This is a genomic window from Alteromonas gracilis, from assembly GCF_002993325.1.
Taxonomy (GTDB): Bacteria; Pseudomonadota; Gammaproteobacteria; order Enterobacterales; family Alteromonadaceae; genus Alteromonas; species Alteromonas gracilis.
The window spans coordinates 230,686-346,028 of record NZ_PVNO01000024.1 but is presented as its reverse complement, the minus strand read 5'-3'; the positions used below and the strand labels follow the sequence as shown (position 1 = coordinate 346,028).

General features: G+C 45.2%; 94 protein-coding genes and 1 riboswitch (2 of these 95 only partly in view). Of the genes, 54 read left to right on the top strand and 40 right to left on the bottom strand.

Annotated features, from left to right (window positions below):
* On the bottom strand, window positions 1-1,217 hold the 5' portion of the coding sequence (gene fadB / locus C6Y39_RS08530; RefSeq protein ID WP_105930833.1) for a fatty acid oxidation complex subunit alpha FadB. Its footprint begins 934 nt before the window's first position; only the first 1,217 of its 2,151 coding nucleotides appear in the window; the start codon lies at window positions 1,215-1,217; the stop codon falls past the left edge of the window.
* 495 nt (window positions 1,218-1,712) lie between these two features.
* Between fadB and C6Y39_RS08525 the strand changes: the two genes are divergently transcribed.
* The 3 genes from C6Y39_RS08525 (at window position 1,713) to C6Y39_RS08515 (ending at window position 6,300) form a co-directional block, all read left to right on the top strand.
* A complete protein-coding gene (locus C6Y39_RS08525) occupies window positions 1,713-3,776 on the top strand; it encodes a transglycosylase SLT domain-containing protein (protein ID WP_105930832.1) in 2,064 nt (687 codons plus the stop codon).
* A 171-nt stretch (window positions 3,777-3,947) separates the two neighbouring features.
* On the top strand, window positions 3,948-5,279 hold the full coding sequence (gene pepQ / locus C6Y39_RS08520; protein WP_105930831.1) for a Xaa-Pro dipeptidase: 1,332 nt from the start codon (window positions 3,948-3,950) through the stop codon (window positions 5,277-5,279).
* A gap of 304 nt (window positions 5,280-5,583) precedes the next feature.
* The gene (locus C6Y39_RS08515; RefSeq protein WP_105930830.1) at window positions 5,584-6,300 is read left to right on the top strand and encodes a ZIP family metal transporter; all 717 of its coding nucleotides are present in this window, start codon (window positions 5,584-5,586) and stop codon (window positions 6,298-6,300) included.
* 182 nt (window positions 6,301-6,482) lie between these two features.
* Here the strand turns inward: C6Y39_RS08515 and ispB are convergent, their stop codons facing one another.
* Entirely contained in the window at window positions 6,483-7,457 is a 975-nt protein-coding gene (ispB, locus tag C6Y39_RS08510) for an octaprenyl diphosphate synthase (protein ID WP_105930868.1), read from the bottom strand.
* Window positions 7,458-8,266: 809 nt separating this feature from the next.
* On the opposite strand from ispB, the gene rplU reads away from it, so the two are divergent.
* The 5 genes from rplU to folA all read left to right on the top strand — a co-directional run bounded on the left by rplU (window position 8,267) and on the right by folA (window position 13,238).
* On the top strand, window positions 8,267-8,578 hold the full coding sequence (gene rplU, locus C6Y39_RS08505; RefSeq protein WP_105930829.1) for a 50S ribosomal protein L21: 312 nt from the start codon (window positions 8,267-8,269) through the stop codon (window positions 8,576-8,578).
* Window positions 8,579-8,593: 15 nt separating this feature from the next.
* A complete protein-coding gene (gene rpmA, locus C6Y39_RS08500) occupies window positions 8,594-8,851 on the top strand; it encodes a 50S ribosomal protein L27 (RefSeq protein ID WP_012517170.1) in 258 nt (85 codons plus the stop codon).
* Between the two features lie 257 nt (window positions 8,852-9,108).
* Entirely contained in the window at window positions 9,109-10,287 is a 1,179-nt protein-coding gene (cgtA, locus tag C6Y39_RS08495) for an Obg family GTPase CgtA (protein WP_105930828.1), read from the top strand.
* Window positions 10,288-10,516: 229 nt separating this feature from the next.
* Window positions 10,517-12,493, top strand: coding sequence for an alpha/beta hydrolase family protein (locus C6Y39_RS08490; RefSeq protein ID WP_105930827.1), 1,977 nt, complete (start codon window positions 10,517-10,519; stop codon window positions 12,491-12,493).
* A 256-nt stretch (window positions 12,494-12,749) separates the two neighbouring features.
* Window positions 12,750-13,238, top strand: coding sequence for a type 3 dihydrofolate reductase (gene folA / locus C6Y39_RS08485; protein ID WP_105930867.1), 489 nt, complete (start codon window positions 12,750-12,752; stop codon window positions 13,236-13,238).
* 219 nt (window positions 13,239-13,457) lie between these two features.
* Here the strand turns inward: folA and rpoS are convergent, their stop codons facing one another.
* The 10 genes from rpoS to C6Y39_RS08435 all read right to left on the bottom strand — a co-directional run bounded on the left by rpoS (window position 13,458) and on the right by C6Y39_RS08435 (window position 23,135).
* Window positions 13,458-14,450 (bottom strand): RNA polymerase sigma factor RpoS, encoded by a 993-nt coding sequence (gene rpoS, locus C6Y39_RS08480; RefSeq protein WP_105930826.1) that lies wholly within the window; start codon window positions 14,448-14,450, stop codon window positions 13,458-13,460.
* Between the two features lie 71 nt (window positions 14,451-14,521).
* Complete coding sequence (locus tag C6Y39_RS08475) at window positions 14,522-15,391, bottom strand: peptidoglycan DD-metalloendopeptidase family protein (RefSeq protein WP_105930825.1); 870 nt, start codon at window positions 15,389-15,391, stop codon at window positions 14,522-14,524.
* Window position 15,392: 1 nt separating this feature from the next.
* Complete coding sequence (locus tag C6Y39_RS08470; RefSeq protein WP_105930824.1) at window positions 15,393-15,971, bottom strand: YqaA family protein; 579 nt, start codon at window positions 15,969-15,971, stop codon at window positions 15,393-15,395.
* Complete coding sequence (locus tag C6Y39_RS08465; protein ID WP_105930823.1) at window positions 15,968-16,603, bottom strand: protein-L-isoaspartate(D-aspartate) O-methyltransferase; 636 nt, start codon at window positions 16,601-16,603, stop codon at window positions 15,968-15,970. The genes C6Y39_RS08470 and C6Y39_RS08465 overlap by 4 nt, the downstream gene beginning before the upstream one ends.
* Before the next feature lie 77 nt (window positions 16,604-16,680).
* Window positions 16,681-17,766, bottom strand: coding sequence for a tRNA pseudouridine(13) synthase TruD (truD, locus tag C6Y39_RS08460; RefSeq protein WP_105930822.1), 1,086 nt, complete (start codon window positions 17,764-17,766; stop codon window positions 16,681-16,683).
* Complete coding sequence (gene ispF / locus C6Y39_RS08455; RefSeq protein ID WP_105930821.1) at window positions 17,763-18,236, bottom strand: 2-C-methyl-D-erythritol 2,4-cyclodiphosphate synthase; 474 nt, start codon at window positions 18,234-18,236, stop codon at window positions 17,763-17,765. Before ispF ends, truD begins: the two co-directional genes overlap by 4 nt.
* Window positions 18,236-18,982, bottom strand: coding sequence for a 2-C-methyl-D-erythritol 4-phosphate cytidylyltransferase (ispD, locus tag C6Y39_RS08450; RefSeq protein WP_105930866.1), 747 nt, complete (start codon window positions 18,980-18,982; stop codon window positions 18,236-18,238). Before ispD ends, ispF begins: the two co-directional genes overlap by 1 nt.
* Window positions 18,983-18,987: 5 nt before the next feature.
* Window positions 18,988-19,278, bottom strand: a complete 291-nt coding sequence (gene ftsB, locus C6Y39_RS08445) for a cell division protein FtsB (protein ID WP_105930820.1) — start codon at window positions 19,276-19,278, stop codon at window positions 18,988-18,990.
* A 98-nt stretch (window positions 19,279-19,376) separates the two neighbouring features.
* Entirely contained in the window at window positions 19,377-21,092 is a 1,716-nt protein-coding gene (locus C6Y39_RS08440) for a TIGR03545 family protein (RefSeq protein ID WP_105930819.1), read from the bottom strand.
* A gap of 420 nt (window positions 21,093-21,512) precedes the next feature.
* The gene (locus C6Y39_RS08435) at window positions 21,513-23,135 is read right to left on the bottom strand and encodes a methyl-accepting chemotaxis protein (RefSeq protein ID WP_105930818.1); all 1,623 of its coding nucleotides are present in this window, start codon (window positions 23,133-23,135) and stop codon (window positions 21,513-21,515) included.
* A 444-nt stretch (window positions 23,136-23,579) separates the two neighbouring features.
* Here C6Y39_RS08435 and putA point away from each other — a divergent pair, with 444 nt between their 5' ends.
* Entirely contained in the window at window positions 23,580-27,377 is a 3,798-nt protein-coding gene (putA, locus tag C6Y39_RS08425) for a bifunctional proline dehydrogenase/L-glutamate gamma-semialdehyde dehydrogenase PutA (RefSeq protein ID WP_105930817.1), read from the top strand.
* A gap of 96 nt (window positions 27,378-27,473) precedes the next feature.
* Here the strand turns inward: putA and C6Y39_RS08420 are convergent, their stop codons facing one another.
* Entirely contained in the window at window positions 27,474-28,076 is a 603-nt protein-coding gene (locus C6Y39_RS08420; protein ID WP_240618845.1) for a TIGR04211 family SH3 domain-containing protein, read from the bottom strand.
* A 172-nt stretch (window positions 28,077-28,248) separates the two neighbouring features.
* Here C6Y39_RS08420 and C6Y39_RS08415 point away from each other — a divergent pair, with 172 nt between their 5' ends.
* Together C6Y39_RS08415 and C6Y39_RS08410 are read left to right on the top strand one after the other, a co-directional pair.
* Window positions 28,249-29,754, top strand: coding sequence for a CYTH domain-containing protein (locus C6Y39_RS08415; RefSeq protein ID WP_105930816.1), 1,506 nt, complete (start codon window positions 28,249-28,251; stop codon window positions 29,752-29,754).
* A gap of 59 nt (window positions 29,755-29,813) precedes the next feature.
* The gene (locus C6Y39_RS08410; RefSeq protein WP_105930815.1) at window positions 29,814-30,893 is read left to right on the top strand and encodes a helix-turn-helix domain-containing protein; all 1,080 of its coding nucleotides are present in this window, start codon (window positions 29,814-29,816) and stop codon (window positions 30,891-30,893) included.
* Between the two features lie 21 nt (window positions 30,894-30,914).
* On the opposite strand, the gene mutH is transcribed toward C6Y39_RS08410, so the two are convergent.
* Window positions 30,915-31,592: a DNA mismatch repair endonuclease MutH gene (gene mutH / locus C6Y39_RS08405; protein WP_105930814.1), complete on the bottom strand. Its 678-nt coding sequence runs from the start codon at window positions 31,590-31,592 to the stop codon at window positions 30,915-30,917.
* A 112-nt stretch (window positions 31,593-31,704) separates the two neighbouring features.
* On the opposite strand from mutH, the gene rppH reads away from it, so the two are divergent.
* From rppH to C6Y39_RS08370, 7 genes are all read left to right on the top strand, one after another.
* Window positions 31,705-32,247, top strand: a complete 543-nt coding sequence (rppH, locus tag C6Y39_RS08400; RefSeq protein ID WP_105930813.1) for an RNA pyrophosphohydrolase — start codon at window positions 31,705-31,707, stop codon at window positions 32,245-32,247.
* Between the two features lie 83 nt (window positions 32,248-32,330).
* Complete coding sequence (gene ptsP, locus C6Y39_RS08395; protein WP_105930865.1) at window positions 32,331-34,622, top strand: phosphoenolpyruvate--protein phosphotransferase; 2,292 nt, start codon at window positions 32,331-32,333, stop codon at window positions 34,620-34,622.
* A gap of 3 nt (window positions 34,623-34,625) precedes the next feature.
* Window positions 34,626-35,432, top strand: coding sequence for a sulfite exporter TauE/SafE family protein (locus C6Y39_RS08390; RefSeq protein WP_105930812.1), 807 nt, complete (start codon window positions 34,626-34,628; stop codon window positions 35,430-35,432).
* Window positions 35,433-35,436: 4 nt separating this feature from the next.
* Window positions 35,437-36,240 carry a prolipoprotein diacylglyceryl transferase gene (gene lgt / locus C6Y39_RS08385; protein WP_105930811.1) on the top strand — a complete coding sequence of 268 codons (804 nt, stop codon included), beginning with the start codon at window positions 35,437-35,439 and terminating at the stop codon, window positions 36,238-36,240.
* A gap of 18 nt (window positions 36,241-36,258) precedes the next feature.
* A complete protein-coding gene (locus C6Y39_RS08380) occupies window positions 36,259-37,092 on the top strand; it encodes a thymidylate synthase (RefSeq protein WP_105930810.1) in 834 nt (277 codons plus the stop codon).
* A 9-nt stretch (window positions 37,093-37,101) separates the two neighbouring features.
* Window positions 37,102-38,169 (top strand): response regulator, encoded by a 1,068-nt coding sequence (locus C6Y39_RS08375; protein WP_105930809.1) that lies wholly within the window; start codon window positions 37,102-37,104, stop codon window positions 38,167-38,169.
* On the top strand, window positions 38,166-39,140 hold the full coding sequence (locus C6Y39_RS08370; RefSeq protein WP_105930808.1) for a sensor domain-containing diguanylate cyclase: 975 nt from the start codon (window positions 38,166-38,168) through the stop codon (window positions 39,138-39,140). The genes C6Y39_RS08375 and C6Y39_RS08370 overlap by 4 nt, the downstream gene beginning before the upstream one ends.
* A gap of 16 nt (window positions 39,141-39,156) precedes the next feature.
* On the opposite strand, the gene C6Y39_RS08365 is transcribed toward C6Y39_RS08370, so the two are convergent.
* The 6 genes from C6Y39_RS08365 to rapA all read right to left on the bottom strand — a co-directional run bounded on the left by C6Y39_RS08365 (window position 39,157) and on the right by rapA (window position 48,025).
* On the bottom strand, window positions 39,157-41,343 hold the full coding sequence (locus tag C6Y39_RS08365) for a hybrid sensor histidine kinase/response regulator (protein WP_105930807.1): 2,187 nt from the start codon (window positions 41,341-41,343) through the stop codon (window positions 39,157-39,159).
* Window positions 41,344-41,430: 87 nt separating this feature from the next.
* Complete coding sequence (locus tag C6Y39_RS08360) at window positions 41,431-42,774, bottom strand: AmpG family muropeptide MFS transporter (protein WP_105930806.1); 1,344 nt, start codon at window positions 42,772-42,774, stop codon at window positions 41,431-41,433.
* A gap of 125 nt (window positions 42,775-42,899) precedes the next feature.
* Window positions 42,900-43,223: a hypothetical protein gene (locus C6Y39_RS08355; protein WP_105930805.1), complete on the bottom strand. Its 324-nt coding sequence runs from the start codon at window positions 43,221-43,223 to the stop codon at window positions 42,900-42,902.
* Window positions 43,224-43,365: 142 nt separating this feature from the next.
* Complete coding sequence (locus C6Y39_RS08350) at window positions 43,366-44,247, bottom strand: DUF3530 family protein (protein ID WP_105930804.1); 882 nt, start codon at window positions 44,245-44,247, stop codon at window positions 43,366-43,368.
* Window positions 44,248-44,412: 165 nt separating this feature from the next.
* Window positions 44,413-45,129, bottom strand: coding sequence for a bifunctional tRNA pseudouridine(32) synthase/23S rRNA pseudouridine(746) synthase RluA (gene rluA, locus C6Y39_RS08345; protein WP_105930803.1), 717 nt, complete (start codon window positions 45,127-45,129; stop codon window positions 44,413-44,415).
* Between the two features lie 52 nt (window positions 45,130-45,181).
* Window positions 45,182-48,025 (bottom strand): RNA polymerase-associated protein RapA, encoded by a 2,844-nt coding sequence (rapA, locus tag C6Y39_RS08340; RefSeq protein WP_105930802.1) that lies wholly within the window; start codon window positions 48,023-48,025, stop codon window positions 45,182-45,184.
* Between the two features lie 376 nt (window positions 48,026-48,401).
* On the opposite strand from rapA, the gene C6Y39_RS08335 reads away from it, so the two are divergent.
* Entirely contained in the window at window positions 48,402-48,620 is a 219-nt protein-coding gene (locus C6Y39_RS08335; protein ID WP_276309292.1) for a DUF4019 domain-containing protein, read from the top strand.
* Between the two features lies 1 nt (window position 48,621).
* Here the strand turns inward: C6Y39_RS08335 and C6Y39_RS08330 are convergent, their stop codons facing one another.
* On the bottom strand, window positions 48,622-50,019 hold the full coding sequence (locus tag C6Y39_RS08330) for a hypothetical protein (protein ID WP_105930801.1): 1,398 nt from the start codon (window positions 50,017-50,019) through the stop codon (window positions 48,622-48,624).
* A gap of 517 nt (window positions 50,020-50,536) precedes the next feature.
* Here C6Y39_RS08330 and C6Y39_RS08325 point away from each other — a divergent pair.
* Window positions 50,537-51,934 carry a PhoH family protein gene (locus tag C6Y39_RS08325; RefSeq protein WP_105930800.1) on the top strand — a complete coding sequence of 466 codons (1,398 nt, stop codon included), beginning with the start codon at window positions 50,537-50,539 and terminating at the stop codon, window positions 51,932-51,934.
* A gap of 127 nt (window positions 51,935-52,061) precedes the next feature.
* Here C6Y39_RS08325 and C6Y39_RS08320 read toward each other — a convergent pair whose 3' ends face one another.
* From C6Y39_RS08320 to C6Y39_RS08310, 3 genes are all read right to left on the bottom strand, one after another.
* Window positions 52,062-53,015, bottom strand: a complete 954-nt coding sequence (locus C6Y39_RS08320; protein WP_240618843.1) for a hypothetical protein — start codon at window positions 53,013-53,015, stop codon at window positions 52,062-52,064.
* Window positions 53,016-53,159: 144 nt separating this feature from the next.
* Window positions 53,160-54,539, bottom strand: a complete 1,380-nt coding sequence (gene cysG, locus C6Y39_RS08315) for a siroheme synthase CysG (protein WP_105930863.1) — start codon at window positions 54,537-54,539, stop codon at window positions 53,160-53,162.
* 129 nt (window positions 54,540-54,668) lie between these two features.
* Entirely contained in the window at window positions 54,669-56,456 is a 1,788-nt protein-coding gene (locus C6Y39_RS08310) for a DEAD/DEAH box helicase (protein WP_105930799.1), read from the bottom strand.
* Between the two features lie 305 nt (window positions 56,457-56,761).
* Here C6Y39_RS08310 and prsT point away from each other — a divergent pair, with 305 nt between their 5' ends.
* Entirely contained in the window at window positions 56,762-59,536 is a 2,775-nt protein-coding gene (prsT, locus tag C6Y39_RS08305) for an XrtA/PEP-CTERM system TPR-repeat protein PrsT (protein ID WP_105930798.1), read from the top strand.
* A 175-nt stretch (window positions 59,537-59,711) separates the two neighbouring features.
* Here prsT and C6Y39_RS08300 read toward each other — a convergent pair whose 3' ends face one another.
* The gene (locus C6Y39_RS08300; RefSeq protein WP_105930797.1) at window positions 59,712-60,551 is read right to left on the bottom strand and encodes an ion transporter; all 840 of its coding nucleotides are present in this window, start codon (window positions 60,549-60,551) and stop codon (window positions 59,712-59,714) included.
* A gap of 196 nt (window positions 60,552-60,747) precedes the next feature.
* Here C6Y39_RS08300 and C6Y39_RS18745 point away from each other — a divergent pair, with 196 nt between their 5' ends.
* Window positions 60,748-60,900 carry a hypothetical protein gene (locus tag C6Y39_RS18745; RefSeq protein WP_167390637.1) on the top strand — a complete coding sequence of 51 codons (153 nt, stop codon included), beginning with the start codon at window positions 60,748-60,750 and terminating at the stop codon, window positions 60,898-60,900.
* A gap of 159 nt (window positions 60,901-61,059) precedes the next feature.
* Here C6Y39_RS18745 and tolC read toward each other — a convergent pair whose 3' ends face one another.
* A complete protein-coding gene (gene tolC, locus C6Y39_RS08295) occupies window positions 61,060-62,448 on the bottom strand; it encodes an outer membrane channel protein TolC (RefSeq protein ID WP_105930796.1) in 1,389 nt (462 codons plus the stop codon).
* 297 nt (window positions 62,449-62,745) lie between these two features.
* On the opposite strand from tolC, the gene nudF reads away from it, so the two are divergent.
* From nudF to parE, 5 genes are all read left to right on the top strand, one after another.
* The gene (gene nudF / locus C6Y39_RS08290) at window positions 62,746-63,372 is read left to right on the top strand and encodes an ADP-ribose diphosphatase (RefSeq protein ID WP_105930795.1); all 627 of its coding nucleotides are present in this window, start codon (window positions 62,746-62,748) and stop codon (window positions 63,370-63,372) included.
* 41 nt (window positions 63,373-63,413) lie between these two features.
* A complete protein-coding gene (locus C6Y39_RS08285; RefSeq protein WP_205664177.1) occupies window positions 63,414-63,809 on the top strand; it encodes a DUF1249 domain-containing protein in 396 nt (131 codons plus the stop codon).
* Complete coding sequence (locus C6Y39_RS08280) at window positions 63,806-64,630, top strand: metallophosphoesterase family protein (RefSeq protein WP_105930794.1); 825 nt, start codon at window positions 63,806-63,808, stop codon at window positions 64,628-64,630. Before C6Y39_RS08285 ends, C6Y39_RS08280 begins: the two co-directional genes overlap by 4 nt.
* A 9-nt stretch (window positions 64,631-64,639) precedes the next feature.
* Window positions 64,640-65,221, top strand: a complete 582-nt coding sequence (locus C6Y39_RS08275) for a YqiA/YcfP family alpha/beta fold hydrolase (RefSeq protein ID WP_105930793.1) — start codon at window positions 64,640-64,642, stop codon at window positions 65,219-65,221.
* Window positions 65,222-65,338: 117 nt separating this feature from the next.
* A complete protein-coding gene (gene parE / locus C6Y39_RS08270) occupies window positions 65,339-67,234 on the top strand; it encodes a DNA topoisomerase IV subunit B (protein WP_105930792.1) in 1,896 nt (631 codons plus the stop codon).
* 80 nt (window positions 67,235-67,314) lie between these two features.
* On the opposite strand, the gene C6Y39_RS08265 is transcribed toward parE, so the two are convergent.
* Window positions 67,315-67,980: a hypothetical protein gene (locus C6Y39_RS08265; RefSeq protein WP_105930791.1), complete on the bottom strand. Its 666-nt coding sequence runs from the start codon at window positions 67,978-67,980 to the stop codon at window positions 67,315-67,317.
* A 199-nt stretch (window positions 67,981-68,179) separates the two neighbouring features.
* Between C6Y39_RS08265 and C6Y39_RS08260 the strand changes: the two genes are divergently transcribed.
* Window positions 68,180-68,881: an HAD family hydrolase gene (locus C6Y39_RS08260; protein ID WP_105930790.1), complete on the top strand. Its 702-nt coding sequence runs from the start codon at window positions 68,180-68,182 to the stop codon at window positions 68,879-68,881.
* A gap of 137 nt (window positions 68,882-69,018) precedes the next feature.
* Window positions 69,019-70,314 (top strand): YfiM family lipoprotein, encoded by a 1,296-nt coding sequence (locus C6Y39_RS08255; protein ID WP_105930789.1) that lies wholly within the window; start codon window positions 69,019-69,021, stop codon window positions 70,312-70,314.
* Window positions 70,315-70,402: 88 nt separating this feature from the next.
* Here the strand turns inward: C6Y39_RS08255 and C6Y39_RS08250 are convergent, their stop codons facing one another.
* Window positions 70,403-70,735, bottom strand: a complete 333-nt coding sequence (locus C6Y39_RS08250) for a hypothetical protein (RefSeq protein ID WP_105930788.1) — start codon at window positions 70,733-70,735, stop codon at window positions 70,403-70,405.
* Window positions 70,736-71,029: 294 nt separating this feature from the next.
* Here C6Y39_RS08250 and C6Y39_RS08245 point away from each other — a divergent pair, with 294 nt between their 5' ends.
* Window positions 71,030-71,221, top strand: coding sequence for a hypothetical protein (locus C6Y39_RS08245; protein ID WP_105930787.1), 192 nt, complete (start codon window positions 71,030-71,032; stop codon window positions 71,219-71,221).
* A gap of 1 nt (window position 71,222) precedes the next feature.
* Here the strand turns inward: C6Y39_RS08245 and epmB are convergent, their stop codons facing one another.
* Entirely contained in the window at window positions 71,223-72,248 is a 1,026-nt protein-coding gene (gene epmB / locus C6Y39_RS08240; protein WP_105930786.1) for an EF-P beta-lysylation protein EpmB, read from the bottom strand.
* Window positions 72,249-72,284: 36 nt separating this feature from the next.
* Between epmB and efp the strand changes: the two genes are divergently transcribed.
* From efp to C6Y39_RS08215, 5 genes are all read left to right on the top strand, one after another.
* The gene (gene efp, locus C6Y39_RS08235; protein ID WP_014975647.1) at window positions 72,285-72,854 is read left to right on the top strand and encodes an elongation factor P; all 570 of its coding nucleotides are present in this window, start codon (window positions 72,285-72,287) and stop codon (window positions 72,852-72,854) included.
* A gap of 103 nt (window positions 72,855-72,957) precedes the next feature.
* Window positions 72,958-73,926: an elongation factor P--(R)-beta-lysine ligase gene (gene epmA, locus C6Y39_RS08230; protein WP_105930861.1), complete on the top strand. Its 969-nt coding sequence runs from the start codon at window positions 72,958-72,960 to the stop codon at window positions 73,924-73,926.
* A gap of 180 nt (window positions 73,927-74,106) precedes the next feature.
* Window positions 74,107-76,629, top strand: a complete 2,523-nt coding sequence (locus tag C6Y39_RS08225; protein ID WP_105930785.1) for a TonB-dependent receptor — start codon at window positions 74,107-74,109, stop codon at window positions 76,627-76,629.
* Window positions 76,630-76,809: 180 nt separating this feature from the next.
* Window positions 76,810-77,433 carry a gamma-glutamylcyclotransferase gene (locus C6Y39_RS08220; protein ID WP_105930784.1) on the top strand — a complete coding sequence of 208 codons (624 nt, stop codon included), beginning with the start codon at window positions 76,810-76,812 and terminating at the stop codon, window positions 77,431-77,433.
* A 40-nt stretch (window positions 77,434-77,473) separates the two neighbouring features.
* A complete protein-coding gene (locus C6Y39_RS08215) occupies window positions 77,474-77,992 on the top strand; it encodes a GNAT family N-acetyltransferase (RefSeq protein WP_105930783.1) in 519 nt (172 codons plus the stop codon).
* A gap of 58 nt (window positions 77,993-78,050) precedes the next feature.
* Here the strand turns inward: C6Y39_RS08215 and C6Y39_RS08210 are convergent, their stop codons facing one another.
* Window positions 78,051-78,659 carry a peptidylprolyl isomerase gene (locus C6Y39_RS08210; protein WP_105930782.1) on the bottom strand — a complete coding sequence of 203 codons (609 nt, stop codon included), beginning with the start codon at window positions 78,657-78,659 and terminating at the stop codon, window positions 78,051-78,053.
* A gap of 49 nt (window positions 78,660-78,708) precedes the next feature.
* On the bottom strand, window positions 78,709-79,941 hold the full coding sequence (locus C6Y39_RS08205; protein WP_105930781.1) for a methyltransferase: 1,233 nt from the start codon (window positions 79,939-79,941) through the stop codon (window positions 78,709-78,711).
* Between the two features lie 297 nt (window positions 79,942-80,238).
* Between C6Y39_RS08205 and C6Y39_RS08200 the strand changes: the two genes are divergently transcribed.
* The 5 genes from C6Y39_RS08200 to C6Y39_RS08180 all read left to right on the top strand — a co-directional run bounded on the left by C6Y39_RS08200 (window position 80,239) and on the right by C6Y39_RS08180 (window position 83,661).
* Window positions 80,239-80,880 (top strand): alpha-ketoglutarate-dependent dioxygenase AlkB family protein, encoded by a 642-nt coding sequence (locus C6Y39_RS08200; RefSeq protein ID WP_105930780.1) that lies wholly within the window; start codon window positions 80,239-80,241, stop codon window positions 80,878-80,880.
* Between the two features lie 6 nt (window positions 80,881-80,886).
* Window positions 80,887-81,207, top strand: a complete 321-nt coding sequence (locus C6Y39_RS08195) for a BolA family protein (protein WP_105930779.1) — start codon at window positions 80,887-80,889, stop codon at window positions 81,205-81,207.
* A 34-nt stretch (window positions 81,208-81,241) separates the two neighbouring features.
* The gene (locus C6Y39_RS08190; RefSeq protein ID WP_240618842.1) at window positions 81,242-81,943 is read left to right on the top strand and encodes a phosphatase PAP2 family protein; all 702 of its coding nucleotides are present in this window, start codon (window positions 81,242-81,244) and stop codon (window positions 81,941-81,943) included.
* The gene (locus C6Y39_RS08185; RefSeq protein WP_240618841.1) at window positions 81,933-82,619 is read left to right on the top strand and encodes a nucleotidyltransferase family protein; all 687 of its coding nucleotides are present in this window, start codon (window positions 81,933-81,935) and stop codon (window positions 82,617-82,619) included. Before C6Y39_RS08190 ends, C6Y39_RS08185 begins: the two co-directional genes overlap by 11 nt.
* 142 nt (window positions 82,620-82,761) lie before the next feature.
* On the top strand, window positions 82,762-83,661 hold the full coding sequence (locus C6Y39_RS08180; RefSeq protein ID WP_105930777.1) for a LysR family transcriptional regulator: 900 nt from the start codon (window positions 82,762-82,764) through the stop codon (window positions 83,659-83,661).
* A gap of 12 nt (window positions 83,662-83,673) precedes the next feature.
* Here the strand turns inward: C6Y39_RS08180 and C6Y39_RS08175 are convergent, their stop codons facing one another.
* On the bottom strand, window positions 83,674-84,645 hold the full coding sequence (locus tag C6Y39_RS08175) for an L-threonylcarbamoyladenylate synthase (RefSeq protein ID WP_167390636.1): 972 nt from the start codon (window positions 84,643-84,645) through the stop codon (window positions 83,674-83,676).
* 253 nt (window positions 84,646-84,898) lie between these two features.
* Here C6Y39_RS08175 and C6Y39_RS08170 point away from each other — a divergent pair, with 253 nt between their 5' ends.
* Both C6Y39_RS08170 and C6Y39_RS08165 read left to right on the top strand, forming a co-directional pair.
* On the top strand, window positions 84,899-86,515 hold the full coding sequence (locus C6Y39_RS08170; protein WP_105930775.1) for an NADH-quinone oxidoreductase subunit L: 1,617 nt from the start codon (window positions 84,899-84,901) through the stop codon (window positions 86,513-86,515).
* Complete coding sequence (locus tag C6Y39_RS08165; protein ID WP_105930774.1) at window positions 86,515-88,926, top strand: DUF2309 domain-containing protein; 2,412 nt, start codon at window positions 86,515-86,517, stop codon at window positions 88,924-88,926. Before C6Y39_RS08170 ends, C6Y39_RS08165 begins: the two co-directional genes overlap by 1 nt.
* Window positions 88,927-88,975: 49 nt before the next feature.
* Here C6Y39_RS08165 and C6Y39_RS08160 read toward each other — a convergent pair whose 3' ends face one another.
* On the bottom strand, window positions 88,976-90,340 hold the full coding sequence (locus C6Y39_RS08160; RefSeq protein ID WP_105930859.1) for a nitrate regulatory protein: 1,365 nt from the start codon (window positions 90,338-90,340) through the stop codon (window positions 88,976-88,978).
* A 335-nt stretch (window positions 90,341-90,675) separates the two neighbouring features.
* Window positions 90,676-90,963, bottom strand: coding sequence for a hypothetical protein (locus C6Y39_RS08155; RefSeq protein ID WP_014948232.1), 288 nt, complete (start codon window positions 90,961-90,963; stop codon window positions 90,676-90,678).
* Between the two features lie 433 nt (window positions 90,964-91,396).
* On the opposite strand from C6Y39_RS08155, the gene C6Y39_RS08150 reads away from it, so the two are divergent.
* The 12 genes from C6Y39_RS08150 (at window position 91,397) to C6Y39_RS08095 (ending at window position 108,622) form a co-directional block, all read left to right on the top strand.
* Entirely contained in the window at window positions 91,397-92,962 is a 1,566-nt protein-coding gene (locus C6Y39_RS08150; RefSeq protein ID WP_105930773.1) for a SulP family inorganic anion transporter, read from the top strand.
* 312 nt (window positions 92,963-93,274) lie between these two features.
* Window positions 93,275-95,824 carry a nitrite reductase large subunit NirB gene (gene nirB, locus C6Y39_RS08140; RefSeq protein ID WP_105930771.1) on the top strand — a complete coding sequence of 850 codons (2,550 nt, stop codon included), beginning with the start codon at window positions 93,275-93,277 and terminating at the stop codon, window positions 95,822-95,824.
* Window positions 95,825-95,860: 36 nt separating this feature from the next.
* Window positions 95,861-96,229, top strand: coding sequence for a nitrite reductase small subunit NirD (gene nirD, locus C6Y39_RS08135; protein ID WP_105930770.1), 369 nt, complete (start codon window positions 95,861-95,863; stop codon window positions 96,227-96,229).
* An 88-nt stretch (window positions 96,230-96,317) separates the two neighbouring features.
* Window positions 96,318-99,251, top strand: coding sequence for a nitrate reductase (locus C6Y39_RS08130; RefSeq protein ID WP_105930769.1), 2,934 nt, complete (start codon window positions 96,318-96,320; stop codon window positions 99,249-99,251).
* 12 nt (window positions 99,252-99,263) lie between these two features.
* Window positions 99,264-100,241 carry a uroporphyrinogen-III C-methyltransferase gene (gene cobA, locus C6Y39_RS08125; protein WP_105930768.1) on the top strand — a complete coding sequence of 326 codons (978 nt, stop codon included), beginning with the start codon at window positions 99,264-99,266 and terminating at the stop codon, window positions 100,239-100,241.
* Window positions 100,225-101,211: a glycosyl transferase family protein gene (locus C6Y39_RS08120; RefSeq protein ID WP_105930767.1), complete on the top strand. Its 987-nt coding sequence runs from the start codon at window positions 100,225-100,227 to the stop codon at window positions 101,209-101,211. Before cobA ends, C6Y39_RS08120 begins: the two co-directional genes overlap by 17 nt.
* A gap of 180 nt (window positions 101,212-101,391) precedes the next feature.
* The gene (locus C6Y39_RS18740; protein WP_167390632.1) at window positions 101,392-101,532 is read left to right on the top strand and encodes a hypothetical protein; all 141 of its coding nucleotides are present in this window, start codon (window positions 101,392-101,394) and stop codon (window positions 101,530-101,532) included.
* Between the two features lie 459 nt (window positions 101,533-101,991).
* Window positions 101,992-103,308, top strand: coding sequence for a methyl-accepting chemotaxis protein (locus C6Y39_RS08115; protein WP_105930766.1), 1,317 nt, complete (start codon window positions 101,992-101,994; stop codon window positions 103,306-103,308).
* Window positions 103,309-103,886: 578 nt separating this feature from the next.
* Window positions 103,887-105,296 carry a CmpA/NrtA family ABC transporter substrate-binding protein gene (locus tag C6Y39_RS08110; RefSeq protein WP_105930765.1) on the top strand — a complete coding sequence of 470 codons (1,410 nt, stop codon included), beginning with the start codon at window positions 103,887-103,889 and terminating at the stop codon, window positions 105,294-105,296.
* 89 nt (window positions 105,297-105,385) lie between these two features.
* Window positions 105,386-106,381: an ABC transporter permease gene (locus C6Y39_RS08105; RefSeq protein WP_240618839.1), complete on the top strand. Its 996-nt coding sequence runs from the start codon at window positions 105,386-105,388 to the stop codon at window positions 106,379-106,381.
* 16 nt (window positions 106,382-106,397) lie between these two features.
* Window positions 106,398-107,273 (top strand): ABC transporter ATP-binding protein, encoded by an 876-nt coding sequence (locus tag C6Y39_RS08100; RefSeq protein WP_105930763.1) that lies wholly within the window; start codon window positions 106,398-106,400, stop codon window positions 107,271-107,273.
* Window positions 107,274-107,401: 128 nt separating this feature from the next.
* Window positions 107,402-108,622 (top strand): alginate export family protein, encoded by a 1,221-nt coding sequence (locus C6Y39_RS08095; RefSeq protein WP_105930762.1) that lies wholly within the window; start codon window positions 107,402-107,404, stop codon window positions 108,620-108,622.
* Between the two features lie 70 nt (window positions 108,623-108,692).
* Here C6Y39_RS08095 and C6Y39_RS08090 read toward each other — a convergent pair whose 3' ends face one another.
* The 6 genes from C6Y39_RS08090 to ccoG all read right to left on the bottom strand — a co-directional run.
* On the bottom strand, window positions 108,693-109,283 hold the full coding sequence (locus C6Y39_RS08090; protein ID WP_105930761.1) for an HD domain-containing protein: 591 nt from the start codon (window positions 109,281-109,283) through the stop codon (window positions 108,693-108,695).
* Window positions 109,284-109,371: 88 nt separating this feature from the next.
* Window positions 109,372-110,004 carry a thiol:disulfide interchange protein DsbA/DsbL gene (locus tag C6Y39_RS08085; protein WP_105930760.1) on the bottom strand — a complete coding sequence of 211 codons (633 nt, stop codon included), beginning with the start codon at window positions 110,002-110,004 and terminating at the stop codon, window positions 109,372-109,374.
* Between the two features lie 422 nt (window positions 110,005-110,426).
* A complete protein-coding gene (locus C6Y39_RS08080) occupies window positions 110,427-112,349 on the bottom strand; it encodes a TonB-dependent receptor plug domain-containing protein (RefSeq protein WP_105930759.1) in 1,923 nt (640 codons plus the stop codon).
* A 90-nt stretch (window positions 112,350-112,439) separates the two neighbouring features.
* A riboswitch (cobalamin riboswitch) is annotated at window positions 112,440-112,701 on the bottom strand.
* Between the two features lie 261 nt (window positions 112,702-112,962).
* On the bottom strand, window positions 112,963-113,088 hold the full coding sequence (locus tag C6Y39_RS18955; RefSeq protein ID WP_276309290.1) for a hypothetical protein: 126 nt from the start codon (window positions 113,086-113,088) through the stop codon (window positions 112,963-112,965).
* 58 nt (window positions 113,089-113,146) lie between these two features.
* Window positions 113,147-114,130, bottom strand: coding sequence for a serine/threonine protein kinase (locus C6Y39_RS08075; RefSeq protein WP_105930758.1), 984 nt, complete (start codon window positions 114,128-114,130; stop codon window positions 113,147-113,149).
* Window positions 114,127-115,343, bottom strand: the 3' portion of a protein-coding gene (gene ccoG, locus C6Y39_RS08070; protein WP_105930757.1) for a cytochrome c oxidase accessory protein CcoG. 214 nt of this gene lie beyond the right edge of the window; the window shows 1,217 of its 1,431 coding nt (coding positions 215-1,431); its start codon lies off the right edge, out of view — the gene reads right to left on this strand; its stop codon occupies window positions 114,127-114,129. Before ccoG ends, C6Y39_RS08075 begins: the two co-directional genes overlap by 4 nt.

Sequence of the window (115,343 nt, the reverse complement as noted above, 5' to 3'; positions counted from 1 at the left end):
TTCGGGTTCTCTACAACCGCTTCAATGACAAGGTCTGCATCTTTAAGTGTGCTATACTCAAGAGTAGGCGTGATAGCGTTAAGCGTTTGCGCCATTTTAGTCGCATCAACTTTACCGCGCTGCATGCCTTTACCAAGAATTTTCGCTGCTTCTGAAAGACCAAGGTCTAGTGCACCTTGGTTAATGTCTTTCATGATTACCGGCGTGCCTTTCACCGCGCTTTGGTATGCAATACCGCCACCCATGATGCCAGCACCTAGTACCGCGTTAAGCTTAGACTGCTTAGTGGCTGCTTTTGCTTGCTTCTTACCTTTGCTTTTAACTAGCTGGTCGGCAAGGAAGATACCAATTTGTGCTTTCGCCGCGTCGGTTTTTGCAAGGGCTACAAAGCCTTCGTTTTCAAGCTTAAGTGCGCCGTCACGGTCTAGCCCCGCTGCTTTTTGAACAGTCTCAACCATTTTGTGCGGAGCTGGGTAATGCTTACCAGCTTGTGCAAATACCATAGCTTGAGCAGTAGAGAAGCTCATCATGGCTTCGTTTTTGTTTAGCTGTAGCGGGGCTTTCTTAACCGCACGACGAGCTTGCCAGTCAAATTTACCGTCAGCGGCGTCTTTCACCATTGAAAGTGCACCTTCAACTAACGCTTCTGGTGCTACTACTGCATCAACTGCGCCTTCAGCAAGGGCTTTTGCACCTTTTCTGTCGCGACCAGTCGTCATCCACTCAAGGGCGTTATCTGCACCAATTAGGCGAGGTAGGCGAACCGTACCACCAAAACCAGGCATAAGGCCTAGCTTAACTTCTGGTAAGCCGATTGAAGCTGTTGTGTCTGCAATACGCATGTCACATGCCAATGCCATTTCACAGCCGCCACCCAGCGCGAAACCGTTAACTGCAGCGATGGTAGGGAAAGGTAGGTCTTCGAAGCGGTCAAATACTTGTGACGTATTAGCAACCCACTGTAGTACTTCAGCATCGTCCATGGCGAATAAGCCAGTGAACTCGGTGATATCAGCACCTACGATAAATGCAGATTTTGCGCTGCGAACTACTAAGCCTTTAATGTCGCCTTTAGCAAGTAGGGCTTGAGTTGCTTCATCAAGTTCTGTCACCGTTTGGCGGTCGAACTTGTTTACTGAACCTTGGGCGTCGAATACCAGCTCAGCAAAGCCGTCATCTAACAGGCTGACGGAAAGACTTTTGCCTGTGTATATCATTATCATCTCCTTCGGCATTGGCCAGGATGTTAGTGAACTAATCCAACTGAATTGTAGGGTCGTATGCATTCACTAACGCGTTAGGGTGGCTAGATTCTTTACAAAGCCACACAAAATTTCAACAAAAAATCAAACAATCGTTTTATTTTGTCTAAGGTAGTGGTCCGATGACTTAAATTCAAGTGCAAATGTCAAATTCAAGCTTCATTTCGGCAATGGTGGTTGTATAATGAGCATAATTGGTGCAAAGCGCCAATCCAGCAAAAGAATAATCTACAATCATGTCAACTATGCGTGTAAAGCATAGCTAACGACAGCTGGCACAACATCTTCATTGGCAAGGAGCCAGACTAAAGTCCTCCTTTCGTTTTTAAAACGTGTGTGGTTCTTCAGTCGCAATGCTGCTTTTTCAGCAACATTTTACAATTAGCTCGTTATGGCAGTGTCGCCAACGCTCACAGGCGTTCGAGTGTAGAGCAGGGTAGGAGTTCTATTGTGTCTGATTTTTATTTCAATTCGTGGCTAGGTTGGCGTTCGCCGGCAAATATAAAGAAAATGGCCGCCATGTTCGCAGGGGCCCTTGTCGGCTCACTTTTTTCACTTCTTTCTCTCAGTGCATGGGCTTCACAGCCGTTAACGCTACCCAATGATATTTTTGAACAAGAGCGCGCTCGCTATCTAGATGTCGAGAAAAAGTTATTAACCTATTCAAAGCGCAGCGTTCAGCATCTTGATAACGATATTTACGATTTAGCACACTATCCACTTTATCCCTATTTGTTGCGCCTTAAACTTGAGCGCACGATGTCAATAAGAACAAAGCGCGAGGTAAAGCAGTTTTTAGAAGATTTTGATGGGCAGCCGGTTAGTTATGGTGTGCGTTATAAATGGCTTAACTACCTCGCGAAAAACGATTATCGCAGCACATTTTTAGAAAACTACCGTTCGGGTATGGGCGCAAGGCTCACATGTATCGCGTTAAATTATCGGTTAAAAGAGGGAGAAAGCGAAAAGACCGTTTTACATGAGGTTGACGCACTTTGGCTTCATGGTCAGTCTCAACCTGAGGAGTGCGATCCGCTTTTTGCTAAGTGGAAAAAAGCGGGCATGATGACACCCGAAATGGTAATCAAGCGCATTGAAATTGCTGCGAAGGAAGATAACCGAGCTATTATTTCTTATCTTAAGCGCCAATTACCTAGTGATAAGCAGTACCTTGCAGACGCTTGGTTATCAGTTACCCGAGATACAAGCAGAGTAAATAAGACGGCGCTTTTTCCCCTAAAAAACACATCGCATGAAGCAGAAGTCATAGTCTGGGCGGTAGAAAAGCTTGCGTGGCGAAACCCTGATTTAGCAGGCAAAGTATTTACCCGCTACAACGATAAAAAAGTCTTTTCGAACGCACAGCAGCACGTTATGCGAAGAGCAATAGCGCTTAGCTACACTTTAGACCGTCTTCCTCAGGCTCATTATTGGTTAGAGCTTGCCGATATCGATGGCGCTAGTGAAGATATAAAACTCTGGCACATTTCCCATTTACTTCGCACGAAAAAATGGCAAGAAGTGGTGGATGTTATTGATAATGCGCCAGCAAGTTTGCAGCGAGAGGAAAACTATCGCTACTGGAAGGCCCGTGCCCTAGAGGCGCTTGGCCAAACTATGCAGGCAACGGTGCTTTACAAAGAGCTTGCCCAAGAGCGTCATTACTATGGTTTTATGGCGAGTGCGCACATTGGCGAAATTCCGTCGCTAGTGAATACCCCCGCGCCAAGAGATACGGCAGCCATCGCTAGCGTGGCGAAAACCCCTGCGACCATGCGCGCTGTTGAGTTTTTTAGGCTAGACAGAAACACAGAAGCACGCAGAGAATGGTATTATTTGCTTGCCCACTTACCCGACTCGAAAGTAACCGACGCGGGCATATTAGCTTATGAGTGGGGGCTGTACGATCAGGCTATCACCAGCTTTGCACGCAGTGGCTACTGGGATGACGTCGAGCGTCGATTCCCGCTGGCCTTCAACGATGTATTTAGTGAAAAGTCCGAGGCATACAGCATTTCAAAGTCGCTTGCTATGGCGATTGCACGTCGAGAAAGCTCGTTCAGAAGCGACGCCATATCGCCGGTTGGCGCCGCAGGTTTAATGCAGCTTATGCCAGGTACAGCACGCTACGTGGCAAAAGAAAAGGTGAGCAGAAGCGAGCTATTTAAGGTAAATGACAATGTAGAGTACGGCGTTCAATACATTCGTTATTTAATGGATAAGCTCAATAATAATCCCGTACTGGTGTCAGCCTCTTACAACGCAGGATGGCGTAAAGTGTTGGAATGGCTGCCCGCGAATGAATCCTTACCTGTGGATATTTGGATAGAGAATATCCCCTATAAGGAAACCCGTGCTTACGTGAAAGCGGTAATGGCGTATCAACACATTTACGACCAGCAGCTAGGTGGAAACGAGAATGTCTTCCCTCAACTCACTCGCGATATGATCCCTTCGGCCGATGCGGTAAGTACTCATCCGGTAACGGGAACACTGCAACTGGCGCCACGCTAGCGATATACAATGAGGCACGCTTAAACGCGCCGTTACGAATATATCGCTTTAACGTTTCGGTCGTCTTAACCTGCTAACCAGGTAATAAGCGAGGCATACATGCATGTCATGTAAGCCTCGTGATACACTTAATGCGTGTTCCACCTAACGACTAAAAAGATAAGAGGGGCTATGTCGCAACATCAAGTAACCTACCAACAGCATATCGAAGAGCTTCAAACTCGTACTCGCGAAGCACTTCAGCGAGAAGGATTAGACGGATTAGTTATTCACTCGGGGCAGGGCAAGCGCCTTTTCTTAGACGACAACCACTATCCGTTCAAGGTAAACCCGCAGTTCAAAGCGTGGGTACCTGTCATCGATAACCCTAACTGCTGGCTGGTGGTTAATGGTGTAGATAAACCTACGCTTATTTTTTATCGTCCGGAAGATTTCTGGCACAAAGTGCCGCCAGAGCCTAATGACTTCTGGACTGACAGCTTCGACATTAAGCTACTTCAACAGGCCGATGCGGTAGAGAAATTCTTACCTTACGATAAAAGCCGTTTTGCCTATGTCGGCGAATACATCGAAGTAGCCAAAGCGCTGGGTTTTGACAATGTTAATCCAGACCGCGTGTTACATTATTTGCACTATCAACGTGCTTATAAAACCGATTATGAACTCGACTGCATGCGTCAAGCTAACAAACTTGCGGTAGCAGGGCATAAAGCCGCTGAGCGAGCTTTTCGTGAGGGCAAAAGTGAATTCGATATTAACCTTGCCTATGCAGCAGCTAGCAGACAAGGTGATAACGACGTACCGTACACCAGCATTGTGGCACTCAACGAGCATGCTTCAATTCTGCATTACATGCAATGCGATACGGTAGCGCCAAAGGAGTCACGCTCCTTTTTGATTGATGCAGGTGCAAATTATCATGGCTACGCGGCAGATATTACACGTACTTACGCTCAAGACTCTGTTCATAACTCAGCGATGTTCCGCGACCTCATCCAGGCGGTAGACAAGGTAACGCTGACTCTAGTCGATTCGTTGAAGCCGGGTGTAGCTTACACTGACATTCACTTGTTAGCCCACGATGGCATTGCGCAAATTCTTCACGACACCGGCATGGTGAATTTAACGCCACCTGAAATCGTGGAAATGGGGATTACGCGCACGTTCTTCCCACACGGCATTGGCCACTTCTTAGGCCTTCAAGTTCACGATGTAGGTGGGCTGGTAAATGATGACAGGGGCACGCCTAAGCCTGCTCCTGAAGATCACCCATTCTTGCGATGCACACGCATGGTCGAGGCCCGTCAGGTGTTCACAATCGAGCCAGGCTTATATTTCATTGAGAGCCTTCTGCGCGACCTTAAAGCGACGCCTGCGTCTAAGTATATTAATTGGAATACCATTGAGGCGTACAAGCCATTTGGCGGCATTCGCATTGAAGACAATGTTATTGTGCACCGCGATAAAAACGAGAACATGACCCGAGATTTAAATTTAAACTAAGGGGCAATCTGTATCTCGTTGTTAGCGGGTAAATATGGTCATAGTGATATCAAAGAGCAGCGTGAAGCTGCTCTTTTTCGTTAAGCTCGCAAGATTTGATAAGAGTGATTAAAGTGATAAGTCTCAGATAATTGCCGACGGTTTGTAATGGCAGTCATTTCTTAAATAAAAAGTTGAGATGTGGCGTCTTTACATTGGCCGCATTGCGTGAGCAATTGGCCGTTAACGTTATCTTTTATGTAAACCATTGATGCTGTTATAAGTAAACAGTGGTAGATAGTTTAAATAGTTGAAAGGAGTCTTTATGCCACAAGGTGACATTGTAGGTTTACTCATCATGGCAACGGTAGCGGGTCTTGCTATGCCTGCGGGGGCAATTTTAGCCACGTACAAAGGCATTCAGCCCAAGTGGCTAGAGAAAGAATTGCGACATGGAATTTTGGCCCTGGGCGCTGGTGCACTAATTTCAGCGGTGGGTCTTGTGCTTGTGCCTGAAGGAATAAAAGACGTATCAGTCTTTACCGCCATACTGTGCTTTGTTGGCGGTGCTCTTGCTTTTATGACCCTTGATATTTATTTAGCCAAAAAGAAAACTGCGGGCTGCCAGTTAGCCGCCATGCTTAGCGACTTTGTGCCCGAATCAATTGCTCTTGGTACTACCGCTGCGCTGGGCGGAGGCACAATGTTATTAGGTCTATTAATTGCTGTTCAAAACCTGCCCGAAGGGTTTAATGCTTACCGAGAAATGCTGCCTAAAAATAAGAAGCGGAGCACAAAGCTCATTGTAATCTTTGTGCTAATGGCGTTACTGGGGCCTCTGTTTAGCCTGCTCGGGTTTTATTACCTAGCGCAGTTCCCCGTGATCATGAGCGGCATCATGCTATTTGCCGCAGGCGGTATTTTGTACTCGGTATTTCAAGATATAGCACCGCAAATTCGAATGGAAAATCATTGGCTGCCGCCATTGGGAGGTATTCTTGGTTTCTTGGTGGGGATGATTGGCTTTATGCTTGAAGGCTAACCTGTCAAAAATGGGGTTAGCCTAAAATTCGCTGTAATACTTATTTGACGCAGAAAAAATGTTTATTGAAATGGCTTGTTAGAGCACCAGAGATGTTTTGTTTACCAATAAGTGTGGAAGCTCACGCTTTATATTTTTTCTAGATTTCAACAGCAAAAAAGGCGTGTTAGTTACCACACGCCCTAGCTTGTACGCTCAATTGAAATATGCGCCAGCGCAATAAGCGCCTCTTTGTACTCAGAGTCGTTAATGGCATTTAAGCTATCTATGGCCATTTGCACTTCTTTTTGCGCACACTCGCGTGTGTAGTCTAAAGCGCCGGTTTCTTCCATAATGCGTTGAATACGCGTTAAATGAGGCAAACCATTGCTCTGTTCGATGGCTTCTTGGATCAGTATTTTATCTTCTTCATTTTTCGCATGCCACATGGCGTAAAGTAATGGTAGCGTCGGCTTGCCCTCTGCTAAATCGTCACCGGCATTCTTACCCATTTCTTCACTGTCTGCCATGTAGTCAAGAATATCGTCAGCCAGCTGGAAGGCGGTACCTAAGTGCTTGCCGTACTCTTGCATCGCGTGCTCAATATGCTCATCTTGATCAGTAAGCACTGCAGCAAGTTGAGTCGCAGCCTCAAATAAGCGGGCTGTTTTACCGTAAATAACGTCGAAGTAACGAGCCTCTGTCGTACTTGCATCATTACAGTTCATCAATTGCAGAACTTCGCCTTCAGCAATTTGATTTGTGGCTTCCGACAATATTTCCATTACGCGCATGCGCTTAAGGCTCACCATCATTTGGAAGGAGCGGGTGTATAGGAAGTCGCCGACTAAGACCGAGGCTTGATTACCGAAAATAGCGTTAGCCGTTTCTCGGCCTCGTCGCATGGTTGACTCATCAACCACATCATCGTGCAAAAGGGTAGCGGTATGAATAAATTCAACAATAGCTGCAAGCGTATGGTGGTCGTTATTATCGATACCCATTGCCCGGGCACTCAACACGGTAAGAAGTGGGCGTAAGCGTTTGCCGCCACTGTTTACAATGTAAAAACCAAGCTGATTAATAAGGGCAACATCAGAGTCGACTTGTTGTTGTATCAGCTGGTTGACCGCCTGCATATCGTCATTAGACAGGGCGCGGATTTGATCTATATCCATAGGCATGGCAATAAATATTTACTCTTACGTCTTGGGCAATAATTTAAACGCGATTGTACCTTAATCACCTATACTATCCACCAAATTGTCTTAAAAAATGACGGCTTAACGTTTTTACGTGTAATTTTTAAAATACGATTAGCCAAAGGCCATATCTCGTATCCCTTCTTTTAAAATCCAATTTCATTTAGTTTAAGTCATTACGCGCTTATTTTGAGAGCTCACATATTATATTTTATGTTTTTTAGGCGCTTTCCATCATTTTTAAGGGCAAAAGTACATTTTTGATAAAAGTATGGTGCTATATGTACTTTGAAGAAATATAGAAGTTTGTCGGCATCGACATTATGTGTAGTAAAGATCGGCTTAAGCGTTAGGGTAACGGTGATGGCGAAAAATTAAAACTGCGATAGCGTGATAGGAAGCTGATTGACGTAAGGAGGTAATGCGATCTCAACGTGGGATCGTAAATAGATCGCCATTATCTTTGTTTCAAGATCACCTGATCCGCGACGCGGGATCCCATGGGTTTTCCATACGATGTTAGCCAATAAAACCCGCCCAAAACTCGATGTTTTCTTCCTGCGATTTCGAAATTAAGTTTCATTTTCTAAAAAAAATTGATGTTTTTTCAATGATTATGCGCATTTGAAGCTGCATCAAATAAGCAATTGAGGCATAATTCGCCCCATGTTGGAAAAATAATCATTTTTTCTGCGAATCGGGCTTGTGATTTACGGATGTTTCACGTACAATTCGCGCCCTGTTTTTTGAATTGAAGCGTCAGTGGACGCAGAGCGGAGTTAACTATGTACGCGGTTTTCCAAAGTGGCGGTAAACAACACCGTGTGGCCGAAGGCCAAACCGTTCGTCTTGAAAAAATCGAAGTAGCCCCAGGCGAATCGGTTGAATTTGACAAAGTTTTAATGGTAAGCAACGGTGACGACGTAAAAATCGGCACACCAATCGTTGCTGGTGGTAAGGTGACAGCTGAGGTTGTTACACACGGTCGTGGCGATAAAGTAAAAATCGTTAAGTTCCGTCGTCGTAAGCACTCTCGTAAGCAAGCGGGTCACCGTCAGTGGTTCACAGAAGTGAAAATCACTGGTATCAACGCATAATAGGAGCACGAACACATGGCACACAAAAAAGCTGGTGGTAGTACCAAAAACGGTCGTGATTCAGAGAGTAAACGCCTAGGTGTTAAGCGCTTTGGTGGCGAATCTGTTCTTGCTGGTAACATCATTGTTCGTCAACGTGGTACTCGTTTCCACGCTGGTGACAACATGGGTATCGGTAAAGACCACACGTTGTTTGCACTAAAAGACGGTAAAGTTCAGTTCGACGTTAAAGGACCGAAAAACCGTAAGTTTGTAAGCATCGTAGCTGAGTAAGCGCGAAAGCTTCTCGCCGAACAGGCTTAGAAAAACCCCGCGCTTGCGGGGTTTTTTGTTTTGTGAAACCTTTCTTTCTTTTTCTGTTCTTATTTAATAGCGTTTAAATTCAATGATGAATTTACGCTATACAAGGTTTTAGTTTTCGATTTTAAGAATACTGAGCATACACGAAAGCGTCATTGAGCATTTTGGTGTAAACTTAGTGTTCGCACTATTAAGTTAATAACCCACGGCATTAAAGCCCGGAGTGATAAATGAAATTTGTAGATGAAGCTGAAATTCGCGTTGAAGCCGGTGACGGCGGCAACGGTACAATTGGCTTTAGAAGGGAAAAATACGTACCTAAAGGTGGCCCGGATGGTGGCGACGGTGGTGACGGCGGCAGTGTATTCTTACAAGCCGATGAAAACCTAAATACATTGATCGATTATCGCTTCGAGCGTTTTCACCGTGCAGAGCGCGGGCAAAACGGCCAAGGCGGAAACTGTATTGGTAAAAAAGGTAAAGACCTTACCGTTATGGTGCCTGTAGGTACGCGTGCTACTGACAGTGACACTGGCGAGGTATTAGGCGACTTAACCCGTCACGGTCAAAAGCTTAAAGTGGCGCAAGGCGGTTTTCATGGTTTAGGTAATGCTCGTTTCAAAAGCAGTACTAACCGTGCCCCACGTCAAAAGACTAACGGTACGCCGGGTGAGATTCGCAACCTTAAGTTAGAACTTATGCTTCTAGCAGACGTAGGTTTACTTGGTATGCCTAACGCGGGTAAATCAACCTTCATTCGCTCTGTATCGGCAGCTAAGCCTAAAGTGGCTGACTATCCGTTTACTACGCTAGTGCCTAACTTAGGCGTGGTTCGCCAAGACTCACAGCGCAGCTTCGTGATAGCCGACATCCCTGGGCTTATTGAAGGTGCGGCAGACGGTGCTGGGTTAGGTATTCGCTTTTTGAAGCACCTTGAGCGCTGTCGTATATTGCTTCACATTGTCGATATTTTCCCTGTTGACGAAACAGATCCTGCGGAAAATGCAAAAGCTATTATCGAAGAGCTGCAGAAATACAGCCCTAAACTGGCTGAAAAGCCGCGCTGGTTAGTATTTAACAAGGTAGATTTGCTACTAGAAGAAGAAGCAGAAGAGCGCTGTCAGCACGTTATAGACGCACTAGAGTGGAAAGGTCCGGTCTATCAGATCTCCGCGTTTCAAAAAATAAACCTCGATCCGCTTTGTAACGATGTGATGAACTTCATCGAAACGCTTCCTGTTGAGATGGAAGTAGAAGAAGAGAAGAAAGAAGTAGAATTTAAGTGGGATACATACCACAAGAATACGCTTGAGGCTCATGACGAGTTTGAAGATGGCTTAGGTGATGATCTCGATGACGACGACTGGGATGAAGACGACTACGATGTTGAAGTAGAGTATCGTCGCTAAAATACAGTTGTTGAAGCCTCATCAAATCTGTGAATTTTAAAAGGGCGCTTTATTAAATACATAAAGCATCCCTGCTCGAAAGCAAAATCGTCTTAATACACCAAGCTGGCTACGCCACGCCGGCAAAAATAGGAGAACCCTTGTAGGGTTTTCCTACCTTCTTAATTGAAAACATTTTACAGATTAGTTATCTTTCCTAAAAATCAAAATAATAATATTAGGAAAACACATGAAATGGATCCTTCTAGCATGGCTGTCCCTATCGGCTTTTAGTGCCTTATCTACTGAATTACCCCTTGAATATTTTACTAAACATGGTGACTACCTAGATATGAAATTGTCACCAGATGGAAAGCATATTGCTGCTCGCGTTCGATTCGACAGTAAAGTTATTCTAGTTGTTCTCGATCGCCAAACACTCGACTTAGTCGGAGGTGTCCGTCCTGGTAATAAAGACATTATCCATACTATGAATTGGGTTAATGAAGAGCGTCTTGTTTTCGAGTACGCAGAAAAGTTTGGTTACTTAGACGCCCCTATGCCTACTGGTGAGTTGTTTGGTGTAAATGTTGATGGAAGCAAACAAGAACAACTTTTTGGGTTTCGAGCAGGCGACGCTAAGCTAGGCAGTCGCTTGTCTAACAAAGACGATACATTGGCGAGTCAGGAAATTCTTAGTCTGCTCGAGAACGACGATGACAATATTCTAATCATCGAATACCCATGGACAAAAAATGGGAATACATACTACGACGATCGCTCAAAGCAACCAGTTATAAGTAAGCTCAATGTCTATAATGGTCGAAAAAGAAAAGTAGACGTCTTACCTTATGGCCATAGCAGGGCATTAGCCAATAAAGCGGGTAGTGTTAACTTCATGACCTGGCAAGACAATAACGGTGACTATCATTCAGCCTATCGAGAGGATGAAGGAGATGAATGGACTGCTCTCGGCGATAAATTTAAACAGGACAGTTATCTTCACCCACTTGGTGCTAGTGAGGATGAAGAGTCAATTTTCCTCGGTGGTCGAAGAGGAGAAAGTGGAGTATATACACTCTATTCCCTAGATTTAAATTCCGGAGAATATAAGGCCATATTCGATAGCCATAAGACCGATATTGAAGACTTTATTCTAGACAAGAATGGTATTCCAGCTGTTGGTATTACCTATCCTGGTAAGTCAAAGGCAGAGTACGCAAAAGTTGAATCTGAAACATCATCTATTCATAAATTATTAGCAGAAGCCTTTGGCGACCAAACTGTGCACATCACTAGCAGTACCAAGGATTGGAAGACACTTTTGGTACATGTTAGCGGTGATGTCAATCCTGGCGAATATTACCTGTTCGACAGTGAGACTCTGAAAGCTGAGTTCGTGTGGGCTAACAGTTCATGGATCGACCCTAGAATGCTTGTTCCTATGAAACCGATAGAGTTTGTAACGTCGGATGGTATGGCGATCAATGGTTATTTAACACTTCCTAATAATTCGAAAGCAGGGGAAAAGCCTCCTCTTGTCGTAATGATTCATGGAGGTCCACATCAAGCAGGTACACGGGATTTTTGGCGTTACGATCCTGAAACACAACTTCTAGCAAATCGTGGCTACGCGGTATTACGTGTTAATTTTAGAGGCAGTGATGGCTACGGCACAGCATTTAAGCGTGCGGGATATAAAGAGTGGGGAGGCAAGATGGTACAAGACATCAATGAAGCTACTCGCTGGGTAATAGATAAAGACTATGTCGATGGCAATAAGGTTTGTACCTATGGTGCTAGCTATGGTGGATACGCCGCACTCATGTCTGTTGTAAGGGCGCCAGAGCTCTATAAATGCGCTATTGGATACGTCGGAATATACGATATGCAGTATATCTTTACAGAAAGTGATATTCCGAATAGCTGGGGAGGTAAAGCTTACTTGTCAAAAGTACTAGGAAATGACCAATCCCAACTACATGATTATTCACCAATTAACCATGTTGATAAGATTAAAGCGAATGTCATGCTAATACATGGTTCAAAAGATAGACGTGTTCCAGAAATAAATGCCGAAGCGCTTTCTGAACGTTTAACTGCTGCGGGAAAACCGCCAGTATATCTGCAATTTAAGCAAGCAGGGCATGGCGTATACGATGAAGGTAATAGACGAGAGCTTTATCAGGGGGTACTCAACTTCCTAGAAACTAACTTAAAATCGTAATGATAGGTAGCGCTGTATTCACCTAGATTGTTTGCAGCGCTTTTTTGTCTAGTGTTAGCTATTAAACCAGTCTGTGCGTTCAGGACAATAAATTGTAAGCATTTTAGCGCCTCATGTTTTGCCTCAAAGCTCTATCTCTACTATCAATCTAAACGGTTTACTTTGGTGACGTGAAGACGCATTTTTGGGGCAATATTGTTATACTGCCAACGCTTTAAATTGAACTTAGCGTGAAGGTAGAAAAATGAAAATAGCAATGATTGCTGCAATGGCTCAAAACAGAATTATTGGTGCAGATAATGATATGCCGTGGCATTTACCGGCTGATTTAAAACACTTTAAAGCCATCACGCTTGGTAAAGCGGTGATCATGGGGCGCAAAACTTATGAGTCTATTGGTAAAGCACTGCCTGGCAGGCCAAATATTGTTATCACGAGCAACAAAGACTATAGCCTATCCGACGCAACCATTGTTGATTCACCCGAGTCAGCCTTCGAGGTAGCCAAAGCGCTTAGCAATGGCGTTGAAGAAATAATGGTCATTGGTGGTGGCACCATCTACCAGGCTTTCTTAGATAAAGCCGACACCTTGTATTTAACCCATATTGACCTTGAGGTTGCGGGAGATACTCAGTTTCCAGACTACGAAGCATCAGCAAATTGGAATGAACTATCAAAAGAACACCATAGCGCTGATGAAAAAAACCCACATGACTACACATTCGTAACGCTAACACGAGCTTAAACGAGAAGGCATAAAAGCGATCGCGCTTTTATATAATCAGTTGCCTTAGCCAACAAGACCAAAGCAATAAATTGACGTTTCTCGCAATAATAGTGACGTAGAGTGAAACACGTATTCGTGTGCGTTAGACAGGCTTGTTCACGTTTGATAAAAAAAATGCCAGTGTCGTAGGGCTCTTACAAACCTTACAACACTGGCATTTTATGTAGTGCGCAGTTGCTACTTCATTTGGTCAAACAAGTTCTCTAGTGAAAGGCCTTGGTGACCCAACATGTCGCGAAGACGACGAAGTGCTTCTACTTGAATTTGACGTACACGTTCGCGTGTTAGGCCAATTTCCGCACCTACATCTTCTAATGTTGAGGGCTCGTATCCCATCAGACCAAAACGTCGAGCTAATACTTCTCGTTGTTTAGGATTTAGTTCTTCAAGCCAATTCACAATATTACTCTTTATATCAGAGTCTTGTAAGCTTTCTTCAGGGCTGAATTCTTTCTCATCAGCAATGATATCTAGTAGCGCTTTATCGTTTTCTCCGCCAATTGGCGTGTCGACCGATGTGATACGTTCATTCAAACGAAGCATCTTTGTAACGTCTTCAACGGGCTTATCAAGGGCTGCTGCAATTTCTTCTGCAGTTGGCTCATGATCAAGCTTTTGAGAAAGTTCACGGGATGCACGTAAATAAACGTTTAGTTCCTTCACTACATGAATAGGCAAACGGATAGTACGTGTTTGATTCATGATTGCGCGTTCGATGGTTTGGCGAATCCACCATGTGGCATATGTTGAAAAGCGGAATCCACGTTCAGGATCAAACTTTTCTACAGCACGAATTAGCCCTAAGTTACCTTCTTCAATTAAATCGAGAAGTGCTAATCCACGGTTGTTATAACGGCGAGCAATCTTAACAACAAGGCGAAGATTACTTACAATCATTCGTTTACGAGAGGCTTCACAGCCTTTCAGTGAGCGGCGCGCAAAATAAACTTCTTCTTCTGCGGTTAGCAATGGTGAAAAACCAATCTCGCCTAGATAAAGCTGTGTGGCATCTAGGTTTTTAGGTTGGTCATCCTGACTAAAAATGGCTTCATCATTTTCTAGGTCAGCGTCGTTTATTAAGGTTTCGTCAGCTTTTATATCAGCTGGCATATCGATGACTTCTAAGTCATCTTGAGGTTTTGATTCTAAGGCTTTGTTTGACTTACCCATGGTGAATCTCCTGCTACAAGGTTTACCTTATGACGTATCTCCTTTGTCTTTATTGTTATTATTTATTTTTATTATTTTAATGTTGGCAGGTACTTCATAGGGTTTAATGATTTCCCTCTATACCTAACTTCAAAATGAAGTTTTACCGAATCTGTTCCGCTGTTACCCATCGTTGCAATTTGCTGCCCCGCAGACACCCATTCTCGTTCTTTTACTAAAATAGTGTCGTTATAAGCGTAAGCACTTAAGAAGGTATCTGTATGTTTTATTATTACCAGATTACCGTAGCCGCGAAGTGCACTTCCTGAGTAAACAACTTTTCCATCTGCTGCCGCTAATACTTTACTTCCTTTAGCACCAGCAATATCAATTCCTTTGTTACCTGACTCCGACTTACTAAAGGTACCTACTAGTTTACCTTTTGCGGGCCATACCCACTGTTTAACTTTGTCTGGAAAACCTGCTGGTGCTTGTTTTTTGACACCGCCTGTCGGCTTCTTGACTGTCTTAACGTTTTGTGGTTTAACATTTTTTTCACTTTCAACATACGCCTGTGGAGAAGGGCGGTCAACCAAACTTTTGTCTACTTCTCTTGTGGTCGGAGGTGTTGACCGATTGGTCTTGTGTGCGGTTGGCGAGGGGGATCTAGCGGTATCTAGTCTGGGCGATAACCTTAATGTTTGGCCCGGGAAAATAGTGTAAGGGGCTGATAAGTTGTTGTATTTTGCAATGTCGCGGTAGTCATTACCCGTGTACCAAGCAACGGCAAATAGGGTGTCTCCCCGTTTAACTTTATAGGTGGGTTTGATGTACTCTTCGCTGCCATCGGGAACTTGACTATTTAAAAGAACCACAGGAGCAGGTGCTGTGCGCCCTGCACAGCCAGCTACCCATGTGCTAACGAATAATGCCAATCCTAAATATAGCAGTTGCCTGTGCATGTCATCGCAGTAGCAGATAAGCGGTGATTGCAAGCGCAACGACAATCCAGCCAAGCACCTCAACATATTGTCTTAGCTTTTGCTCCATGGCAGCGCCACCCCATCGCATCAGCGCTGCAACAAGGAAAAAACGGGCTCCTCGCCCCACAGCTGAAGCAATGACAAAGGGCAAGAACGCCATTTGCAAAAAGCCTGCGCTTACCGTAAAAATTTTATAAGGAATAGGGGAGAAGCCGGCAAGAAAGACGACCCACACGCCATAATCTTTAAACCACTGCATGGCGGTATCGATTTTGTGCGTATAACCCCAGTTTTCAATTAGCGGCGATAGCCATGCGTCAAACGCGAAATAGCCTAGCCAATAACCGGCAATGCCACCCAAGATAGATGCAATGGTAGTAATAAAGGCAAATTGCCAAGCCTTATTTGGCTGAGAAAGCGCCATTGGGGCAAGCATCACATCCGGTGGAATAGGAAAAAATACGGATTCCGAGAAGCTTAACCCACCTAAATACTTGGTTGCGTGACGATGTCGCGCCCAGCGTAATGCCATGTCATAGCATGGCTCAAAAAGCTTCACATTAGCTCTCCTGCTACAAGAGGAACAAATCGAACCGATTCTATGGTCGATGTTTTTAGTTCACCCTCAATCCTGTCAATACACAGTAACGATTGCTGTTCGTTACCTACGGGTATAATTAATCGCCCACCTTCTTTTAGCTGATCACACAAATCTTGCGGAAGACTAGCTGCTGCTGCAGTTACAATAATGGCATCATAAGGCCCTTTCGATTCCCAGCCCTTCCAACCATCGCCATGTTTCATTGCAATATTGTGAAGGTCGAGTTGGTTCATTCGACGTTTCGCATGAAATTGAAGAGACTTTATACGTTCAACGCTAAACACTTTAGCAAAAAGCTGCGCAAGGATAGCCGTTTGATATCCCGACCCCGTACCTATTTCTAGCACTTTTTCAGGTTTGTTGGGGCTATCAAGCAGTAGCTCGGTCATTTTCGCAACAATATAAGGCTGCGATATAGTTTGTCCTTGGCCTATCGGTAACGCGGTATTCTGATAGGCCTTGTGTTTAAGCGCATCGGGAAGAAAGCTCTCCCGCGGCGTGCCAGCAATGGCGTTTAGCACTGCCTGTGAACGTATTCCCTCGTTATAAAGCAGTTGTGCTAACGCGTCTCCTTTTCTAGAAGCTCTCATGATGTTGCGTACTTTCCTTTATTCTTATTAACAGCTACGCGAGATATGAATGGTTGCGCGCCACGCTTACTCGTTATCTAAACCCTATTAATGGGGGATAAGGTTTCCACACATTCCCTAAGGACTGACGTTGCAAAACAGCCGCTAGGAAGCGCAAAGGAGATAGTAAATGTATCACCCTTACTCTGCCATTCAAGCTGTGAAGGCCAAATTTTTATTGCTCGACGTTCTTGCTCAACGCCGCATTGGCTCAAAAAGTCGATAACTTCACTATTTTGTTCAGCAACCGAGTGCTCAAGTGTTAATGCGTCTGTTTGACTAATGAGCGCACCTTTACCCCAAAGCGGTGCAGAGGGGCACACGTCTTTCGCGTCAAAACGGGCCTGCGCATCTTGTTGCTCTTGCGAGCCTGTCGGCCCATTATTTATAAAAAAGCTATTTGAACCGCTAAGAACTAAAGCATCACCTTGGAGCACGCTGTCAAACAGACCTTGATCTAAACGGGCAGACAACATCTCGTTGAATAACCAACTACGCAGCGCAGAAAGTGCCATAGAGCGTTTATTGCGGTGCCTGATGGTTTCGCCATTTACCATGCGTTCGGCCATGACAAGATTACCACCTCGTTGAACCTCACCCATATCATTTAAACGCATAACGCCGAAACGCTGTTCACCATAGTAATTGGGGACGCCGTGCTTTTCAATTTCTCGCAGGCGCTCCTCAATCGCTTCGGGGTGCAGCACCTGACGCAATGTAATGGTAAAGTGGTTACCTTTTAATTGACCTGTACGCAGTTTTTTATTGTGGCGTATTTGTTTTAGTACTTTAACGCCTTCTAATTCAAAGTTGCTAAAGTCAAAATCCGGTTTGCCCGGTGCGTGAATACCGAACCACTGCTGAGTAACCGCATATTTGTCTTTGCGACCAGCGTAGGTTATTTGGCGCAAGGGAAGATTTACGAAGCGAGCCAGTTGCTCAGCAACAAAAGCAGTATTGGTATTCGTTTTTTCAACAAATACGAATTGATGTTCGCCTTCACCGCACGGTATATAGCCAAGGTCTTCTACAACTTGAAAGTCGTCAGCTTGAAATTTGAAAATGCCCGTTGATACAGGTTTTGCGTAATAATACTGCCAATGGTCAGTGTGTAGCGGCTTCATAGTTTTTCCAGTAGTACTACAGCATGGGCGGCTATGCCTTCTTTGCGCCCAGTGTAGCCTAGCTTCTCAGTAGTGGTGGCTTTAACATTGATATCGTCAAGGTTTACGTTACAGTCCTTTGCGATAATTTCACGCATATGGCTTATATGTGGCGCCATTTTAGGCGCTTGGGCAACAATTGTCATATCTGCATTGCTGAGTCTGTAACCCTTTTCACTGACTACATTAACGACATGACGGAGCAACACGCGACTATCTGCACCCGCGTATGCTTCGTCAGTGTCCGGGAAGTGCTTGCCAATATCTCCAAGTGCTGCGGCACCTAACATGGCGTCGCAAAGCGCATGAAGAAGTACGTCACCATCAGAGTGCGCAACGAGTCCCTGTTCATAATCGATGCTCACTCCACCAATTGTGATGGGGCCATCGCCACCAAATTTGTGTACATCAAAACCGTGTCCAATTCGCATTATGATTGTGCCTTTTGATTTGTCGCGCTATCGCTTTTTTCTGTAAAGCTGTGAGCGCTAAATTTTTGCTTAAGATAAAATTCTGCCAAAGGGAGATCTGCGGGGTGCGTAATTTTGATATTCGCCGGGCTCGCGTTTACCAATGCCACCTTGTAACCCGCAAGCTCCATCGCTGATGCTTCGTCAGTAATATTAGCGCCACGCGCTAATCCATCTAAAAGAGCAGCCTTTAGCAATTTTGCAGGAAAAAACTGCGGTGTGAGAGCATGCCACAAGCCATCCCTGTCCTCAGTATGAGAAATCACATTGCCAGAGGAGGCAACACGTTTCATGGTGTCTCTAACTGGTGTAGCTAAAATACCGCCAGCAACGTCTTTGTTGCCCATTAATGCGATAAGAGAAGTAATGTCGGTATCTTCTACACAGGGTCTTGCGGCATCGTGTACCAAAGCCCAGTCGTTCTCACTTAGCATCATGATGCCGTTAAGCACACTATCTGCACGTTCTTTTCCGCCCTCAACAACGCGAATAGGCTTATCGCGTAATTTATGGCTATCGAAGTAGGCGTCGCCTGGACTTATTGCAACGACAACGTCGTCAATCTGCGGGTGCGCCAGCAATGCGTCAATCGTGTGTTCAAGGATCGTTTTGCCATTTAACGTGAGATACTGTTTGGGGCGGTCAGCTTGCATTCGGCTGCCAACTCCTGCTGCGGGGATGACCGCAACAACGCGGGGAGATGTCATTTTTTTCACTTAGAATCTGCGGGCAAAATACGGTAAAAGGTTTCTCCCTTTTTAATCAGCCCTAGTTCGTTTCGCGCCCTTTCTTCAATAGCCTCTAACCCTATCTTTAAATCATTGATATCGGCTTTAAGTAAGGCATTGCGTTGGGCGAGGTTCGCGTTTTGAAGCGCTTGCGATTGAACTTCTTGTTTTCGGTTGAAATAATCGGGAATACTGTTTTTTCCAAACCACAGTCTGTATTGCAGTAAACCTAGCAGTACTAACAATACAATAGGAAGCCATTTACCTTGTAACACAGATTCACCTGACTATATGGTTGAACGGAAAAAAACAGAGGCGCGATGCCTCTGCTGTGTCTTATTATGCCGCGAAGCGGCGTTGAGTCAAAGGTGCTTTACTCACCTTGCCCCAATTTCCCTTTTAATTTATCCAGTAATTTGTTTTTTTGCTGATCTACAACATTGCTAAGCTGCGCTTGAAGAAGCTCCTGAAGCGCGGCGCTGTCGCCTTGGGCTGCGCTCAGCATACTGTTTACATCAACGAGTTCACCAGATAAAAGCGACTGCTCGCTGCTAATCATGCTGTTGAGTTTGTTGTTAAGTTCATCGAGCTTATCTTTTTGGCTGGCGGTTAGCTGTGAAAGCGCCGCCTTAGCCAACTTGTTGTCAAGGTCAGACTTTATATTAAAGTCGGGGTCTGAAAGGGTGCCATCAAGCAACATGGTCATATTTAAGCTCGTAAGAGTTTGAAGCGCTTGCGCGATAGCGCTGGTAACGTCGCTTGTACCTGTTGCTTCCATAACAAGCTGCTCAAGGTCAACTTCGCCTGTACCAGTAAGCATGTTATCAGTTACTTTCATTGAGCCATTGGTTTTCATCAAGGCAGACTTCAGCACAGCATTTAGTGTTTCATTGCCGCTGAATGGAATGTCAGACATATTTACGCCGGCTAATTGCCACACTTGGCTGGCATCAACGCCGTTGCCGTCAATCCAGAATTCACCGCTAGAAGTAAATGATTTTAATAAGTCACCCGCTGCCTCAATAGTAAAGGTAGTAGGGTTGCCAAAGACTTCGTGAACGTTAGTAATGTTATTCCACTTACTAGTAATAGATTCGTTTTGCCATAGCACCGATACGTTCGCTTCTTTTACAAGAATTGACGGCACTTCGGTAGGTGCTTCGCTCTTTTCTTCCCCTTGAATAAGCGGCATCACAATTTGCATTGCAGACATTAAGTATTCTGTGTATTCGGCGGCTTTATCGCCAAATACAAAATAGGTAACCTGCGAAAGGGCAGCTTGATCGCCAGCTATAACACCTTGAAGCAGGGCGTAATCTTCTTGCGGGGCTCTTTTAAGTGCCTCAACACTCTCACTTAATGCCTTCTTGGCGTCGCTCGCTTTTTCAGTAAAGTCACTTATAAGCGCGCGATCGGCCTGCATTTCTTCTTTCAGCTTGTCGAATGCTGACTTGGCTTGTACCAATGCTTGCGGGTCTTTGTAGTTGGTCTCTTTCAGTTGTGCGACTTGAGTTTTATAGTATTCAATGCGTTTTTTATCAGGAAGTGATTCGTAGTCAGCTTTAAGGCCTTCACCATAAGTAGCGTAAGCAGCCTTGGCGTTTTTAATCGCCGCTGTGGTTTTTAATGGATTTCTAGCAAGTAGCTCATCTACCGTGGGGACAGCCTCTTTCGCTTTTGCTTTGATTTCATTAAACGACAATGAGCGCTGTGGGACGCGATAAACCTCGCCTTGTGAAGGGCGCTCGGTATCGAACTGTACCTTTAGCAGGTTAAGGTTGTTTACGATAACTTGATCATCAAGTAGAGGCTTTAATTCTACGTCAGCATTAGCCTCGCCTACGAACACTTGATTGTGAGAAGGTTTAGTAGGATTAGTTAACGCAATACCCTTAAGTGTAACCGTTGTGGGAAAAAGGGAGTGGTCGAATTCATCGATATTAACTTCAGCGCCATAGGACTCACCCAATTTCGACTCAAGAATCGACTTAATAATGGTGTTGGCAAACAAAAGGTACACAAGGAACAACAACACAAAAAAACCAACAACCCACAGTAAAATAGGCTTACCCTTTGAACCACTACTCATATTTCAACTCCTTGATATTAAAGCGCTTAGCAGCTTTTGCTTTTGCACTTCATTTTTTGCGCTTGCTCTTGAAATCGTCAGAAAGCGTGCGAAAGACCGCTAACATTAGTGCTGATCAGTGTAATGCAGACAGCAGCAATCTTCCATACGTAGCGAGCATACAGAATGTTTAATTGGGCGGTTATTTTGCAGTCAACACTGTAGAGCCTGATTACGACATATCGTTTTTCAAATTTGAAATGCTTGAAGCTGCCCTACAACTTGGCGTTGAGGTAGCCTACTTAACATAGGAAGCGGTGTGTGAGGCAGCCTTTACTTATCGAAAGTAAAGGCTAGCCACTTTTTAGACTTTTATTTTAAGATATATCTACTCTGTATCGGTCAAGCGTTCTTCCATAGCGAACGCTACTATCACACGATTTATAATTTAAAGCGGTTTGCGATATCCATGATTGATAAACAACTGCTGCGTAATGCCTGACTGGCGGCCGCTAATTCGTCTGCAGTGCGCAGGCTAATATCAGCAGCACCCGATAGCGCGTTAATACGCATGTTGGCCTCGGTAGCGGCCTCTGCCTGTTGCTCAGTGGCTCTTGCTATCTCGCTACTCATATCAGCAATCTCTGTCATTAGGCGGTCGGCTTCTTGCAAGTTTATATTTGCTTGAATGGCGTTATCAACGGTTTTGGTAGAGGCTGTTTGACTGACTTTCACAGCGTCTACTGCGCTTTTCGCGTTGCTTTGTAATTTTTCAATCATAGCCTGTATTTCATCGGTACTTTGACCTGTGCGACTGGCTAGTGTACGAACTTCATCGGCAACGACAGCAAAACCTCTACCTTGTTCACCAGCCCGTGCCGCTTCTATAGCAGCATTTAAAGCCAGTAGGTTGGTTTGTTCAGCTATACCCCGAATTACATCAAGCACTGCGCCAATACTTTCTGTTTGTGCAGCCAGCTCAGTTACCACACGGCTAACACTTTCAATATCAGAGGTTAAAGATCGAATGTCTTCTACAGTGCTATCTACTACTGCTGCACCTTGTTGCACATTTGTTCTTGCGCTACTCGTACTCTTCTCGGCTGAATCGGCATTGCTACTCACGTCATTTATCTGCGTTGTCATCTCTTCCATTGCCGCAGCAACTTGAAGCATATTTTCGTTCTGTGTTTGGGCCTGCGCGTTACTGTTTTGACTGGACGACTCTACTAATTCTGCCTGCTGAGTGAGTGAATTAATGTTTTCACGAATACCCAATAAGGATTGACGCATTTTTTCAGTATATTCATTAAAGTAGCGTGCTAATCGCGTAATTTCGTCTTGCCCTGATTCTGGCAGAGAACGGGTTAGGTCACCTTCACCTTGCGAGATATCCTTCATCCGTTCTGTAACTTCTTGAACCGGTTTTACAATACTGCCGCCGATAACATAAATAAGCAGAACCACTAAAATAATGCTCACCACACAGAATACAATAATGACGTTACGCAAATGGGCGTATTCTTTTTCAAGATTTGTCAGGTAAATCCCTGAACCTACCGTCCAACCCCACGGTTTAAATTCTTTCACGTAAGAGATTTTATCTGTTGGGACTTCTTCACCTGGGAGTGGCCATACGTAATCAACGAAGCCGTCGCCTTGCGCTTTTACCCGTTGTGCCATTTCAACAAAAAATGGCTTTCCGTTGCCGTCTTTGAAAGTGCGTAGATCTTGCCCGTCAAGGGCGGGCTTGATTGGATGCATAACCATGGAGGGGGTTTGATCTTGGATCCAAAAGTAGTTGCTGCCGTCGTACCTTAAGGCTTTGACGGCGGCGAGTGCCTGACTTTTAGCCGTGTCTTCAGCTACACCCTCTTGCTCAGCAAAGCTGGCGAGCATAGTGTGAACGACTTCTACGAGGTGCTGATTTTCATCATATGACTTTTGTTTTAGGGCTTCGTAGTGCCTGTTTAAAACCAGCGCTGTAAGTAAAACAAATAACAGCGTGATGAGCGCTGCGATGATACCTAGGCGCTGTATCAAACTAAATTTTCTTAACCACATAAGGCAAAACCTATCTATTAATTATAGTTTTTCCTAAGTGTAGACGTTTTTTTATTAAATGCTTTTTTCTAACAGCTTAAAAATACGTGTCTAAAATCATATGTTTTTTACAATTTAAAGACTTCGTGAAGCAGTAAGAAAAACGATAAAAAAATGTGTCTGCGACATGTTATTAAATGTCATCTAACCCACTGGCTATGCAGCTTGACACGGGTTTAAAAAAACTTTGTTGACAGGGGCTTGGCAGGGCTTTTTTCTGTGCTACCATCCGCGCAAATTTGGCGCCGTCGTGATCTTCATCCAAAAGTATAAAGTTTAAAGATTAACGATACGTCAGTGCAGGGTTTCGACTTTGCTTGTTTTTTCCACGCTTCCATGTAACCGTGAGTAGTCATACACGGCGGGAACGCTTTTTATTACAGCTATTTCTATGAAAGGGTTGCGATGCTCATTAACGACACACTTCATACAACTTCACCCCTACGCCAGCGCATAAGAGACTACTATCGCATTAGTGAGTCAGTGGCTGTAGATCAAATTCTTCCTATTGCCGAAGTTAATCCTCGTGCGCGCAGTCGCGCGTGGGAGAGAGCGCGAAAGATGGTGCTACAAATTCGCCGCGAACAAGAAGGGCATGGTGGCGTAGACGCACTCTTAAACGAGTACTCGTTGTCTACTGCCGAAGGCGTGGTATTGATGTGCTTGGCCGAAGCTTTGCTACGCGTGCCAGACAAGGCTACGCAAGATGAACTTATTCGCGACAAACTCTCTCAAGGACAGTGGACACCGCACCTTGGCAATTCAGAGTCATTGTTTGTAAACGCATCTGCGTGGGGCTTGTTGTTCACCGGCAATATGGTGAACTATGCCGACAAGCGTAAGAAAGAACAGTTTGGCCTGCTGAAGCAAACCCTTGGACGCTTAGGTGAGCCCGTTATTCGCCGTGCTATGAACATTGCCATGCGCGTTATGGGCCGTCAGTTCGTTATGGGCGAAACCATTGAAGATGCAGTCGACCGCGCTAAAGAAAAAGAAACCAAAGGGTATGTGTACTCTTACGACATGCTTGGTGAAGGCGCACGAACTATGCGCGACGCTGAGCGTTACTACGATGCATACGTGAAGGCGATAAAGGTTATCGGTAAAGCGGCTAATGGACGCGGACCAAAGCGCTCGCCGGGTATTTCAGTAAAGCTTTCTGCTATTCATCCACGTTTTGAATTTTCACACCGCGAACGCGCAATGGAAGAAATTCCTCCGCGTTTAAAAGCGCTGTGTATGATGGCGAAAGAATACGATATTGGTTTAACGGTAGACGCTGAAGAAGCTGACCGTCTTGAACTTTCTTTAGATATCATCGAAGACGTATTTCGTGATGAAGACCTAAACGGGTGGACGGGCTTTGGCTTGGCTGTGCAAGCCTACCAAAAACGTGCCATCCACGTTATCGAACATCTGCGTGAACTTACCCTTGAGGTAGGTCGCCCATTGATGGTGCGTCTGGTTAAGGGAGCATACTGGGATACGGAAATTAAGCTTACCCAGCAAGCAGGTCTCGAAGAGTTTCCTGTATTTACCCGCAAGTCATCAACTGACGTGTCATACCACGCCTGTGCAAACCGCTTACTTGAATACCGCGATACTATTTACCCGCAGTTTGCTACACACAATGCTTACACCGCATCGGTGATTGTTGAGCTTGCTGGTGATGACAAAGAAGGCTTTGAATTCCAGTGTCTACACGGTATGGGCGATACCCTTTACGATCAGGTGGTAACACAGGATAAGATTCAATGTCGCGTTTACGCGCCTGTGGGTGAACACGAAGATCTATTGGCCTACCTAGTACGTCGTCTTCTTGAAAACGGCGCGAACTCGTCGTTTGTAAACGCCATCGTTGACGACGAAAAACCGGTTGAGTCTTTGCTCGAAGATCCAGTAGAAAAAACCCAGCGCTTGAAGGTGCGTTATAACAAGTTAATAAAAACGCCACGTGGGCTGTATGCGCCTGAGCGCGATAACTCTCGTGGTTTAGACCTTACCGACACGAATGCAGTTACTGCTTTAAAACATGAACTAGAGCGTTGGAAGGACTACTACAAAGCCAGTGGCGAAATACCAGAGGGCGCTACGCCCGTATTAAACCCTCTGGATCACAACGACATTGTTGGTTATCACCATTACGCGACGCCAGACGATATGCGTAAGGCGCTAGATGACGTTGATGCAGGTTTTGAAGCTTGGTCTAAGCGCGATGTGAGCGAACGCGCTGAAATTCTAAATCGCACTGCAGATGCGCTTGAGCGTCACATGGCTGAGCTTATTGCTATTTGTATGCGCGAAGCGGGTAAAGTTGCGCAAGACAGCATAGATGAAGTACGTGAAGCGGTAGACTTCTGCCGTTATTACGCAGTACGGGCTGAAGAACTAGCGGAAGATCAGCGTCTGCTACCTCGCGGTGTGGTACTGTGTATCAGCCCATGGAACTTCCCACTGGCCATATTTCTTGGGCAAGTTACCGCAGCGTTAGCAACGGGTAATACGGTTATTGCTAAACCTGCTGAACAAACCAGCATCATTGCCCAGCGCGCAGTAGACATTATGCACTCGGTAGGTTTACCGGAAGATGCATTAAAACTTATTGTATCGCCAGGTAAGGAAGTGGGTGAAACCTTACTGCCAGATGAGCGCATTAAAGCGGTAATGTTTACAGGTTCAACGCAAACAGGAACGCTTATTTCTCAGGTGCTGGCAGAGCGCGGCGGCGAACAGGTACCACTTATTGCAGAAACAGGCGGTCAAAACTGTATGATCGTCGATTCAACTGCACTGCCAGAGCAGGTGGTTGATGATGTTATTCGCTCTGGGTTCCAGAGCGCCGGCCAGCGCTGTTCTGCACTTCGTGTGCTTTACGTTCAGGAAGAGATTGCTGACGATCTTATCGAAATGCTTATTGGCGCGATGAAAGAGTTGACGGTAGGTGACCCAACACAGCTTGCTACCGATGTTGGCCCTGTTATTGACGAAAAAGCGTTGAAGAGTCTGACCGACCATCAACAAGCGATGGAAGATAAGGCGAAATTACTTTATCGCTCGGAAATGCCTGCGACGTTTAAAAACGGAACCTTCTTCCCACCAACGTTGTATGAAATTAAAGACATCGATGTGCTAGAAAAAGAAGTATTTGGTCCAGTGGTTCACATTGTGCGCTTCAAGTCGAAAGAACTTGATAACGTGCTAGAGCAAATTAACGGTACCGGTTACGGCTTAACTATGGGGATTCATTCGCGCATTGAAGAACGTGCCAATGAAATTGCTGCAAAGAGCCGTGCGGGTAACATTTATATTAACCGCGATATCATTGGTGCCATTGTTGGCGTTCAGCCGTTCGGTGGCCGTGGACTTTCTGGGACGGGGCCAAAAGCTGGTGGTCCTAACTATTTGTCTCGCTTAATGATGGAGCGCGCCACGCCTAAGCCTTCTCATATCGATGATGTAGACGGAACTGATGCTGCACTTGTAGGTGATGAAAAGATTGCTGAACGTGCACATGTGATGATGGACAAAGCGAAAGCAGTAGAGGTGCAGTGGCGTCATACGCCGTTGAACGACCGTATCTCTATGGTGCGTCAGCTTCTCGCAAAAATTGCGAAAGTCGATATTGTTGATGAACTTGCCGACGATTTAAACCGTACTCTTGCGACGGCGCGTCAGCAGCTAATCAGCGTTGAGCGCAAGCTCGCAAAACCACAAGTTTTGCCAGGGCCAACAGGTGAATCGAACAAGCTTTACCTAGAGCCGCGCGGTATTCTGGTTTGTTTTGCCGATAAAGAAGTAACGTTTGAATACTGGTTGTTGTCTGTAGTAACAGCACTTTCAACCGGCAACCCAGTAGTGTCAGTGGTATCTGAGATTTTCTATGAAGAAGCGGTAGAAATTCAGAACAAGTTTGAATCGACAGGTGCACCTAAAGGTTTGTTCCAAGTGGCTCGTCTAGCTCACTTAGATACGTTATTGATGGATGAAGATTTAGCAGGTGTTGTAGTAGATTCAAGCACTGAACGTACAGCTCGAATCTCGGCTATGTTGTCATCTCGCAAAGGCGCAATACTGCCTGTTATCACAGCAGAATATAACGATAACCTTATTCAGCGTTTGATGACTGAAAAAACGATCAGCATTGATACAACAGCATCGGGTGGTAACACCTCACTAATGACCCTTGTTGAAGATGATGAATAAATAAAGGGAATAATGCTTCACGAATAAAAATGGCCAGCAGTATGCTGGCCATTTTTTTTGCTATTCGGTTCTTGGCGACGCCAAACCGCGTTTAGGTTACATCCATTCGCTATTTCGACGTTTGCGCTTTGGAAGGTAGGTTATCAGCACGCCAAGTAGAATACCGATACCGGCTACCATGCCACCACGGGTAAACCATGTCACCAATTCATCCTTGCTTGCACTTTCAACTTGTGCGGTAAGTCGAATAATTTGAGATGCCTGTTCGTCATTGGTAGTAGTAAGCTTAGACACCTGTTGACGAGCGTCGTTAAGCTGCTGACGAAGCTTTGCATTTTCCGACTGTGCCGCCTGCAGACCACTTTGGCTTTGAGCAAGCTTTTCGCTAATGATGGGTAGCTGTTCTGCCTGTGACATTGTGTTAGACACAAATTTACTTTCTACCCAGCCTTTACGACCCTCAGGATCAGTAACCTGCGTAAACTCAGCGTCATTGTCTCTTGCTAGAACAGTAATAGGCGTCCCGGCTTCAATTGAACCTAGAATGCGATAATTGCGACCAGGTCCGGTATGCATAAAGATAAACAAATCATCTCTTATATAGTGTGATGAAGACGCTTCTAAATCAGCGGTATCTTGTAGCGAAAATGCTTGAAAAGAGCACGCAATAAGGGCTGCTGCTAACCACTTTCGAATCATATGAAGTCCAATTTAAGAATTTAAAACGTGAAGATGGTATTGGTTGACCGCCATAAAGGCAAGTTTGTTCCACTTTTGTCTAAATTTAGAAGACCAGAAAAACGCTGTAGCATTGCGAAAAGTATGTGACAGAGGTATGGTGTCAGCATCATAAGCTGTGCCTTGCGCAACCATGTCAGAAATAGAATTAAAATTTGTAACAGGTGACAATGCTCACCAAGCGTTTACTCAACGGGTCCTCCCTCTTTTTGAAAACCACAGTATAAACGTCAATTCACATCGCGAAATGCGATTGGAAAACGACTACTACGACACGGATAAACTCGACTTTCAAAATAATAAAATGGGGTTTAGAGTTCGTGGAAATAACGGTGAGTACGAGCAAACCTTGAAAACCAACGGTGTAGTAAGCGGCGGCTTACACAAACGTATGGAATATAACGTTGCCTTGGAAAACTCACGTCCTGATTTGGCCTTGTTCGATAATAACGTGTGGCCGCAGGGCTGGGATATAACTGTAAAAAATGCCAGCTTATCAAAGCAATTTAGTACCCATTTCACGCGAAATGCTTACGTGGTCACTATCGACGATAGCGTTGTTGAAATCGTGCTGGATTGTGGCGAGGCGACAACAGAAAAGGCCAGTTCATCGATTAACGAGATAGAGCTTGAGTTAATGTCTGGCAATATAAACAGTCTGTTTTCGCTGGCTGCGCTAATAAATAACAATATGCCTGTAAGGCTTAGCGATGTCTCTAAAGCGGCACAAGGCTATCAACTACTCCACGGCTTCAATGCAAAAATACGTCATTTACCGGACTTTCTCCCACTAGAAGAGAGTACCACAACAGAAGACGCGTTTTGTCATGCTGTACAAACCGCATTGGCCCATTGGCAGCATCATGAACATGTGTTTTGTGAAAGCGGGTCCATTAAAATGCTTGGGGAAGTTGCGAAAAGCGTTCGACTGCTGCTACAAAGCGTATCGCTTTATCTCCCGGTGTTGCAATGTCCAGAATTATTAACCCTGCATCAAAAGCTAGTGGCTCATGCAGGAAAGTGGGGATGGCAAGATGATTTGCAGAGCCTTCGCTATCTGCTTTCTAAGAAAAGCATGTTTAGTAAAACACTGAGCAAGCATCCCGCTGTGGTTAGTTATCTTCAAGGGCGTCAGGCAGGGTTGATGCATGCTCATGAGCCCGAAAAGTTGTTTTTTGACAACGAAGCGACTGATATCAAACTCTTGGCCATCAGCCTAATACAAAACAAACCTTGGCAAAGTGAGGCGACAGGCTTCGACCATCCTGTGCTTGAGCACGCAAAAGGGTGGTTGTCGCAGGGATGGCAGACAGTTCAACAAAGCATGCCGCTTAGCAAGACCATGGGACCTGTTAACTATAGCGCGGTCGAAATTGTGCTTAGGCAGACTCTATGGAGTGGGTTTCTTTTAGGCGACTTGTTTGTGGAAGAGCGCGGAAATTTTCGTGCTCCCTGGCTAGATCTGCTTACCGGTATTGATGAGCTCAACGCACTCTTGATGCTGAAGCAGTCGATAGATGATGCCGAGGTTGATTCTCACAATGAAGTGCGTAAATGGACAGCGGAAAAACTGTCTACGCTTATTCGTATTATGGAACGAACGCGTTCTGTTGCGATGCAACGCGACATATACTGGTAGCCGGGCTAAATGGGTAAGTTTCCAGAAGGCAGTGTAAATCTCATGGATGGAGGGCGCTGATGACCTCAGCTATTTTTAGTTACATTCTCTACGCGTCGATAGGCATTTATGTATTCGGGCTAGCACGTTTAATCTTGCGAAAAGAGGGATTACGCAATAAGCGCTGGCTGAGCGTTGCTTTTATTTGCTGGCCTCTTTTCATGCTAGATGAATGGTTGCGCCTAGCTTCAGCTACCGAGTTTGCTTTTGTTTATGGTTTATCAGACGTGTTTGCAGTTATAGCTGTCACCTGTTGCTATCGGGCAATTAAGCCCATGTTATTGGCTTACCCCTCATCAAGAAAGCGATTGTGGTGGCCAGTGGTTATTACCGCTGTATTTCAGAGCACCGTGCTTTTAATCCCCATTGAAGACAAACAGCAGTGGCTCTCAGCTTCCCCCACGGGTCAGCCATTACTGCTATGGCCTGCTTATATCGCGTCGCTGTTAACTGGATTTAGCGTATTGCTGATAGGTATCTTAATTACTGAGCATATTCAGATGTATCACAGGCATCTTCCAGAGCAGGCTGTAGATATTAAAAACCTAAAAATGCCCAAGTTGGCTGGCGTGATGGGAAGTTTAGTGGGAGTGGCATTTATGAGTATTTTGCTTGTTACTGCCGCTACGTTTGGCTTTTTCCCTGTACCGTTTTGGGAAAGCTTTCATCATTTAATGATAGGTACAGCACTATTGGTCGTGCTGTTTTCGCTAACGTTCATACGACGCACGTCGCCGTCGCCTTTAGACTATGAACGGCTAGATGAAGGTAAGGCGTCACCTTATGAGAATAGTAGTGTTATTTCTAAGGCAGAGCGCTACACCATAGGTTCAAAAGCGTACAAAAAGCGATTTTTAACGCTAGATGAATTTTGTAAGGGGGCTGACATTGACCCCACATCACTAGCATTGGCCTTACAGCTGACAGATCGTAAAAACTTCAGGCGGTTTATTTTCCACTATCGCCTCGAATACGCGAAAAACGTGTTGCTGCGCAGTGACGCCAAGCTTGAAGCAGTTGCAAAGCGCATTGGGGTGAACTCAGAAAAGTTTCTGAGCGACTATTTGGTAAAGCACCTCGATACGACAACGCTAAAATAGGTGGCACGACCGCTGCCATCGCTAACCGCCAAAGGCGTTTGACAATATCTGGTGGGTAAATGTCTTACGCAAATAAAACCCTCGCGGGCGTGTTTTTATGCGCTGACCTTCTTGCCCTAACGCATCTGTGAGCACTTTGCCGTTCGCGGCTTTCGGCCGGATATGCAGCGCTACACCCTGACGAGAGGTGATCGTCTCAACCTGTCCTGTGGAAATTTGCTCAACTAATTCTTCCCAGTCGCTTCGTAACAGCGCATCTTCATGCACGTTGGGCCGCCAATAAAAACCGGTAGCGACCCTTCTCTGCGCAAGCGGAATGGCTCTATCTCCTTCAATAGGTAACCACAAAACTTGCTGTAATTTATTGCGCACATTTGAAGTTTCCCATGTAATGCCAGGGGGCATGAGCAGCGGAGCAAAACATACATATGTTGTTTCTAATGGCGAAAAATTAGCGTCAATAGGTATAGTTTTCAATTCAATACCCAGCTCAGGGAAGTCTTGCTGAGGTTTAGAGCCTGCACTCGCCCCTAGCCATTTCTCTATGAGCATGCCTGGCCAGCCTTTGTGGCGCTGAAGATTAGCTGGAATAGCGATATTTGCCATCTCGGCTAACTCTCCCAATGACAAACCAGCAATAGCATGACACCGCTGTAAAAGGCTTTCTGATGACGTTGGCGGAGATGATGGGGGCTGCATAAATGTCGTTATTTCCTATTTGAGCGGCGATGGCGAACATTAAAGCTATGATTGGAGCATAGTTTATGGAAGAATGAAAACATATAACAGTATAGTGTGCCCGGGAGTCTATGTGATAGATGCCGATGGATTCCGTGCGAATGTGGGCATAGTGATTTGCAACAAAATGGGTCAAATATTTTGGGCAAGACGTTATGGTCAACATTCATGGCAGTTCCCTCAAGGCGGAATTGATGAAGGGGAAACTGCCGAACAAGCTATGTACCGCGAGCTTCACGAAGAAGTAGGGCTGACACCGAAAGATGTCACTATTTTAAGTGTTACCCGCAACTGGCTGAGATATAAATTGCCTAAGCGATTAATTCGTCAGGGCAGCAACCCTGTTTGTATAGGGCAAAAACAAAAATGGTTCTTGTTGCAGCTTGATTGCAACGAGCGAGATGTCAATGTACTCAAAACGCGTCATCCAGAGTTTGATGACTGGAGGTGGGTAAGTTACTGGTATCCGATAAGAAACGTTGTATCGTTTAAGCGAGACGTTTACAGACGAGTAATGAAAGAGTTCTCGCCTGTGGTCATGTCTGCGCAGCATCGTCCACCACAACGCCAAAACGTAGTGCCACACAAACGTGGCAAAAAGCGCAGGCGCGGCTAAACATGCGGAAGATTGCTATGCGCGGGTGTAAGCAGCGAGTGAACAAGGAGTAACCGGTGAGCCCTCAAAGCCAGCAAGGCGCAATGCTAACTACATTAAAACGTATCGTGCAGGAAATTAGTCAGATTTCTGCACTCGATACGGCGTTATTCCGGCTTGCCTCGCGTGTTAAGCAAACGCTAAATGTGGACTCTTGTTCCATATATCTCGCTGACTACGAGGCGCAAGAGTTCATACTCAAAGCTACCGACGGTCTTCACCCAGACGCCGTAGAGCAAGTTCGCATTGGTTTCTCTGAAGGGCTTATTGGTCTTGTAGGACAACGAGAGGAACCTCTCAATATTGTTGATGCACCCAGCCACCCCAGGTTTAAGCACTACCCCGAAGTAAAAGAAGAAAAGTACAACGCGTTTCTGGGCACACCCATCATCAATCAAAGGCGTGTGCTTGGCGTTATTACGCTCCAGCAGGCTGAAATGCGACGCTTCAGCGAAGATGAAGAGGCGTTCTTGGTTACTCTGGCCGCGCAGCTAGCGTTGGAAATCACTAATGCCGATATTCGCGGTGCGCTGACACTCTCAAATTCCAATGACAACACTGCCCGACAAAAAAATGTGCGGGGCATTGCAGGCTCGCCAGGCTTAGCGATTGGTAAAGGGGTGTCGCTAGACAAGTCAATTAACCTGAAAAACTGGGTGGTAAAACGGACTGATTCTCCGTTAGATCAAATTCAATTATACCGCAAAGGGGTTGAGGTAACGCGAGGCCATGTGGACGCATTGTCTAATGGACTTGATGACGCCATTCCCGATGACGTTAAGTCTATATTTCAGCTATATCATCACCTGCTCGATGCAAATAGTTTGGGAAGAGAGGTTGAGGAAAAAATTCGCGAAGGTTGGGATGCGGCCTCATCACTGAAAATGGTCATAGAAAGCTATGCTGCTCGTTTTCGTGCGATGGACGACCCCTACATGCAAGAGCGTGCCATTGATATTGTTGACTTGTCAGACCGTATATTAGCCAACATTTTGTATGAAGCTAACGGTCAGAAAGTCACAGAGAAGGTCATCACAAAAGCCAGTATCTTGGTGGCTGATGAGGTTTCAGCGCCAATGCTTGCCGAGTTTCCAAGAGACAAGCTCCAGGGCATTATTTCTATTCGTGGTTCTAACAACTCTCACGCTGCAATTTTAGCAAGAGCTATGGGCGTGCCCGCCGTGATGGGCTGTCAAAATGTAACGCCAGCGCTTTTGGAAGACAAAGAAATTCTGCTTGATGGCTACTCTGGTGAAGTCATTATTTCCCCTGAGCGCAACATAAAAACAGAGTTTATTCAGCTCATTGAAGAAGAGTCGGCGATCGCCGAAAAGATTGATGCAGAGGCTGATAAACCGTGTGAAAGCGTAGATGGCTGCAGAATGTCGCTCTATATCAATGCTGGCCTATCTGCTGAAGTTGAATTAAACGCTGAGCAAATTGGTGCTGGTGTAGGGCTTTATAGAACTGAAATCCCGTTTATGCTTCGAGAGCGGTTCCCCTCAGAACAAGAGCAGGTCGAATTATATCGCCAAGTGTTAGAGGCTGCGCCCACATTACCTATCACTATGCGTACCTTGGACGTGGGAGGTGATAAGCCATTACCTTATTTTCCAATCAGCGAGGAAAATCCATTTCTGGGGTGGCGGGGTATTCGTCTAACGTTGGATCATCCCGAAATTTTCTTGGTTCAAGTACGCGCTATGCTTCGAGCAAGCGTAGGGCTAAGTAACCTACAAATAATGCTGCCCATGATCTCCACCGTGTCTGAAGTGCAAGAGGCAAAGCGACTTATTAATCAGGCATTTTACGAGATATCTGATGAAATAGCTGAGTCAGGAGAGGTCCTGAACAAACCTAAGTTAGGTATCATGCTTGAAGTACCTTCTGTACTTTATCAATTACCTCAATTGGCCAAGCACGTCGACTTTTTCTCGGTAGGCAGCAATGACTTAACCCAGTATTTACTAGCGGTAGATAGAAACAATACGCGAGTAGCAGGTCTCTACAACAGTTATCATCCTGCGGTATTAGGTGCGCTTTACGATGTGGTGCAAAAAGCTAATCAGAATCAGGTGCCGGTGACTATTTGTGGCGAAATTGCCGGTGAGCCTGCTGGCGCATTACTGCTAATGGGGATGGGATACCGCCGATTGAGTATGAATGGTTTTAACTTAAGGAAGATCAACTGGCTTATTCGAAAAGTCACGTTAGATGAGTGTAAGCAATTACTTTCGCTGGCACTTACTTCAGTGAATCAAGAAGAAGTCTTTGTGCACTTGAATAAATATCTTGAAACAAAGGGCCTTGGAGGCCTTATCCGAGCAGGTGCCTAAGGAATGGACCCATTCGTTGTTATCATAGTCAGTTGCCTGATTCTAGGCTCCGTTGTTGGCATTCTCGCGGGAATGCTTGGCATTGGCGGTGGTCTTATTATCGTGCCTGCACTGTCGTATTTGCTCATTCACTTTATGGGAATGACCACTGAAACTGTCATGCCGGTTGCTATTGCTACTTCGCTTTCAACCATTATTTTTACGGGCATGTCCTCGGCGCTCGCTCATTACAAACTCGGTAATATTCAACGTAGAGTGGTGCTTTACACGGGCTTGGGCATTGCCGTTGGCGCTATTATAGGCGCACAGGTGGCAAGTCATATATCCGGTGAGCTCTTAAAGGATATTTTTGCCGTACTAGTTATTTTAATTGCACTGCAAATGATATTCGGGAAACAAAAAGCGTCCGAAAACGAAGCGTCTAACGGCACCTTATCCGTCGTAGGAGGTGGTGCTGGTTTGCTAAGTGCGTTGATGGGCATAGGTGGTGGTGCATTGTTGGTGCCTGCTCTAGTATGGTTTCGTGTTAATGTACGCGCGGCTATCGGCTGTGCTGCTTTTTGCGGCTTAGTTATTGCGGTCTTTGGAACCACTAGTTTTGTTATTGCAGGGTGGAATGCGATAGATGTACCAGAACACAGTTTAGGATATGTTTATTTACCCGCTACAGCTGGTATTGTTGCTACCTCGATGTTCACCGCAAATATTGGCGCGAAGCTTGGACAGCGCGTGAACGTTCGCATATTGAAAGCGATGTTGGCATGCTTGCTGGTTCTCGTAAGTATTAGAATGATTTTAGGAATTGAATAAAGTAATGGAACAGAGCAGTTATCTGGTATTCCCCAGTATCGACCCCGTTATCTTCAGTATGGGCCCGTTAAGTGTTCGTTGGTACGGTCTAATGTACCTTGTGGGCTTCATCGCCGCCTATCTATTGGCACAAAAGCGCCTGTCACAAACGAATTGGAGTCGCGAGCAGCTAAGCGATTTACTTTTCTGGAGCTTTGTTGGCGTTATTTTAGGTGGCCGTATCGGTTACGTATTCTTTTATCAGTTTGGCATGTTCCTCGACGACCCGCTGTATCTCTTTAAGATTTGGGCTGGCGGTATGTCATTCCACGGTGGATTACTTGGAGTATTGGCGGCGCTGTTTTGGCGAGCGAAGTGTATGAACACGACTTTCCTGAGATTAGGGGACTTCGTCGCGCCACTTGTACCGATTGGGTTAGGTGCAGGGCGAATTGGAAACTTCCTTAACGCAGAGCTTTGGGGGCGCAGTACCGATGTGCCATGGGCGGTTATATTTCCCAATGCGGGTAATGTGCCTCGCCATCCCTCTCAGCTCTACGAGTTTGCGCTAGAGGGGGTTTTACTCTTTATCATTTTATGGCTTTATTCTGCTAAAAAGCGCCCAGTAGGGGCAGTCAGTGGTTTGTTCTTATTAGGCTACGGAAGCTTCCGTTTTATCGTTGAGTTTTTCAGAGAGCCCGACGCGCATATTGGCTTATATCAAATGGGCCTAAGCCAAGGACAACTTCTTTGTTTACCTATGATTGCTTTAGGAATAGGATTATTAGTACGCGCATATATGCGTGGAAAAGACCGTGTTGAACAGTAAATAAATATAAGAATAACGATGAAAGAATATCTCGCATTAATGCGCCATGTACGTGATACGGGTGTGAAAAAGGAAGATCGAACTGGTACGGGTACGTTAAGTGTATTTGGCTATCAGATGCGATTTAACCTCCAAGAAGGTTTTCCGTTGGTGACCACGAAGAAGTGCCACCTTAAATCAATTATTCATGAGCTGCTTTGGTTTCTAAAAGGCGAGACTAACATCGCCTATTTAAAAGAGCATGGCGTGAAAATATGGGATGAATGGGCAACTGATGAGGGTGAGCTTGGCCCTATTTATGGTCAACAGTGGCGCAGTTGGGATCGCGGCGATGGTACGTCGGTAGATCAAATCGCAGAAGTGGTAGAGCAAATCAAGACCAACCCTGACTCTCGACGTCTTATCGTGAGCGGGTGGAATCCAGCGGTTTTGCCAGACACCAATTATTCTCCAAAAGAAAATGCGGCAATGGGTAAACAGGCGCTGCCCCCTTGTCACACGCTGTTCCAGTTCTATGTGCTTGACGGAAAGCTAAGCTGTCAGCTGTATCAACGCAGCGGCGACATTTTCTTGGGCGTGCCATTTAATATTGCAAGTTATGCACTTCTCACCATGATGATTGCCCAAGTTTGCGATCTGGAGCCCGGTGATTTCATTCATACGCTAGGTGATGCGCACTTGTACTCAAATCATCTTGAACAGGTCGAGCTGCAGCTTAGCCGCGAGCCGTTTGCACGTCCAACAATGGAAATAAACCCGGAAGTTAAAGACATCTTTGGGTTTTCTTTTGACGACTTCACGCTAAAAAACTACCAGTCACATCCACACATTAAAGCCCCCGTCGCAGTTTAAGGCGTTACCATGAGTACTCCAATATTGATTTGCGACGACTCGGGTTTCGCAAGGCGTCAAATGGCGCGTAGTTTGCCTGATAATTGGGATGTGGATGTTTCTTTTGCTGAAAATGGTGAACAGGCGCTAACGCTTATTCGAGAAGGTAAAGGAGATGTCGTTTTTTTAGATCTCAATATGCCGGTTATGGATGGCTATCAAACAATGGAAGCTATCCGTAAGTTCGACTTACCGTGTTTGGTAATCGTTGTGTCGGGTGATGTGCAGGCACAAGCACGAGAAAAAATGCTGGCGCTTGGTGCATTAGATTTTATCAGAAAGCCCATCGATAACGAAAAGCTCAGCCATATATTATCGTCTTACGGTATCTACAGTGGTGAAGGTCATTCGTCAGGTGCTCGTTTAAACACAGTGCAAAAAAATGATGCGCCTCAAACACGAGATGAACCGACAAGCAACGAAGATAAATTAGACGCCTGTAGGGAAATGGTGAACATCGCTATGGGGCGAGCAGGGGAAAACCTCGCTGAACTACTGGGTGAATTCATTGATTTACCTATCCCGAATGTAAACCTTATAGAGAGCAACGAACTCTCTATGGCGGTGGCTGAGATAAACCGAAACGAGAGCGTGTCAGCGGTTTCTAAGGGATTTATCAGCGAGGGCATAAGTGGTGAAGCACTGGTGATCTTCAATGACACCAACTCTCAAAACATCGTTGACCTACTAAAATACCCGCCTTCAGCGTCGTCTGATAAATTAGCGTTAGAAGCGCTTATGGACGTGTCTAATATCCTTATCGGTGCGTGCTTGAACGGTTTGTCTGAACAGTTAAACGTAGCATTCAGTCACACTCACCCAGTGTTGCTTGGTCAACATCAAGGTTTGTCAGCGTTGTTGAGTGATAATGTGCACCGGTGGGGCAAGCTAATGGCCATAGAGATTGGGTATGCCATTAAAGCAAGGGATATCTCGTTTGATTTACTGCTGCTCTTTCCCGGAGATGCCATGAATCACGTTTACGAACGCTTATTAAGTGATGAAATGGACGCTAACGGTGGCAAGGAAAGTCTATGAATGCTTCAACAAAAACGTTGACCCAGAACACGGAAGGTACGGCTTCTCAGGTTCCCCTGGAATTACTTGATTCCATAGAGGTTGGAATTGCGGTACTTGACCGTAATTTTACAGTACACGTGTGGAACAAGTTTTTAGAAAACCACAGCGCTAAAAAAGCACAGTCAGTGATTGGCGGCAGCATTTTTTCTCATTTTTCTGAGATAGATGAGGCATGGCTGAGAACGAAAATCGACCCGGTCTTCAATTTGAAAAGCCCTGTCTTCATTATATGGGAGCAGCGTCCTTTCTTATTCAAGTTTACCTGTAATCGCCCCGTTACTTGCGCCGCCGAGTTTATGTATCAAAACGTGACCATTTTTCCTATTGTAGAAAATAATGGCCGAGTTGAACGCTTTTGTATGCTTGTATACGACGTAACTGAGCAAGCGTTAGGCAAGTTGGGTATGGAGCACCTGAACGAAGAGCTGAAAACAGCGAGTCGCGTTGACGGTCTCACCGGGCTTTTTAACCGTCGCTATTGGCAAGAACGCTTTGACGAGATGTATAAGCTGTGCGTTCGTAGAGGTAAACCAAGTACAGCGCTCATGTTGGATATCGATCACTTTAAGCGCATTAACGATACTTACGGTCATCAAGCCGGTGATAAAGTTATTCAAATGCTTGCAGCGCTAATAAAGCGTTGTGTAAGGGAAACCGATTTAGCAGGACGATATGGCGGGGAAGAGTTTGCTATCATGTTGAATGATTCCACGGTAGAAGATGCGAGAGCCGTTGCAGAGCGAATTCGCCAACTCGCACAGCGTTTAACGGTTGAGCATGAAGGAGAGTCGATAAGTTTCACTGTTAGTCTTGGCCTTGCTCAATTCTCTGCAGACTTTAAAAGTGCGATGGCCTGGTTAGAATGTTCAGACCAAGCGCTTTATAAAGCAAAAGAAAGCGGCCGAAACCAATACTGTATTTACGAATAAAACCGGCTCAGCACTATTAAAGTGCCAAGCGAAGCGTATTTTTAAGCTCTTGAAAGGTTACAGGTTTTACAAGATGGTAACGAATACCCGAACGTAAAGAGGCTTCTTTATCGTCGCGATGTGCATTTGCTGTTAATGCGATGATAGGAAGGTCGGGACGGCCTTCCTTCAGTATTTTCGCAACCTCCAAACCGCTAATGTCTGGCAGGTTAATATCGAGTAAAACACAGTCAAAGGCGGTTTCATTGGCTCTGCTAATAGCATCATCGCCCGTGTAACTTACAGTCACCTCGTGCCCCATACATTGAAGCATGTATTCGACCAATTCAGCATTTATAGGCTCATCTTCAACAACTAATATTCGTGCCTTTTTCTCATCGGGCACTGCATTTTTGCTATTTGTGGTTAGATGACGAAGCGCATCTACAAACCTGTTTCGGTCGATTGGCTTTACAAAGCCTTGGTAGACCGGCAGTTCGCTAGTAGCGATGATATTTGCAATATCCGGTGTGGCTGATAATACGATTATGGGCGGAACCCTTTCTCTGTATATCGCTCGTAAAGTTTTTACCAGTTCAAGGCCATTCATCCCAGGCATATAAAGGTCGACAATAATTCCGGAGAACTGCAATATTTCATCGTGAAGGTTTAAAAGGTTTGCACCCGATGAAAACGTACGTGCTGTAAAACCCTCAGAGGTAATAATAGCTTGTAAATGTAGCCGTGAGATTTCGAGATCGTCAACCACCGCAAACTTGGCGTTAGACGGGGTTTCCACTGCTGGCTGTTTAATTTCGACGGGGTTAAGGGGGATAAAAATCTTAAACTCTGAACCTACGCCTACTGTGCTTGAAACTTCTATATCCCCACCAAGTTTAGCGATGCATTTGCTTGCAATAGATAGCCCAATACCTGCGCCAGGATAACGCCGAACGTTGGCATGTTCGCCGCGATAGAACCTCTCAAACATGCGTTTCTGAGTGACATCATCAATGCCTATTCCCGTATCGCTGATAACGACGACTAAGAATATTTCTCGTTTTTTGACTTGGGTTGTAATGGCAACATCAATTAGCCCATTGGTAGTAAACTTGACTGCGTTATCAAGTATGTTGGTTATCACCTTTGAAATAGCAATAGGATCCGTATTTACATACTGGGGTACGCTGTGACTGCAGTGCATATTAAATTCGATTTTCTTGTCTTTTACTTGGACTGAAAAAGGTGAAATACATTCATCAAGCAGGCTTATTAAATCAATTTTGGTTAATTGAAGGTCATCGTCGGCTTTATTCGCAAGAACCTCAGTCAGATTATTCGTAAGGTTAAGTAATCGATAGCTGGACTGCTCTGCCTGTTGAATTAAATGAGAACGCTTAGACTCCATGTTCGGAATAAGCTCAAGTGCACTGATTATTGCGCTTATCGGTGCGCGAAACTCATGGCTAATAAGCTGCAAAAACGCTTTATTTTGCATCTCGGAGTCATCGTTTATTGGGGTCACTCTTAACTTTGACTTACTAAACTTATGGCGGCCACTACGTGTATGTCTTTTGTAGATTAACCAAGCCACAAAGTACCACGATGACAGCGCTATAACGCCGACGATGAGGGTAAGATAGAAGCGACTGTAGAGGCCTTGTAATTCATTGAAGTTAGCGCTTTCGCGGTCTTGGATGAACGTCATCAGAGGAAGTAGGGTCAATCCACTCGTGTCGTAACGTGCTGCTATATTCGGCGGGCTCTTCACGAGAGTATGTACTAGATTAAGCACATCGACAGCCTTTTGCTCGCTTGGTCCATTGCCTAAATTACGAGATATTGCTAAAAAGGTATCCTCATCCAAGATACGGCCTGCTTCGGAGATACCTAGTTCGGTCTCAAAGAAAAGACGTAAGTTCTGATGGGCTACGCTTAATGGTAGTTTAAGATTATTAAACGATGCCGTTGCAGTAGGGGAGTCAGCGAAATTACGAAGATTGTAGCGGTTGATGTGCTGCTCAGCAGCAAGAATGTCAGCTTCAATGGCGTGCCCTTTTGTCAGGCTCGCTACGATGCGTTTCTCTTGGTTAACGAGACTTATCAAAAAGGTAACGGTGATCAGCGCAATAAGCCCTGCGATGACGTTTACTTTTAGTAAAGTAAACTTCAGGACTTTCGCTAATGGTTTGCTCTTTACATGGTCAACCTTGGCTGCACTCAATATTCTTCCTTGGTAGCTAGTTTTAAAACTACACCCTTAGTTTAAATGTAGATAACACTTGGGAACTTGCAAGGCATTAAGATTAAATTACCCTCTTTCAACCCGGTTGATATGGTGGCGAATAGCATATAAGAAGCAGAGGCTTGGAATTACCATTGCGGCAGTTAGAATAAAAAATAAGCTCCAGTCACCGTGCAAACTGTCTACGACTACACCACTGCTAGAGGCAACCAACGTTCGCCCTGCAACGCTCAGCGATGCCATTAGTGCATATTGTGTAGCGCTAAAGGCCCGGTTACATAACAGCGATATAAAGGCGACCATCGCCACGGTGCTCCATGCGCCCGTAAAGCCGTCAACGATTACAGTTACCGCTAGTAGAGAAGTAGAAGGACCTGTTTGCGCAATAAGCGCAAAGAGAAGGTTTGACGCGGCCATTGCCACACCGGCAGTCATAAGCCCCCGATATATGCCATAGCGAATATTAACAAGGCCACCTAATAGAGAAAAAATAATCGTTACCCACCAGTTGAGCAGTTTTGAATATGTCGCGATATCGCTGTTAGAGAAGCCAATTTCTTTATAAAAAACGATACTCATTCGACCAAGAAAGGCCTCGCCGATTTTGAATAGAAAAATAAAAAGTAAAAAAGATGCTGCGAGCTTAACGCCATTACGACTAAAAAATTCCGAAAACGGTGTGACAAGTGTAGTTCTAACCCAGTAAACAACGGGAGAGCTATTCGTCTTGTGAGTGATTTTTTGAAGCAAGGCTTCCCTGTCAATGAGAGGTTCATTGGCTATTAGGGTTGCACACATTAATAACGCCATAATTGCCGCTAACAGCAGGTAAATGTCAGGCCAAGACCAGGCGGTTAAATCGGCGAGAAAAAATGGAATTGCGCCAAGCCCGCCATAGCCAGTCCACCACCCAGCCGTTGCCATCGAAGACGCTGCAGACAATCCATCCTTGTCGTCTTTATCTATGCAATCGATACGGAAGCCGTCAATGGCGATGTCTTGCGTAGCAGACGCAATAGCGATCAGTAAGCCTACAAACGCGACATAGTACAAATCGTAAGTTGCAGTTAGTTGAGACATACCGAGGCACAAAAGCACAATGCATAACTGCATCGCGAAAATCCAGCCTTTGCGTTGACCTAAAAAAGGCGGCTTAACCTTGTCGACCAGGGGAGACCATAAGAAATTAAAGGAGTAAGTGGCAAAAATAATTCCAAAGAGTCCTATGGCGGAACGAGAGAGCCCCTCATCTTTTAACCAGGCTGAAAGTACTGAGCCAATCATTATCCATGGAAAGCCACTGGAAATACCAAACAGAAAAATACTCAGATAGCGCTTGTCATTGAAAGTCTTTAAAGCGGTTAGCAAAACTTCAGCCCTGGGAAGTAACTCAAAAGCGTATTGAGCCATGAACCACATTGTTTAGCAACAATACTTGGCTAATAACACCTAGCAATAGCAGGCTAAAGGGAGCGGTATATGAGTAGAGAGCAACGTATCTTGTGGGTTTGAGAAAAACCACAACGGGAACGGTGTTAAGGACGAACACCCACACAGTCGAGTGGACAGTGCCCTAAACCTTCCAAGAAATTGACGCAGTTTGTAAGCTCGTCAACAAGAAAACGATCTTGTCTAAGCTTATCTTCATTCCAATAATGTACTTGATGCAGTAAATGCCAAAAAACGCGTTCCTTTTGAGTGTAGGGCTGGGTTAACGTAAATTCAATTTGACCCCATTCCTCCATGCTATCCCAAAAAAATAGCTCCAACTCCTCAATAGGAAGCTCATCTTGCCAAAATGCTCTCAAATAGAAACATAGCTGTTTCGCTTTGTTATCTACAAATTCCTGAACATTCACAAGTAACTCAACCGCCTTTGTTTACTAAATTAAAGTATAGTCCAATTCGCAATTTTCACTCGCTAAGCTAATTGATAATTTGTCTTATTAACCTAGGTGTCTGTTTTGGGTGAATATTTAGACTAGGCTTAAGACGAGAGAATTACCAGCCTAAATGACGTGTCCAACCAATGATATTATTTGCAATTATCTGAATTTGCGGGTTTTTTTGAGTTTCCTTTATACTAAAGGCTAAAAAGCTGCTGGGGATCGTTATCTGCCTGTAGTGTATTTTAAGTTCATTTTTTGCTCTTATTTTCCTTTTTAATGTTGTACTTGCTTCCCAATCGTTAAACGCGCTGAGTGATAAATCTAAAACCGGATATTCCGCTTTTGCCATGGTATCAACCAGCAGATTATTCGTCGTATCTTCAGGCCAAAAAGGTGAGATTGCGATGAAGGTGTCAGGATGTAAATTAGGTTGTAGCTCTGCCGCCGAGAAATAGGTCGCGGCAAGCATGCCTTGCGCAATCACCATGCGATAGCCAGAGCGGTTCTGTAAATAATTATTCAATGCGTTGACCTGCAAGATTAATGCAGACGTAGCTGTTTCGAAATTAAGGTATTGAGTAAGTTGATTACTTCTTGGGTGTATTGCTTCGTCAGCTTGATTGTTTTGTGCTGCATCATCTTCTGGAGTGCTAGCGGCTGCCTCATCTGCTGAAGGCTTAGGGGCTAAAGGCAAGTTTACGGGGCTAATTACTACGTGCCATCCTTTTTCAGCGAGCAAGTCGGCAAGGCTGTTGCCCTCTGCGAGTGTAAGGCTTGAGGGAAAAGGCTCGGTAAAGATAATCGCAGTACCAAGAGATAAAGGGGTTTTTGCCTCTACCTCAATAATGGGGGCCTCTGCCTCACCGACCATTATTGATTTAACTTCCCCTGGAAGATAAGCATTGCTCACATCATTGAAAAAGTCGCCGTAAGCTATCACAGGGAACATAGACACCATGACAAAAAAATAGAAGGTGATGGATTTCCTGTTCATATAAGCGTGCTATGCCTTTTCATTCTCTCAACGATGATATCTTCGATACTGTGAAACAACGAGATATTACAATTCTAGTTTTTATCGGCAAATAAAATGAAAACTAAAGGGGGGGCCGAATATAATGAACTAGGTTTTCGGTTTGGTGTTTCGCAAACAACGAGCCTATTGTGTTTCAACTGAAAGCGAACTGGGGCGATGCTGACTAAAGGGAATTGGTGTTTGAAAATGAAGCCATTGGCCCTGTGTAGGGTGACAGAAACTTAAGCTTTGAGCATGAAGCTGCAAACGAGGCGCCATAGCAAGTGCCTCGTCGTGAGCATAAAGCCTGTCTCCCAAAATTGGATGCCCCAAGGCAAGCATATGTACTCGTAATTGATGTGAGCGCCCTGTGATAGGATAAAGTGCCACTAAAGAGTAAGGGCGCCCATTTTCATCCAAAGTTCGCTCTACCACCTCAAAACGGGTCATCGCTTTTTTGCCGCGCTCAAAGTCAACCATTTGCTTTGGCCTATTAGGCCAATCACAAATAAGCGGCAGATCAACGTCACCTGTATCGGCTTCAATATGGCCGTGAACACGAGCAAAATAGCGCTTTTTGGTTTGCCTTAATTCGAACTGCTTTGAAATGTGACGATGGCTCTCTTTAGTAAGCGCCAATACCAGTATACCCGAGGTCGCCATGTCCAGCCTGTGGACCACAGTTGCGGTAGGGTATACACGGTTTACTCGGCTAATAAGCGAATCGCGATGCTCTAACGCTTTACCCGGCACGCTCAAAAGCCCACTCGGTTTATGCATGACCACCATATCCTCATCCTGATACAAAATATCAAGATAAGGCGTCATAGGTGGGTTATAAACAAAGCTCGGGTTTGCCATTATTTTCTCATTACTTGACGTGCAACTAAAGCGTTCAGCGCCACGCGTTATATTACGGGTTATTAACGACTATGCGCAGCGCGTCTAGCTCAACATCTGCTTCTTGAATAACTTTATCCAGCGCATTCATTTGCGTTTCAATAAATTCAATTTCACTGTCACGAACAGCAGGATTACGTTTTTGAAGGTCGCGCAATCGCTGTATTTCTTCGTTTAGTGTGTTGTGCATGTTGTTAAGCGCATCATGTTGCTTTTGATTTGCCTGCTGATGGGCAAGCTTGCGCGCTTTCTCAATAGCTAATTCTAGGGGCTGTTGCAGTGCTTTTAAAAGCTGCGCCGAGATTTTGCGACCAATCTTACGCTTAACATCAAAGCTTAAATCTGAAGGGTTTCCTTGCGCATCTAAACATACGCGTACTGGCGTTTGTGGCAAGAAACGACCAAGCTGCAATGCTTTGGGGGCTTGTGCCTGAAGTACGAATAACGCTTCTATCCAGTAGGCGCCTTTAGGCAGAGACGGCTCTGCAATAAAGCCCATACTGCTTTTTCCATGTACATCAGTAAGTACGACATCTATGGCAGTATGAACAAGCGGGTGGTCCCAGCTTAAAAACTGAACGTTTTCTAGGGTGGTGGCAATGCGGCGTTTGTAGGTGACTGTCATGCCTTCTGGATCTAAGCCTGGGAGCTGGCTTACCATAGACTCCGTTGGCATAAGAATAAAACAGTCGTTACCTTTCTCGTCTTGCTGTACGCCAATAGCATCGAATACACGGCCCATAAAACGGGAGAGATCTTGCTCTGTATCTAACGCAATAATGTCCTCAAGTAGTTGCTCTACACGTCCCTCGCCAGACGCATTTAGCTCTAGAAGACGGTCCCGTCCGGCTTCAAGCTGGGCGACGAGTTGACTATTTAGCGTAATACTCATGTTCACTAGCTCATCTCGCGCACTTATATCGTCAGGATGTAAACACGCACCAATAAGCAGAGGTTTAACATCATCAAATACGCCAGAACCGGTAGGGCAGGTCTTCTCAAAGGCATTAAGCCCTTCGTGATACCAGTCTAGTAATACGTGCTGTGCGGTTTTTGCTAAATACGGCACGTGGATTTGTACCGTTTGTGTTTGGCCAATGCGATCAAGACGACCAATTCGCTGTTCAAGTAAATCTGGCGTTATTGGTAAATCAAATAACACCAAGTGATGAGCAAACTGGAAATTACGGCCTTCACTGCCAATCTCGCTACATAATAAAATTTGTGCACCGTCTTCTTCATCCGCGAAGTAATGCGCCGCTTTATCGCGTTCAACAATGCTCATGCCTTCGTGAAATACGCTATGGCGAATACCGGTTTGGGTACGAATGACCTCGCCAAGTTCTTGTGCCGTGCGAGCGCTGGCGCAAATAAGCAGAATTTTTTCTGGCTTAACGCTTTGCATGAAATCAAGCAGCCATTCAACGCGAGGGTCGAGTTTAGTCCAGCTGTTCACCACGCTTGCCATGCGTTCTGGGTATAGTGAATAGGTTAGGTCACCGCCACTAACCGCGTCTGAATAAACGTCGGGTAAAGCAAGCTCATAGGCGTTTAATTTACGTATCGGAAACCCTTCAATATTGGCTCGGCGGTTTCTGAACAGCATCCGCCCTGTACCATGGCAATCGATCAGTTGATGCAGCAGCGCATGACGGTTTTCTGATGTGCTTAGATCGCCAGCATGTGCCATTACATCTGGTGCGAATTCATTGAGTTTACTGCGTTGTTTTTCGTTAGGTTCGGCGTCAGAGAGCAAAGGCGCTACTGCGTCGGCTAACTGGCTGTATTTTGACTCTTCTTCTAAGAAAGCGTCGTAGCTGTGAAAACGCGCTGGGTCTAATAATCGCAAGCGAGCAAAGTGGCTTTCGTGGCCAAGTTGATCAGGCGTTGCAGTCAGTAACAGCACACCAGGTGTCTGGTTAGCAAGCGCTTCTACACACTGATACTCTTCAGATGGCGCTTCGCTGGACCAAGCAAGGTGGTGGGCTTCATCAACTACCATTAAATCCCAAGTTGCAGCTTGAATTTGCTGCTGACGCTTTTTATTTTTGCTTAAGAAGTCGATACTACAAAGCACAAGCTGGTCGTTTTCAAAAGGATTGACCTCGCCATCATCAGAAGCTTCACTTTCTTCAATTGCTTCACAGCGATCTTCATCATAAATAGCGAAAGGAAGATTTACGCGACGGAGCATTTCCACTAACCATTGATGCACTAGTGAGTCAGGAACCAATATGAGTACTCGACTTGCACGGCCGGTCTTTAGCTGCTGATGAATGATCAGTGCGGCTTCAATGGTTTTACCTAGGCCTACTTCATCGGCAAGCAATACACGAGGCGCGTGTCTACCGCCTACTTCTGCGGCGATGTGAAGCTGGTGGGGAATTAAGGAGATACGTGCACCGGCAAGGCCGATAGTGCTAGAGCGAAGGTAATCATATTGGTGATCAAGCGCGCGCTCACGCAAGTCAAACCATTTTGGATTGTCTAGTTGCTGACTGAACAAACGCTTTTCAGGTTGGTTTAAGCGAATGTGGCTGTCTAACATCGTCTCAGGTAAACGTGCTTGCGCTTTGGTGTCTTCGCGAAGCCCGTGATAAACGAATAACCCCTGACTTTCTTCTTTTTCGGTAATGGTCATTTCCCAGCCGTCTTGGCTTTTTACCGTTTCGCCAATTTCAAATATCAGTCGTGTTAGCGGCGCATCTTGCTTGGTGTATTTTCGCGCTTCGCCCGTTGCTGGATATAGCACTTCAACCGAACGGAAATCGCTACCAATTACGACTCCTAACCCCAGTTCTATTTCTGTATTACTTAACCAGCGTTGACCAACTGAAAATTGACTATCTGAACTCATAAATTACCAACCTATATTTCGGGGGGCGGTATTGTACGCATTGCGTTGTGATAAGTCATTAATACTAGCTCATTTGATTTACGGTTGCAGGTGGGAGCGTAATCGAATACCTATGCCTACGCGTCAACAAGACGATTAGCACTACTAGGCCTTCATTACTTAACAACGAGAATGCTGGTAGCAAAAGAATAAGAACGTTAACGTGCCCATCAGGCTTGCTTTGTCACAGGGTTGGCGTAAAACTGTCGTATCACTGAACATGGATATTTCTTACTGTTAACTGCGTTACGTTTTTAACGTATGTGACGCGCAGCTAACAGGAGGAAGCGCGAGATGGATATGAAAGTAGACAGTCAAAAGCTTATACAACTTCGCAATGCTAAGGCATGGAGTCAGGGAGCCTTTGGAAGCAGCCAAATCGAGGGAAGTCGCGTTAGCACAAGCGTCAACTTCACTGCCGGGATTGCCTAAAGGAAACTATCTGATTTTGTCTTTCACCACTGACTTTGATTCAAAAACCACAATGAAAGTAGATACCCTTTCTATGGTGGAAGTTGATGGCGAATATAAAGCAATAGGCTACTTCATTAAGTAGCCTACTCAGGAAATTGGTACAAAGTCTCAATCCCTTGAATGGCTTTTAAAGCATCATCGCTTGTTGCATTGTTGATGGCTTTTATAAGTTCAGGTGCATTGTACGGTTCTAACAAGGTTAAGAACGTCGCTGTGCCAGGCGGCATGCCACTATTCACTGCTTTTTGAAGTCGCTTCCATACGGTGAACAGCGACTCCTCACCTAACGTTTTTTGCTGCACCACGCTATCGATGGCACGGTGCATTATCATCCCGCATGAATAATAAAGATTGAAGTGCCCGTTTTTGTAAGCTTGAGCCAGCGTAGTCTGCGCCAGCCCTTCAGTACAGCTCTCGAAAGCGCGGGTTATTCGACTTTCAACGTAGCTATTAGCGTCTTCATAGAGGAAGTTCATGGCGATTGCGGCAAAGTAGTCGGCGTTGCCCTCGTGCAGCCAAGACTGCTCCTTGTTTTCTGATACACCTTCGGTATTGCCGGGCTGATATAGGTGTGCGACTTCGTGAGCAAAGAACCACAGTGTTTGGTTAACAAAGCTGCTGTTATCGGCCTGCTCATTTAAGTCTTGTCTGTTCCAATGCATAAATATCTGGTTAGGTAGTGTGCCGCCTTGTCTAGAGTGATCATCTATGTTTGCGTAAGAGGCAAGTAGCATAGGCTTTTCACCCTTAAGCGGATTAAGAGAATGGGAAAAAAACGCCATCATGTTGGGGATGTCTTCTTCTAGCGAAACTTTGATGCTTTCAGGAAGTCCAGGGTCAATTAGGGCAACCACATCATTGGTAATAATTGGCTCTTGCTTACCCACATACACAACCCTTCCATTATTGTTATCTGTCCACGACACGCTGTTTTTCGTTACTTTGCCATTCAACACAATGTGTTCATCACTGGGAATATTGAGTGTCAGCTGCCATTTATTATCTTCTTCAGTACAGGTATTAGCACAAGCAAACAGTCGCCCAGAATGAAAGGCATTTCCACCGTCAGAAAAAGGAGAAAATGGCGCGTAATCTTTGCCCAAGTGTTTGTATGTAGGCGTCAGTGCAAAAGACACGGCAGAGAAAGACTTACCTGACTTAGAGCGCACAACTTCCTGGTGCTTGGCGTCATCAAAAACGATTTCAATATCGCTATCTTGCGCTAACCAACGTGTTGTTCTTGATGTATCTGGGTTTCTAACAAAAGCCAACGTTTTGGCTGGCGTAGTTAATGTGTAAGTGACTTCCCATTTCTCAACCGTGTCAGCCGTGCTTTTCTCAATGTGGATTAGCATGTTAGAAGAGGGAGTATCTTTGGGCGCTTGGCTATTCGCCCATGCAATTTCAACGCTAAAGCACACCAGTAGCGCTATTGTCATGCTTATGGCCGTTTTAATTGTTGCGATGTTAAACCAATTCATAACCTTCTTTCCCTGAGTATTATTAATTTGAATGCATTCACATTGTTGGGATGTTGCGGCACCTGGTTAGCCCCCTTTTTAACTCATCACCTCAACAACTATACCTTAGCGTATTTGGACTTTATAAACGCAGCTAAATTAGCGCTAAATGTCGGTAAAGTGTGAGTATTTGTTACGAAACAAGTATGTCTGTTTCTATTTCAATGCGGGATTAAAGCACTTTCCTCTCTTATATAACGACGTGAGAATGTTCATCCCTTGTCACTTGCTCTTACGAAAAATAAAAAAGAGAAAAACAGTGCTAATTCTTAAAAACTGGATTATGGTGGAATTAAGGGTTCGCGAATTTCACGAACGAACCTTTGAGGCAGAAAGTGAAGTACTGCTTCTCAGTCGACGCGAGTAGGGGAAGAAGTCCTGTTTCGAGCGGCATTCTCCTACAACCGTAACTGTAGCTTGTTAGTGCGTTCACAATTGAACAATACGCCTAACCTGGCTTTATTTACCGGAGTAAAGGATGCCAAGAAAAAATTCTACCGATACTAAGATTTACGTCCTCGATACCAATATCCTGCTGCACGAACCTCACGCTTTTCTCTCTTTTAAAGAACATGATGTTGTTATTCCAATGACCGTATTGGAAGAGCTCGACTATATCAAAGACAGTAAAAAAGACGTGGCGCGTGATGCACGGGTATCTATTCGGGCAATGGAGGATTTACTCCATGACGCAACACCAGAAGATATGCTTGCCGGTGTTTCGATGGAAGGGTTGGGAGCGGGTCAAACGGCACCTACAGGTAGCCTATCTATATTTGCCGATCTCAATATGGTTGAGGCCCAGCAGGTCTTCACTAGCAATGAGAACGACAACCGCATTATTAACGTAGCGTTGCACCTGCAAAAGACATTCGCGCCGCAAAAAGTGGTATTGGTGACTAAAGACTTAAACATGCGCCTTAAGGCGAAAGGGGCGGGCCTTGCTCATGTTGAAGATTATCGCACAGACCAACTTATAACCGATATCAAGTATCTATCCCGTGGCTTCCATACTTTTGAAGGCAATTTCTGGGAAAGTGTGAAAAGTGTAGACAGCCGCACTGAAGGTCGCGACACCATTCATACTATTCCTAAATCTATGCTGCCTGAGGCATACGTAAACGAATTTTTGCTTGATGAAACTAAGCAATTTGCGGGACTTGTAGAAGAGATCACCAACGACCATTTAGAAATACTCGATTTAGGCTATGAGCGTTTAATGGGGCGTCATGCTTGGGGCATTACACCTAAAAATATCGGTCAAGCCATGGCGCTTCACGCATTACTCGACCCCCATATTGATATGGTTATCCTGACGGGACCTGCCGGTAGCGGTAAAACGTTGCTTGCGTTGGCCGCAGCCCTTGAAATGGTTGTTGAGCGCAACATGTATGACAAAATTATTGTGACGCGCAGTACGCCGGAAATTGCCGAGTCCATCGGCTTCTTACCGGGGACGGAAGAAGAAAAAATGTTGCCTTGGCTGGCAGCGATTACTGATTCTTTAGAGGTACTGCACAAGCACGATGAAAATACCAAAGGCTCTATGAACTACATCATGGAAAAAGCCAACATTCAGTACAAATCGGTCAACTTTATGCGTGGTCGAAGCATCCAAAATGCTATTGTGATTTTGGATGAGTCGCAAAACTTAACCGCATCACAGCTCAAAACTATTATTACGCGTTGTGGTGAAGGAACTAAGCTCATTGTAGGCGGTAACCTGGCACAAATAGACAGTAACTATTTAAGTGCGGTGACTTCGGGCTTGACCTACTTAGTTGAGAAGTTTAAAGACTTTTCAGGCAGTGCCACCATTAATCTAGACGGTGTGGTAAGAAGTCGACTTGCGAGTTTTGCCGAAGAGAATTTGTAAGCTTATTTTTACTTTGCTCTTTCGGTTTTTAAAAAGGAAAGCGCCTGTTTTTTAGGCGCTTTTTTTATCTGAGAATAAACTGATTCATTTACGGTTTGCTTTAATGCAAGAGAGATAATTAGCCAGCTTACTCCATAATTTCCACTTGATAGCGGCCTGTAACAATATGGCGTTCAGTATCTTCAGACACTTGGCCAAAAGGAATGAGCGCAGGTCCAGTGGGGTCATACAAAACATAAGTGTCGCCGTCGTACTCAATAGTTCTATCGTCAACCATTGGGGTTAGTGCAATACCAAGCAACGCATGATTAGGTAGAAAAACCATTATCATTTTTGTAGAGGGCAAAAACGCTCTAACCATAGCCGACGTGAGCACCGCTTTGCTGTCGCAGTCCCCCAGGTTTTGCATAAGTACGCTAACTGGCGGCGCATAACCAGAACCATTGCTGACAACCCTATCTTCTAAGGTGTCATAGGGAATACTCTGTATCCAGCCAAGAAGCAGTGAAAAATATGCTCTGGAGTCTGACTGAGATTCGAGTTTTTCATAGAAGGCCTGAGACGCAGCTACCAAAGGTTTGACCGACTCAACTGCATACCTCGCATGGTCTGGCTTGATGGCTTGTTGATTAAAAAGGGTAGTAAATCGCGTAAAATAATGGGTGTGTAGATATTCGTTATATTCTCGTTGCTGAACAGCTTTTAAATCGCTCAGTATTTTCTCGACCAGCTCTTCATTAGCGCCTCTTACTTCGATATTAATTGACTCACGCTTTGGCAAAATTTTTACGCGAGCCTCTTTAGGGTTTATTTTTTTCGCCTCTTCCATAAGGGCAACTGTGACGTAGCGCTGGGCTATCTTTGGCTTGTAGTTGGGTTGTTGAGTAGGCGCTTCGTTTAACGCCTCAGACGGTATCTCGAAAGCGATAGATTGAAGAGTATTGTCTCCATCTAGCCACTCATAACTTAACGCGACGCCCGTCTCGGTTTGCTTTTTAACGAATTTAAGCTGTTCGCTCTGTGACAAAGGAGAAATCAAAAGCCCAGCTATCAGTAAACAGGACTTTATTTTTAAACTCACTCTAGCGCTGCATGAACCAGATTGCGTGTTTTTGTAAACCACAGTGCGTACGCCTACTCGATATTACCTTCGTATTACTGAGTATGCGTTGCTGAGCGCAAAAAACAAGGTAACCGTATAGGTAACGCGCCAACCTGCTTATTCTTAAAACCAGTTGAGTTCGTTGTGTAGGCTTACAACGCTGCCCACTATGATGAGTGTAGGCGGTTGAAGCTGCGCTTCTTCTTGCTTGGCGACAATGTTTTGCAGAGTACCCGTCAGCACTTGCTGCTTTTCAGTGGTTGCTGACTGTACCAGCGCAATTGGTGTTGTGGCATCTAGACCGTGCTCTATCATTTTTTCGCAGATGATGGGAAGCCCGGTCAGGCCCATGTAAAACACCGCCGTTTGGCTTTTTTGCGCAAGGGCAGGCCAGTTAAGGTCGATAGTACCATTCTTTAAGTGCCCCGTAGCAAATACCACAGATTGTGCATGGTCTCTATGGGTAAGCGGAATACCCGCATAGCTCGATGCGCCGCTTGCGGCGGTAATCCCTGGCACAACTTGAAACTCAATGCCGTGTTTAATAAGGGGTTGAATTTCTTCGCCACCACGACCAAATATGAACGGGTCGCCGCCCTTTAAACGAACAACACGGTTGCCTTTTTTGGCCTCATCAACCATCAACTGGTTAATGTCGTCTTGCGGGAGGGTGTGATTACTTTTGGCTTTACCCACATAGATTTTTTCCGCATCACGACGTACAAGTTCAAGAATCTGCGGTGATACTAAACGATCGTACACAACAACATCAGCCTTTTGCATAAGTCGCAATGCGCGAAATGTCAGGAGGTCGGGGTCACCCGGGCCTGCACCTACCAGATATACCTGACCTTCTACTTTCTTGTTTTCAGCTGCTGCCTGCAATGCTAACTCGAAGGCTTCATCTGCTTTTTTATCTTGCCCTTTTTCTACCATTTCGGCGATGTCACCGTCGAGAACATCCTCCCAGAAATAGCGGCGCGCAGTCACACCGTTAAGCGCTTGTTTTACTTTGTCGCGAAACTTCTCTGAGAAAGAGCCGAGTCTACTTAAGTTTGCTGGTAAAACAGTCTCAAGCTTCTGGCGCAAATAGCGTAATAGCACAGGTGCCACACCGCCACTGCTCATCGCAATTACAATAGGAGAGCGGTCAACAATGGAAGGCGTAATAAACTGGCAGAGTGGCGTATTATCAACCACATTTACTAAAACTTTGTTGGCACGAGCAAGGTCGTGAATGTGCTGGTTTACTTCAGGTTTATCGGTTGCTATGAAAACCATGTCCTTGCTAGCAAGGTCATTATCTTCAAATTCGCGCTCAATGAGGGTTACTTTCTCGTTTTGTGCGATCAGTTTAACGGTGTCGCATACCCAAGGTGCAATCACAGTAACAGTGGCAGGGGTCTTCATGATCAGCTCAAGCTTGCGGGCCGCGACTTCGCCTGCCCCAACAATAAGCACATTGAGCTTTCTAGCGTCTAGAAATAACGGAAAGTAATCCATAAAGGTTTTAATAGCTTCAAATACAAAAAAAGAACTGACACTATTTTGCGCCAATTCTTTTTATTTAGAAAACAACGAAAACAGCCTTTATATTACTAATGGTTATATAAAGGCTTGTAGTTTTGTTATTTAGTTCTTACGCTTGCGCTCACGGCTGCCGCGATCTTCACGATTACCACGAGGTGCTTTATCTGCACGACTTGGGCGTTCGCCACGTCCTTCACGTTTAGGTGGAGGCGTGTCAGACCATTCGCGGATATTTAGACGCTGACCTGCCACTCGCGTGCCCGAAAGGGTATCGCGTGTTTCTTTAGGCATACCGTCTGGAAGATCTACAGTACTGAAGTTATCGTAAATCTCGATAGCACCAATGTGCTTAGAGTTGATATTCGCTTCATTAGCAATCGCGCCAACAATGTTACCTGGCTTAGCGCCGTGAACATGACCAACTTCGATACGGAAGCGCTGCATGCCTTCTTCTGGCTTGCGGTTTCCGCGTGGTACTTTCGGTTTTCTCTCGCGACCATCACGACCATCGCGGCTGCTTCTTTCGCGGCTATCGCGAGGAGGCTTGCTGTTGATGTCTGGGCGATCAGTTTCTTTAAGAATTAACGGTTCGTCGCCCTGCGCGATTTTAAGCAAAGCAGCCATTAACACTTCAGGAGATGCTTCGTTTTCTGCTTTAATCATCTCAACGATAGGCATTAACGATTCAATGCTATCGTCTTGTGTTGCTTCGGTAACCGATTGCTTGAAGCGACTTAAGCGTGTTTCGTTGATTTCGCTAATTGAAGGAATTGGCATTGCTTCAATAGGCTGCTTAGTGGTTTTCTCAATAGAGAACAACAGGCGCTTTTCGCGATGAGAGATAAATAAGATGGCGTCACCTTGACGTCCAGCACGACCAGTACGACCGATGCGGTGAACGTAAGACTCACTATCATACGGGATATCATAGTTAATAACGTGGCTTACACGCTCAACGTCAAGACCACGAGCTACTACGTCAGTAGCAACAAGAATATCGATATTGCCCTGTTTAAGCTTTTCAACCGTGCGCTCACGAGCAGCCTGAGGAATATCACCGTTTAGCGGCTCTACATCGTAACCACGGGCTGACAATTTATCTGCCAACTCAACAGTAGCGGTTTTCGTACGCACGAAAATAATCATGCCGTCAAACACTTCCACTTCCATGATGCGAGTTAACGCTTCAAGTTTGTGATGTGGCGCGATTTGACAGTAACGCTGGCGAATAGTGCTTGCAGTACTTACCTTAGACGCAATTTTTACGTGCTTAGGATCTTTCAAGTAGCGCTCTGTAATTTTCTTGATTGGGCCAGGCATCGTTGCAGAGAACAACGCAGTTTGGCGCTCTTCTGGTGCGTGGCTAAGTATAAGCTCTACGTCATCAATAAAGCCCATGCGAAGCATTTCGTCTGCTTCGTCAAGCACAAGATACTTAAGCTCGCTTAAGTCTAACGTTTTGCGCTTGATATGGTCGATTATACGTCCTGGTGTACCAACAACAACTTGTACGCCACGCTTAAGCTGGCGAATTTGGTTGTCGTACGACTGGCCGCCGTATACTGGAAGTACTTTAATTTTTTGACTAAAGCTCGCATAAACCTGAAACGCCTCTGCAACCTGAATAGCTAGTTCACGGGTTGGGGCCAATACCAGTAATTGCGGCTTACGTTGCTCAGGATCGATATTTGCCAACATAGGCAGGGCAAACGCAGCGGTTTTTCCTGTCCCTGTCTGTGCCTGACCGAGTAAATCGTGACCATTAAGAAGAAGAGGGATGCTCTCTGCTTGAATAGGTGACGGTTTCTCGTAGCCAACTTTTTCGAGGGCTTGTAAGATAGGTTCTGGTAGATTGAGGTCTTTAAATGTCATGTCGACAGTTGTTGTCATTAAGGGTCCTGGTGCATTAAGTAAGGAGGGTGCGGCATACGATTAAACCGAATTCAGCGGTTTATTATCGCAAGACGCTATACAGCGATTAACTAGCACATGAGGCGAGTTTAAGTAGCGTATTTTTAGCGTATTTCGCGATATGCTTGCCAGCAGTGTTGCAAAAACCCATATTATATTCGAATAATGGACAGGTTGCCACGAAATTGCACAAATTAGATGAAATAATAAGCAGTGTGATGGGCGCTTTTTACAATTGTGCAGCAGTGTGACAATAAAAATTTGAGGAAGGGCAAGGAATTACAATGACAAAGCATAAAACAAATAAATTAATTAAGCGCACCACGTTGGCAGTAATGTTAACCAGTGCACTTTTGTCAGGCTGTAGTGAAAAGTCTATGGAAAGCCATCTGGCTGACGCAAGAAATTATGCTTCTCAGCAGCAACTCGACGCAGCGATTGTTGAGTACAAAAACGCAATTCAAAAGGCGCCCAATGCGGCTGAGCCGCGCTTCGAATTAGGTAAACTATATTTACAGCAAAATAATTTCGCTGCGGCGGAAAAAGAGCTTAACAAGGCAATGGACCTGGGGCACCCCGTGAGTCAGGTCATTCCGCTTCTTTCGGTCGCTTATCAACAGTCGGGGGCAGAGAACGCCCTTTCTGAGTTGGACTACCGAGCAGAAGGCATGACAGCGGTGGAGTCAGCGGAAGTGGGGTTTTATAAGCTTCAGGCGCTAATGCAGCTAGGCAAAACAGAGGAAGCGCAGGCACTCCTTGCTGATTTGTCTACCTTGGACACCAGCTCAGTATATAAAGGGCTTATTGATAGCTACGTCTTCGTTTTAAATAACGATATGGAAGGCGCCTTAGCTGCCACTGAGGCCTTGCGCGAACAAGCGCCTACAAATAAAGATGTGCTTCAGCAGCTCGCCAAGATATATCTTCAAAACGGTGAGCCTGAAAAAGCAGCCGAAGTTTACGGTGTTTATGTTAGTCAGTTTCCAGATGACGTGACCAGCAAGTTCGCTTATGCCGCGTTGTTAATAGAGATTAGAGATTTAGAAAAAGCAGCGCCTATTGTTAATGACTTGCTGACCCTTAACGAAAACCACCCATTGCTTAATACTTTTAAAGGCATTATCGAGTCGGCTAATGAAAATTATGCTAAAGCATTAGAGCATCTAGAGATTGCTGTACAAAACGGTAGAAGCGATCAAGTTGTTCGCCTAGTGGCCGGTTTTAGTGCTTATCAAATTCAAGACTTCGAGGCTGCTCAGCGACACTTGACCATGGTTGCATCAAGTTTACCTGATAACCACCCTGGCCTTCGCATGCTGGCAGATAGCATGCTTCAGCTTGGTGAGAATGACGAAGCGCTAGAAGTTCTAGCTCGGGTAGAAGGTGAGCAGGGTATTGACGCTGCATTGTTCTCAAAAGCCAGCTATCAGTTACTGAAAGACGGTAATGTGGTGGGCGCCAAACAAATGGTAGAAAAGTCTGAGGCAGTCAGCGCTACTGCTGAAGATTTATCTCGTCTTGGCGTGCTTCAATTATCACTGAACGATATTGACGGCTTGGTGAACCTTGAAGAGGCTGTAGAGAAAGCACCAGAGTCAGTGACATCACAAGCCACCTTGCTGCGGGCTTATATTGCAACGAATCAGCTAGATAAAGCAAAGGTTGCCGCAAAAGAATGGCATGAGCAGTCGCCAGAGACGGCTGCCCCGCTCATCTATCTCGGTAACATTGCTACTGCAGAGGGCGCTTATCAAGAAGCTGCTCAGTACCTCGATAAAGCAAGTGGTTTAAGCGATGCGGGTAACGAGGTGACGTACTCACGCGCTAATCTTCTTGTAGCCGAGGGGAAAAAAGAAAATGCTATTGCGTTTATTCGCGCTTTTATTGATGAGAACCCTGCAGATGTTCAGGCATTGGCGTTATGGTTTGCATTGGCAGCGGAAGAGGGGGATGGCAACGCGGTTATCGCCCACACGCAAACACAATTTAACAAGAACAAGAGCGATCTTAAGTTAAGGCTGCTACTAGCGAGAATGTACTCGATAAACGGTCAGCTTGATAACACCGTGTCACTGTTAGCGGATGTAGAGGGTGACGAATCGTCACCTCAGGTTTTTTGGAACTTAAAAGGCCAAACGCTTATAGCGACGAATAATGTAAAAGAGGCAACGGCCTTTTTTGACCGCTGGCTGTCCTTTTACCCACAAGACAAAAACGCGGTTCTAGGCAAACTATTAATTGTTGATTCACAGAAGCAGTTTAAGCAAGGTCTAGCCCTTACCGATAAAGTGCTTGCGAAGCGTCCCGACGCACAATTAACGCTAATGAAAGCGTATTTCCATAGTCGTTTAGGTCAGGCAAAACCAGCTTGGGAAATTATCAATAGCACGACCGATGATGTAAAAGCATTGCCATTTGTGAGAGGTATTATTGCGCGTTTGCATCTTATCGAGAAGGCGCCAGAGCAAGCAGTAGAACACGCTAAAGCGGCCTATGACGCAACGCCAAATTCAGACAATGCGCTGCTTTTAGTGGCAGCACTGGAAATGTCTGGTAAGAAAGAGCAGGCGTTTAGCTTTTTAGAGAAACATGTTGGTGCTCACAATAATGATGTGCAAAGCGCCATGCTGCTGGCTGAGCGTCAAATTCGCTCAGACCGAAAGGCGGCTATAGATACCTATGAACAGGTGTTGTCCAAAACACCAGACAACTTTGTGGTATTGAATAACTTAGCGTATTTAGCTTTTGAAGATGGCGAATTAAAACGGGCTGAGGAGCTCGCGAAAAAAGCTGTGTCCTTACAGCGTGAAAACGCAGATGCTGTAGATACATTGGCGCAAATCTATATTGCTAAAGGTGATAAAGAGGCAGCGTTGGCGCTTTACGAGCAAGTTTCCGCAGGTCCTATCGCAAGCGATGAGGTTTATTTGAACCATGTAGACTTGTTACTTGCGCTCGATAAAGAGGCATTAGCGAAGCGTCGTTTAGCAAGCAGAGAATTTTCGTCCGAAGCAGCAAAGCAAAGAGCGGAGAATATTAAACAACAACACGGGCTTTAAACGCTTTTAGAAGAGCGAAGCGGTTGGTTTCCTCTTCACATTACTTGTAAAAAACAAAGGCCACATTCGTGGCCTTTGTTAAATGTGATGTTAAGTGTTGCTTGTCTCTTTAAGGAAGGCTAAGGGCAGCATAAATTGACATGCTACAGTGCGCTCGTTTGTGCAGAGCCCTTAACTAATCGCGCTTTGAATGCTGCGCCGACAATTGCATTTTAAGCTCGCGCAGCTCTTTCATTACATCGTGCAGTGTTGGCTCTACATGCCCTTGGGCAATTTGCTCTTCAAGCAATGCCGCTTCTTTTTCTGCCCGCGCTTTTTCATTTTCTCTTTCCATTACGTTTACCACAATGCCAATCACCATGTTTAGAAAGGCGAACGCCGTAAAGAAGATGAACGTGAGATAGAAAATCCAACTCAGCGAATATACTTCTTGGGTTTCATACATAACATCTGTCCAATCCTCAAAGGTCATGATCCTAAAGAGTGTTAGCATCGAGATGGTAATATCTCCCCACAGCACTGGGTTAATGTTCTCAAATAGCGTGCTGCCCACTGCGGCGTATATGTAGAAGATAATAAACATTAACAGCATCACATAGCCTAGCTGAGGCAATGCTTTAACCAGTGAAACCAATAAAATCCGTAGCTCTGGGATGATTGAAATCATACGCAGCACACGGAAAACACGCACTAAGCGTGCAATCAACGCAAGCTCCGTATCATCTGCGGGGATCAAACTGATAATAACGATTAGCGTATCAAACCAGTTCCAAAAGCTTCTGAAAAAGTAGCGCTTACGCTTTTCGGCTAAAAAGCGAATGGTGAGTTCAGTTAAAAAGAAAGCGCTGATAAACCAATCTAGGAACAAGGTTACTGAAGCCATTGCCGAGGGAAGTTCGTAGGTTTTTGCACCTACAAGCAGGGCGGAAATTACAATAACGCTTATAACAAAGGCTTCGAACCATTTATTGGCGCGGATCCGTTCAAATTTATTTTGAAGTTCAGAGGCTTGCATTTTTATTTATCACTCAAGGAAAAATCACTAAACCAACAGGCTTGCTGTAAGCTCGTTTGGCGTTATACTAAAGTTGCAGTTTGCACATTTAATGCGACATAAATGTTGGGGCAACACGCGCATTTTAAAACCGTTACCTGTGCATGTAATAAAAAATAGTCATTAAAAACGTAGGTAAAAAATAAAGGGCACAATCATGGATGATGAATTACGTCTATTGCAAGCAAAATTACGCGCTGTGTCTACGCGCTTATCTACCCCCATTCTAAGCAAACAAAATGCTCAGGCACTGTGCCATGAATACCGCGAGCTGTTGGGTGCTCTACAAAAGTTCACATCGCTAAAATAACGCTTTTGTTTAAGCGTCTAATTTGGCTAAGAGACTAATTTGGCTCAGAGATTAATTTGACTAAGAGACTAATTTGACTAAGAGATTAACGCGCATAAAAAAGGGCAGCCGCTCGCTACCCTTTTATCCTTATTAAGGCTTTGTTAGCACCCTAATTTTTTATCCATTGCTATCGGTTTGTACCGGCTTAAGACCGCGGTTAACCATCGCCACATCTTCACCTGTCAATGTACCTGCCGCTTGCTTAAGCGTTATCACTGACTGAATAAAGTCGTAGCGAGCGCCCGCAAGGTTACGGCGTGCGTCAAACAAGTTACGGGTGCTGTCCAATACGTCAACAATAGTACGCGTACCTACGTCAAAGCCTGCTTCTGTGGCTTTAAGTGCACTATCAGCTGAAACCACAGATTGTTCTAATGCGCGAATAGTTGAGATAGACGCTTTCACGTTATTAAACGAGCTGCGAACAGATTGTACTGTTTGACGATAGGTTTGCTCGGTAGCTTGGCTTTGTGCAACGTAATTATATTTGGCCCGCTGCGTTTGAGCACTTACGCTGCCGCCTTGATAAATTGGCACGCTTAGCGTAACACCTATCGACTGGCTGTCTAGATAAGGCGTGTCGTATGCGACAGGCGCGCTCTGACCCGCATCGTTAATAAATTCCCCTTCAACTTCGTCTTTTGAGCGACCGTATCTACCCGATAAAGACAGTGTCGGTAAGTGCCCTGAACGCGCAATCGCAATGTCTTCTTTCGCAATGTCCATGGCTAAACGGTCAACGAGTAACGCTAAATTTTTATCTTCAGCGGTTTCTAACCAGCTTTCTACGGTTTCAGGCACCGGCATGGTTGCTGAGAAATTCTCTTTATTAAGGCCATATAAGTTATCGTGGTACTTACCAGTAATAACCCGTAGTGCTTCAAGGGCAAATTCAAGCTCGTTTTTAGCCTGTATTTCCTGTGCCACTGTTCTATCAAAATTAGCCTGTGCTTCGTGCACGTCAGTAATTGCAGTCAAACCAACTTCAAAGCGCTGACGAGTTTGTTCTAATTGACGCTCGATAGCACGTTTCTCAGAGCCAACAAACTCTACGTTATCGCGAGCGCGAAGCACGTCAAAATAAGCCGTAACTGTTCTCACAATAACGTCCTGTATGCTTGCGGCAAGCTGAGCGTCACTTTGTTCCGCAACCTTCTCAGCACGGTCTAAATTTAGCCAGTTTGCATGGTCGTATAGTGACATAGATAGCGAAATGCCGTAGTCCTTGGTGTCTACCGTGGTGTCGGTAGTGAAAATTGTATCTGGACCTAGCTGTTGAAAACGCTCAGATTCGGAATGGGTATAACCCACCGAACCTGAAATTTGGGGGAGCAGGCTTGCACGGCTAAGACTAATTCCTTCAAACGCAGCATCACGTTGCGCTTTCGCTTGGTTTACCAATGGATCGTTCGCCAGTGCTTGTTGATATACCCTCATTAGGTCATCGGCCAAGGCACTAGTTGTCATCGATACTCCGATAACCAGCGACAGAAGTGTTCGTTTCATGCTTACGTCTTCCTGTTGTGTTCAAGTTGCGTCGTCGTGTTTTCGTTGAGACGACTAATTAAAACCAAGTGTATGAAAATTCAACCACAAACCGAAAGTACAAACTCGTAACAGTATTCGTTTAACTGTAACAGAATATGTGATCTACCCACGCAATTATTATAGTAATAGACGACTTGTAATATGACTTTTCTGCTATTCGATCACACCTAAATATTGCATTTACAACGCATATACATGGTTGGTGTGTAAATGTACTATGTATGATAAATCTATTTGAACCATAAGTGTCAGCAAATGAGCAAGGAATTCCTTTCATTTACCTCAAATGATGTAGAAATCATCGATATTAAGCCCGTGTATCGTGGTTTCTTTACGATGAATCAATATCAATTTAAACACAAGTGCTTCAATGGAGAATGGAGCGACACCGTCACCCGCGAAATTTTTGAACGCGGTCATGCAGTGGGGGTACTACCTTACGATCCCATTCTCCAAGAGTTCGTACTGATCGAGCAGGTAAGAATTGGGGCGTTGGCCACATCTTCAAGTCCTTGGCTGATAGAAATTATCGCAGGCATGATAGATGAAGGGGAAACGCCCGAAAACGTGTGCCACAGAGAGTCAATGGAAGAAGCGGGTATCGAGCTTGATAACCTCACTAAAGCGCTCAGTTATCTATCCAGCCCTGGTGGCACGACAGAAAGATTACATATTTTTATAGCGAAAACGAACGCGGCGAAAGCGCACGGTATCCACGGCTTGGATACCGAGTCTGAAGATATTAAGGTGCATCGGGTGAAAGAGAATACCGCCCTTGAATGGTTGGAAAATGGCCATATTGACAACGCGGCGGCAATAATTGCGCTACAATGGTTCTTTATGCACAAAACTCAACTACTGGAGCAATGGCAGACATCGTGACTCAACGTAATCAACGAAAGTACGTACCTAATCTTCCGTCTATGCAGGCGCTTTGCGAACTGAATTACTCGTATGTTTTGAGGATTCTGCCTGACTGCGATACGGAAGATTTGAGCTACGAATTTTCGGTAGGGGTTGGTCTGTCTTATGAAATTCGCATTGTCGATTCTTCTCGTTACACCAGTACGATAAGCATTAAGCAAACCACGAAAGATATGCCGTCATACCTAACGCCCAGCATGACGGTGCGCTTGTATCACGATGCGCGTATGGCTGAGGTCATAAACAGCCAAAATACAGGTGCCCTTGAGCCATCCTATGATTATCCAAATTTAAAAATGCGGCAGCGCAACGAAAAGCACATGGTTAATATCTTCTTAGCTGAATGGCTAAATTTTTGTTTGCAGCATGCATCAAACGTTACTTCTGAAGCGTGATTACCCTTCTACAGTTAAGTGATTGCCACTTACTTAAAGATAAAGAAAAAGCAGGTTATGCAGGCATTGCCCCATACCACTCGCTAGCGCGTGTGCTTCAAAATGCGGTAAGTCCCTATATCAAACGAAGTATGGATGATTGGAATGTCAGTCAGCCTCTTCGAGATAACGAGCATAAAGTAATCATGCTCGTGACAGGCGACATTAGCGGTGACAACTCTTTAGAAAGCTATCGGCACTTTACTGCGCTAATGGACCACTACTTAGCGGATGCAGATATAGAATGGTATGTACTGGCGGGTAATCACGACAACAATCCACATTTTGACGCGGTGTTGGGTGAACGGACGCTTAAAAGCGATAAACCAATAGTTTGCCAGCGCTGGCATATTCACGGCCTGGATACTCGCTCATCAAGTGATATTTATACAGCGGCAGGAGAATTAAAAAATGAGGACGTTTGTGCGCTTGAACAAGCGTTAGTGAGTGCCCCTAGGAATAACCATCTTGTTGCATTGCATCACCATGTGCTTCCGTCAAATAGTTGGATGGATAAGCACTATTTGGATAATGCGTCTAAAGTTGTGGCACTATCTGAGCAATATTCACAAATTAAAGCGTTAATTCATGGCCATGTACATTCGCCGTTACGCCAAACAATAGGTTCAGACAGTATTCCCTCTTACGGCAGTCCCTCTACATGTTGGCAGTGGAAGATGCAGGTAGAATTTTGTGTAAGCGACGAGGCACCGGGTTATCAGGTGATAGAGCTTTGCGATGATGGTGCAGTGAATGTAACGGTTAAACGGGTTGAAAAATAAGAGACAACAATGCAGCACATTTTATATCTTCACGGCTTTTTGAGTTCGCCAAAATCAATTAAAGCGCAGGCCACTAAAGCCTATTTCGAAAAGCATCATTCTGATGTCACATTGCATATTCCAGAGCTATCTAACTTTCCAAGCAAGGTTGAAAGCCAACTTCTTGCGCTTATTGAAAGTACTCCTGCGCTCTTGGAAGATGGGCTTAAACTGATAGGCAGTTCCATGGGCGGTTACCTCTCTACATTTTTGTTAGAGAAGTTTGGTGGCAAAGCGGTGCTAATAAACCCGGCTGTTCGTCCTTATGAATTACTGCAAAGCTTTATTGGCGAACATGAAAACCCGTACAGTAAAGAAAAGTTTGAAATCGTCGCGAGTGATATGGAAGTGATAAAAGCGTTGGAAGCCTCGTCACTGAGCGCGCCAGAGCGCTACAAAGTATTGCTTCAAACAGAGGATGAAACCCTTGATTACCGGCTTGCTGAAGAAAAGTATGCGCAAAGCCAGCTTGTCATTGAGCAAGGCGGTGACCACAGCTTTGTAGGCTACGAAAATCACTTACCTGCTATCGCTCAATTTTTGCTAAACTAAGCGCATTGCCAGGCTCATCGAGCCCTGCTAACATCAAACAAACACAGTGCAGTACTGTGATTAATACCAGTGCTGTTTACTTCCTTTTCGTCGCTGGCTTAAATAATAACCATAACTATGTCAAATCAATACAATTCAGATGCTATCGAGGTTTTAAACGGCCTTGACCCCGTAAAGCGCCGCCCTGGTATGTATACCGACACCACCCGACCGAATCATTTAGGTCAGGAAGTCATCGATAACAGTGTGGATGAAGCGTTAGCCGGACATGCGTCTAACATCAAAGTTATTTTGCATGAAGACCAGTCGTTAGAAGTGATTGATGACGGTCGCGGTATGCCTGTAGATATCCACCCTGAAGAGGGAATATCGGGCGTAGAGCTTATTCTCTGTAAGCTTCATGCCGGTGGTAAGTTTTCAAACAAAAACTATGCGTTTTCTGGTGGTTTACACGGGGTGGGTATCTCGGTTGTAAATGCGCTTTCAACGCGCGTTGAGGTGACCATCAGACGCGATAGTAATGTATATCAAATTGCGTTTGAAAACGGCGATAAAGTAGAAGATTTGCAGGTTATTGATACCTGTGGCAAGCGAAATACGGGAACCCGGGTTCATTTTTGGCCCGATCCCCAATATTTCGACTCAGCCAAGTTCTCTGTTAGCCGCTTAATTCACAATTTGCGTGCAAAAGCGGTTCTTAGCCCTGGCCTTCGTATTCGTTTCGACAATAAAATTTCGAAAGAAAGCCAAGAATGGTATTACGAAGACGGGTTAAAAGACTATTTATACCAAGCGGTAGAAGAGTTTGAGACACTGCCGTCTGATGCACCTTTTGTCGGCACATTTAGCGGTAACACAGAAGCGGCAGATTGGGCGGTAATGTGGTTGCCCGAGGGCGGCGATTTGGTGACAGAAAGCTATGTGAACCTTATCCCCACTGCGCAAGGCGGTACGCACGTTAATGGTCTTCGACAGGGATTATTAGAATCAATGCGGGAGTTTTGTGAGTTCAGAAACCTCATGCCTCGTGGTGTTAAGTTATCTCCCGACGACATCTGGGATCGCTGCGCCTACATTCTATCAACCAAAATGCAGGACCCACAGTTTGCCGGGCAAACCAAAGAACGCCTATCTTCGCGCCAAGCCAGCGCGTTTGTATCGGGTGTGGTGAAAGACGCCTTCAGTCTTTGGTTAAACCAGCACACAGAAATTGCTGAAGCGCTTGCTGATATGTGTATCAACAATGCACAACGACGTCTGCGCCAAACCAAAAAAGTAGCCCGCAAGAAAGTAACGCAAGGTCCAGCTTTACCCGGAAAGCTTACCGATTGCTCTTCACAAGACATCTCTTACTCTGAACTTTTCTTAGTAGAAGGTGACTCGGCGGGTGGTTCGGCCAAACAGGCTCGTGACAGAGAGTTTCAGGCAATTATGCCGCTGCGGGGTAAAATCCTTAATAGTTGGGAAGTCGACTCCTCTCAGGTATTGGCGTCTCAGGAGATTCACGACATTTCGGTGGCATTGGGCATTGACCCTGACTCAACCGATTTGTCGGGTTTACGCTACGGTAAAATTTGTATATTAGCGGATGCTGACTCCGATGGGCTACACATTGCGACCTTGCTTTGTGCGCTTTTTGTACGTCATTTTAGAACTTTGGTTGATGCAGGCCATGTGTATGTTGCTATGCCGCCACTATTTAGAATAGACGTGGGCAAAGACGTTTATTACGCACTGGATGAAGGTGAAAAGCAGGGGATTCTTGATCGTATTGAAGCTGAGAAAAAGCGCGGTAAAGTCAACGTGCAGCGCTTTAAAGGCTTGGGCGAAATGAACCCATTACAGCTTCGTGAAACTACCATGGATCCAAATACCCGTCGCCTCGTTCAGCTTACCATTGAAGACGCGGAAGAGATGATGGAACTGATGGACATGTTGCTTGCTAAAAAGCGCTCTGGTGATAGAAAAATCTGGCTGGAAAGCAAAGGTAATATGGCAGAAGTAGTGCTGTAAAAAGCCGCTTTAGCACATGCCTTCAGTAACTTGCAGATAAGGCCTAACTAGTAATAAAGCAAAAGTGAAACGCCAAGACACTATCCTGATAAAGGGAGTGCTTGGCGTTTTAGTTTGTACATCTTCAATAAGATACTTCCTCGCATAACAACACTTGTTCCATTTAAGATAAGTAGCGGCCAGCTTTGGCTCAGTGGCATTGTTAGACCAAACAACAAAGTGCTAACGTCTTTAATAAGAATATTCTTGAAAAGCGAGAATGACAGCGAGCCTACTTTTTGTCGTCGTTGTAAGACCAACCATTGATGCAGTGAACCTTGAAACAAAACAACGGTGACCGCAAGCATCAGGGTATTCGCTCCTAATTGTGCCAATGCCGGGAACGGGCGAAATGCGATTGATAGCGTACCGCCAATAAGAGCAAACAATGCAAGCGCGGTAACAGCGGCACAAAGGCGTGTACGCCTGTGCTCCCATATTTTCCAAATAATGATGAGTGTAAGGATAAGCGCACCAAAACGCGTCCACACAAGATAGTGGTTGAAAGGCTCAACAGAGATACCAAACAAGAAAATTGAAAAAAACGCGAAGTAGCTAGAGCCAAATTGATTAAGGGAAAGACTGTGATTAGCGTCATTATCGACCACAACTTGGCTTCGTGCCATGGCTTTTATTTGTGACCACAGTCCTAACCACGTAAGTAAAAATAGCGCTGCACTCGCAAAACCCAAGACGTGGTAAAGCACTTTGATAACTCCACTTTAAGATATTGATAATATTGAAGTGTAAATAGTGTATCACAGCAAAACGAAGGCAAGACGAGAAGAAAACGCACTATGAATTCAGGGCAGCTTGAAGCCATCAAATTTTCGATTGGCCCAGTACCTGCTTCCCCACAAATAAGGTTTCGAAAATAGCGCAAATTCATTAGCAAGGAGGATTATTTTGACATTGTACCCAGTTACTTCATCATCACATCATCGGGCAGTTGGTAACGAAACCACAACGCTTCTTTTTGATCATGACGGTACACTTATTGATTCGGAGACCGTACATTACGACTTGTGGAGGGACATTTTGCATGAGTACAGGGTGGAACTTAGCGAAGATTTTTATTGCGAAGTGATGGCAGGTATACCCGTTAAGCAAAACGCAGTTGATTTGGTGGAGCACTTTCAACTCGACGTTGCGCCTGCCGTGTTAGCTGATAAAAAGCACAAGAGTATTAGCGACTACTTAGATAGGCAAGCATTTCCCCTCATGCCTTTTGCTAAAGAAACCCTTAGTACGTGCTTCAAAAATGGCTATACCATCGGCATCGTAACAGGAGGAAGCAAGAAGTCTGTCGAAAAGACGCTGTCGCAGTATGAGTTAGGCAGCTATGTGTCTTGTGTGGTCGCTGTGGAAGATGTAGCAAATAGTAAACCTGCTCCTGACTGCTATGAACTCGCTATGGCTAAATTAAACAAGTCGCCTAGCGAGTGCGTTGCCATTGAAGACACGCAGACGGGGATGAATGCGGCAGTCTCTGCGGGTTTAGCTTGTGTGGTAGTCCCAACTATTTTATCAAAGCACCATGATTTTACACGCGCAACCGTTCAATACACTAGCTTAAATGAATGGGTAAGCAGGGAATTTGGCCGCTAAAGCAGTGGTAACCAAGCTCTATGACTTGTCAGGCCACTTAATCGTACGTCCTAGTGGCGGGCGAATAGATAACATAGTATAAACAGTGCCTTGACTAGGGCTTATCTTAATAATTTCACGGGTAAAGCAGCAGTATCATGATTTTGCGTAGCGTAAAATGGCTTTTTATTATTATTGCCGTTATTGTCCTCCTGCTTATCGCGGGTGCAACAGCGGTTGCCATTATGGCGGTTCAAAAGACGCCGCTGGTGGCATCAACTGCAACGACGCAACTTGATGGCGCTGACAGTGTGAACGAATTATTAGGTCAGCTTCAGCGGGCGTTTTCGCGGCGCGAGGAAGGCCATCAGGTAACGCTAACTGAAACTCAGGTCGAGAGTTTAGTAGGCGTTCTACAGCGTGCGTTGCCTGACTTTAAAGGTGTGGTAAATATTAGCCCTATTGGAGGGACTATTAACCTAACCTACGCCATTCAGGATACGGGCTATTTTGTGAATGCCTCGGCGCTCGTACTGCCGGGCAACAGTTTGCGTATTGAACAGGTAAAAATCGGCGATTTGACAATACCGGGTCGCTATTTACTTCGCTTCCTTGAACGTACCGTTAATTCTTATACTGATTCGGAAATCGCTACAATCGCGTTATCGCGTGTTGAACGGGTTACTATGAAAAGCGGTGAGCTTACCTTAGATGTGGGGCGATTAGATGCTCTTTTGACCGAGTTAAACATAGTGGCATCGAATATGTCAGTTGACGAGGAAAGCGAACTTCAGCGCTTGTCCGCCTACTATTTGCGCTATCTTTCTGGAAGAGAAATTGCGCTCTCAACCGAACCTGTCTCTCTTATTGAATATTTACGTGAGGGAATGGCGAGAGCGCGAGAGCAAAGTGAAACACCTCAAGATGCGGTACTACACAACAAAGCGGTTATTTTAGCGCTTGCTGTTTACGTAGGGCATCACCGCGTTGGAACCTTGGTGGGAGATATACAGCCCAACGCTGACAAAGCGTTAAAGCCGCGCAGAGGCGCAGTACTTCACAACCGTAATGACCTAGCCCGACATTTTATTATTTCAGCGGCGTTAGAACTTCTGTCTGAAGAAGGTATGTCTTTGGCTATTGGGGAGTTCAAAGAGCTTATGGACCGCGGCAATGGCGGGTCAGGTTATAGTTTTGTTGATTTGGCAGCAGATATGTCAGGTAATGAGTTTGCGCAGGTGGCAACCGAGATTAGCACCGCTGTCGATGTGCAAAATGCGATGGCGCGCATTCAAAGCGAATTAGAAATAATTCCTGCTATTGAGGGGTTACCAGAAGGGTTGAGTAAGCAAGCTTTCATAGAACAGTATGAAAGGGTAGACAGCATTGTTTATCTTAAAGAGGTAGAAGAAATAAAGCGCAGAATTAGTTTGCTGCCCCTTTATAAACGATAAATTATCTATGCGGATTGGTATTGAATGATGAATCTTTAAAAGAAAGCCCGCTGTTAAAGCGGGCTTTCTTTATTTTGATGCGCTATGTTTAGTTCTTTGAAAGCGACTGTTGAAATTGAGCGATAGTCACCAGAGCTAGCTCTATTTTTTTCACGAGTGGCGCTAATGCCTGTTTAGCTTCATCGTCATTGAGTTCTTTGATCGATTGCCAGTCATTCGCAATTTCTTGTACATAAGGGCCAAAGCGTTTTGCTGACGTTGAAAAACCACTGTCTTCAGCAAAAACTGCCGCAAACTTGCCTTTTCGATCGCGCTGCAAATTATCTAAAACTTGGTCAGCATCAACGGCTTTGCGATGTAGCGTCTGAAGTGTTTCTTGAAGTTGTTGATGGACCGCTTGCATCTCTTGGCTTTGTTGCATGGTTACGCCTTTTGTTTCTCTGTGTCGTAAGTGTACATCTTGAAGTACGTTAACTGTAGCTGAACGCTACCCATGACCTTAGTTAAAGCCATGATAATGCCTTACGGTAAAAAATGGTTAAAGTTTAAACTTTTAAGGTCGATAACCTAAAAAGTGTTGGTGTATTTGAAGTGGTAGTTAATGAAGCCAGTTAAGGTTTACAAACGCCACTGATTGCTAAATACCCAACATGCCGTAAGGGTGGGCAATTTTGCCCATTTTTTTACTTTGCTACAAGCAACAAAGGAAAATGGTATGGATCTACAAGGTACTAGTGCCTCTGGAGCGTCCGGTGCGTCACTTGAGTTGGCCTCTCTTAAGTTGGCAAAAAGCCAGCAAGAGCAAGAGGGTAAAGCGTCGCTTCAGCTGCTGGAATCAGCCGCTGACGTACCAAAAGCGTCATCTTCAAACCCCGCGTTAGGCGCCAACATCGATACCTACGCGTAAGTTACGGATGCAAATGTAAGTCGATAGGCGTTTTGCCGGGTTGACCGCCAATTTCTCTTACCAGTTTTGGCACTAAGAAACCCGGCAGACGCTTTATCGCTTCTTCTATAATATTGCGGCCATCGTCATCGCTTACATAGAAGTGACTCGCGCCTTGCACCTTGTCGAGCACGTGAAGGTAATATGGCAACACGCCAGCATCAAAAAGCGTTTCGCTTAAATCACTAATCGCGTCGCCAGAGTCGTTGACCCCTTTCAATAAAACAGATTGATTAAGTAACGTTACCCCGTTTTTCCGCAGTGTATTCAAGCCCTTTTTGAGTGAGTCTGACATTTCATTGGCATGGTTTGCATGCAGCACTAACACTTTTTGCAGCGGTAGCGCGGTAAACCATTTAATGAATTCCTCGCTAATTCTTTCTGGTAGCACTACAGGTAAACGGCTGTGAATACGCAAGCGCTTTATGTGGTTGATTGTTGCTATTTCGTTGGCTAGCCATGCTAAGTGCTCATCTTTTGCCATAAGCGGATCGCCACCAGAAAAGATTACTTCGTTGATATTACTGTTGCTGCGAAGGTAATCGAGAACTTCAACCCATTGGTGTTTACTTACTGCGTTGTCGGCGTAAGGAAAGTGACGACGGAAACAGTAACGGCAGTTCACAGCGCATCCAGTTCGAACCATTAACAACACGCGAGAATCATACTTGTGCAGAATACCTTTGCCCGCAGTGTCATGCTCTTCTAGCGGATCTTCGCTGTAGCCCGGCGAGGTTAGAAACTCGTCGCTTAGCGGCATCACTTGCAAAAAAAGCGGGTCATTAGGGTTTCCCTTTTCCATAAGGTCTGCGAAATGCCGTGGAACACGCATAGGAAAAAGTCGGCGAGCTTTGATGTGCTGGGCATATTTTTCTGGGTCTAAACCTAAGTGTAGCAACAGCTTTACTGGGTCAGTAAAGCTAAGGGCTAATTCTTTTTGCCAGTTATGCTCTACAGAAATCGCTTTTTTAGGTATTATTTGTTCCACGAAACTTTTTGTACCTTATGTTTAGACAGAGGAATTATGGCTAATTACAGCACTAACGAGTTCAAAGGCGGCCTGAAAATCATGCTGGACGGCGAACCTTGCAACATTCTAGAAAACGAATACGTAAAGCCGGGTAAGGGCCAAGCGTTTAACCGCGTTAAAATTCGCAAGCTTATTTCAGGTAAAGTTTTAGAAAAAACTTTCCGCTCAGGTGAATCGGTAGAAGGCGCTGACGTAATGGATACGGAACTTGCCTACCTATACACCGACGGCGAATTCTACCACTTTATGAACAACGATACATTCGAACAAATCGCTGCGGATGAAAAAGCGGTAGGCGAGAATAAAAAGTGGTTAGTAGAAAACGATGTTTGCACAATCACACTGTGGAATGGTTCACCTATCACAGTAACGCCACCAAACTTTGTTGAGCTAGAAATCACCGAAACTGATCCTGGTCTAAAAGGCGACACAGCAGGTACTGGCGGTAAGCCCGCAACGCTTAGCACTGGTGCTGTTGTACGTGTTCCTCTTTTCGTTCAAACAGGCGAAGTTATCCGTGTAGATACGCGCTCTGGCGAATATGTGTCTCGCGCACAAAAATAATAGCGAAAACTGAAGCGCACATCGCGCATTCTGTTTACGTATGAAAGCCGGTGCCTTTGTGTACCGGCTTTTTGTTTCAGCTCTACAACTTAGGTTTGAACGTATGAAATCTTGGCAGCCTACTACCACTCATGAGGCGCGTGTGGCGCGTGCAGAATTACTCAGAAACATCCGTGAGTTTTTTTACGCAAGAAACGTGTTAGAGGTAGACACGCCTTTACTTTCAAACGGCACGGTTACCGATGAGCATCTTGATGCATTTGATACTGAGTTTAACTTTGCCCAATCGGGCGAGCCCACTCGGTTATATCTTCAAACTTCGCCTGAATATGCCATGAAGCGACTACTTTGCGCTCATAGCGGCTCTATTTATCAAATATGTAAAGCATTTCGTCACGAAGGCGAGGGCCGCTGGCACAATCCAGAGTTCACTATGTTGGAGTGGTACCGCTTAGGCTTCGATCATTTTGCATTAATGGACGAGGTTGATGCCTTATTGCAAGAAACGCTAGCGACATCTCCAGCCGATAAGATGACTTATCAGCAAGCCTTTCAAACCTATTTGAATATTGACCCTCTAAGTGCTGATGACAACGTGTTGCTAAAGGCAATGGAACAGCAGAATATAGATATTCATGCACCGCAAAGCCTCAGCGATGACAGTAAATTGCAGCTGTTATTCAGTTATGCAATCGAGCCTAAAATAGGTATCGATAAGCCATGTTTTATCTATAATTTTCCGGCTTCTCAAGCGGCACTTGCCAAGTTAAGCGCTACAGATGAACGGGTTGCCGAACGCTTTGAAGTGTATTTCCGAGGCGCTGAACTCGCCAATGGTTTTAATGAATTGAGCGCTGCGAGCGAGCAACGTCAGCGCTTTGAAACGGATAACGAGAAGCGCAGAGCTGCTAACCTTCCTGTTAAACCTATCGATGAAAATTTTCTGAGCGCGCTAGATGCGGGGTTGCCGTCATGTGCGGGTGTGGCACTGGGTATCGACAGATTACTTATGCTCAAAACGAATGCAAAGCATATTCAAGAGGTAATTAACTTTACGGTAAGCAGAGCGTAGGGCCTTTTCGGGGGAACAGAAGAGCGAGAAGCAGGACTTTGCGCTCGCATTGTTAAGAAACATTAAATTGCGTTAGATAAAGGTGAAGTTACGGTATTCTGCGGTTGACATGCGCCAAGCAATGCTGAAAAATGTTATAACATCACTAGATAATGTTATAACATCCTCAGAGGAATACCCATGAAAATGCGTTCGCTGCTAAGTTTGTCCATAGCAGGGCTGTTAAGTGCGCCTGTGTATGCCACCACGGTAACAGGAAAGGTCACAGACACGGCAGGTCAGCCAGTCGCAGGGGCCGAAGTTAAAATAGAAGGTAGTCGCCGTGTAGCATACACTGACGAAAACGGTGTTTACCGCTTTGACGACGTAAAACAGCCACATATTCATCTACATGTTTACTCTTCCAACTATATCCACGGTGACAACGACTTAGGTGACGTAACCGCCGATCAAAACGTCGACTTCGTTTTAGAACCTTCATCGGTCGAAAATATTGTGGTTACCGCTAACGCACTTCAATCGTCGGTACTTGAATCGGTTACGCCAGTTACAGTCATTGGTGCTGAGAAATTACGTAAAATTGAAGCGCCAACGCTAGGTGAAACGCTTAAAAATGCCCCGGGGGTTCACAGTACCTATTTTGGCCCTGTTTCAAGCAGTCCTGTTATTCGCGGTAACGATGGCCCGCGTGTAAAAATTGTTCAAAATGGCTTGGATGTTTCTGACGTATCTCGTGTTGGACCCGACCATAATGTAGCCACCACACTGTCAAGTGCCACTCAGGTGGAAATTTTGCGCGGCCCAGCGACGCTCCAATATGGCAGTGGGGCAATTGGCGGTGTAGTCAACGTGGTTGATAAGCGTATTCCTCAGTATCAGGTTGAAGGCGTTGAGGGCGAGGCTGAAACTAGCTACAGCACAGTAAACAATGGTTCTTACACCCGCGCCGATGTGACGGGTGGCAGTGGTAATATCGTTTGGCATGTAGATGGTTTTTATCGCGATACAGATAATGCAGATATTCCAGGTTTTGCGTCTATTGACCCTGATGAAGATGAGCCAAACGGTGTATTAGAGAGCAGCGCCATGGAGACAAGCAACATTGTTGCTGGTTTATCTTATGTGGCTGACGAGGGTTACTTCGGTTTCGCGGTTGAGCAATTAGACAATGAATATGGTGTGCCTGGTCATAGCCATGCCCACGGTGAAGAAGAACACGACGAGCATGATGAAGATCTTGAAGGTGAAGAACACGATCATGAAGGACACGATCATGAAGAGCACGGTGAAGAAGGCGTGTTGCTTGATTTGGATATGACTCGTTATCAAGCAGCAGGTGAGTGGCACTCTCCTGTACGTGGCCTAACAAACCTCAAATTTGCTGCTGCCTACACTGACTATGAACATGCGGAAATTGAAGACGGCGAGCCTGGTACCGTATTTACAAACGAATCGAGCGATATCCGCCTATCTGCTTATCACGAAGAAGTGAATGGTTGGCACGGGGTGTTCGGGCTACAGTTTAACCATAGCGATTACAATGCAGTGGGTGAAGAAGCCTTCACGCCAGCCAATACGACGTCTAGTTATGCGCTTTACATCGTGGAGCAGAAGAAAGTAGGTGACGTAACTTTTGAACTTGGTGGTCGACTAGAGCGCACCACGTTGGACGCTGACGCCAGTGAAGTGGAACTTGACGTATTGCATGAAGAGCATGAAGGCGAGGAACACGAGGGCGAAGAACACGATGAAGAGCATGATGAAGAGCATGAAGGTGAAGAGCATGAAGAGCACGCTGTTGCTTTCAACTTCCCAGACTATGACTTTACCAGCCTGTCACTTTCAGCTGGCGCAAACTGGGAATACCAGAAAGGCCACTCAATTGCCGTTACCTTGTCACGTAGCGAGCGAGCACCTAGTCAGCAGGAACTGTTCTCAGCGGGTCAGCACTTAGCAACCCAAAGCTACGAAGTGGGCTTGGTGTTTGATATGGACGAAGAAGGCCACATTGAAGATAACCTCAAGGATGTAAAAGAAGAAGTAAGCACTAACCTAGACATTACTTTTCGTAAATTTACCGGAAGCTGGGGCTACAGTGCGTCTTTCTTCTACAATCAGGCTGATGACTATATTTTCCAAACAAGTACGGGGCTGATTGCACTTAGTGAGCACGAAGAACACGGCGAGCATGAGGAAGAAGAGCTAGAAGGCGAACTTGAAGAGCACGGACATGACGAGCACGGCGATGAAGAAGGCTTGCCAATCTATTACTTTCAGCAGGCTGACGCAGACATATGGGGCTTCGAAGCAGAAACTTACGTAGACCTGACTGACACGCTGCGCTTAACCGTTTTTGGTGACTATATTCGCGCGGAAGTAGAAGATGATAATCTTCCACGCACGCCACCTATGCGCTTTGGTAGTGAACTCAGCTATGTAAATGATGGCCTTAGCGCCGATGTGGGCTTTACGTGGTATGACGATCAAACTGAAGTGGCGTCATTCGAGACAGCTACAGACGGCTACACGTTGGTCAATGCCAGTGTGCAGTATGAGTTTGGTACTCAAGGTATCGATTGGGTCGTATTTGCCCGAGGTGAAAACCTTACTGACGAAGAGGCCCGCGTTCATACATCTTTCTTGAAAGACCAAGCGCCGCTTCCAGGTAGAAACTTCACTATGGGTGTAAGAGCGTTGTTTTAACCAAACAGCTTCATTGCGAGAAAATTAAGGCGATGTATTGAGGAGACTCGGTGCATCGCCTTTCTCGTTTTAGACCAACAAAAAATGCACTGATTGTTTATTTTTCCTGTAAAACTAAACCTAGATAAAAGCGGATTGGTATTATGAACATCTGAAACTGACTACTGAATAGAGGTGACAATGATTGAATTGGCGAGTTGGCTAAATACTCAAAGCGAGAAACACATGGTGTTAGGTTATGGAAGCTTGCTAAGTAAAGACAGTCGAGAGCGCTACTCGAACATTTTCACAAAAGGGATCCCTGTAACGGTTTCAGGTTTTGAACGGGCGTGGGTAACGCGTAGTCTTCAAGAAAAACAGACTTACGTTGGCGCATTGGCCAACTCGCACAGCAAATTAAATGCCCAGCTCATACCTACCCTTATTAACCCTGCCTTACAGGAGCGAGAAAAAGATTATCGGTTTGTTGAGGTAAGTCCAAGCGCGCTTAATTTTCACCTTCATGAAGCTGATGAGTCTTCGTTGATAGACGATGTGCTTTCTCAATTCACCTTCTGGATTTGTGAAACCTTAGCGTGTGAACCAGCAAGTGAAGAATTTCCCGTTCACCAGACGTACGTTGACACCTGCTTGGCCGGCTGTTTAGAACACGGTGGCATTAAAGAAGTTGAGCGTTTTGTAACTCATACCTCGTTGTGGGAGCACCCAAGGGTAAATGACAGGGCAAAACCTAATTATCCGCGGGCGGCAAAAGTGAATAATGAAGCTATCAATCGCATAGACAATATTTTAGCAAAGGGCTAGTGTTTATAAATAACGAAAGCGCTCATGCGAAAGGTTCATTGTGAATACAAATAGCTCTATTTTTACAAGGAATGGTATTACTTTGCGGCCCCTTACTTTCGACGATAAGCAGTGGGTACTTGCGCTTCAGCAGGACCCGTTATGGCTTAAATATATTGGAAGTAAAAATGTCAATACACTAGACAATGCGTGTGACTATATCGGCAGAACAAATGCGCAAAGAGAAGAGTGGGGGTATGGCCTGCTTGCCGTTGAGGCGACAGACACTAAACAGCCTTTGGGCGTTTGTGGGCTATTCAATCGTTTTGCGTTTGAGTGCCCTGATTTAGGCTTTGCTATGCTGCCAGAGGCAAGAGGTCGTGGCATATGTTATGCGGCATGTCAGTGCGTTATAGCCTGGTCCGCGTCTGAAGGGTATCGGTTTTTGACTGCGATGACGCACCCAGAAAATATGGCATCGCAAAACCTTTTACGTCGCCTTGGGTTTAAAAAGCTGGGATTTTACTTCGATAAAACCTTCCCAAAGCAGCATTTGTTTAAGCTGGATTTACAGCCATAAAGAAACGTCTTCTATGGCTGTTTTTTTCAAAAGTTCTTACCGTAATTTTGTCCTAGTATTACAACGGCGGAAGCACGGTCATTTTTTTAATAATGATTGGCTCAATCGGAACGTTATTCGCGTTTAAGCGGATTGAGTATTCGGTTTCTACTTCCGACATGGCATCAACAATATCTTCACCTTCCACAATCACGCCAAACACAGCGTAGCCCCAATCTCTGCCCGGGTTTAAGCTACTGTTGTCATTTACGTTAAAGAAAAACTGACGATTTGCCGTATGCGGGTCGCTCTGTCTCGCCATTGCTATGGTGTGTAGGTCGTTGGTCAAACCGTTACCAGACTCATTAAAGATATCGGGAAAATTTGATTTGCCATTGAAGTCGGCCGTATAACCGCCACCTTGCACCACAAAGCCCGGCACAATGCGATGAAAAATGGTGTCTTCATAAGCACGCTTATCTACATAGCGAAGGAAGTTATTTACCGTAATGGGCGCACGTCTTCTGTCCAGTTCAACCACGATATCACCCATGGTAGTTTCTATCTTTACCCGTGGATAATAGTTATCTGGCTGAACCTGAGAACCATCGTCTTTCTTGGCCATGACCGACGAACTGCTGCCAATCAGCATAACAGCGGTTAGCAGTGGTAAAAGTATTTTTCTCATAAAAATGCCTTTAAATGTAATCCTTAATTCGCGTATTTCTTTTTCGCACCTAGCGTTTCGCAGTGCCTAAGATAACGAACTTTTTATCGCTCGCAAGTACCTTGGCACCACCGAACAATTTTTTAAGTTTAATGTGATAGTCCAGGTGCCGGTTACCCACCACAACAAGATGCCCACTTTTTATAAGCAAGTCTCGTGAATCGGTGAACATCTGCCATGCAATATGATCGGTAATGGCGTTTTGTTGATGAAACGGTGGGTTACACAATATTTTGGTAACAGCAGGTTTGTATTCACGCTGCAGAAGGGTTTCTAAACAGTTACTTGCCACAAATTCGCACTGGTCGATCTTATCTGGAAAGTTATTGAGCACATTTAGTCTTGCGCTCTCTAACGCCATATAAGACTCATCCACAAATATAACCTTGGCATCCGGCGCAAGAGACAATGCATTAACGCCCAATACGCCATTACCACAACCTAAATCTACCACCACGTCATTAGCACTTACCGTCATGTGCTCTAGCATAATGCGCGCCCCAATATCTAATGACTGACGTGCAAATGTGTTGGCTAGGTTATCTATGGTTAGCGTTATACCTGTTGTGCTTTTACACTGCCAGCGGGTGGGATAAGGCGAGTCAGCCTGCTTTAAAGATGGTCGGGGCGAAGCGAAAATTAGCCGCGATTTCTTTTTTGCAAGAGAAGTGGTTGTGGGGCCAATATATCGCTCAAAAAGATTGAGCACAGATTTTGTGATGGCTTTTACTTTGCCCGTCGCGATGATCTGAGTGTCAGGTGTAATATATTTCTGTAAGTCAATAAGCTGCTGTTCTAGCAGCGCAAGTGCACGTGGAACTTTTACTACAATAATTTGGGGAGCTTTTGCTGGAGTAAACGTTGAACTTTCAACACTGGTAAGCGTTTGCACCGGAGCCGTTTTTAGCGCATTTAATTTATCAGTATCTGATGTGTCTAATAATTGGTTAGCTTTTAGGTTCTCGTGTAAAGAACGCAATGATATGTAAGAGTCAGATATCCAGTAAGGCGCTAAGTGTGAGAACCAACAACCTAATGCTCCAAAATCATCGTTGAAGATCATCATTGAGCCATCACTTTCACCGGTACCGATTTGAAAGGCTCCTTCACTCAATAACGATTCAATGTGCTCAATAATGAGTTCATCGGCACTATCCCAAGCCTGAAGGCTTATATGTTGGTGCTTTTCAGGGTAGCGAATAAGCGAGAATTGTCGGTCGGCAAAAATAAATTCTGTATTCATTAGCGTCTGTATTTTAGGAAAGGCTCACGACATTCACTAGAGCGAATGTGCATTTGATGGATTGTAAGTGTGTATCTTATCATACCCTCGGCAGCACTCTAGCCAATAACTGCTGCTGTTTTACTGAAGCATGACTGAATGAAAGACATTTCCTGAATCAGCGAAAGAGTGGGAGGTTAAAAAATCAATCCACTTACACGGTGCTTGCGTATTCAGCAGCATAAAGTTAAGCATAGATAACACTGGTTTTCATTATTAAGTTAAGACTGAGCACCAAGGGAAGCGAAAAACGTACGCATGCAATACTCTCTATTCGAGGCACCCCGAAACGAAGCGTCGCCCTATAAACTGCCATTATCCGAGGCTGACGTTAGGTACTTTCCCAGTGCATTGTCGCAAGATGACGCAGATAGCTTCTTTGCCTTGTTAAAAAATGAACTTCCTTGGCAACAGGACACGATTAAGTTGTTTGGAAAGTCGGTAAAAATTCCGCGCTTACAAAGCTGGCATGGCGACCCAGAGTGCACCTATACCTACTCTAATTTAACCATGGCGCCAAACCCATGGACGAAGAGTCTTTCGTCAATAAAAGCAAAGTGCGAGGCACTGTGTGCACAAAGTTACGGCACACGCTTTAACAGTGTTCTTGCTAACTGGTATCGAGATGGTAAAGACAGCATGAGCTTTCATTCTGATGACGAGCCTGAGTTAGGCATGAACCCTGTAATTGCTTCGGTGACGTTAGGTGAAGCAAGACCGTTTGTCTTTAAACATAAAGAAACAAAAGAAAAGTATACGCAAGTACTTGAGCACGGCAGCGTATTGATTATGGCAGGAGCAACACAAAGTCATTATGTACATGGTATTGCGAAGACGGCTAAGCCTATCGGTGGTAGAATTAACCTTACATTTCGACATCTTATTCAAAGAGCAAGGTAAGCCAAAATGCAAGTAAAAACGTTTCTTGAATCAACTATTGAAACAGCACTTAGCCCGAGTTATCTAGAAGTGGTTGATGAAAGTTTTATGCATAATGTGCCCGATGGGGCGCAAAGCCACTTTAAAGTGACAGTGGTGAGTGATGCCTTTGAAGGAAAACGACTGATTGCCCGGCACAGAGAAATCAACGGCCTTGCTGCTGAGGCGCTACAAGGGCCGGTACATGCGTTAGCACTTCATACATATACACCCGCCGAGTGGGAAGCGCGTGGCGGACAGTCTCTAACTTCCCCTGATTGCCTCGGTGGGAGCAAATACAACAAATAACGCTTTTCATCGTAACGATTGGAAGTGGAACAGAATGAGTGAAATGGAAAGCAGCGATATGAAAAATAGCGGTACGTTTGCCCCCTACGTCGATTTTATTAAGACCCCAGCAATTCAAGTGTTGTTGCTGGGCACGGGTTTTTTGCTTGTTATGCTCTTTGTTTACATGGGTGTGCTAACGTCTTTTGACAACAGCGTATTTGAAGCGCTTAGTACCCTTGGTAGCGTGGAAGGCTGGCGGGGCGATGTGCTTAGAGATGCCACAGCGCTAGGCAGCAATACTGTGCTTGTTTTCGTGGTGACATCAGTGGCTGGCGCCTTGGGCATGGCGGGAGAGAAAAAAAAGGCGTTAACGTTTGTTATTGCTGTAGCAGCGGGAATTGCGATGACATTTTTACTTAAAGCGGGTATTGATAGGCCGCGTCCATCGCTTACCATGCAGCATGTTGATGTGTACACGCAAAGCTTTCCGTCAGCGCACGCTACGCTATCTACGCTGGTATACTTTTATGTGGCGAATTTACTCACGCAATTATCGCAAAGTACGAAAGTGCGAGTATGGATTTATGTTGCTACCGCTTTCCTGGTGTTTTGTATTGGGCTGAGCCGCGTTTTACTCGGTGTGCATTGGCCGAGTGATATTGTCGCAGGCTGGTTTGCCGGTGGAAGCATGGCGGCGTTTTGCTTTTATGTTATTAAGTGGAAACGCAAACTGCGTATAAAACGTGAAGCCTAAACAAGATGAGTTGTGTAAACGACCCGGTGAGATAATCAAGCGCGATCCCTTTAAAGTGCAATGCCTTCGCGCCTTACGTTCCCTTGAAGTACCACAAGGGTATATTGGGGCAGGGTTTGTTCGAAATGCCATTTGGGATGAACTGCATCAAAAGGTTTCGCCTACTCCACTCAATGATATCGATGTCGTTTACTTTTGCGATAAAGTTGCTATGCCGAACAGTAGCGCTGAATATAAAAGCACAAAAGAATCACTTTCCCAATCAGATTTTTACCATGAAGCGCTATATGCAATTAAGTCGCAGGAGCAATTGTTTCAACATGAACTTTCCCGCCTCGTACCACACGCTAACTGGCAGGTAAAAAACCAAGCGCGTATGCATCTGGCACATAATCACTCTGCTTATCGAAGTTGTCATGACGCCATTTCATATTGGATAGAGCAGGAAACCTGCGTAGCGGTTCGCCTCTTAGCGAATGATGATGTAGACATAATCGCCCCCTTCGGCTTAGAAGCAAACTTTGCTGGAACGATAAGTATTAATCCCAAATATCCAAGACCTGATGTTTTTGAACAGCGAGTAAGGTCTAAAAATTGGCTTAAGACTTGGCCTTTGTTGAAGGTAGTTAAAAAACACATGCGAAATTGTAAAGGTCTACTTCAACGAAATGAATAAGCGAAAGCCACGACTTTTCCTTTATAATCTTTATATTAGTAAGGCTGCAGCCTGTTGATTTATGGCATATTATGAGCGTTAGTAAACGTTTTGTTTAATATCTGAACGTGGCTATTTCGCTTAAGTTATTAGGGTTTTGTATATGGCTAGAATGAACTATCACCACCTTTACTATTTCTGGCGTGTAGCAAATACCGGGAACCTCACTCAGGTGGCAAACGAGATTCATTTGTCTCAGTCTGCAATTTCAGCGCAACTTAAACAATTCCAAGAGAATTTAGGTGTATCCTTACTGAAAAGAGAGGGGCGAAAGTTAATACTTACCTCTCAAGGGAAGCAGGTTTTAGAGTATGCGGATGAAATATTTTCAAAGGGAGAAGAACTAGAAAATCTGATAAATAAAGGCATTCCCTCACAGTCCAGCCATGTGGCTATTGGTGTTCTTTCTAACTTATCGAGAAACTTTGTAGAAAGCTTTACGCTGCCATTAATAAACGACAAATTTACCACTTTCTCGTTGCAGACGGCTGGCTTAAGTAATCTTCTTGACGGTTTATCTAGCTTTCGCTTTGATATTATTCTTACTAACCACAATATAGAACTAGGTCAACAAAAAGGCATTTGGCACAGTGAATTGGTCTCTCGACAAGCTATTGAAATAATTGGACCGGCAAAACCCCGAAAAGCAAGAAAATTTCCTCAGAGCTATGCTGATGCCTCGTGGGTCCTTCCTTCGCAAAACAGTGAAATACGCTCGGCCTTTAGTATTGCTTGTGCTCGAGCACAATATACGCCCAACGTAAAAGCTGAAACTAACGATATGGCAATGCTGAGGCTTCTCGCGAGAGATAGTGGCGCTTATTCTGTAATGCCCTCTGTGGTTGTTCGAGATGAAGTTGCCAATGGCCTTCTTTATGTTCAGCAGAGTTTACCAGATGCATACGAGCATTTTTACGCTGTAACACTCGCTAAAAAGAAAATAACGCCCCAAGTTCAAAAGCTCATTGATAACGCCAAAAGCGACATCACGGTTATGACGTAACAGATAGAACCGCTATCTAGCCACGACTCGGCCTATTCGATTGTTTATCGCTAACCACAAATTATCGCTAGGCGTCTCCTCTAAATATATACAGCGTAAATTCTGCATATCGAGTTGATAAAGAGACGAGTAAAAATGCGCACTGTACTTAGCGGGATCTTTAGGTAGTCGCAATACATTGCAGTTTTTACTTTTTACATTTACTGAATCAGCCGTGTGGGAAATCACCCCTTCATCAGCACGAAGCTGCATTTTGGACAACGCCTCTGTTGAAAGTAATTGCACAGGCGTGTTCGGCTGGTAGTGTTGTTTGGCGCTACCGGGCACGGTCACACCTAAGTTGTCGGCATACTTAACAGGCTCGCTTAGCGCTTGCTCTATCATCAAATCATCGATAGGTCCGGGGCGAACAATAGTGGGAATGGGTGTTGTAATATCTAAAATAGTCGATTCGATACCAACATCGGATTGACCACCATCTACAACGGCAGCAATGCGTCCGTCTAGTGATCTCAAAACATGCTCTGCACAGGTGGGGCTAATGAATTTATATTTGTTAGCAGAGGGGGCTGCCAAGCCTTTTTTCGTAGCCCGGATTAGCGACATAAAGTTTTCACTTGCAGGAACTCGAAGCACAATAGTGTCGTGGCCGCCCGTCACTTTATCTGATACCCAATGCTGCTTTTTCAATAACAAAGACAAGGGGCCAGGCCAAAAAACGTCTGCTAACGTGTACGCAATATCCGGTATGTCTTTGGCCCAATGTGACATGTCATCAACGCTTTCAATATGCACTATCAACGGGTTATCAGCAGGTCTACCTTTTGCTTCAAATACTCTTCCAATTGCATCTTCGTTCGTTGCGTCGGCTGCTAGCCCGTAGACAGTTTCGGTTTTTAAAGCAACGCATTCACCTAGCCTTATAAGCGCCGCAGCAGTAGCAACGTCTTTTGGAAAGCGCAGTACTGAAGTTTTGTAATTCATAAAGTTCTCAGTAGTTTTTTCTGAGTGCATCATGCAATGTCTTTAAATTTAATCAAAATGGATTATTTAAATAAAAATGATATATATTTTAGAACTATAAAATTAACAAACTACATTAAAGCTATGAGTTTAAATGATTTTCTCTGCGAATTACTGTTAACAATTAAAATAAATAGAATGAAATAGGTTTAATTATATATTTTTTATAATTTCTTGGGCGTGCTCTACTTCAAGGCAGAAAAAGGAGGATTGCATGTCGTCTCAAACGAGTTCATTTTTACTAATTTTACTACCGCTATTTTGGACTGTCATGTCATGGTTCAGCGGCTCTAAGAACACAGTGTTTTCAAAGCTACATATTGAGCGAGTGGCGATTTGGGGCACTATAGCACTATTTTCGCTCTCTCTTCTGGTGGGGGTATTTTCACCAGCCTCACCCAGCCTCGATAGTATGATAGTGACACTCTCGCCAGTGAAATCCGCAGTTATCTTAACAGTAGTTATCATTGGTGTGATTTTAATGCGATTCTCAAGAAACTATTTTGTGGGCGAAGCATGTTATCCTCGATTCTTAAAATGGATGCAGCTAACCTTGGCATCAGTTGTGGTAACGATATTAGCTAATCACTTTGTGATCTTTTGGTTAGGTTGGCTCTCGGTTAGTCTTTCCCTGCACAGGTTGTTACTTCTTTATCCGGAAAGGTCGCGAGCAGTTGTGGCGGCTCACAAGAAGTTCATACTAGCCAGAGCATCAGAGTTATTGATGGCTGGAGCGTTTATTCTTTTATATAGCGCGTTTGACACGCTATATATCAACGACATTTTTACACTTATAAGTAATGCCTCTGCCGGTGAAACAAACGGCGTTGTCGCTTTAACTCTCAGTGCGCAGCAATCCTCTTACTCACTATTTGCAGCATGCCTTATTTCGTTAGCCGCACTAATTAAGTGTGCCCAATTACCTGCACATGGGTGGCTAATTAACATTGTTGAAGCACCAACACCTGTCAGCGCATTACTTCACGCAGGCGTTATTAATTTAGGGGGATACCTCTTATTAGCCTTCGCACCGCTTATTTCACTTTATTCTGAAGCCCAGTGGATATTGGGAATTGGAGCAGGCCTAAGCGTATTTTTCAGCGCATTAGCAATGACTACCCGTGTGACGGTTAAGGTTCGCCTTGCGTGGTCAACGTCGTCACAAATGGGACTAATGCTTATAGAATGTGCTCTTGGACTTTATGCGCTAGCGTTAATTCACCTCGTTGCCCACTCGTTTTATAAGGCATACGCGTTTTTAAACTCAGGTTCAGCGGTTTATGAAGCACTTGAGCATGATATCAGTGCACAGCGAACGCCTACATTTGCAGATTGGTTAAACGCGCTGTTCGTTACCTCGCTGATAGTACTAGCAAGTTTCTCACTCACCGAATATCAAGGCCCTGCAAGCCCGTGGGTTCTCGTTACCTTAGCGTTTACTGCTTACATTGCCATGCGAACCGCAACGTCGGATCAGACTCAGCTCTATATCCTAGTGGGTGTTTCAATTGGCTTGGTTACTCTCTACAGCTACGTTAAAGCCTTCGTTGCGGAAACGATTCTTTATCGCTATCCGCAGCCAGCTGACATGTTCTCACCCGTTGATATATGGGTGGTGAGCATTATTGCAGCACTTTTTATTATTCATTTAGCCATGCTTTCCTACGGGCACAAAAAAACAGTGCAACAGTTCAAGCAATTGCTTTTCGGGGGGCTTTACCTTGATGAATGGTTTACCAAGATCACACTTAAAATTGCCCCAGTCACACTTAGGCAAAACACAGGAAAGCGTCAGAAATCAGCGTCAATTACACAGATAGGGAGCAAATAATGGCAATCGTATCTCTTAATACGTCGAGTCTTGATGAAAAGCGTATCCAGCGAGCGGCAGCAGAAGCCTGTGGCAGTGTCGCGCCTAATTTTCCGCTCGATAAGCTGATTGCGGTAAACCCCTTTTGGAAGCTTATCGACAAGCCTTTTCAAGATGTATCGGCAAGGGTTCATGCACTCACTGGTATTACTGCATTGATGCCCGCATCTTACTGGCTTGACCTTTATAAAGAAGGTGCTATTTCAGATAAAGCCATAGAGCATAGTTTGGCGCAATATGATGTTGGTATAAACAAAGATATCTTTATGGCGTCAATGGAAAATGAACGTTCTTCTGTGACCTTACCTTTGCTTACGAAACACTTCGACGCTTATCGCAGCAATAATGAAATGACATGGGAAGAAGAATGTATATTTCAGATAAGTCAGTTTTGTGCTGCCTATTTTCAGCACGAATCACCGTTAGTGCAAATTGAGGGAAATACTCCTGCAAATACCCTTTATAAAAGCTGGTTGAACGGCCTTAAACACGATAGTGGTATTAGCGTTTTAATGAATACGAAGAGCCTGAAAAAGATATTTAGCTCTTTGCCGAGTGACGTTGATACGCTGTTAAAAGAAGCAGTAGATGAGCTAAATATTGCTTCACAACACGCTAAAGATTATTTTTATGCGCTGATTATGAACCTAAATGGTTGGTCCTCTTATATCGCATATAGAACGTGGCTTAAGGAGTGCAATGAACTGCAAGGTTTATTAGCTATCCGTTTAGCGTGGGAGCTCATTGTTTATCGCTATTATCGTGAATTTGATAAGGATAAAGCACAACAGGTTCATGTTCGTTTTGGCTATCTCATTAGACAGTTATCTTCACGCATAGCGCGGCAAAAAGAGGCGGAGCGGGGGCTCTGGGTGATGATGTATGCCTATGAATATGAGCAACAACAGCGTCTTCAATCTAAGCTAACTTCTGCGTCACCAGCAAAGCAGCTTGCTCCCGACACGCAAGCAATATTTTGTATCGATGTACGCTCAGAGGTAATACGTCGAACGCTAGAATTAAAAAGCCCCACAATAAAAACTATGGGCTTTGCAGGTTTTTTCGGAATGCCCATTTCTTATGCACCAAAGCACACTGATGCCGAAAGACCCCAGTTACCCGGGCTTCTCTCACCGCAGCTTAGGGTGAATGAGAAGAATGTGGTTGCCCATAGAGCTGAGATGACGCAACACCGAGCGATGTGGCATAAATGGAGTAAATCGCCTCTTGGCAGTTTTTCTATGGTTGAGTCAGCAGGCTGGTGGTACGCCTTCAAATTGCTGAAGAATACCTTGCTTCCATCAAGCAAAGAAAACCCTATTAACGCCCTAAGTCACCATTGCGAATGGGAAATTAGTAATAAAGAAGGCCCCATTGGCCTTGAGGATAAAGTTGCTCTAGCGGCCGGTGCGCTAAAAATGATGGGAATATCTACATTCGCACCAACGGTTTTACTGGTTGGTCATGGGAGTAAATCAAGAAATAATTTGCATGCGGCTGGCCTTGACTGTGGCGCGTGCGGAGGTCAATCCGGCGAAGTAAATGTTAGGGTACTTGCTCAGTTGCTCAACGACAGCGACGTGCGTAAATCGCTTGTAGCAATGGGCTATAAAATTGCTGGCAATACACGATTTATTCCCGCTTTACACAATACTACAACCGACGATATCGAGTGTTTCGATAGCCCTGTTCCCGAGAAAGTTAAAAACTTACTTATTGACGCAAAGCACCAAGCGCAAAAGGAACGCGCGAAGCACTACAGTAAAAATCTGCCGTTTGAGTCTGATAAAAAGCGTAATCAACGCTTTCAACACCGAGCGAGTGATTGGTCACAGGTTCAGCCCGAATGGGGGCTTGCTGGGAATTCCTCGTTTATTATTGGACCAAGAGGCAGGACCCGTGGCGTTGATCTTGAAGGGAAAACCTTCCTTCATGACTATGCGTGGCAAACAGATCGAGACTCATCGATATTGGAAACTTTAATGACGGCGCCCATGATTGTGACGAATTGGATTAATAGCCAATACAACGCGTCTGTAGCAGACAATAACAAGCTGGGCAGCGGCAATAAGGTCCTGCATAACGCACTTCACAATAATATTGGGGTTTTCGAAGGTAACTCCGGTGACTTGCGTATTGGTTTGTCAAAACAATCGCTCTACAACGGTCAACGATGGGTACATCAGCCTGAACGTCTAAGCGTTTACATTGTGGCCCCGAATACAAAAATTTATGACATTGTTCAAAAGCACAAAATGCTGCAGGACCTTATCAATAACGACTATCTATATCTGTTTAGTTGGGAACACCCTGCTGTCATAGAGCGCTTATATAAAGGGAAATGGTACAAGTCGCACGGCCTGAGTATGTAGAAAGTATTGTGTGTAGGAGTAGTGACAAGGATGTCTTTTTTCCTATTATCTACCTTTTTCGAGGCCCATTTGCTGAGGGGCGTTGTGCGCTTTTGGCGGCAATATTTACTATCTTAGCGGCAATTGCCGCGATGGTTGTATTTTCGCTCATGGCTTGTTTTTGCAGTCGGCGATACGCAGTGTTTTCGCTTAGCTCAAATTGCTCCATCACGACCAGCTTTGCTCGGCTTATTAGCTTCTGATCTTGGATTGCTCGCTTAGCTTCTTCGAGTTCTCGTCCCATGTCTTCTATGTGTTGGGCTTGTGAACGCAGTAAATCATAAAAAGAGCGGTGTGCAGATAACGTTTTTGTCTGCTCGCTGAATGAAAGCGTTTTGTTTTCGTGTTCTTTCGTGTCTTCCGCTAAGCCGGGCATGCTAGGGTCGAACAGTAAGGTGAGCGGCGAGCCATCATTGGTGTGCTCATCGTTAAAGCGTGTAAGCAACTGTTGATGATTGGCCATTTCATTTTTTGCATTAGCTACTTTACTGTTAGCTTGTTGTGTTAAGGCTTCGGTCAGTGCTACCTCAATACCCTGCATTGCATCTATACGACGGGTCGCTACATCGAACCAAACTTCTGATATTTCACCGGCAATCGGACTGCCGTCACCAAGCTGCGCGATCATATTTCTAAGCTGGATAATATCCATTGCGGCAGGGCTTTTATTTAATGCTTCCAATGCCTCTTTATGCGGCTTACAGCTGAACTCACAGAATATATTGAAGTGATGTTCTTGGGCATGCTGAAGCGCAGCAAGCTTTTCACACAAGCGCGCGTCGAAATGAGTTTCTGCAAAACCAATTGCCCCCCACGCGCGTTCTTGCCCTGCATACTCTTTAGCCTGCATAAAATTAAATAAGGCAACCAGTAAGCGTGTAATTGTCGGGTCGCTCGCGATATCCGCAGCTTCAAAAATAACAGTAAGTAAACTAGCCACCAGACGGCTGTAAGCGCGCGTAGATTCAAGCGGTGTTAGCTGCTGTTTGCTCACTTGCTCTCTCAAGCGAGGCAAATAGTCTGTAGCCTGCATAGCGAGTGTAATGCTGCTCAACAACCGCGGGTTACCCGTGGTGATCTCATCAGTCAGATACAAGGCTTTTAATTGGCTTTTCAGCATGGATTCCGCTTGTTCGCTGGCAGTAACATATTGCATTCGATCTCTGCCATAGCGCTCGCCTTTCGAAGCAAGAAAGATATTGCTGGCCCCGCGCTCTTTTTGCAGTTCATGAATGAGTTCTCGAACGGCAATTACAATTCGACAATTACTAGATAATTGCTCAAGCACGGCTAATTCCGCGTGCTTGGCCGCTAGCAAAAAGCGCTTAGTGGCGTCGCTACAAAGCGCAATGGTCTGTTCTGGTTCATGAAGCATGTTAAGGCCTGCTAATCTTTGGTACATACGTTTCGAATTTTTTCTTGATGAGTGCATCTATTGGCGAAACGTTTTTGAAACTCTTTGCTCTTAGCACTGAGCAGAGCAACACTTGTACAAAGCAACAGTTATGCCCTGTTTATTGGAATTAATGAAGATAAGCGTTAGAGTGAACAAAAAAACTCGTAGTGCTGACATTTAGCGGCATGTGGTGTGGCTGGAACTTTTACTTAAGGTAACTTCATAAGGGGTTACGGAAAGTTGAATGACGCTGGCGGGAAGAGGCTGCGCCAAAATGGTGCAGCCTTGCAAGCTATGTGGTTTTGCTTTCCAGATTAGTTTCTGACTACGCGAAGAAACCAACCTACAAACAGTGATATTAAGAAACCGAAGAAGGCAATCATTGTGGTGATGGTAAGCATTTGCCCAGAAAAGTCAGCATTCTCGCCAGTGTGCTCGCTAACCAGCATTCCCGATGCTTTAAAGATAAACAATGCCGCTACAGAAAATAGTAAAATTACGGCGGTCGACATAATAGTGGCTTTCCAATAAGCCTTCGGCGACATCCAATGAATAGCGCCTGCCACTAGCACACACAAAATAGTCAGAATATAAGGTACCACTTTAACTCCTTGTTGAATAAGACTTGTGCCTTATTGCGACGTCTTATCGTAGCCCCGTATTAGAAATCGAAGCGCATTGAACGACGCGGTTAATAAAAACCATTATACGATGCCATGTACGATGCAATTTGTCAGCATTCGCTATTAAATTAAGCCCTGAGACCGTACATGAAAAATTGACAAGCTCACAGTATTAGGAAAAGGGCAAAGAGCATTGCGCTTATTACAAAAGCGCCAAGTAGTTCGGACTGGGCCTGCTGATCTTTGCTGAACATCATCGTTCAACAGGCCGTAGTAACAATCTATTAAAAGATTTTAAGCTACAATGGTGATAGAATCGCCGAAAAAATCTCCTACCTACTTGGTGTTCTGCTTTAACGCGGTGTACGCCAGGGTGGGTTGTTGTGTTTAACATCTTAGCTTCTGAGAGAACATGTTCGATTTAATTACCAGTAAAGACAGCAACGTTAAAAACGACGTGCTATCAGGTATTACCGTGGCACTAGCCCTGGTCCCTGAAGCCGTTGCATTCGCATTTGTGGCCGGCGTAGAACCAATGATTGGTCTTTATGCGGCTTTCATGATGGGCTTAATCACTTCCGCTATTGGTGGCCGACCAGGAATGATTTCTGGTGCTACCGGCGCCATGGCCGTTGTTATGGTGGCACTGGTTGCCCAACACGGCGTGCAGTATTTATTTGCCGCGGTTATTTTGGCTGGTTTACTGCAAATAATGTGCGGTATTTTCAAACTCGGGAAATTTATCCGACTGGTGCCATATCCGGTAATGCTGGGCTTTGTAAACGGTCTTGCTATCGTTATTTTCTTGGCGCAATTAGGCCAGTTTAAAGTCACTAACGCAGCCGGTGAGTTGCAGTGGATGGAAGGTACGCTGCTATATTGGATGTTAGGGCTTGTGGCGTTAACTATGGCTATTATCTATTTACTACCAAAGCTAACTAAAGCCGTACCTGCGTCGCTGGTAGCGATTGTTACGGTAACCTTGTTAGTACACGGTCTTGACCTTGAAGCACGTACGGTAATCGACTTTGTTCGTGACTTGTTACCAGCTGACCAGCGTGACACTGCAACCTTAGCGGGAGAGCTTCCTAGCTTTGCTATTCCTATGGTGCCGTTCACCTGGGAAACTTTCATGATAGTACTACCAACCTCAGTGATTCTCTGCTTGGTCGGTCTTATTGAATCGCTTCTTACTCTTTCATTAATTGATGAAATGACCGATACCCGCGGACGTGGTAACAAAGAGTGCGTTGGCCAAGGCGTTGCAAATACTGTAAACGGTTTCTTTGGCGGTATGGGCGGTTGCGCCATGATTGGCCAAAGTATGATTAATATTAACTCTGGTGGCCGTGGCCGCTTGTCTGGTATCACCGCGGCGGTTGTATTATTAGGCTTTATTCTATTTGCTGCTCCGCTAATTGAAATGATTCCTCTAGCTGCCCTTGTTGGCGTAATGTTCGTGGTGGTTATTGCTACATTTGAGTGGGCGTCATTCAGAATTATTCGCGGCGTCAATAAAGAAGATGCGTTCGTACTTTTCCTAGTGACAGGCGTTACGGTTATTGCCGACCTTGCCATTGCGGTGGTTGTAGGGGTTATCGTTTCAGCCCTAGTGTTTGCATGGAAACACGCTCGTCATATCGAAGCGAAGTCGCACATTGATAACGACGGCTGGAAAGTCTATGAACTGGACGGCCCGCTTTTCTTTGGCTCGGTATCGCATTTCAAAGACTTGTTTGATATCGCTAACGACCCACAAGATGTCGTTATCGATTTTAAAGACTCTCGTATCTGGGATTCATCAGGTATCGACGCACTAGATACCCTTGCAGATAAATATGAAGAGCAAGGTAAGAAGCTACACATTCGTCATATCAGCGATGAGTGTCGTTCACTGCTTCGCAAGGCCGACAAATTTGTTGAAATTAACGTAGTTGAAGACCCTCGCTACCGCGTAGCAACGGATAAACTGGCCTAAGTTATTTGATAGCGCTTAATGCACCAAGTGAACACAGTTTTGCGTTCGTTTGGTGCAGTTATGAAATTTGAATAATGCTTATTTTGCAGTAAACCAAATAAAAACAATTGTTTACGGTTTTGGCACTGAACTTGGATAGCTATAAACGTAAAGTGTGTTTTGGTGATTTGTGTCAATCGCTGAAAATTGTGTGATTTATAACACTCCGTAAAATGTGTTAGCCGACCTAAACCGTTGGCAAAATAGGCAACGAAGCCCGCATCAACGAAAGTTGAAGCGGGCTTTTTTTTGTCCCGAAAAAAGGGGAATATCATGACTTCATTGGACTCAAAAACGCAAATTGTCGTCGTAGGCAACGGCATGGTGGGGCATCATTTTGTTGAGCAGCTTCACCAAAGCGATGCCAATGTAGAAATAACCGTTTTATGCGGCGAGTCTCGCCTCGCATACGACCGTGTTTATCTGTCGTCTTTTTTTAGCGGCGCGAGTGCTGATGACCTAGCGCTCACTACACCCGCTCAGTACGCCGAATGGGGTGTAAACGTAGTCACCAATGCCTTAGTGACCGATATTGACCGTGACAATAATAAAGTGACGACTTCAGAAGGGCAGGTGTTTAGCTACGACAAACTGGTGCTAGCCACGGGCTCATATCCATTTGTGCCACCCATTCCTGGCAACGATCAAGAGCATTGCTTGGTGTACCGCACCATAGACGATCTACTCGCTATTGAAGCGTCAGCAGCGGTGAGCAAAGTAGGGGTTGTTGTTGGTGGTGGGCTGTTGGGTTTAGAAGCTGCTAACGCATTAAAGCAAGCCGGTCTCGACACCCACGTGGTTGAGTTTGCCCCGCAGCTTATGGCGGTACAGCTAGACCAAGCCGGTGGTAACGTTCTTAAGGACAAAATTGAAGCGTTGGGCGTTACGGTTCACACTCAGAAGGCAACGCAAACTATTGAGGCCGGTGATACCTGCCGCTATAAAATGGTGTTTGCTGACGGCACTGCACTAGAAACTGACATGATTCTTTTTTCTGCTGGTATTCGACCTTCCGACCAGCTCGGCAGAAAGTCAGCGCTAACACTGGGTGAGCGCGGCGGTATTATCATTGATAATCACTGCGTGACCTCTGACCCTAATATTTACGCGGTGGGCGAATGTGCATTGTGGGATAACAAAATCTTTGGCTTAGTAGCACCTGGCTATACTATGGCGCGCACGGCCGTAAGTCATATAACCGGTGGCGATGCCGAGTTCGCTGGCGCAGACATGAGTACCAAACTCAAACTAATGGGCGTAGAAGTGGGTTCCATTGGCGATGCGCATGAACGTACAGAAGGTGCCCTTAGCTACACCTACTTAAATCAGCCTGAAGGCGTGTATAAAAAGCTGGTAGTAGATAGCGAACAAAAGCTCGTGCTTGGTGCTGTACTCGTTGGTGATACCAGCGACTACGATACGCTATTACAATATGCGCTCAACAGCATCGAATTGCCTGAACATCCAGAGAGCCTGATTCTGCCATCATCTGATGCCGCACCAGCATTAGGTGCCGATGCACTTCCAGACACGGCCTCTATTTGTTCATGCCTAAACGTGACTAAAGGCGACATTGTTTCAGCTATTGAAGGTGGCTGTTGTAGTGTTGGCGATGTAAAAGGCGAAACCAAAGCCAGCACAGGGTGTGGGGGCTGTGCTGCGTTGCTTAAAAATGTGGTAGATAGCGAGCTTGAAAAGCGAGGTGTTGAAGTATCAAAAGCCATTTGTGAGCACTTCAACCACACCCGACAAGAGCTGTTTCACATTGTTAAAGTTAACGGCATTCGCACCTTCGACGAGCTACTTGAACAGCATGGTGAAGGTTTAGGTTGTGAAATTTGTAAGCCCGCAGTGGGCTCAATTTTAGCCTCGGTATATAACGACTACATTCTTAAAGCTTCACACCTTCCTCTACAAGACACTAACGATATTTACCTTGGCAACATGCAAAAAGACGGCACGTACTCGGTTGTACCGCGTGTACCTGGTGGCGAAATAACGCCTGAGAAGTTGATTCTGCTCGGCGAAGTGGCAAAAGAATACAACCTGTACACCAAGATCACAGGTGGTCAGCGCATTGATTTATTTGGTGCGCGCGTAGAGCAGTTACCCGATATTTGGGAAAAACTGGTCGCTGGTGGTTTTGAAACCGGCCACGCCTACGCGAAGGCACTGCGTACTGTTAAATCCTGTGTGGGCAGCACTTGGTGCCGCTACGGTGTGCAGGATTCTGTTGGCACAGCCATTGACTTAGAGAATCGTTACAAAGGCTTACGTGCACCGCATAAAATTAAATTTGCTGTCTCGGGGTGTACCCGTGAGTGCGCAGAAGCTCAAAGCAAAGACATTGGCGTTATTGCCACCGAGCAAGGTTGGAACCTTTATGTTTGCGGTAATGGCGGTATGAAGCCGCGACATGCCGATCTGTTTGCCACCGACCTAGATACGGAAACGCTTATTAAATACATCGACCGCGTGCTGATGTTTTATGTGAAAACGGCCGACCGCTTACAGCGCACATCGGTGTGGATGGATAACTTAGAAGGCGGTTTAGCTTATCTGCAAGATGTTGTGGTCAACGATGTACTTGGCATTAATGAAGAGCTCGAAGCACAGATGGATGCTGTTGTTGATGCTTATCAGTGCGAATGGAAAACCACTATTAAAGATCCTGAATCTCGTAAGCGTTTCCGTCAATTTGTAAACAGTAGTGCCAGCGACACCAATATTCAGTTTGTTTCAGAGCGCGGACAGGTTCGCCCAGCTACGGAAGCTGAAAAAGTAGCAGGGAAGGATCAGTTTATTCCCGTCTCAATGGTGTAGCCACTGACTTATTAACCTTGTTAGGAGATACAAATTATGACAGCTGCGCAAAACGTAATAGCATTGGAACAGGCAGTGCAATGGCACCTAGTTTGTGAGACGAACGACCTAGTTACAAACAGTGGCGTTTGCGCCCTTGTTGACTCACAGCAAGTGGCTCTTTTCTGCTTGAAAATAAAGGGCGAAACTCAGGTTTTTGCCATTAGTAACTACGATCCTATTGGTAAAGCAAACGTGCTTTATCGCGGGCTTTTGGGGTCGATAGGCGGCGCACCAGTTGTCGCTTCGCCTTTGTACAAAGAACATTACTTTTTAGAAACGGGGCTGTGTAAAGAGCACGATGATGTATTCGTCACGGCTTACCCTGTAAAGGTAGAGGGCGAGAAGGTATTTGTAGGCATTTAAGCGAACAGCCCTTATTTGAATGCCCATATGAATAAAACCTTCTTGCAAAAACGCATTCAATTACTGCGAAATCGAAAAAGGTAATGACATGAATATGGCTACACGACAACCCGACATGATGTCTGAACAATTAAAACAAACAACATGCCCTTACTGCGGCGTAGGTTGTGGTGTAGATATCAGTTGCAACGTAAGCACGCGTGCCATAACCCTGGACACTGTTAAAGGCACGCCAGAGCATCCCGCCAATTATGGAAGATTGTGTGTTAAAGGAACAAACCTGCTTGAAACAAATGACCTAAATGGACGTTTGCTACACCCAACCATAGCAGGTCAATCGGTGGATTGGGACACGGCCACAGATGTTATTGCGGATAAGATCACATCTACCATTGCGCAGTATGGCGCGGATGCCGTTGCTTTTTATGTATCAGGCCAGCTTCTTACCGAAGACTACTATGTTGCCAATAAACTTATGAAAGGTTATATCGGCAGTGCCAATATAGATACCAACTCTCGTCTTTGCATGTCATCAGCCGTAGCCGCTTATAAGCGCGCCTTTGGTGAAGACGTGGTGCCTTGTGATTACACCGACTTAGAGTGTACAGATTTATTAGTCATCACCGGTAGCAATACGGCGTGGGCGCACCCCGTGCTTTTTCAGCGCATTCAGCGAGCAAAGCTGAAGAACCCAAATATGAAAGTCATTGTCGTCGACCCGCGCAAAACCGAAACCTGTACGATAGCCGACTTACACCTTCCTATAAAACCAGGTAGCGACGTAGCGCTGTTTAACGGCTTGCTAAGCTATGCAAACGCCCAAGGTAGAATTGATAGAACCACCGTAGAGACCTATGCCGAGGGGCTTGATAAAGCGCTTGAAAGTGCGAGTAGCTTAACGCTGGGTGACGTGGCTAGCGTATGCGGTATAGAACTAAGCAAGGTTAAGGCTTTTTTCGGCGCATTCTGTGAAGCATCTAGAGCCATTACTTTTTATTCTATGGGCGTGAACCAGTCTTCTGCTGGCGTAGATAAAGCCCAAGCCATTATTAACTGCCACCTAGCTACAGACTTGATTGCCAAAGACGGGTGTGGGCCGTTCTCAATCACAGGTCAGCCCAATGCCATGGGGGGGCGTGAAGTAGGTGGGCTAGCTAACATGCTTGCTGCACATATGGATTTAGACAACCCTGAACACATCGAATCAGTAAAAACCTACTGGGATGCACCTGTTATGCCCAAAGGGCAGGGGCTCAAAGCCGTAGATCTATTTAATGCTATTGAGGAAGGAAAGGTAAAATTCGTTTGGATAATGGGGACTAACCCTGTTGTCAGTATGCCTAATCGAGTCCAAGTTGAGCGCGCACTTTCAAAGTGCGAGATGGTCGTAGTGTCTGATATTGTTGAATCGAATGATACGCTTGCCTTCGCTCATATTGCCCTTCCAGCCACGGGCTGGTCGGAAAAAGACGGAACGGTGACAAACTCAGAACGCTGTATTTCACGTCAGCGCGGCATATTGCCACCGCCAGGTAATGCAAAACACGATTGGCAAATTATGTGCGACGTGGCGACGAAAATGGGTTTTGGCGAAGCATTTTGCTTTACCCATCCTTCGCAAATTTTCTGCGAATACGCTGGCTTAACCGGCTATCAAAATAACGGGAAACGACAATTAGACCTTTCTCCCTTACAAGCGTTAAGTGAAGTTCAGTACAACGGTCTATCGCCTATCCAGTGGCCTTTTCAGAACGCAGCTTTAAATACGTCTTCACCTTGCGCTAAGCTCGAAGCAAACAATAAGCCTAATCTTATTAGCAAGCGCCCCTTTGAAGATAAGCAGTTTTCGACACCTAGCGGTAAAGCTAAACTCATTCCCGTAGTTTATAAAGCGCCATTGCAGGTGACATCAGGTGCTTATCCTTTTGTCGTTAACAGCGGCCGAGCGCGAGACCAATGGCACACCATGACGCGCACAGGTAAAGCCGCAAAGTTACTTGCCCATATGCCCAGCGCCTCTGTATACATAAATCCTAAAGATGCTGCTGATTTGGGTGTTGCAAATAATGACCTCGTCTCTCTAACAAGTGCGGTGTGTCAAGACGCCCCAGTTATTTACCCGGTTAAAGCGGATACGGATATGCGCGAAGGGGAAGTGTTCATTCCCATTCATTGGTCGGCACAATGGGGGTCGCACAGTAAGCTAGGCGTACTTTACGCCAGCGCGGTAGACCCTATTTCAGGGCAGCCAGAGTTAAAACACGCGGCGGTTGCTATCGCGCCTGTACATTACGCTACCTATGGGAAACTTTTTTTAACATCAAAATTACAATCGTCACACGACTCCAAAACAAACATTGATAGTCCCAGCATTGATAATCCAAACATTGATAATCATGATACGCTAAAGGAAATGTGTGATTACTGGAACAAAACTCCGCTTGAGGCCGGAGGCGCTACATCAAGCGGAAGTAGTTCTGAAGAAGCACTATCAGTATTAAACGTAGCTTCGAACAAAGGTCGTCGTGAATTTACTCAAAGCTTGATACCACAGTTACCGCAAAACGCGGTGCTATTACAGTTTCATCATCATACATACTCAGTATGCCTTGCCCTAGTCGATGATACTCTCAGTTTCGCGGCGTTTTTAGGCGATGAGCCAGAAAAGACTGCAAGGGCTCCAGCAGACGCACATACAACAGCGGCGGCAGCGCCACATTCAACAAGCACATGGTCAGTACCTAACGAATGGCTAGCCAGCCTTCTCAATACATCTATTTCCACAGACATACAGCGCAATTTATTGCGAGGCCAGGTGGATGAAGCGTTTCTAAATGGCGATGTAGTTTGTAGCTGTTTTGAAGTACGAGAAAAGACCATTACAAATGCCGTTGAAGAAGGCTGTAGTTCGGTGGCAGAGCTTGGTGAAGCATTAAAGTGCGGCACCAACTGTGGTTCTTGCAAGCCCGCCTTGTCTCAGCTTATCGACAAGCATTTAGTCATAGAAATTCAATCTATTTAGGAGCGTTAAATCATGTCAATTGCATCCAGTTGGTCGTTACCGTTTTTGCGCACCTTATTCAAACAGCAGAAACCTTTGTTTAATCTTTTTTATCACGATGCTATTTCTACCACGACATCGACGACACGCCAGCGCTTCGACAATTCGAAAACTTCCGCTAAGCATTCGTACTTAGGCAGGTGGCTGAAGGCAGCAAACCTAAGAAATGCGAATTATAAGCAGGGCCAGGTATTTATCGTCGGCGCAGGGCCTGGCGACGCCGAGTTACTTACCCTGAAAGCGCTTCGTCTGTTACAACAAGCCGATGTCGTGCTGTTCGATGCCTTAGTCAGCGAAGATATTCTCGCGCTAATTCCCTCTAAAGTGGTGAAAGAGTATGTAGGGAAGCGCTGCAAAAAGCATAGCTTTACCCAAAATGCTATTTGTAAGCGGGTGATTGAATTGGCAAGCAACGGTCACATTGTCGTGCGGTTAAAAGGCGGTGACCCAGCCCTATTTGCAAGAACCTGCGAAGAAACCGATGCACTCACAAAAGCCAATATTCCCTTTGCTATTGTGCCAGGTATTACAGCGGCATCGGGTGTGTCGGCCTATACGGGTATCCCTTTGACCGATAGGCGCTGTGCTCAGTCAGTAAGTTTTATGACTGCACATTTTAAAGATGCAGAGCAATGGCCTGAAATGGCTCCCATGGCGCAAAATGTGTTAAAGCAAACCATGGTAGTTTATATGGGGTTAAGCCGACTTGAAGGTCTGTGCAAAGGCTTGGTCCATCACAAGGTGCCAACCACATGGCCAGTAGCCGCAATTGAAAATGCCACTTCGCCTCAACAGCGCGTGATTACTGGCGTGCTTGCAGATATTCATAGCAAGGTAGAAGCAGCAAATTTAACGGGGCCCACGTTACTTATATTTGGAAAGGTGGTAGAGTCTCGTCAACAGGTAAATACACTTCTACTACATTCATCTGAGCATGCAACAACCATTTAGCGAGTACATAAAGATTATTGGTAAGGGTCAAAAAGGGGGGCGCAGTCTTACCCGTGATGAAGCTTATCATGCCATGAAAATGGTATTGGCCAATGAAGTGACAGGCGATCAACGCGGCGCATTTCTTATGTTGCTGCGTACCCGTGAAGAAACACCAGAAGAAGTTATTGGCTTTGTCGATGCGTGCAGAGAGCTGATAGAGCCAGAAGTTAAAACCCTCACCCCCACGTTAGATATTGGGTGTTATGCCGGAAAACGCCGTCAGTTACCTTGGTACTTATTGGCCGTAGCGGTTCTAGCCAACAATGGTTACTCGGTTATGCTTCACGGTGCTCATGAGCCGGGGTCAGGGCGCCTTTATGCAAGTATAGCGTTACCTCAATTGGGCCTGCCTGAAGTTAGCAGTATTAGTGACGCCAAACAGCAGTTAGCAGAAAAAGGCGTTACCTACCTTGATTTGTCTTATTTGCTGCCTGCGCTCGACACAATTATTAAGCTTCGTGAGGTGTTTGGCCTGCGTTCTTGCGCTAACACCCTTGCAAGGTTGTTGAATCCCACCGCTGCACAATTTTGCGTACAGGGCGTTTATCATATGCACCTTGACCACAAACACTGTCGCGTTAACGAAAATTACCCATCTAACGACGCGCTTTGCTTTCGTGGTGATGGCGGAGACCCTGAAGTCAACGGCGAGCGAGAAACCGAACTGTTCATTACTCGAAATGGCAGGACTTATGAAGTAATAATGCCGGTGATTGCCGACAAATGGGCACTTAAAGACAAAGACATGAACGTTAACGACATGCTTGATGTGTGGGCGGGTAACGCGAGTAGCCTTTACGGTGAACAAGCCATCTTAAGTACACTTGCCAGCTATCTAGTACTGCTACAAAAGTGTGATGTCGCAGATGCCTTGTCGCAGGCAAGGCAGCTTTGGGCACAGCGCGATAAAAGTTCAACGCCGTTTTAACCGTTCGGTACAATATCCGTTTAACTCCATCAAAGATCACACGTCCCGAGTATTGGTCAGATAGTCTGTGTTAGCTGCCTACTAAATAGAAGCTTAACCGCGGGGGGCGTAAAACCCTCTTGATCAAGAAAAATAGTCAATCGTCGCATTGACTTAATCGTTGCTATACGTGTTAATAGTATGGTACTTACACAGCAGGGCACCGCTGTCGTAGCTGGGTTCATGAAAAATGCTGGGTGGTTAGCAACGTCGTATACGGAACAGCCGTTAGAAGATATAGAGGGTGAAGCAGAGTTAAACGAGCAACTCGTTGAATACTAAGCGCGTCTAAAGCAGTCCCGGTTTCATCCGTAATTACTGTCAGTTTAGGCGTTGCAACGGTTGAATTTGCTAAAAACGATAGTTGGGCGCTCACAGCAATTCTGAATGCTGCTAATAAAGCCTTGTACGACGCCAAATCGAGTGGACGGAACTGCTGCGTATATACATCGCTTCCGTAGTCGAAGACCATGGCAAGCTTGAAACTTACCGCCTCTGATTTCAAAGAAAAGAGGCTTTTATTACAAAAAAATGCTTCAACGCTTTTACTTTATTTTATTTTCGTTAGTTTCTAAAAAATTTTCTTTCCTCTGCTATCTTTAATCAAAAGCTAAAAATAGCTTATCGCTTCAGGCACTAATCGTCACTAATTGTGTAATACCATATCTTACTTTAATTTGGGGAGCGCAAAGGGTTTGAGGGCTGAACAGTGAGAGAAGCTTAGTTTATCAGGAGCACAGAATGTTTTTCAAAAATAAAGAGTTGCTAGCAGAGAACTCACGTTTGCAGAAGGAAATTGAGACATACCACACTGTTCAGGAAGAACTTCGCGAAGAAATGCTTTATATCGAGTTAAAACCTGACGGTAGAGTTAGCGCAATTAACGATTTATGTGTTCAGGCGACTGGCTACTCAGTCGCAGAATTAGAGGGAAAGTCTCTTGAAAGTATAATGAGTCAAAATGCGCTCAAAAAGCCCGCTGCACAGGATATGCTTGGTGCTATAAAAACGCATCGCCATTGGCACGGTGCGGTCAGCTTTCAGGATGCAAAAGGGCAAGAAATGTGGGTGCGAGGTATTGTGCAGCCCGTTGATGATGCGTATGGAAATGTAAAATATATTGCTTTCTACATGGCAGAGCAAACGCGAAACATCACTCAAAGCAACGAATTGCGCGATATGATTGCTGCACTTCACCGCTCATCCGCAGTTATTGAGTTTAATTTAGATGGAACGATAATAACAGCGAACGAAAACTTTCTTAGAGGTATGGGCTACTCGATAGAGCAGATAGAAGGTAAGCATCATAGGATTTTTTGTACAGAAGAAGAAGCTAATTCCGAAGAGTATAAACATTTCTGGCGCGATCTAGCCGCAGGGAAATTAGAGTCCGGAAGGTTTAAACGAATTGATAGTAGGGGAAACGAAGTTTGGCTAGAAGCGTCGTATAACCCTATCAGAAATGAAGACGGAAACCTTTATAAAGTGGTTAAGTTTGCTACTGTCATTACCGAACAAATGCAGAGAGAGTTCGCCATTTCTGAAGCGGCAAACGTGGCGTTTAATATATCCCAAGAGACGGGAGAGCAGGCGCGCAAAGGTAACGAAGTACTTAATGCTACAGTGAAAGCAATGAATGAACTTACGACGCAGATGGGTAATGCTAGCGAAGGCATTAAAGACCTCGATGAGCAATCTCAGAAAGTGGCTGATTTGGTCAAAAGTATTAGCGGGATTGCTGACCAAACCAATTTACTTGCGCTGAACGCGGCTATTGAGGCTGCACGTGCGGGTGATCAAGGTAGAGGGTTTGCCGTCGTTGCCGACGAGGTTAGACAATTGGCTTCACGGACAAGTAGTGCAACTGAAGAAATAGTAAACGTGGTGGTTGAGAACAGAAAGCTCACGGAGAATGCGGTTCAGTTAATTGAGGCTGGGCAAGAAAAAGCTCGTGAAGCACTTGAATACTCAACGCAATCCGGCCAGGCAATGGAAGAGATCCAAGGCGGGGCCAATGAGGTGGTTAACGCCATCGGACAGTTTACTAAACGTCTGTAGAACAGAGCGCCTACCTCTCGTATTGAACTCATCTGTCCATTCAGATTTATTCAATTGTGGTGCTTATTTAATTGCACCACGGTTGAACACCTCCCCCGTTTTGGTGCGCCAAACCTCTCATTGTATTGTAACTACGCGCGCTTATTTTAAACTATTTATATAATTATCAAAGCTTTAGAATTTTGGCACGTTGACTGCAAACCTGAACGTGCAAAATAACGGTGCCGTATAAGGCAGCGAATGCGACACGGCTGCTTAGGCATCGTGAATGCAAAACATTTTCCATAGTGTGAATAAGAAAAATTATTGGGAATCAGTGGAGAGTAGTAGGGAAGCTCCATCTTCTCCGGCATTTATGGCAAATGACAATAACAATAATAAAAGATGGTTTTTTAAGCTAAAGCTTTTAAATAACCTCCCTTTAAGATGAGGTGTGTGAGCGGGAATTCCTGACTTACCAACAACAATTTGATGCGTTAGTAATTACTCCGATGTTACTAACACGGCAACGAAGCCCACCATGCTAGACAGTTTAATGTCGATAGCTGGTGGGTTTTTTTTGGTTACGAGGAACACGTATGACTGGGTTAAAGACAACATCACTACTGGAACGCTTTAGGGCGGCGAGTGCGAGCGTTTGTGCTGCACTTGTTGTCTCTGTAGCAACGTTTTCAACTTCTGTTTCAGCACAGGCCCCCGCAGTTGGTTGGCCTGAAAAAGAAGAGCTAAAGTTTGGTTTTATAAAGCTGACAGATATGGCGCCGCTTGCTGTGGCGTATGAAAAAGGCTTTTTCGAAGATGAAGGGCTTTATGTCACATTAGAAGCGCAAGCTAACTGGAAAGTGCTGCTTGACCGCGTTATTGATGGTCAGCTAGATGGCGCTCACATGCTTGCAGGTCAACCGCTCGGCGCGACTATTGGCTTTGGTACGGAATCTCATGTAGTCACTGCGTTTAGCATGGACCTAAACGGCAATGGTATTACTGTATCAAATGAAATTTGGGAGAAAATGAAGGCGCACATTCCACAGGAAGATGGCAAGCCTGTACACCCAATCAAAGCTGATTATCTTAAACCGGTTGTTGATGAATACCGCAACGCCGGAAAACCTTTCAATATGGGCATGGTATTTCCTGTATCTACCCACAACTACGAGCTGCGTTATTGGCTAGCAGCAGGTGGCATTCACCCAGGTTACTACGCCCCGCACAAAGGAGATACTGCAGGTCAAATCGATGCTCAAGCACTATTATCTGTAACGCCTCCACCACAAATGCCTGCGACAATGGAAGCAGGCACTATCTACGGCTACTGTGTTGGTGAGCCATGGAACCAACAAGCGGTATTTAAAGGTATTGGTGTACCTGTAATCACCGATTATGAAATCTGGAAAAACAACCCAGAAAAAGTATTTGGCGTAAGCCAAGGCTGGGCTGAAAAATACCCTAATACGCATATCCGCGTGGTCAAAGCATTAATCCGTGCAGCAATGTGGCTAGATGAAAACGACAATGCTAACCGCCCTGAAGCAGTAAAAATTCTTGCTAAAAGCAACTACGTTGGCGCAGACGAAGACGTACTGGCTAACAGCATGACGGGTACTTTTGAATACGAAAAAGGCGACAAGCGTGAAGTGCCAGACTTTAATGTGTTCTTCCGCTACAACGCCACTTACCCATACTACAGTGATGCAATTTGGTATCTCACTCAAATGCGTCGCTGGGGCCAAATCTCAGAAGCAAAGTCTGATGACTGGTATAAAGAAACGGCCAAGAAAGTCTACAAACCAGAAGTTTATGCTCGGGCTGCTAAAGCGCTAATCGCAGAAGGTAAGGCTAAAGCTTCTGACTTCCCTGAGTTTGGAACGGAAACTGGTTATAAGCCGGCTCAGAGTGAATTTATTGATGGCGTGACGTTTGATGGAAGCAAACCTAACGCTTACTTAGAGCAATTTGATATTGGTCTTAAGGGTGACACTGTACTTTAAGTGTCTTGTAGAACAGCCCTGTCGTCGCCTTTGTGAAGGCGGGGCACTTACACAGCGCATTAGCGCATACAAAGAGTCAGGAGCAAGCAATGAGCAAGATGACAACCATTCTTCGCCTTCCATCATCGCCGTCAAACGCCAACTCTGTGTTGAGTCGTTTATATCAATCCACGCCTGCGTTGTTGCTGCCCGTTATCGGCTTGCTAATGTTCTTGGCCATTTGGAATGGCGTTGCAAAGAGTATCGACACGTCGTTAGGTCAGTTTCCAGGCCCAGCTCAAGTTTTTGAGCAAGCTGGTGCCTTAGTTGATGAGCATGTTGCTCAGCGTGAGAAAGCGGATGCGTTTTACCAGCGTCAAGAAGCGAGAAATGCTGAACGTATAGCGCAAGATCCTACATATCAGCCTAAAATTAGAGAGTTTACAGGGGCACCTACTTTCTTCGACCAAATATGGACAAGCCTTTACACGGTTATGGTTGGATTTTTTATTGCATCAGTAGTCGCAGTTCCATTGGGTATTTTGTGTGGTTTAAGCAAATCAGCCTACACGGCTATAAACCCGCTTATTCAATTATTCAAACCCGTTTCGCCACTAGCCTGGTTACCACTAGTTACTATGGTAGTAAGTGCGCTTTATGTTAGCGAAGACCCGGCGTTTTCAAAGTCGTTTGTTACTTCTGCCTTCACGGTCTCGCTTTGCTGCCTATGGCCAACCCTTATTAACACAGCAGTAGGGGTGTCTAACATTGAGAAAGACCTTATCAACGTGAGTAAAGTGCTGCGTCTTACCCCTTTTGCACACTTGACCAAAATAGTATTGCCGTCTTCTATTCCTATGATTTTTACCGGACTTCGATTGTCGCTTGGTATTGGCTGGATGGTACTTATTGCTGCCGAAATGCTTGCTCAAAACCCAGGATTAGGAAAATTTGTCTGGGATGAGTTTCAAAACGGTAGTTCTGAATCTTTAGCCCGAATCATGGTGGCAGTTTTAACTATTGGTGCCATCGGCTTTGTACTGGACCGTTTAATGTTATCGATTCAGCGCGCGGTAAGCTGGGATAAGTCGAGCGTATTACGCTAATTTTGAGGAGAAATTTATGCACACTAAACACCTAGAGTTAGAGCAGGTAGGTATCGACTTCCCAACACCGAAGGGGCCATTTACTGCGCTTCAAGATGTAAATCTTAAAATTAGCAAAGGTGAATTTGTTTCATTAATTGGCCACTCTGGCTGCGGAAAATCGACGGTGCTGAATATTATCGCTGGTTTGCATCAGGCTACCTCTGGTGGCGTGATATTAGATGGCGCTGAAGTAAAGCAGCCTGGACCCGAGCGCGCCGTAGTATTTCAAAACCATTCGCTACTGCCATGGCTTACGGTTTATAAAAATGTTGAACTGGCGGTTAAATCGACCATGCGGGGCAAGAGTAAAGGCGAGATGCGTGACTGGATCATGCATAACTTAGAGCTTGTACACATGACGCACGCTCTTGACAAACTGCCCAGTGAAATTTCAGGTGGTATGAAGCAGCGAGTAGGCATTGCGCGTGCGCTGGCAATGGAGCCTAAAGTGTTATTGATGGACGAACCGTTCGGCGCGCTAGACGCATTAACGCGCGCTCACCTTCAAGACTCGCTAATGGAAATTCATGCTGATTTAGGTAATACCGTAATCATGATTACCCATGATGTGGATGAGGCCGTTTTGCTATCTGACCGTATTGTTATGATGAACAATGGCCCAGCAGCCACCATTGGCGAAATTCTAGATATTGAATTACCTCGCCCGCGAGACAGATTGGCACTTGCAGACAATAAACACTACAACCACTACCGACATGAGGTATTAACCTTCCTATACGACAAGCAGAAGAAGGTTGAAACCGTTACTTCACGCGTCAATAACGCGTTATCTAAACCCAGCGGGGTGTCATCTGAAAAAAAAGACGCTAAGAAATCAGATGCTGCCTAGCATTATCGGCATCTGATAAGGGCGGTAGCTTCACCGCCCACAATCCAAAATTTCACTTTTCAACCGGCATTTTTATGCTGGCTGGGCAAGTGTTGACTAATAAAAAACAAAACCGATAGGGAACACGCATGAACACGTTTCGAAAACTAAGCATTAATATGTTAGCCGCCTCTGTTATGGCAGTACTAGGTGGCAGCGCGATGGCTGCTGATATTCATACCGCTTTAAGTGACTCAAAGGCATGGGCTGACCTTAATTTGCGTTATGAGGCCGTAGATCAAGACAATGCGCTAGAAGATGCAAGCGCGCTGACCTTACGTACCCGTTTAGGCTTTAGCTCAGGAAGTGTTAATGGTTTCTCATTTACCGCCGAGGTTGAAGATAGCCGAATTGTACTGGGGCAAGATGAGTTTTCCGTAGGGCCTACGGGCTTTAATTTAGGTGAATACTCGGTGATTGCCGACCCTGAAACCACCGAAGTTGACCAGGCTTTTATTCAATATAAAACGGATAAGTTCACTGCCAAAGTAGGTCGCCAAGTGATTACGCTAGATGACCACAGATTTGTTGGCCACGTTGGCTGGAGACAAGACCGTCAGACCTTCGACGCCGTAAGTGCTAAATATGCGGCAACCGACAATCTAGCGCTTTTCTACAGCTATTTGTACAAGCGCAATCGTATCTTTGCAGAGGCTGCTGATCTTGATTCAAAAGACCACATCCTTCACGCAACCTATACATCTAAGATAGGTAAGTTTGTGGCCTACGCGTATTTATTAGAAGTTGATAACGATACTGACAATGCACTAGATACGTATGGCGTAAGCTATGATGGGAAGATGAAAGGGGACAGCGTTAATTGGGCTTATGGCGCTGAGTTTGCTACTCAATCAAGCGAAGCTGGCGCGGGTGAAACTGCCACCGACTTTGATGCGTCTTACCTAAATGCTTATCTAGCCGCAACCTTCTCTGGTGTAACCGCTAAAGTCGATTATGAAGTACTAGGTTCAGATGATGGACTATATGGCTTTGCTACGCCTCTTGCTACCCTACACAAGTTCAACGGTTGGACCGATCAGTTTTTGGGGACACCAGCCCAAGGCTTACAAGACCTTAAGTTTTCACTTTCTGGCGGCCTAGCCGGTGGTAAGTGGCTTTTGGCATATCATGATTTCAGCGCTGACGACAGCAGCAATGGTGTGGATGATTTTGGTAGCGAATTCAATGTTCAATACACCAAGAAATTTGCGGGTAAGTACAATTTCGGTATCAAGTACGGCACCTACGACGCGGGCGATATAAAAGTAGACGCAAATCGCTTTTGGATGTGGGTTGGTACCCGCTTTTAATCGCAGGATGAATCTATTTTTAGATACCACATAGCGAAATAGCTACATCAAATTTAGGTTGGCTTAGTCATTATTGACTTAGCCAACCTTTTTCAACGGCAGTATCTAGCTGCTGCAAAACGTAGTCCCACAGCGCTGGTGCGCAAGATTTTAAATGGGCATTACGCGCCTCAATTTTCTCTCTTGCAATACCGTGACGCTTCCAGCTTCCCCCATTGTCTTTCATGTTTTGAAATACAGGAAGTACTCGGTCCATGGCTTTAGCAAATTCTGCATCGGCGGTTTCTGCGGCTTCAAACTCAAGCCATAAATTGAGCATTTCATCATCCAGTGGACTTGGAAGTAAGCCAAATATCCGTTTAGCCGCTGCTAATTCTTTTTCAGCTTGTGCGTCATGGTCGCTCTGGTGGTTAAAAGCGAACATGTCGCCAGCATCAATTTCTACGATGTCGTGAATAAGAATCATGCGAATAACACGGGTAACATCAACAGGCTTGGCTGCATAGTCGCTTAGCATGTTTGCCATCAACGCAACGTGCCAGCTGTGTTCTGCTGAGTTTTCTTGCCGATAGTTGTCACAAGGAAGGGTAATTTGGCGCTTAACTGCTTTAAGTTTATCTAGTTCACAAATAAATTCGGCAAATTCGCTTACAGCACACATGGAAAGGCTCCTAGGCGTAAAAAATGGGCGCCTGAGCGCCCATTTTGTAATGTAGAGGTGTAACGTGGAGATGATTGCTTGAGGGCAACTACTTCTGTTCAGATAACCACACAATTAGATCAGCGATATCATCGAAGGTCATATCAGAGGTAAAAGTTGGCTGATATTTACCGTTAATAATGAAGCTTGGTACACCGGTTAGGTGCTCACGGTACTCATCGATTTGCTGCTGATTCTTACGCAACATGCTATTCACACCAAAACTTTTCGCCATTTTATCGAATTCTTCACCATCCACGCCGTTTACTACGAAGATGTTACGAAGGTCTTTAAGGCCGGTTACAGAGGCGCGCTGTTTGTGAATATAGTTAAAAATAGCACCGTTCATCGCGTCTTCTTGCTTCATAGCGCGAGCAATAAGCATAGCTTTAGTGGCATCGTCTTGAACTTCTGGCCCGGTGAAGCGCATGAAGTTCACGTGCACTTTATTGAACTTGGTGCCGTCGCTTTTCTTTTCTTTAATTTGCGCAACGATAGGTTCAAATTGGAAGCAATGTGGACACCAAAAAGAGAAGTACTCAGTAATAACTGGCTTATCTGTGGCTTCTTTATCAAGCACTTTATAGTGCGTGCCTTCTTTCCATTTAGACGCGGTTTCTTGGGCACAGGCCGTTAGTGGCAAAAGCATTGCCATGACAAACATTACTGCAAACTTTTTCATGGAATAAGATCCTATATTTAAAACTATTATTCTGCGATGAGATTATCACAGCATTGTTCGCTTAACTAGGTTCTGTTGTTCTTCAAACCCTTATACGCGATAAGCTCACCAAAAAATGGGATTCAAACCCTAGAGTGACCAAAGCGACAAAGTATAAAGTCTTAAGTAACCTTCGCCAAAATATTTAATTAAGGGCCGGTTCAAGACGATAAGCTGTGCGTTTACTTAAATAAGTGTAAAAGTATCAAGATGAATGAAACATGAATCAGGTGTGCATCCCGTTATAGGAGGGAAGGGGGGGCGGATACTTGAGCTTAGTGTTGTATTGTTCACACGTTTTTAAATAGTGAACGCTATATAAAAAGCCTGTGTAAAAAGGCTATACCTTTCGATATAGCCTTTTTAATTAATGTCTCAGTTTGTTACATGCTGAAGTTAACCGATAATAATGCTCGGCGTTCTTGTCCTGCATAGCCCACAATATCTTCATAGTCGGTATCAAAAACATTATCGACTTTGAGCGAAACCTGCCATTTGTCATCAATTTGGTAGCTAAGATTGACGGTAGCGAGGGTATACGCTGACAGCGCTAACGTCTGTGATGGTTCTGGAAATGGCGGAAAGAAGGTATCGTAATGAGTACCTGTATACGCGAACTTAGTATAGAAGCTGAATTTGTCGGTGCCAAAATCTGTATTGTAAGTAAGTGAGCCTTGGTGCTGCGCCCGGCGAAGTTCCCTTGTGGTAATACCATTATCAGTTTGCTCTGCATCTAAATAACTGTAAGCTGCCGTGATGTGTCCGTAGCCACTGTTCCAGTTAATTTCCAAGTCTACACCTTCTCGGGTACTGTCTCCGTCTATGTTGTCAGCACTAAATGCTCCTGCTTCTGGAACGAAAACGAAACCGTTAATTTCATCTTCTAAATCAGCCGTGTAAACGCTAACTTGCCCAGTTATTGTTTTCCAGTTTGCTTTAACACCTACTTCCCATTCTTCGCTAGTTTCGGGCTCTAGGTTCGGGTTTCCAATAAAACTAGTAGGAAAGAAGCCAAAGCGCTCTGTGAAGGTAGGCGTTTTAACAGCGCTTCCATAGCTGGTAAACAGAGTGTAATGATTATTTAATTGCCAGCTCAATCCACCGCGATAGCTGACCGCATTATCAAATTCACTGTTGTTGTCGTATCGAGCGCTTAGTGTAGCGGTTAAATATCGAGTTAATTGACCGTTTGATTCAGCAAAAACACTGTATGTATTATCGTGCTGCTTTTGATTAGGATCGCCAAAATTGATGGGACCGCGCTGGTCGAAGAGTCGTTGAAGATATTCAATGCCTCCAGCAAAGTCCCAGTTTTTAACGGTGTAAAAGCTTGTCCAATTAAACTCAATGCGCTCGCCAGTTGTGCCCCCTGCTTCAGCGCCTACCTCTGTATTGTCGTTCTCGTCTTTGCGGTAATGGGCGCTTAATGCGGAACGGTATGGCGAATGCTCAGGGGTAAACTCCCAGCGCAGTTTGGCGCTAAGTTGTGACCCATCAGTCACATTATCGGTGTCAGTGGGGAGCCCAGTGGTAGCAAAGTCAGTGCCGTCGTAGTCGTTTTCATAGTCTACGGTACGCATATTTGCGATGATAGTATGTTCAGACGTGGCGGCATAGTTGAGGTTAATGCCAGCGGTCATATTGTCATAGCCGTCATCTTCATTGCCAACGCGAGACACATTGTCTCCATCAGTTTTGATATAGCTGGCATAAGCGGATATTCCAACATTTTCGCTTTGAGAACGAGCATTCATACTGCCTTGTAGTGTTCCTTGCGTGCCCGCTGACGCAGAGAAATCCACGTGAGACGTGTTCGCAGCAAATTGGCCAGACTTGGTGGTGATACTCAGTACGCCACCAACAGCACCGCTACCCCAGCGTGCACTTTGAGGGCCACGCAGCAGTTCAATGCGCACCACATTCGCGCTGGTAAGGTGTGCCAGGTCAACAAGACTACCTTGACCTACATCGTTAGAAACAACACCATCAATTAAAATAAGTAAATGATTGGTTTCGCCACCGCGGACGCGCACCTCAGTCAGGCCGCCCGGACTGCCTGACTGAGCTAAGCTTACACCCGGCAGGCCGCGGATGAGGTCAGTCAGCTGCAGTGCTCCTGACGCTTTAATGTCGCTTTCGGTTAGTACAGAAACAGAGCTGGGAAGCATTGTTATCGGAATTGGTAAACGGGTACCCGTTACCGTAAGTGTTTCAATACTTTGATCTAGGGGTTGAGAAAAAGCAGGTGTGCTAAAGCACGAGAGAACCGCAGCACTAAGCGCTGCGTGATTAAAATGTGTACGCATGATTATTTATAATATCTTTGATGTACTCCGCCCGAGTACATGTTTTAGGGAAGTGTTTTGTTTACTGATTATTAAGTCACAATAAGTAAACAACACCATGAAGCACAGGCCGGTATCCGGGCTTACTCACCAGCACTTTATAAGTGATAGTTCTTTTGCCTTCCCATCAATTAGTGCTTACCAACGCAGTATTGCGCTAGCACTTACAAAGACAGTGGCGTTTGAAAAGAAAACGACATAGCGTTGAGTTTACCGTTGCGGGGGCAGCATCAGCGTTTCACTGATTTCCCGTTTAACCCTTGTCGCCGTCGTTAATCCGAGGGAGAAGGGCACCTAAGCGATGCCGATTATAGAGAAAGTGCAATGTGATAGCGAATATGATTTATCACGCCTTTCACCTTGTTATTAGTTCTGTGAACTGTAATAACAAGGCGTAACTATGCGTTTAAATAGTAACCGTGTCGAACGAACCTACGGTCCGCATCAGAGGGATAATACCAATCCGCATAGATAATTACCCACTCAGCGAGAGTTAAAATGTTCGTAATCGCGGCGTGTTACCGCAGGTATAGTGGTTCTACATCAAGGTGACACAACAAAGAGTACGGACATTTTAAACTCGCCCTTCGGGAAGGTCTGGCAAGCTTCCTAGCTTCATTCTGGGAACTTGAAAGGGAACAGCCATTCCTGCATTCCCACGCTTCGCTAGGAAACTTGCCAGCGCCTTCTGAGTGGGCACTTTTCTATGCGGATTGGTATAATGATGCAGGTGAAACAAAATGCCGCACCTGAATCATTTAATAGCCAAGCTTCAATGCTGGCTCTTGAAGGGCTGACATTTGTTCTTTTAGGGCAAGAATTTGACCTTCCCAGTATTTGTCTTCTGCGAACCAAGGAAATGCGCGAGGAAAGGCAGGGTCTTTCCAGCGTCTAGATAGCCACGCCATATAATGCACCATACGCATCGCGCGAAGGGGTTCGATAAGCACAAGCTGCTTGGAATCGAAAGAGTGAAACTCTTCGTAGGCTTCTACCAACGTATCTAATTGTAAAAGCTGCTGCTGACGATCTCCACTCAGCATCATCCACAGATCTTGTATAGCAGGCCCCATGCGGCAGTCATCAAGGTCAACAAACGTAGGGCCGTCTCGCCATAAAATGTTCCCTGGGTGACAATCGCCATGCAAACGAATAGAAGACGTAGGCTTATATGCCTCCTTAGTGGCCGAAATAACGGGGTTCAAGATGGCAAAAAATGCGGTTTTTAAATGATCTGGTAGCAAAGTACTTTGCTCGAGCACGTTTCTTGGCTCGTTGAGGTAGCTTTCAATATCAATGGAAGGGCGAGAAGTGAATGTTTTGGAATGAGCGACACGATGAATTCGACCTATAAAACGGCCCATCCACTCGAGTTGATCAAGATTGTCGTTTTCAAATTGTCTTCCGCCAACAGAGGGAAACAGAGCAAAGCGGTAGTCGGTCTCACCGACATTGTGATGGTGCAGTGTACTGCCGTTAATGGCAATAGGCGCGGCTAAAGGAATTTCATTCTCTATGAGTTCTTGAGCAAACTCATGCTCTTCGTTAATTTGAGTGTCGCTCCAGCGACCTGGTCTATAGAACTTGGCTACATAACGCATACCATCTTCGGCAAGAAATTGGTAAACACGATTCTCATAACTGTTAAGCGCTAACAAGCCGCTTTGAAGAAAAATGCCCTGGCTTTCCAGGGCATCTAATATGGTATCTGGGCTAAGCCCAGAGAAAGAAAAGTCTGTCATCGATAAAGGAACTTCGTTGGTTCATCAACCGTAACCGTTTCCCCATCAATTGTGGTGGTTACACTGATAAAAATATCGGTAACCGTATCTTCCAGATTATAGGCATCAGTTGCAACTGAAATCGGTGTACTGTAAACCGCGCCTCCGGCAACTGTCACCTGCTGCTCACCAATGTATTGATAATCCGGTAGGCCTTTTATAGCGATTGAGTAGGTTTGGGTTTGCTGAGTTTTGTTGAGTACCTTGATGGTATAAACATTTTCAATAAGACCCTCGTTTGTCTCGCGGTACAATGAATTTCTGTCGCGAATAATGTCTACTTCCGTTGGGCTGCGCGTCCAGATATTGGCAACCAATAAACCTGTCATAACAAGAAGCACGACAAAATAACCCACTAATTTGGGGCGAATAATGTGAGTCTTGCCTCCAGCCAATTCTTCTTCGGAAGTGAAACTAATAAGCCCTTTGGGGTAGCCCATTTTATCCATAACACCGTTACAAGCGTCTACACACGCGCCACAATTAATGCACTCGTACTGAAGGCCATTGCGTATATCGATACCGGTTGGGCACACTTGCACACACAAATTACAATCGATACAGTCGCCCAATCCTTTTTCTTGGACCTGCTCGTGGCTAAGTTTTCGAGGTCGAGGACCGCGCTGCTCACCTCGTTTTGCGTCGTATGAAACAGTGAAGGTGTCTTTGTCGAACATGGCCGACTGAAAACGCGCGTAGGGGCAAATGTGTGTACACATAATTTCTCGCATGTAACCCGCATTACCATAAGTACAAACTGCGAAAAATATAACGGAAAAACCTGCCCAAAAACCGGTGTTGAAGGTTACAAAGTCAATAAACAATGCATCAATTGGCGTAAAGTAGCCAACAAAGGTTAATGCCGTTAAAAGCGCCACTAACACCCATGCGGTATGCTTGGCTGTTTTGCGTAGAAATTTATCCGTATCCATTTTGCGGGCGTCAAGCGCGATGCGTTTATTTCGTGGCCCTTCGAACTTCTCCTCGAACCATGTATAAATATAGACCCACGTTGTTTGCGGGCACATAAACCCACACCAGACTCGACCAGCAAACGTAGTAACAAAAAAGAGGGCGAAGGCAGAAACAATAAATATGTAGGCCAGCAGTGTAAGATCTTGGGGCCATAGGGTAAGCGAAAAAATCGTAAAACGTTGCTCGCCAATATCAAGAA

Coding starts and splice junctions, on each gene's coding strand:
- pepQ (WP_105930831.1), top strand. CDS start 3,948: ATGTCGCAACATCAAGTAACCTACCAACAGCATATCGAAGAGCTTCAA.
- C6Y39_RS08515 (WP_105930830.1), top strand. CDS start 5,584: ATGCCACAAGGTGACATTGTAGGTTTACTCATCATGGCAACGGTAGCG.
- ispB (WP_105930868.1), bottom strand. CDS start 7,457: ATGGATATAGATCAAATCCGCGCCCTGTCTAATGACGATATGCAGGCG.
- rplU (WP_105930829.1), top strand. CDS start 8,267: ATGTACGCGGTTTTCCAAAGTGGCGGTAAACAACACCGTGTGGCCGAA.
- rpmA (WP_012517170.1), top strand. CDS start 8,594: ATGGCACACAAAAAAGCTGGTGGTAGTACCAAAAACGGTCGTGATTCA.
- cgtA (WP_105930828.1), top strand. CDS start 9,109: ATGAAATTTGTAGATGAAGCTGAAATTCGCGTTGAAGCCGGTGACGGC.
- C6Y39_RS08490 (WP_105930827.1), top strand. CDS start 10,517: ATGAAATGGATCCTTCTAGCATGGCTGTCCCTATCGGCTTTTAGTGCC.
- folA (WP_105930867.1), top strand. CDS start 12,750: ATGATTGCTGCAATGGCTCAAAACAGAATTATTGGTGCAGATAATGAT.
- rpoS (WP_105930826.1), bottom strand. CDS start 14,450: ATGGGTAAGTCAAACAAAGCCTTAGAATCAAAACCTCAAGATGACTTA.
- C6Y39_RS08475 (WP_105930825.1), bottom strand. CDS start 15,391: ATGCACAGGCAACTGCTATATTTAGGATTGGCATTATTCGTTAGCACA.
- C6Y39_RS08465 (WP_105930823.1), bottom strand. CDS start 16,603: ATGAGAGCTTCTAGAAAAGGAGACGCGTTAGCACAACTGCTTTATAAC.
- truD (WP_105930822.1), bottom strand. CDS start 17,766: ATGAAGCCGCTACACACTGACCATTGGCAGTATTATTACGCAAAACCT.
- ispF (WP_105930821.1), bottom strand. CDS start 18,236: ATGCGAATTGGACACGGTTTTGATGTACACAAATTTGGTGGCGATGGC.
- ispD (WP_105930866.1), bottom strand. CDS start 18,982: ATGACATCTCCCCGCGTTGTTGCGGTCATCCCCGCAGCAGGAGTTGGC.
- C6Y39_RS08440 (WP_105930819.1), bottom strand. CDS start 21,092: ATGAGTAGTGGTTCAAAGGGTAAGCCTATTTTACTGTGGGTTGTTGGT.
- C6Y39_RS08435 (WP_105930818.1), bottom strand. CDS start 23,135: ATGTGGTTAAGAAAATTTAGTTTGATACAGCGCCTAGGTATCATCGCA.
- putA (WP_105930817.1), top strand. CDS start 23,580: ATGCTCATTAACGACACACTTCATACAACTTCACCCCTACGCCAGCGC.
- C6Y39_RS08420 (WP_240618845.1), bottom strand. CDS start 28,076: ATGATTCGAAAGTGGTTAGCAGCAGCCCTTATTGCGTGCTCTTTTCAA.
- C6Y39_RS08415 (WP_105930816.1), top strand. CDS start 28,249: ATGTCAGAAATAGAATTAAAATTTGTAACAGGTGACAATGCTCACCAA.
- C6Y39_RS08410 (WP_105930815.1), top strand. CDS start 29,814: ATGACCTCAGCTATTTTTAGTTACATTCTCTACGCGTCGATAGGCATT.
- mutH (WP_105930814.1), bottom strand. CDS start 31,592: ATGCAGCCCCCATCATCTCCGCCAACGTCATCAGAAAGCCTTTTACAG.
- ptsP (WP_105930865.1), top strand. CDS start 32,331: ATGCTAACTACATTAAAACGTATCGTGCAGGAAATTAGTCAGATTTCT.
- C6Y39_RS08390 (WP_105930812.1), top strand. CDS start 34,626: ATGGACCCATTCGTTGTTATCATAGTCAGTTGCCTGATTCTAGGCTCC.
- lgt (WP_105930811.1), top strand. CDS start 35,437: ATGGAACAGAGCAGTTATCTGGTATTCCCCAGTATCGACCCCGTTATC.
- C6Y39_RS08380 (WP_105930810.1), top strand. CDS start 36,259: ATGAAAGAATATCTCGCATTAATGCGCCATGTACGTGATACGGGTGTG.
- C6Y39_RS08375 (WP_105930809.1), top strand. CDS start 37,102: ATGAGTACTCCAATATTGATTTGCGACGACTCGGGTTTCGCAAGGCGT.
- C6Y39_RS08370 (WP_105930808.1), top strand. CDS start 38,166: ATGAATGCTTCAACAAAAACGTTGACCCAGAACACGGAAGGTACGGCT.
- C6Y39_RS08360 (WP_105930806.1), bottom strand. CDS start 42,774: ATGGCTCAATACGCTTTTGAGTTACTTCCCAGGGCTGAAGTTTTGCTA.
- C6Y39_RS08350 (WP_105930804.1), bottom strand. CDS start 44,247: ATGAACAGGAAATCCATCACCTTCTATTTTTTTGTCATGGTGTCTATG.
- rluA (WP_105930803.1), bottom strand. CDS start 45,129: ATGGCAAACCCGAGCTTTGTTTATAACCCACCTATGACGCCTTATCTT.
- rapA (WP_105930802.1), bottom strand. CDS start 48,025: ATGAGTTCAGATAGTCAATTTTCAGTTGGTCAACGCTGGTTAAGTAAT.
- C6Y39_RS08335 (WP_276309292.1), top strand. CDS start 48,402: ATGCTAAGGCATGGAGTCAGGGAGCCTTTGGAAGCAGCCAAATCGAGG.
- C6Y39_RS08330 (WP_105930801.1), bottom strand. CDS start 50,019: ATGAATTGGTTTAACATCGCAACAATTAAAACGGCCATAAGCATGACA.
- C6Y39_RS08325 (WP_105930800.1), top strand. CDS start 50,537: ATGCCAAGAAAAAATTCTACCGATACTAAGATTTACGTCCTCGATACC.
- cysG (WP_105930863.1), bottom strand. CDS start 54,539: ATGGATTACTTTCCGTTATTTCTAGACGCTAGAAAGCTCAATGTGCTT.
- C6Y39_RS08310 (WP_105930799.1), bottom strand. CDS start 56,456: ATGACAACAACTGTCGACATGACATTTAAAGACCTCAATCTACCAGAA.
- prsT (WP_105930798.1), top strand. CDS start 56,762: ATGACAAAGCATAAAACAAATAAATTAATTAAGCGCACCACGTTGGCA.
- C6Y39_RS08300 (WP_105930797.1), bottom strand. CDS start 60,551: ATGCAAGCCTCTGAACTTCAAAATAAATTTGAACGGATCCGCGCCAAT.
- C6Y39_RS18745 (WP_167390637.1), top strand. CDS start 60,748: ATGGATGATGAATTACGTCTATTGCAAGCAAAATTACGCGCTGTGTCT.
- tolC (WP_105930796.1), bottom strand. CDS start 62,448: ATGAAACGAACACTTCTGTCGCTGGTTATCGGAGTATCGATGACAACT.
- nudF (WP_105930795.1), top strand. CDS start 62,746: ATGAGCAAGGAATTCCTTTCATTTACCTCAAATGATGTAGAAATCATC.
- C6Y39_RS08285 (WP_205664177.1), top strand. CDS start 63,414: ATGCAGGCGCTTTGCGAACTGAATTACTCGTATGTTTTGAGGATTCTG.
- C6Y39_RS08275 (WP_105930793.1), top strand. CDS start 64,640: ATGCAGCACATTTTATATCTTCACGGCTTTTTGAGTTCGCCAAAATCA.
- parE (WP_105930792.1), top strand. CDS start 65,339: ATGTCAAATCAATACAATTCAGATGCTATCGAGGTTTTAAACGGCCTT.
- C6Y39_RS08255 (WP_105930789.1), top strand. CDS start 69,019: ATGATTTTGCGTAGCGTAAAATGGCTTTTTATTATTATTGCCGTTATT.
- C6Y39_RS08250 (WP_105930788.1), bottom strand. CDS start 70,735: ATGCAACAAAGCCAAGAGATGCAAGCGGTCCATCAACAACTTCAAGAA.
- C6Y39_RS08245 (WP_105930787.1), top strand. CDS start 71,030: ATGGATCTACAAGGTACTAGTGCCTCTGGAGCGTCCGGTGCGTCACTT.
- efp (WP_014975647.1), top strand. CDS start 72,285: ATGGCTAATTACAGCACTAACGAGTTCAAAGGCGGCCTGAAAATCATG.
- epmA (WP_105930861.1), top strand. CDS start 72,958: ATGAAATCTTGGCAGCCTACTACCACTCATGAGGCGCGTGTGGCGCGT.
- C6Y39_RS08225 (WP_105930785.1), top strand. CDS start 74,107: ATGAAAATGCGTTCGCTGCTAAGTTTGTCCATAGCAGGGCTGTTAAGT.
- C6Y39_RS08220 (WP_105930784.1), top strand. CDS start 76,810: ATGATTGAATTGGCGAGTTGGCTAAATACTCAAAGCGAGAAACACATG.
- C6Y39_RS08210 (WP_105930782.1), bottom strand. CDS start 78,659: ATGAGAAAAATACTTTTACCACTGCTAACCGCTGTTATGCTGATTGGC.
- C6Y39_RS08205 (WP_105930781.1), bottom strand. CDS start 79,941: ATGAATACAGAATTTATTTTTGCCGACCGACAATTCTCGCTTATTCGC.
- C6Y39_RS08200 (WP_105930780.1), top strand. CDS start 80,239: ATGCAATACTCTCTATTCGAGGCACCCCGAAACGAAGCGTCGCCCTAT.
- C6Y39_RS08195 (WP_105930779.1), top strand. CDS start 80,887: ATGCAAGTAAAAACGTTTCTTGAATCAACTATTGAAACAGCACTTAGC.
- C6Y39_RS08190 (WP_240618842.1), top strand. CDS start 81,242: ATGAGTGAAATGGAAAGCAGCGATATGAAAAATAGCGGTACGTTTGCC.
- C6Y39_RS08180 (WP_105930777.1), top strand. CDS start 82,762: ATGGCTAGAATGAACTATCACCACCTTTACTATTTCTGGCGTGTAGCA.
- C6Y39_RS08175 (WP_167390636.1), bottom strand. CDS start 84,645: ATGAATTACAAAACTTCAGTACTGCGCTTTCCAAAAGACGTTGCTACT.
- C6Y39_RS08170 (WP_105930775.1), top strand. CDS start 84,899: ATGTCGTCTCAAACGAGTTCATTTTTACTAATTTTACTACCGCTATTT.
- C6Y39_RS08165 (WP_105930774.1), top strand. CDS start 86,515: ATGGCAATCGTATCTCTTAATACGTCGAGTCTTGATGAAAAGCGTATC.
- C6Y39_RS08160 (WP_105930859.1), bottom strand. CDS start 90,340: ATGCTTCATGAACCAGAACAGACCATTGCGCTTTGTAGCGACGCCACT.
- C6Y39_RS08150 (WP_105930773.1), top strand. CDS start 91,397: ATGTTCGATTTAATTACCAGTAAAGACAGCAACGTTAAAAACGACGTG.
- nirB (WP_105930771.1), top strand. CDS start 93,275: ATGACTTCATTGGACTCAAAAACGCAAATTGTCGTCGTAGGCAACGGC.
- nirD (WP_105930770.1), top strand. CDS start 95,861: ATGACAGCTGCGCAAAACGTAATAGCATTGGAACAGGCAGTGCAATGG.
- C6Y39_RS08130 (WP_105930769.1), top strand. CDS start 96,318: ATGAATATGGCTACACGACAACCCGACATGATGTCTGAACAATTAAAA.
- cobA (WP_105930768.1), top strand. CDS start 99,264: ATGTCAATTGCATCCAGTTGGTCGTTACCGTTTTTGCGCACCTTATTC.
- C6Y39_RS08120 (WP_105930767.1), top strand. CDS start 100,225: ATGCAACAACCATTTAGCGAGTACATAAAGATTATTGGTAAGGGTCAA.
- C6Y39_RS18740 (WP_167390632.1), top strand. CDS start 101,392: ATGGTACTTACACAGCAGGGCACCGCTGTCGTAGCTGGGTTCATGAAA.
- C6Y39_RS08115 (WP_105930766.1), top strand. CDS start 101,992: ATGTTTTTCAAAAATAAAGAGTTGCTAGCAGAGAACTCACGTTTGCAG.
- C6Y39_RS08110 (WP_105930765.1), top strand. CDS start 103,887: ATGACTGGGTTAAAGACAACATCACTACTGGAACGCTTTAGGGCGGCG.
- C6Y39_RS08105 (WP_240618839.1), top strand. CDS start 105,386: ATGAGCAAGATGACAACCATTCTTCGCCTTCCATCATCGCCGTCAAAC.
- C6Y39_RS08100 (WP_105930763.1), top strand. CDS start 106,398: ATGCACACTAAACACCTAGAGTTAGAGCAGGTAGGTATCGACTTCCCA.
- C6Y39_RS08095 (WP_105930762.1), top strand. CDS start 107,402: ATGAACACGTTTCGAAAACTAAGCATTAATATGTTAGCCGCCTCTGTT.
- C6Y39_RS08090 (WP_105930761.1), bottom strand. CDS start 109,283: ATGTGTGCTGTAAGCGAATTTGCCGAATTTATTTGTGAACTAGATAAA.
- C6Y39_RS08085 (WP_105930760.1), bottom strand. CDS start 110,004: ATGAAAAAGTTTGCAGTAATGTTTGTCATGGCAATGCTTTTGCCACTA.
- C6Y39_RS08080 (WP_105930759.1), bottom strand. CDS start 112,349: ATGCGTACACATTTTAATCACGCAGCGCTTAGTGCTGCGGTTCTCTCG.
- C6Y39_RS08075 (WP_105930758.1), bottom strand. CDS start 114,130: ATGACAGACTTTTCTTTCTCTGGGCTTAGCCCAGATACCATATTAGAT.